Source organism: Paraburkholderia sp. J11-2, assembly GCF_905220185.1.
Lineage (GTDB): Bacteria > Pseudomonadota > Gammaproteobacteria > Burkholderiales > Burkholderiaceae > Paraburkholderia.
In genome coordinates, this window is the sequence record NZ_CAJMYY010000016.1 from 1 (window position 1) to 114718 (window position 114718).

Annotated in this window: 99 protein-coding genes, 5 tRNA genes, 1 other RNA gene, 1 pseudogene and 1 riboswitch (1 of these 107 cut by a window edge); of the genes and pseudogenes, 40 read left to right on the top strand and 66 right to left on the bottom strand. The window is 64.5% G+C overall.

The features are described 5' to 3' along the window. From U5A57_RS22315 to U5A57_RS22335, 5 genes and pseudogenes are all read right to left on the bottom strand, one after another. Positions 1 to 519, bottom strand: a pseudogene (locus U5A57_RS22315) (electron transfer flavoprotein subunit alpha/FixB family protein); the annotation flags it as partial. Positions 520 to 533: 14 nt separating this feature from the next. Further along, positions 534 to 1283, bottom strand: coding sequence for an electron transfer flavoprotein subunit beta/FixA family protein (locus tag U5A57_RS22320; RefSeq protein ID WP_133183693.1), 750 nt, complete (start codon positions 1281 to 1283; stop codon positions 534 to 536). Positions 1284 to 1505: 222 nt separating this feature from the next. Then, complete coding sequence (locus U5A57_RS22325) at positions 1506 to 2315, bottom strand: MetQ/NlpA family ABC transporter substrate-binding protein (RefSeq protein ID WP_321913829.1); 810 nt, start codon at positions 2313 to 2315, stop codon at positions 1506 to 1508. Positions 2316 to 2370: 55 nt separating this feature from the next. Then, entirely contained in the window at positions 2371 to 3024 is a 654-nt protein-coding gene (locus U5A57_RS22330) for a methionine ABC transporter permease (RefSeq protein ID WP_158758320.1), read from the bottom strand. Next, positions 3014 to 4048 carry a methionine ABC transporter ATP-binding protein gene (locus tag U5A57_RS22335; protein WP_321913830.1) on the bottom strand — a complete coding sequence of 345 codons (1035 nt, stop codon included), beginning with the start codon at positions 4046 to 4048 and terminating at the stop codon, positions 3014 to 3016. The genes U5A57_RS22330 and U5A57_RS22335 overlap by 11 nt, the downstream gene beginning before the upstream one ends. Positions 4049 to 4329: 281 nt before the next feature. Between U5A57_RS22335 and U5A57_RS22340 the strand changes: the two genes are divergently transcribed. Next, positions 4330 to 5220: an alpha/beta hydrolase gene (locus tag U5A57_RS22340; RefSeq protein WP_321913831.1), complete on the top strand. Its 891-nt coding sequence runs from the start codon at positions 4330 to 4332 to the stop codon at positions 5218 to 5220. A gap of 13 nt (positions 5221 to 5233) precedes the next feature. Here the strand turns inward: U5A57_RS22340 and U5A57_RS22345 are convergent, their stop codons facing one another. Together U5A57_RS22345 and U5A57_RS22350 are read right to left on the bottom strand one after the other, a co-directional pair. After that, complete coding sequence (locus U5A57_RS22345) at positions 5234 to 6028, bottom strand: enoyl-CoA hydratase (protein ID WP_321913832.1); 795 nt, start codon at positions 6026 to 6028, stop codon at positions 5234 to 5236. A gap of 64 nt (positions 6029 to 6092) precedes the next feature. Further along, entirely contained in the window at positions 6093 to 7019 is a 927-nt protein-coding gene (locus tag U5A57_RS22350; RefSeq protein WP_321913833.1) for a histone deacetylase family protein, read from the bottom strand. A gap of 272 nt (positions 7020 to 7291) precedes the next feature. On the opposite strand from U5A57_RS22350, the gene mltB reads away from it, so the two are divergent. After that, the gene (mltB, locus tag U5A57_RS22355) at positions 7292 to 8602 is read left to right on the top strand and encodes a lytic murein transglycosylase B (RefSeq protein ID WP_321913834.1); all 1311 of its coding nucleotides are present in this window, start codon (positions 7292 to 7294) and stop codon (positions 8600 to 8602) included. 69 nt (positions 8603 to 8671) lie between these two features. Here the strand turns inward: mltB and cysM are convergent, their stop codons facing one another. The 17 genes from cysM to gyrA all read right to left on the bottom strand — a co-directional run bounded on the left by cysM (position 8672) and on the right by gyrA (position 28142). Next, complete coding sequence (gene cysM, locus U5A57_RS22360) at positions 8672 to 9574, bottom strand: cysteine synthase CysM (protein WP_321913986.1); 903 nt, start codon at positions 9572 to 9574, stop codon at positions 8672 to 8674. A gap of 255 nt (positions 9575 to 9829) precedes the next feature. Next, the gene (locus U5A57_RS22365; protein WP_321913835.1) at positions 9830 to 10180 is read right to left on the bottom strand and encodes a ComEA family DNA-binding protein; all 351 of its coding nucleotides are present in this window, start codon (positions 10178 to 10180) and stop codon (positions 9830 to 9832) included. 73 nt (positions 10181 to 10253) lie between these two features. After that, complete coding sequence (rfaD, locus tag U5A57_RS22370; protein ID WP_321913836.1) at positions 10254 to 11246, bottom strand: ADP-glyceromanno-heptose 6-epimerase; 993 nt, start codon at positions 11244 to 11246, stop codon at positions 10254 to 10256. 118 nt (positions 11247 to 11364) lie between these two features. Then, the gene (gene rfaE1, locus U5A57_RS22375; RefSeq protein WP_321913837.1) at positions 11365 to 12369 is read right to left on the bottom strand and encodes a D-glycero-beta-D-manno-heptose-7-phosphate kinase; all 1005 of its coding nucleotides are present in this window, start codon (positions 12367 to 12369) and stop codon (positions 11365 to 11367) included. After that, positions 12341 to 13738, bottom strand: a complete 1398-nt coding sequence (locus tag U5A57_RS22380) for a UDP-glucose/GDP-mannose dehydrogenase family protein (protein ID WP_321913838.1) — start codon at positions 13736 to 13738, stop codon at positions 12341 to 12343. The genes rfaE1 and U5A57_RS22380 overlap by 29 nt, the downstream gene beginning before the upstream one ends. 86 nt (positions 13739 to 13824) lie before the next feature. After that, entirely contained in the window at positions 13825 to 15000 is a 1176-nt protein-coding gene (gene lapB / locus U5A57_RS22385; protein WP_321913839.1) for a lipopolysaccharide assembly protein LapB, read from the bottom strand. A 64-nt stretch (positions 15001 to 15064) separates the two neighbouring features. After that, positions 15065 to 15358 (bottom strand): lipopolysaccharide assembly protein LapA domain-containing protein, encoded by a 294-nt coding sequence (locus tag U5A57_RS22390; protein ID WP_028208175.1) that lies wholly within the window; start codon positions 15356 to 15358, stop codon positions 15065 to 15067. 297 nt (positions 15359 to 15655) lie between these two features. Then, positions 15656 to 15979, bottom strand: coding sequence for an integration host factor subunit beta (locus tag U5A57_RS22395; protein WP_027817382.1), 324 nt, complete (start codon positions 15977 to 15979; stop codon positions 15656 to 15658). Between the two features lie 25 nt (positions 15980 to 16004). Then, positions 16005 to 17735, bottom strand: a complete 1731-nt coding sequence (rpsA, locus tag U5A57_RS22400) for a 30S ribosomal protein S1 (RefSeq protein WP_321913840.1) — start codon at positions 17733 to 17735, stop codon at positions 16005 to 16007. 182 nt (positions 17736 to 17917) lie between these two features. Then, the gene (cmk, locus tag U5A57_RS22405) at positions 17918 to 18613 is read right to left on the bottom strand and encodes a (d)CMP kinase (protein WP_321913841.1); all 696 of its coding nucleotides are present in this window, start codon (positions 18611 to 18613) and stop codon (positions 17918 to 17920) included. A 28-nt stretch (positions 18614 to 18641) separates the two neighbouring features. Next, a complete protein-coding gene (aroA, locus tag U5A57_RS22410; protein WP_321913842.1) occupies positions 18642 to 19946 on the bottom strand; it encodes a 3-phosphoshikimate 1-carboxyvinyltransferase in 1305 nt (434 codons plus the stop codon). 76 nt (positions 19947 to 20022) lie between these two features. After that, a complete protein-coding gene (locus tag U5A57_RS22415) occupies positions 20023 to 20967 on the bottom strand; it encodes a prephenate dehydrogenase (protein WP_321913843.1) in 945 nt (314 codons plus the stop codon). A 31-nt stretch (positions 20968 to 20998) separates the two neighbouring features. After that, entirely contained in the window at positions 20999 to 22120 is a 1122-nt protein-coding gene (hisC, locus tag U5A57_RS22420; RefSeq protein ID WP_321913844.1) for a histidinol-phosphate transaminase, read from the bottom strand. A 139-nt stretch (positions 22121 to 22259) separates the two neighbouring features. After that, complete coding sequence (gene pheA / locus U5A57_RS22425) at positions 22260 to 23345, bottom strand: prephenate dehydratase (protein WP_321913845.1); 1086 nt, start codon at positions 23343 to 23345, stop codon at positions 22260 to 22262. A gap of 63 nt (positions 23346 to 23408) precedes the next feature. Further along, the gene (gene serC / locus U5A57_RS22430) at positions 23409 to 24491 is read right to left on the bottom strand and encodes a 3-phosphoserine/phosphohydroxythreonine transaminase (protein WP_321913846.1); all 1083 of its coding nucleotides are present in this window, start codon (positions 24489 to 24491) and stop codon (positions 23409 to 23411) included. Between the two features lie 225 nt (positions 24492 to 24716). Next, positions 24717 to 25325 (bottom strand): DUF2059 domain-containing protein, encoded by a 609-nt coding sequence (locus U5A57_RS22435; protein WP_158758339.1) that lies wholly within the window; start codon positions 25323 to 25325, stop codon positions 24717 to 24719. Between the two features lie 207 nt (positions 25326 to 25532). Next, entirely contained in the window at positions 25533 to 28142 is a 2610-nt protein-coding gene (gyrA, locus tag U5A57_RS22440; RefSeq protein WP_321913847.1) for a DNA gyrase subunit A, read from the bottom strand. A gap of 563 nt (positions 28143 to 28705) precedes the next feature. Here gyrA and ompA point away from each other — a divergent pair. From ompA to ssrA, 4 genes are all read left to right on the top strand, one after another. After that, positions 28706 to 29350: an outer membrane protein OmpA gene (gene ompA / locus U5A57_RS22445; protein WP_321913848.1), complete on the top strand. Its 645-nt coding sequence runs from the start codon at positions 28706 to 28708 to the stop codon at positions 29348 to 29350. Positions 29351 to 29575: 225 nt separating this feature from the next. Next, the gene (ubiG, locus tag U5A57_RS22450; RefSeq protein WP_321913849.1) at positions 29576 to 30274 is read left to right on the top strand and encodes a bifunctional 2-polyprenyl-6-hydroxyphenol methylase/3-demethylubiquinol 3-O-methyltransferase UbiG; all 699 of its coding nucleotides are present in this window, start codon (positions 29576 to 29578) and stop codon (positions 30272 to 30274) included. An 86-nt stretch (positions 30275 to 30360) separates the two neighbouring features. Further along, a complete protein-coding gene (locus tag U5A57_RS22455) occupies positions 30361 to 31083 on the top strand; it encodes an HAD-IA family hydrolase (protein WP_321913850.1) in 723 nt (240 codons plus the stop codon). Positions 31084 to 31204: 121 nt separating this feature from the next. Next, positions 31205 to 31574, top strand: a transfer-messenger RNA (tmRNA) gene (ssrA, locus tag U5A57_RS22460). Between the two features lie 200 nt (positions 31575 to 31774). Here ssrA and U5A57_RS22465 read toward each other — a convergent pair. Together U5A57_RS22465 and U5A57_RS22470 are read right to left on the bottom strand one after the other, a co-directional pair. After that, complete coding sequence (locus U5A57_RS22465; RefSeq protein WP_321913851.1) at positions 31775 to 32041, bottom strand: hypothetical protein; 267 nt, start codon at positions 32039 to 32041, stop codon at positions 31775 to 31777. A 112-nt stretch (positions 32042 to 32153) separates the two neighbouring features. Continuing rightward, complete coding sequence (locus U5A57_RS22470; protein WP_321913852.1) at positions 32154 to 33236, bottom strand: substrate-binding domain-containing protein; 1083 nt, start codon at positions 33234 to 33236, stop codon at positions 32154 to 32156. Between the two features lie 130 nt (positions 33237 to 33366). Between U5A57_RS22470 and U5A57_RS22475 the strand changes: the two genes are divergently transcribed. From U5A57_RS22475 to U5A57_RS22490, 4 genes are read left to right on the top strand one after another with little or no spacing between them, the layout of a single operon-like run. Beyond that, positions 33367 to 33882, top strand: a complete 516-nt coding sequence (locus U5A57_RS22475; RefSeq protein ID WP_321913987.1) for an NAD(P)H-dependent oxidoreductase subunit E — start codon at positions 33367 to 33369, stop codon at positions 33880 to 33882. Next, positions 33879 to 35438: a formate dehydrogenase beta subunit gene (locus tag U5A57_RS22480; RefSeq protein ID WP_321913853.1), complete on the top strand. Its 1560-nt coding sequence runs from the start codon at positions 33879 to 33881 to the stop codon at positions 35436 to 35438. Before U5A57_RS22475 ends, U5A57_RS22480 begins: the two co-directional genes overlap by 4 nt. A gap of 13 nt (positions 35439 to 35451) precedes the next feature. Beyond that, positions 35452 to 38388, top strand: a complete 2937-nt coding sequence (gene fdhF, locus U5A57_RS22485) for a formate dehydrogenase subunit alpha (protein WP_321913854.1) — start codon at positions 35452 to 35454, stop codon at positions 38386 to 38388. A 4-nt stretch (positions 38389 to 38392) separates the two neighbouring features. Continuing rightward, complete coding sequence (locus U5A57_RS22490) at positions 38393 to 38632, top strand: formate dehydrogenase subunit delta (protein ID WP_254316108.1); 240 nt, start codon at positions 38393 to 38395, stop codon at positions 38630 to 38632. Positions 38633 to 38687: 55 nt separating this feature from the next. Here U5A57_RS22490 and U5A57_RS22495 read toward each other — a convergent pair whose 3' ends face one another. From U5A57_RS22495 to U5A57_RS22505, 3 genes are all read right to left on the bottom strand, one after another. Next, positions 38688 to 40382, bottom strand: a complete 1695-nt coding sequence (locus U5A57_RS22495; RefSeq protein WP_321913855.1) for an FAD-dependent monooxygenase — start codon at positions 40380 to 40382, stop codon at positions 38688 to 38690. A gap of 120 nt (positions 40383 to 40502) precedes the next feature. Then, positions 40503 to 41573 carry a cation diffusion facilitator family transporter gene (locus U5A57_RS22500; protein WP_321913856.1) on the bottom strand — a complete coding sequence of 357 codons (1071 nt, stop codon included), beginning with the start codon at positions 41571 to 41573 and terminating at the stop codon, positions 40503 to 40505. Continuing rightward, the gene (locus tag U5A57_RS22505; protein ID WP_321913857.1) at positions 41570 to 41890 is read right to left on the bottom strand and encodes a metalloregulator ArsR/SmtB family transcription factor; all 321 of its coding nucleotides are present in this window, start codon (positions 41888 to 41890) and stop codon (positions 41570 to 41572) included. Before U5A57_RS22505 ends, U5A57_RS22500 begins: the two co-directional genes overlap by 4 nt. Positions 41891 to 42032: 142 nt before the next feature. Between U5A57_RS22505 and U5A57_RS22510 the strand changes: the two genes are divergently transcribed. After that, a complete protein-coding gene (locus tag U5A57_RS22510; RefSeq protein WP_321913858.1) occupies positions 42033 to 43982 on the top strand; it encodes a tetratricopeptide repeat protein in 1950 nt (649 codons plus the stop codon). 87 nt (positions 43983 to 44069) lie between these two features. Here the strand turns inward: U5A57_RS22510 and U5A57_RS22515 are convergent, their stop codons facing one another. Beyond that, positions 44070 to 45365, bottom strand: a complete 1296-nt coding sequence (locus U5A57_RS22515) for an MFS transporter (protein WP_321913859.1) — start codon at positions 45363 to 45365, stop codon at positions 44070 to 44072. Positions 45366 to 45709: 344 nt separating this feature from the next. Here U5A57_RS22515 and U5A57_RS22520 point away from each other — a divergent pair, with 344 nt between their 5' ends. After that, positions 45710 to 46240 (top strand): GNAT family N-acetyltransferase, encoded by a 531-nt coding sequence (locus U5A57_RS22520; protein WP_321913860.1) that lies wholly within the window; start codon positions 45710 to 45712, stop codon positions 46238 to 46240. A 184-nt stretch (positions 46241 to 46424) separates the two neighbouring features. Then, a complete protein-coding gene (locus U5A57_RS22525; protein WP_321913861.1) occupies positions 46425 to 47579 on the top strand; it encodes a hypothetical protein in 1155 nt (384 codons plus the stop codon). 117 nt (positions 47580 to 47696) lie between these two features. Here the strand turns inward: U5A57_RS22525 and U5A57_RS22530 are convergent, their stop codons facing one another. From U5A57_RS22530 to U5A57_RS22540, 3 genes are all read right to left on the bottom strand, one after another. Further along, positions 47697 to 48473: a DUF2968 domain-containing protein gene (locus tag U5A57_RS22530; protein WP_321913862.1), complete on the bottom strand. Its 777-nt coding sequence runs from the start codon at positions 48471 to 48473 to the stop codon at positions 47697 to 47699. Between the two features lie 273 nt (positions 48474 to 48746). Further along, positions 48747 to 50090, bottom strand: coding sequence for a gamma-glutamyl-gamma-aminobutyrate hydrolase family protein (locus U5A57_RS22535; RefSeq protein ID WP_321913863.1), 1344 nt, complete (start codon positions 50088 to 50090; stop codon positions 48747 to 48749). A gap of 173 nt (positions 50091 to 50263) precedes the next feature. Further along, a complete protein-coding gene (locus U5A57_RS22540; RefSeq protein WP_321913864.1) occupies positions 50264 to 52021 on the bottom strand; it encodes a cation:proton antiporter in 1758 nt (585 codons plus the stop codon). A gap of 160 nt (positions 52022 to 52181) precedes the next feature. On the opposite strand from U5A57_RS22540, the gene U5A57_RS22545 reads away from it, so the two are divergent. From U5A57_RS22545 to U5A57_RS22580, 8 genes are all read left to right on the top strand, one after another. Continuing rightward, positions 52182 to 53570, top strand: coding sequence for an amidase (locus tag U5A57_RS22545; protein WP_321913865.1), 1389 nt, complete (start codon positions 52182 to 52184; stop codon positions 53568 to 53570). 162 nt (positions 53571 to 53732) lie between these two features. Further along, on the top strand, positions 53733 to 54263 hold the full coding sequence (locus tag U5A57_RS22550; RefSeq protein WP_321913866.1) for a disulfide bond formation protein B: 531 nt from the start codon (positions 53733 to 53735) through the stop codon (positions 54261 to 54263). Between the two features lie 370 nt (positions 54264 to 54633). Continuing rightward, positions 54634 to 56199, top strand: coding sequence for a xanthine dehydrogenase small subunit (gene xdhA, locus U5A57_RS22555; protein WP_321913867.1), 1566 nt, complete (start codon positions 54634 to 54636; stop codon positions 56197 to 56199). Positions 56200 to 56222: 23 nt separating this feature from the next. Then, the gene (gene xdhB, locus U5A57_RS22560) at positions 56223 to 58595 is read left to right on the top strand and encodes a xanthine dehydrogenase molybdopterin binding subunit (protein ID WP_321913988.1); all 2373 of its coding nucleotides are present in this window, start codon (positions 56223 to 56225) and stop codon (positions 58593 to 58595) included. A 78-nt stretch (positions 58596 to 58673) separates the two neighbouring features. After that, positions 58674 to 59732: a xanthine dehydrogenase accessory protein XdhC gene (xdhC, locus tag U5A57_RS22565; protein ID WP_321913868.1), complete on the top strand. Its 1059-nt coding sequence runs from the start codon at positions 58674 to 58676 to the stop codon at positions 59730 to 59732. 40 nt (positions 59733 to 59772) lie between these two features. Continuing rightward, the gene (locus U5A57_RS22570) at positions 59773 to 60846 is read left to right on the top strand and encodes an adenosine deaminase (RefSeq protein WP_321913869.1); all 1074 of its coding nucleotides are present in this window, start codon (positions 59773 to 59775) and stop codon (positions 60844 to 60846) included. A gap of 193 nt (positions 60847 to 61039) precedes the next feature. Continuing rightward, positions 61040 to 62347: a guanine deaminase gene (gene guaD, locus U5A57_RS22575; RefSeq protein WP_321913870.1), complete on the top strand. Its 1308-nt coding sequence runs from the start codon at positions 61040 to 61042 to the stop codon at positions 62345 to 62347. Positions 62348 to 62393: 46 nt separating this feature from the next. Beyond that, positions 62394 to 62549, top strand: a riboswitch (yybP-ykoY riboswitch). Positions 62550 to 62641: 92 nt separating this feature from the next. Continuing rightward, the gene (locus U5A57_RS22580; RefSeq protein ID WP_321913871.1) at positions 62642 to 63214 is read left to right on the top strand and encodes a TMEM165/GDT1 family protein; all 573 of its coding nucleotides are present in this window, start codon (positions 62642 to 62644) and stop codon (positions 63212 to 63214) included. 5 nt (positions 63215 to 63219) lie between these two features. Here the strand turns inward: U5A57_RS22580 and U5A57_RS22585 are convergent, their stop codons facing one another. Then, positions 63220 to 63906: a DUF4136 domain-containing protein gene (locus tag U5A57_RS22585; protein ID WP_321913872.1), complete on the bottom strand. Its 687-nt coding sequence runs from the start codon at positions 63904 to 63906 to the stop codon at positions 63220 to 63222. Between the two features lie 378 nt (positions 63907 to 64284). Here U5A57_RS22585 and pepN point away from each other — a divergent pair, with 378 nt between their 5' ends. From pepN to U5A57_RS22600, 3 genes are all read left to right on the top strand, one after another. Further along, complete coding sequence (gene pepN / locus U5A57_RS22590; protein WP_321913873.1) at positions 64285 to 66975, top strand: aminopeptidase N; 2691 nt, start codon at positions 64285 to 64287, stop codon at positions 66973 to 66975. Between the two features lie 255 nt (positions 66976 to 67230). Further along, positions 67231 to 68247 (top strand): class 1 fructose-bisphosphatase, encoded by a 1017-nt coding sequence (locus tag U5A57_RS22595; protein ID WP_321913874.1) that lies wholly within the window; start codon positions 67231 to 67233, stop codon positions 68245 to 68247. Between the two features lie 67 nt (positions 68248 to 68314). Continuing rightward, a tRNA-Thr gene (locus U5A57_RS22600) sits at positions 68315 to 68390 on the top strand. A 595-nt stretch (positions 68391 to 68985) separates the two neighbouring features. On the opposite strand, the gene U5A57_RS22605 is transcribed toward U5A57_RS22600, so the two are convergent. From U5A57_RS22605 to U5A57_RS22620, 4 genes are all read right to left on the bottom strand, one after another. Continuing rightward, a complete protein-coding gene (locus tag U5A57_RS22605) occupies positions 68986 to 69645 on the bottom strand; it encodes a hypothetical protein (protein ID WP_321913875.1) in 660 nt (219 codons plus the stop codon). Beyond that, positions 69642 to 72080, bottom strand: a complete 2439-nt coding sequence (locus U5A57_RS22610; protein ID WP_321913876.1) for a glycoside hydrolase family 108 protein — start codon at positions 72078 to 72080, stop codon at positions 69642 to 69644. Before U5A57_RS22610 ends, U5A57_RS22605 begins: the two co-directional genes overlap by 4 nt. 323 nt (positions 72081 to 72403) lie before the next feature. Further along, entirely contained in the window at positions 72404 to 74224 is a 1821-nt protein-coding gene (locus U5A57_RS22615; RefSeq protein WP_321913877.1) for a tetratricopeptide repeat protein, read from the bottom strand. Positions 74225 to 74372: 148 nt separating this feature from the next. After that, the gene (locus U5A57_RS22620) at positions 74373 to 75335 is read right to left on the bottom strand and encodes a LysR family transcriptional regulator (RefSeq protein WP_321913878.1); all 963 of its coding nucleotides are present in this window, start codon (positions 75333 to 75335) and stop codon (positions 74373 to 74375) included. A 117-nt stretch (positions 75336 to 75452) separates the two neighbouring features. Between U5A57_RS22620 and U5A57_RS22625 the strand changes: the two genes are divergently transcribed. The 3 genes from U5A57_RS22625 to U5A57_RS22635 all read left to right on the top strand — a co-directional run bounded on the left by U5A57_RS22625 (position 75453) and on the right by U5A57_RS22635 (position 78125). After that, entirely contained in the window at positions 75453 to 76571 is a 1119-nt protein-coding gene (locus U5A57_RS22625) for an aldo/keto reductase (protein WP_321913879.1), read from the top strand. A gap of 536 nt (positions 76572 to 77107) precedes the next feature. Beyond that, entirely contained in the window at positions 77108 to 77257 is a 150-nt protein-coding gene (locus U5A57_RS22630) for a hypothetical protein (RefSeq protein ID WP_027795377.1), read from the top strand. 277 nt (positions 77258 to 77534) lie between these two features. Further along, the gene (locus tag U5A57_RS22635) at positions 77535 to 78125 is read left to right on the top strand and encodes a chorismate mutase (protein WP_321913880.1); all 591 of its coding nucleotides are present in this window, start codon (positions 77535 to 77537) and stop codon (positions 78123 to 78125) included. 3 nt (positions 78126 to 78128) lie between these two features. Here U5A57_RS22635 and U5A57_RS22640 read toward each other — a convergent pair whose 3' ends face one another. The 3 genes from U5A57_RS22640 to U5A57_RS22650 form a co-directional block, all read right to left on the bottom strand. Then, positions 78129 to 79295 carry an exonuclease domain-containing protein gene (locus U5A57_RS22640; protein ID WP_321913881.1) on the bottom strand — a complete coding sequence of 389 codons (1167 nt, stop codon included), beginning with the start codon at positions 79293 to 79295 and terminating at the stop codon, positions 78129 to 78131. A 277-nt stretch (positions 79296 to 79572) separates the two neighbouring features. After that, complete coding sequence (locus tag U5A57_RS22645; protein WP_028205165.1) at positions 79573 to 79776, bottom strand: cold-shock protein; 204 nt, start codon at positions 79774 to 79776, stop codon at positions 79573 to 79575. A 763-nt stretch (positions 79777 to 80539) separates the two neighbouring features. Beyond that, on the bottom strand, positions 80540 to 80728 hold the full coding sequence (locus tag U5A57_RS22650; protein ID WP_321913882.1) for a hypothetical protein: 189 nt from the start codon (positions 80726 to 80728) through the stop codon (positions 80540 to 80542). 197 nt (positions 80729 to 80925) lie between these two features. Between U5A57_RS22650 and U5A57_RS22655 the strand changes: the two genes are divergently transcribed. After that, positions 80926 to 82074 (top strand): porin, encoded by a 1149-nt coding sequence (locus tag U5A57_RS22655; protein WP_321913883.1) that lies wholly within the window; start codon positions 80926 to 80928, stop codon positions 82072 to 82074. A gap of 89 nt (positions 82075 to 82163) precedes the next feature. Here U5A57_RS22655 and greB read toward each other — a convergent pair whose 3' ends face one another. After that, entirely contained in the window at positions 82164 to 82727 is a 564-nt protein-coding gene (gene greB / locus U5A57_RS22660; protein ID WP_321913884.1) for a transcription elongation factor GreB, read from the bottom strand. A gap of 132 nt (positions 82728 to 82859) precedes the next feature. Here greB and U5A57_RS22665 point away from each other — a divergent pair. Together U5A57_RS22665 and U5A57_RS22670 are read left to right on the top strand one after the other, a co-directional pair. Then, a tRNA-Arg gene (locus tag U5A57_RS22665) sits at positions 82860 to 82936 on the top strand. Positions 82937 to 83017: 81 nt separating this feature from the next. Next, positions 83018 to 83094, top strand: a tRNA-Arg gene (locus U5A57_RS22670). Between the two features lie 89 nt (positions 83095 to 83183). On the opposite strand, the gene U5A57_RS22675 is transcribed toward U5A57_RS22670, so the two are convergent. The 5 genes from U5A57_RS22675 to U5A57_RS22695 all read right to left on the bottom strand — a co-directional run bounded on the left by U5A57_RS22675 (position 83184) and on the right by U5A57_RS22695 (position 88257). Next, positions 83184 to 83663: a phage protein NinX family protein gene (locus tag U5A57_RS22675; RefSeq protein WP_321913885.1), complete on the bottom strand. Its 480-nt coding sequence runs from the start codon at positions 83661 to 83663 to the stop codon at positions 83184 to 83186. A 206-nt stretch (positions 83664 to 83869) separates the two neighbouring features. Further along, positions 83870 to 86236: a RelA/SpoT family protein gene (locus tag U5A57_RS22680; RefSeq protein ID WP_158758377.1), complete on the bottom strand. Its 2367-nt coding sequence runs from the start codon at positions 86234 to 86236 to the stop codon at positions 83870 to 83872. A 110-nt stretch (positions 86237 to 86346) separates the two neighbouring features. Further along, positions 86347 to 86550, bottom strand: a complete 204-nt coding sequence (rpoZ, locus tag U5A57_RS22685) for a DNA-directed RNA polymerase subunit omega (RefSeq protein WP_006400783.1) — start codon at positions 86548 to 86550, stop codon at positions 86347 to 86349. Positions 86551 to 86590: 40 nt separating this feature from the next. Continuing rightward, entirely contained in the window at positions 86591 to 87304 is a 714-nt protein-coding gene (gene gmk / locus U5A57_RS22690) for a guanylate kinase (RefSeq protein ID WP_321913886.1), read from the bottom strand. Positions 87305 to 87318: 14 nt separating this feature from the next. Next, positions 87319 to 88257, bottom strand: coding sequence for a YicC family protein (locus tag U5A57_RS22695; protein WP_321913887.1), 939 nt, complete (start codon positions 88255 to 88257; stop codon positions 87319 to 87321). A 303-nt stretch (positions 88258 to 88560) separates the two neighbouring features. Here U5A57_RS22695 and rph point away from each other — a divergent pair, with 303 nt between their 5' ends. From rph to U5A57_RS22735, 8 genes are all read left to right on the top strand, one after another. Continuing rightward, a complete protein-coding gene (gene rph, locus U5A57_RS22700) occupies positions 88561 to 89301 on the top strand; it encodes a ribonuclease PH (protein ID WP_321913888.1) in 741 nt (246 codons plus the stop codon). Further along, positions 89294 to 89941 carry an RdgB/HAM1 family non-canonical purine NTP pyrophosphatase gene (gene rdgB / locus U5A57_RS22705; protein ID WP_321913889.1) on the top strand — a complete coding sequence of 216 codons (648 nt, stop codon included), beginning with the start codon at positions 89294 to 89296 and terminating at the stop codon, positions 89939 to 89941. Before rph ends, rdgB begins: the two co-directional genes overlap by 8 nt. Positions 89942 to 89985: 44 nt before the next feature. After that, complete coding sequence (hemW, locus tag U5A57_RS22710; protein WP_321913989.1) at positions 89986 to 91155, top strand: radical SAM family heme chaperone HemW; 1170 nt, start codon at positions 89986 to 89988, stop codon at positions 91153 to 91155. Between the two features lie 66 nt (positions 91156 to 91221). Further along, positions 91222 to 91311, top strand: a tRNA-Ser gene (locus U5A57_RS22715). A 329-nt stretch (positions 91312 to 91640) separates the two neighbouring features. Continuing rightward, positions 91641 to 91853, top strand: coding sequence for a hypothetical protein (locus U5A57_RS22720; protein ID WP_321913890.1), 213 nt, complete (start codon positions 91641 to 91643; stop codon positions 91851 to 91853). A gap of 127 nt (positions 91854 to 91980) precedes the next feature. Further along, positions 91981 to 92502 (top strand): TonB family protein, encoded by a 522-nt coding sequence (locus tag U5A57_RS22725; protein WP_321913891.1) that lies wholly within the window; start codon positions 91981 to 91983, stop codon positions 92500 to 92502. A gap of 386 nt (positions 92503 to 92888) precedes the next feature. Next, complete coding sequence (locus U5A57_RS22730; RefSeq protein WP_321913892.1) at positions 92889 to 94205, top strand: MFS transporter; 1317 nt, start codon at positions 92889 to 92891, stop codon at positions 94203 to 94205. Between the two features lie 155 nt (positions 94206 to 94360). Then, positions 94361 to 94540 (top strand): hypothetical protein, encoded by a 180-nt coding sequence (locus U5A57_RS22735; protein WP_158758386.1) that lies wholly within the window; start codon positions 94361 to 94363, stop codon positions 94538 to 94540. Positions 94541 to 94621: 81 nt separating this feature from the next. On the opposite strand, the gene U5A57_RS22740 is transcribed toward U5A57_RS22735, so the two are convergent. The 8 genes from U5A57_RS22740 to map form a co-directional block, all read right to left on the bottom strand. Continuing rightward, positions 94622 to 94747, bottom strand: a complete 126-nt coding sequence (locus U5A57_RS22740; protein ID WP_256094537.1) for a hypothetical protein — start codon at positions 94745 to 94747, stop codon at positions 94622 to 94624. A gap of 281 nt (positions 94748 to 95028) precedes the next feature. Continuing rightward, positions 95029 to 96036, bottom strand: a complete 1008-nt coding sequence (gene waaC, locus U5A57_RS22745; protein WP_321913893.1) for a lipopolysaccharide heptosyltransferase I — start codon at positions 96034 to 96036, stop codon at positions 95029 to 95031. A 381-nt stretch (positions 96037 to 96417) separates the two neighbouring features. Then, positions 96418 to 96735, bottom strand: a complete 318-nt coding sequence (locus tag U5A57_RS22750; protein ID WP_321913894.1) for a YXWGXW repeat-containing protein — start codon at positions 96733 to 96735, stop codon at positions 96418 to 96420. Between the two features lie 229 nt (positions 96736 to 96964). After that, positions 96965 to 97219, bottom strand: coding sequence for a cell division topological specificity factor MinE (minE, locus tag U5A57_RS22755; RefSeq protein ID WP_027795398.1), 255 nt, complete (start codon positions 97217 to 97219; stop codon positions 96965 to 96967). A 14-nt stretch (positions 97220 to 97233) separates the two neighbouring features. After that, a complete protein-coding gene (minD, locus tag U5A57_RS22760) occupies positions 97234 to 98049 on the bottom strand; it encodes a septum site-determining protein MinD (protein ID WP_028205181.1) in 816 nt (271 codons plus the stop codon). Between the two features lie 92 nt (positions 98050 to 98141). Beyond that, positions 98142 to 99023 carry a septum site-determining protein MinC gene (gene minC / locus U5A57_RS22765; protein WP_321913895.1) on the bottom strand — a complete coding sequence of 294 codons (882 nt, stop codon included), beginning with the start codon at positions 99021 to 99023 and terminating at the stop codon, positions 98142 to 98144. Positions 99024 to 99258: 235 nt separating this feature from the next. Continuing rightward, complete coding sequence (locus U5A57_RS22770; protein WP_321913896.1) at positions 99259 to 99807, bottom strand: GNAT family N-acetyltransferase; 549 nt, start codon at positions 99805 to 99807, stop codon at positions 99259 to 99261. 142 nt (positions 99808 to 99949) lie between these two features. After that, the gene (map, locus tag U5A57_RS22775) at positions 99950 to 100735 is read right to left on the bottom strand and encodes a type I methionyl aminopeptidase (RefSeq protein WP_158758391.1); all 786 of its coding nucleotides are present in this window, start codon (positions 100733 to 100735) and stop codon (positions 99950 to 99952) included. A gap of 212 nt (positions 100736 to 100947) precedes the next feature. On the opposite strand from map, the gene U5A57_RS22780 reads away from it, so the two are divergent. Next, positions 100948 to 101742 carry a hypothetical protein gene (locus U5A57_RS22780; protein WP_321913897.1) on the top strand — a complete coding sequence of 265 codons (795 nt, stop codon included), beginning with the start codon at positions 100948 to 100950 and terminating at the stop codon, positions 101740 to 101742. 79 nt (positions 101743 to 101821) lie between these two features. Here the strand turns inward: U5A57_RS22780 and U5A57_RS22785 are convergent. From U5A57_RS22785 to U5A57_RS22795, 3 genes are all read right to left on the bottom strand, one after another. Beyond that, positions 101822 to 101912 (bottom strand) — tRNA-Ser (locus U5A57_RS22785). 146 nt (positions 101913 to 102058) lie between these two features. Next, positions 102059 to 103351, bottom strand: a complete 1293-nt coding sequence (serS, locus tag U5A57_RS22790; protein ID WP_321913898.1) for a serine--tRNA ligase — start codon at positions 103349 to 103351, stop codon at positions 102059 to 102061. A 77-nt stretch (positions 103352 to 103428) separates the two neighbouring features. Next, entirely contained in the window at positions 103429 to 104760 is a 1332-nt protein-coding gene (locus U5A57_RS22795) for a replication-associated recombination protein A (RefSeq protein WP_233882442.1), read from the bottom strand. 235 nt (positions 104761 to 104995) lie between these two features. On the opposite strand from U5A57_RS22795, the gene cytX reads away from it, so the two are divergent. Beyond that, entirely contained in the window at positions 104996 to 106312 is a 1317-nt protein-coding gene (gene cytX / locus U5A57_RS22800) for a putative hydroxymethylpyrimidine transporter CytX (RefSeq protein WP_321913899.1), read from the top strand. A gap of 84 nt (positions 106313 to 106396) precedes the next feature. On the opposite strand, the gene bioB is transcribed toward cytX, so the two are convergent. The 8 genes from bioB to U5A57_RS22840 all read right to left on the bottom strand — a co-directional run. Further along, on the bottom strand, positions 106397 to 107482 hold the full coding sequence (gene bioB / locus U5A57_RS22805; RefSeq protein ID WP_321913900.1) for a biotin synthase BioB: 1086 nt from the start codon (positions 107480 to 107482) through the stop codon (positions 106397 to 106399). A gap of 42 nt (positions 107483 to 107524) precedes the next feature. Beyond that, positions 107525 to 108235, bottom strand: a complete 711-nt coding sequence (gene bioD / locus U5A57_RS22810; RefSeq protein WP_321913901.1) for a dethiobiotin synthase — start codon at positions 108233 to 108235, stop codon at positions 107525 to 107527. After that, entirely contained in the window at positions 108232 to 109452 is a 1221-nt protein-coding gene (gene bioF, locus U5A57_RS22815) for an 8-amino-7-oxononanoate synthase (protein WP_321913902.1), read from the bottom strand. The genes bioD and bioF overlap by 4 nt, the downstream gene beginning before the upstream one ends. 1 nt (position 109453) lies before the next feature. Next, on the bottom strand, positions 109454 to 110842 hold the full coding sequence (bioA, locus tag U5A57_RS22820; RefSeq protein WP_321913903.1) for an adenosylmethionine--8-amino-7-oxononanoate transaminase: 1389 nt from the start codon (positions 110840 to 110842) through the stop codon (positions 109454 to 109456). Between the two features lie 421 nt (positions 110843 to 111263). Then, entirely contained in the window at positions 111264 to 112646 is a 1383-nt protein-coding gene (locus U5A57_RS22825; RefSeq protein ID WP_321913904.1) for a dienelactone hydrolase family protein, read from the bottom strand. Positions 112647 to 113212: 566 nt separating this feature from the next. Beyond that, positions 113213 to 113677 carry a YchJ family protein gene (locus tag U5A57_RS22830; RefSeq protein ID WP_321913905.1) on the bottom strand — a complete coding sequence of 155 codons (465 nt, stop codon included), beginning with the start codon at positions 113675 to 113677 and terminating at the stop codon, positions 113213 to 113215. A gap of 62 nt (positions 113678 to 113739) precedes the next feature. Next, positions 113740 to 114417, bottom strand: a complete 678-nt coding sequence (locus U5A57_RS22835; RefSeq protein WP_321913906.1) for an SDR family oxidoreductase — start codon at positions 114415 to 114417, stop codon at positions 113740 to 113742. 86 nt (positions 114418 to 114503) lie between these two features. After that, on the bottom strand, positions 114504 to 114718 hold the final stretch of the coding sequence (locus tag U5A57_RS22840; RefSeq protein WP_321913907.1) for an acetyl-CoA C-acetyltransferase. It continues 982 nt past the right edge of the window; the window shows 215 of its 1197 coding nt (coding positions 983-1197); its start codon lies beyond the right edge, outside the window; the stop codon is at positions 114504 to 114506.

Consider the following 114718-nt stretch of genomic DNA (forward strand, 5'->3'; position numbering starts at 1 on the left):
ACTGTCCGCTGCGGCTTCGAGCTTCTCGACGGCTGCGCTGCCGCCTTCGGCCGCAACGGCGTCGAACGCCGTCGTGCGAACGGTGATGACCTTGACCGGATCGACCGATTGGACCGTTGCGATCGCGTTGCCCGCGTAGATCGGACGCTCGAACGTGTCCGGCGCATCCACGGCGGTGATGTCGCTGATCTGCGCGACGTCGAGCTTCGCGGCAATACGCGGCGTGACGTTCTTGCCCGCTGCCGTTGCCGGCGCGAGGATGTGCGAGTAGTTCTTCGCAATGGCGAGGACCGTCGCTTCGACGTTCTCGGCAAGACCCTTTTCGAGTTGCGGCGCGTCGGCGAGCAGCACCTTCGCTACGCCTGCGATCTTCGCGGCTGCGTCCGCTGCTGCTTGCGCGTTGTGGCCCGCGACCAGCACGTGCACGTCGCCACCAATCTTCTGTGCTGCTGCAACGGTGTTCAGCGTCGCGGCCTTGATCGAGTGATTGTCGTGTTCAGCAATAACCAGATTCGTCATTTTCGTCTCGCTCCTTACAGCACCTTGGCTTCCGTCTTCAGCTTCTCGACCAGCGTCTTCACGTCCGGCACCTTCACGCCTGCGCTACGCTTGGGCGGCTCGGCAACCTTCAGCGTCTTCAGACGCGGCGTGACATCGACGCCCAAGTCTTCCGGCTTGACCGTTTCCAAAGGCTTCTTCTTCGCCTTCATGATGTTCGGCAGCGTGACGTAGCGCGGCTCGTTCAGGCGCAGGTCGGTGGTGACCACTGCGGGCAGCGTGAGCGACAGCGTTTCCGCGCCGCCATCCACTTCGCGCGACACGGTGGCCTTGCCGTCAGCCACGACCACCTTCGAAGCGAACGTGGCCTGCGGCAGATTCGCGAGAGCGGCGAGCATCTGGCCGGTCTGGTTCGAATCGTCGTCGATGGCCTGCTTGCCGAGGATGACCAGTTGCGGCTGTTCCTTGTCGACCAGCGCCTTCAGGAGCTTGGCAACAGCCAGCGGCTGCAGGTCTTCGTTCGACTCGATGAGGATCGCGCGGTCCGCGCCAATCGCCAGCGCCGTGCGCAGCGTTTCCTGCGCTTGCGTCACGCCCGCCGAAACGGCGATGACTTCCGTCGCCACGCCCGCTTCCTTCAGACGCACCGCTTCTTCCACGGCGATTTCGTCGAACGGGTTCATCGACATCTTCACGTTGGCGATATCGACGCCCGTGCCGTCCGACTTCACACGAACCTTCACGTTGTAATCGACTACGCGTTTGACTGGCACAAGGACTTTCATTCACATGCTCCGAAGTTACGAATACGTCAACCTGGCGGACATTATAGCGATAGCCCTGTCGGGCCGATCTGCCACCAGCAATTTTCACGAACCACCGCTGCCGCACCCCCTGCTTCACTCCGGCCATCAGTAGCGAACGATCGTGCGATTTTACGGTGGAAAAAACCCGGGCATCAAGCCCGGGCGCCGAAAAATATCTCTAATTTCACGGCCTGCAGGGGCTTACCAGGAGGTGATAACCGCCCCGCCGAACTTCGTTTCAATGTACTGCTTCACTTCCGGCGAGTGGTACGCGGCGATCAGTTTCGCCACCCAAGGCTTGTTGCGATCGGCTTCGCGAATCGCGAGGATATTCACGTAGGGCCCCTTCGGGTCTTCGATCGCGATCGCGTCCTGTTTCGGCTTCAGGCCCGCTTCCATCGCGAAGTTGGTGTTGATCGCGGCGGCGTCCACGTCATCGAGCGAACGCGGAATTTGCGCGGCGTCCAGTTCGACGATCTTCAGCTTCCTGGGGTTTTCCACGATGTCGAGCGGCGTCGCCTTCAAGCCTGCGTTGGCGCGCAACTTGATAAGGCCCTGGCTTTGCAGCAGCAGCAATGCGCGGCCGCCATTCGTCGGATCATTGGGCACCGCGATGCGAGCGCCCGGCTTCAGTTCGGACAGCGATTTGATCTTCTTCGAGTAGATGCCCATCGGGAACGTGACCGTGTCCGCGATCTTGATGAGCTTGTAGCCGCGATCCTTCACCTGCGCATCGAGATACGGCCCGTGCTGGTAGCTGTTGGCATCGAGGTCGCCGCCCGCGAGCGCCGCATTCGGCTGCACGTAGTCGGAGAACTCGACGATCTTGATGTTCAGGCCGTTCTTCGCGGCCACGCTCTTCACGACTTCCATCACCTGCTCGTGCGGGCCGCCCGTCACGCCCACCTTGATGGTTTCGTCCGCGTGCGCCGTCATAGGTGCAAGCAGCGGAGCGATCAGCGAAGCCGCGCCAAGCGCTGCCGCGAGACGGATCATGAAACGACGTTGCATACCAAACCTTTGTCTTGTGTAGTGATGTTGATCGAAAAACTGCCTGTTTTCAGGCTTATTTATGGCTCAGGCGCCGCACGAGCCAGTCGCCGAACGACTGCACGAGCTGCACGAACACGATCAGGATCACGACGACAATCAGCATGACTTCGGGCTCGAAGCGCTGATAGCCGTAGCGGATGCCGAGGTCGCCAAGACCGCCGCCGCCGATCGCGCCCGCCATGGCCGAATAGCCGACGAGCGAGATGAAGGTGATGGTGAGCCCCGCCACCACGCCCGGCAGCGACTCGGGCAGCAGCACCTTGAAGACGATCTGGCTCGTGCTCGCGCCCATGGCCTGGGCGGCTTCGATCAGGCCGCGATCGACTTCGCGCAACGCCGTTTCCACGAGTCGCGCGATGAACGGTGCAGCGGCAATGGTGAGCGGCACGATGGCGGCCGCCGTGCCGATCGACGAGCCGACCACGACACGCGTGAACGGAATCACGGCGACGAGCAGGATGATGAACGGCGTGGATCGCACGGCGTTGACGATCACGCCCATCACGCGATTCGCGGCGATGTTCTGCAGCACGCCGTTGCGGTCGGTGAGATAGAGCAGCACGCCGAGCGGCAGGCCGATGGCCGCGCCCACGAGTCCCGAGATGCCCACCATGATGAGCGTCTCCCAGAACGACTGGACGAACATGTCGAACATTTCACTCCACATGGGACAGTTCCTCCACCACGACACCTTGCTCGCGCAGCCATGCAATGGCCTGCGCCACCTTCACCGGATCGCCGGCCGCGAGCACCGCGAGCGAGCCGAACGCCTGCCCCTGGATCTCGTCGATCTGGCCGTGCAGGATGTTGAAATCGAGTTCGAAGCGGCGAATCGTTTCTGACAACACCGGCTGGTCGACGCCCGTCCCCTTGAACGCGAGGCGCAGCAAGTGGCCGCTGCCCTTCGCGAGGCGCTCGGCCACGCGCGCCTTGAGCGCGGGCGGCAATTCCTGGGCGATCACGTCGCCGAGCAGCGCGCGCGTGACTTCGTGGCGAGGCTGCAGGAACACGTCGAGCACGGGGCCGCTCTCCACCACGCGGCCCGCATCGAGCACGGCCACGCGGTCGCAAACCTGTTTGATCACTTCCATCTGGTGCGTGATCATCACGACGGTCAGGTTCAGCTCGCGATTGATCTTGCGCAGCAGGTCGAGAATCGCGCGCGTGGTTTCGGGGTCGAGCGCGGAGGTCGCCTCGTCCGAAAGCAGCACCTTCGGCTTGCTCGCGAGCGCGCGCGCAATGCCCACGCGCTGCTTCTGACCGCCGCTGATCTGCGAGGGATAGCGATCCTTCTGCGCGCTGAGGCCAACGAGTTCGAGCAGCGGCAGCACCGTCGCTTCGATCTCCGCGCGCTTCACGCCAGCAAGCTCCAGCGGCAGCGCGACGTTATCGAATACCGTGCGCGACGACAGCAGGTTGAAGTGCTGGAAGATCATGCCGATCTCGCGGCGCGCCTCGCGCAGGTCGGCCGACGAGAGCGACGTGAGCGTGCGCCCGTTGACGACGATGTCGCCTTCGGTGGGCCGCGTGAGCAGGTTGATGGTGCGCACGAGCGTGCTCTTGCCTGCACCGCTGCGCCCGATGATGCCGAACACTTCGCCCGGCGGAATCGTCAGATTGACGTTGTGCAGCGCCTCGATCCAGCCTTGTGGGCCGGCGAAGCGCTGGGACACGTTTCGAATTTCGATCATGGAAAAAAGCAAAACGGCGGGTGTGCCGCGCGCCGCTCGCATTGACCGCCCCTTTCGGATTCTCGGAAAACGCGTCGCGCCGGCAGACAGCCGCCGTTTGATGGACTGGATATAGCTCGCCATTTTACCCTGGCACGCAAAATTCCTTTTAATAATCAATTTCGATATTTTCATAACCCATTTGCATTAGAGGGCGCTGGCGGCGCGTCAGCGCTCGCCCGGCCGCTACACTGCTGCCGACAGACTGATACCGAAAACGAACCGCCCAACCAGGGAGCGAGATGGAGACCAGTCAGAAAACCGGCGCGGCCGACGCCATGGAACCCACCGAGCGATCGACGCTGCGCACGCGCGACGGCGTCGAACTGCCGCTCTACGTTTGGCGCGCGAGCGCGCCGCCGCGCGCGGCCCTCGCGCTGGTTCACGGCCTGGCGGAACATGCGGGCCGCTACGCGGCGCTTGCGGCGCGGCTGAACGCTGCGGGCATTGACGTCTACGCAATCGATCTGCGCGGCCATGGGCGTGCGCCAGGCCGCCGCACCTGGGTTGCGCGCGTCGACGAATATCTCGACGACGCCGAGGCGCTAGTCGCCCACGCGAGCACGCAATGCGCAGCACAGGGCACACCGATCTTCCTGATGGGTCACAGCATGGGCGGCGCGATCGCCGCGCTCTACGCCGTCGAGCGCCTGCCGCAAACGCGCGTGCCGCTCGCGGGCCTGCTGCTCTCGAGCGCGGCGCTCGCGCCGGGCCGCGATGTGCCCGCATGGATGATCGCCGCGAGCCGCGTGATCAGCGCGATCTGGCCAACCTTTCCGGCGATGAAGATCGACGCGGCCCTGCTTGCGCGCGACCCCGCCGTGGTCGAAGCGAATCGCGCCGATCCGCTCGTGCATCACGGCGCGATACCCGCGCGCACGGGCGCGCAATTGCTGGAAGCGATGAAGCGCATCGAAGCGGGCCGCGCGCAATTGCGGCTACCCGTGCTGATCTGGCATGGCACTGAGGACAAGCTCACCGAGCCCGACGGCAGCCGCGCGTTTGGCGCGAACGTGGGATCGCCCGATCGCACGCTCACGCTGTATGAAGGCAGCTACCACGAAACGCTCAACGACCTCGATCGCGAACGCGTGATCGGCACAATGATCGACTGGATCGATCAGCACTGCTGAGCGGCCAGACGCGCTATTTCGCTGCGCGCTTCTCGATGAATGCCTGCACGCCGTCGAGCGCGGGGTCGGTCATCATGTTGCAGGCCATGGTCTGCCCGGCCAGTTGATACGCAGCTTCGATGCCCATTTCGAGCTGCCGGTAGAAGAGCCCCTTGCCGGCCTCGACCGCCTCGCGCGGTTTCGCGCAGATGCTCGCGGCAAGCGCCGTCACGGCGGCGTCGAGTTCTTCGGCGGGCACCACGCGATTTACGAGGCCTTCGCGCAGCGCCTTTTCGGCGTCGATGAATTCGCCCGTCATCAGCATCTCGAAGGCCGCCTTGCGCGAGACGTTGCGCGAGAGCGGCACGGCAGGCGTCGAGCAGAAGAGCCCGAGATTGATGCCCGACACGGCAAAGCGCGCCGTGTCCGCCGCCACCGCCAGATCGCACATCGCGACGAGCTGGCAGCCCGCCGCCGTCGCCACGCCCTGCACGCGCGCGATCACCGGCTGCGGCATCTTTTGAATGGTCAGCATCATCTTCGAGCAGCGTTCGAACAGCTTCGCGTAGTACTCGTGCGAGGGCGCCGCGCGCATTTCCCTGAGATCGTGGCCCGCGCAGAACGCGCGGCCCGCTGCAGCGATCACGATCACGCGCGCATCGGATTTCGCGAGCGCGGCGAGTTCGGCCTGCACGGCATCGATCAGCGCTTCGGAAAGCGCGTTGAACGCATCCGGGCGATTCAGCGTGAGGCGCACGACGCCTGGCACGCCGTACGCGTCGCGCGTCACTTCAATCAGCGTTGGCGATGAGCAGGGATTGGCATTCACGATGCGTGTCTCCTACGTTCGAATGTGTGCGATGCGGGTCCGCGCCCAAAGCGGCGCGGGTTGCCTAGATATCGGCCAGCACGCGCAAATGCGCCACCACACTGCGGCCCAGCGCCGAGAGGTTGTAGCCGCCTTCGAGGCTGCTCACGATGCGCCCCTTCGCATAGCGGCGCGCGATCTCGCGAATCTGCTCCGTGATCCACGCGAAGTCGTCCTCCACGAGCCCCATGTTGCCGAGGTCGTCTTCGCGATGCGCGTCGAAGCCCGCCGAGACGAACACCATCTCCGGCTTGAACTCGTGCAACCGCGGCAGCCACATGATGTCGATGGCCTCGCGCACTTCCATGCCTTTCGTGCGCGCCGCGATCGGCAGATTGACCATATTCGGCGCCGGATTCTCGGCCCCCGAGTACGGATAGAACGGATGCTGGAAAAAGCTGCACATCAGCACGCGCGAATCGCCCGCGAACGCGGCTTCGGTGCCATTGCCGTGATGGACGTCGAAATCGACGATCGCCACGCGTTGCAGACCATGGACTTCCAGCGCATGGCGCGCCGCGATCGCGATGTTGTTGAAGAAGCAAAAGCCCATCGCGCGCGCGGGCTCCGCATGATGTCCGGGCGGCCGCACGCTGCAGAATGCGTTCTCGTAGCGCCCTGCGAGCACCGCGTCGGTGGCTGCGATCGCCGCGCCCGCCGCGCGCAGCGCCGCCTGCCACGTGTGCGGATTCATCAGCGTGTCGGGGTCGATGCTCGCGTAGCCTTCCGTGGGCGCCGTGTTGCGGATGAAGTCGATGTGCGCCTGGGTATGCACGCGCAGGAGGTCCGCCTCGGTCGCGAGCGGCGCCGATTCGTCGCGCTCGATCAGAGCGTCGATGCGGCTCGCGATCAGCTGGTCTTCGATGGCCTGCAGGCGCGCCGGGCATTCGGGATGCCATTCGCCCATCTCGTGCAGCAGAAAATCGGGGTGAGAGAAGAAACCGGTCGTCATGGGTCGCACTAACCGCGGGCTTCGCGCATGCGCGCGGCCGCGGGTCTCCTTCGATCTGTCGGCCAGAGATGGCGCTTTGGCGCCTGACTCTGGTCCCATGCAATCTGATTGCATTTGTCTGGCGGCGCGCCGGCCGGCGCGCGAACAGACACCACGTTACCACAGCGACCTGGTGCTCACGCGCCACGCCGGCGCGCAACGGCCCAATTCCCATAAGGCGCTCGGTTATACTGCCCGGGATCTTCCTGGCCCGCTCTCCCCCTCTCTCGCTCATGACGCTCAAGACCGCTCTGTCCGCTTCCAGCCGCCCACGTCGCACGACCCTCGCACTCGCGCTTTGCGTTGCGGCGTCGCTGTGCACCGGCGCGGCGCGCGCGCAAACTGCCGCGCCGAAATCGCGACAGACGCCGCTCACGCTCGCGCAAGCCCAGCCGCAAACGCCGGCGCAAGGCCAGACGTTCGAAGAGGAAATCGTCCCGCAGCGCTACGCGAACAATCCGGACGTCGATGGCTTCATCAACGACATGGTGGCGCGCTACGACTTCGATCCCACTGCGCTGCACGCGCTCTTCGCGAGCGCGAATTATTCGGCGACGGCAGTGAAGCTCGTCACGCCCTCGCCCGTTCCGGGCGTGAAGAACTGGCGCGCGTATCAGGCGCGCTTTCTCGACCCAGTGCGCATCAATGCGGGCGTGCGCTTCTGGCGCGCGAACCAGGCTACGCTGCAGCGCGCGTCGGAAGAGTTTGGCGTGCCGCCCGAGGTGATCGTCGGCATCATTGGCGTGGAGACGATCTATGGCCGCTACATGGGCAACTTCCGCGTGCTCGATGCACTCACCACGCTGGCCTTCGATTATCCGAACACGCCGAACCGCGCCGAGCGCATGGCAACGTTCCGTAAGAATCTCGAAGACTATCTCGTGTGGACGCGCGACTCCCAGATCGATCCGTCGTCGGTGCTCGGCTCGTACACGGGCGCGATCGGCATTCCGCAGTTCCTGCCGAGCAGCATCGTGCAGTACGCGGTCGACTATGAAGGCAACAATCACATCGACCTGCGCGCGAGCACGGCCGACGCGATCGGCAGCGTGGCGAACTATCTGCGGCAGAACGGCTGGGAATCGGGCCGGCCCGTGGTGTGGAATATCGCGACCGACGCGGGCAGCCTCGGCATTGCGCAAGCCGCGGCGGACGGCAAGCCGGAACCGCGCTGGCCGCTCAGCCAGTTGCTGCGCTCGGGGCTCGTGCTCGATCAGCCGGACGTGGACATCGCCGCCGAGGCGGGCACGCCCGTCACGGTGATCGACCTGCCCTCGCCCGGACGCGGCACCGAGTACAAGCTCGGGCTCAAGAATTTCTATGTGCTCACGCGCTATAACCGCAGCTTCTTCTATGCGCTTGCGGTGTATCAGCTGGGTATGCGCGTGAAGGCGCAGATGCTGGCGACGCAGCCGGGCGTGGGTGTGGGCCCGGCGAACGGCAATGGTGAGAATGGTGGAAACGGTGGCGGCAACGGAAATGGCAACGGCATGAACAGTGCCCCGAACGGTACGGGCACGACGCCACCCGGTCAGCAAGACTAATTTCAGCGGCACAAAACAAAACGGCCTTCGGAAACACCGAAGGCCGTTTTGTTTGCACTTACGCTTGAATCAAGCGGGAAACACACCCGTAGACAGATAACGGTCGCCACGATCGCAGACGATGAACACGATCGTCGCGTTCTCGACCTGGCGCGCAACACGCAATGCCACCTCGCATGCGCCGCCCGACGAGATACCCGCGAAAATGCCTTCGACCGAGGCAAGCCGGCGCGCCATGTTTTCGGCGGCGGCCTGGCTCACGTTCTCCACGCGATCCACGCGGCTGCGGTCGAAAATCTTCGGCATGTACGCTTCGGGCCACTTGCGAATGCCCGGAATGCGCGAGCCTTCTTCCGGCTGCGCACCGACGATCTCGATGGCCTGATTCTTTTCCTTCAGGAACTGGGACGTGCCCATGATCGTGCCGGTCGTGCCCATTGACGAAACGAAGTGCGTGATGCGCCCTTCAGTGTCGCGCCAGATTTCCGGGCCGGTGGCCTCGTAATGCGCAAGCGGGTTGTCCGGATTGGCGAACTGGTCGAGGATGATGCCCTTGCCGTCGCGCTGCATTTGCTCGGCGAGGTCGCGCGCATATTCCATACCGCCCTTGACGGGCGTGAGCATGATTTCCGCGCCATAAGCGGCCATGCTCTGACGGCGTTCGACCGAAAGGTCCTCCGGCATGATGAGCACCATCTTGTAGCCGCGAATCGCCGCTGCCATGGCGAGCGCGATGCCCGTATTGCCGCTCGTCGCTTCGATGAGCGTATCGCCCGGCTTGATGCGGCCGCGCTCTTCGGCTTTGCGGATCATCGAAAGCGCCGGGCGGTCCTTCACCGACCCAGCCGGGTTGTTGCCTTCCAGCTTGGCCAGCAGGACGTTATTGCGGGCGCGGATTTCGTCGTCCGGCAGGCGGACGAGCTGCACGAGCGGGGTATTGCCGATCGTGTCTTCAATGGTCTTGTAGGGCATGGGAATGGCAGTAAGGCGCAATGACGTGATCCGTCGATTCTAAACCACGCGGCCACCGACCGCTGGAGACCCCGCTGGAACCCATTACGCTGGTATGGCCGCAGGCTCGCGACCCAATCTCGATGCGCGGCAAAAAGCCCGCGGCCCGGGCCGCGGGTCAACGTCGCGGGCCGACTTCACCTGAGCGACACCTGAAGGAGACTACACCCCGCGCGGCTTACGCACGAGACGCGGGGGAAAAACGCGAGCGGACGCCTACTTCTTGACGGCCACGGTAGCCGGCTGAGGCGCCCCTGCCTTCGCGGGCGTTGCCTGTGCAACCTTCGCCTGCCCCGCCTGGGCATTCGCGGGCCCGACGGCCAATCCTTCGGCCTGCAAACGTTCGACGGTATGGCCACCGAGGCCCTTCACGCGCTTGCCGAGGTCAGCGGCATCCTTGTACGGGCCGTGCGCGGAGCGTTCGTCGAGAATGGCCTTGGCGCGCGCGGGCCCAATACCCTTGATGCCGCGAAGCGCGTCTTCGTTGGCCGTGTTGACGTCCACGGCCGCGAAGGCGTGGCTGAATACGGCCAGAAGCGCGGCCGCCGCAAGGATTTTTCGGAACATGCTGGATCTCCCTGAAAACGCCGGCGACCATCGCCGGCGAGGAGAGTCCAGTTTATGAAGTCACGGCTTCGCGTTACACCTGGCCAGAAAGCCAACGTACGTAACGATCCACGCCTTCCTGCACCGTCAGGAACGGCGCGTCGTAGCCCGCTGCGCGCAGCTTCGACTGGTCCGCTTGCGTGAAGCACTGATACTTGCCGCGCAGCGCGTCGGGGAACGGGATGTACTCGATCAGCCCTTCCTTGACCTGCTCCGCGAGCGAAAGCGCAGGCTTGCCTTCCATCGCGCGCAGCGTATTCACCACGGTCGTTGCGATGTCGTTGAACGGCTGCGCACGGCCGCTTCCGAGATTGAAGATGCCCGTCTTCTCCGGATGATCGAAGAAGAACAGGTTGACCTTCACCACGTCCTCGACAGAGACGAAGTCGCGCGTCTGCTCGCCCGGCGCGTAGCCGTTGTACTCGCCGAACAGCTTCACGCGGCCTTCCGCGCGGAACTGGTTGAAGTTGTGGAACGCTACCGAAGCCATGCGCGCCTTGTGCGTCTCGCGCGGCCCGTACACGTTGAAGTAGCGAAAGCCCGCAATCTGGCTTTGCGCCTTGGGCAGCACGCGGCGGATCACCTGGTCGAACAGGAACTTCGAATAGCCGTACACGTTCAGCGGCGCTTCGACTTCGCGCTCTTCGACAAAGCGCGTCGAGCCGCCATAGATCGCCGCCGACGACGCATACAGAAACTGCACGCGCTGTGCGAGGCACGCGTCGAGCACGGCGCGGCTATAGCGGAAGTTGTTGTCCATCATGTAGCGGCCGTCGGTTTCCATCGTGTCCGAACAGGCGCCTTCGTGGAATACCGCGCGCACGTTGCCGAAATCGCCGCGCGTGAAGCGCTCGACGAACTCGGTCTTGTCGATGTAGTCGTCGATCTCGCAATCGACGAGATTCCTGAACTTGTCCGCGCGGGTGAGATTGTCGACGGCGATGATGCGGTCTTCGCCGCGTTCGTTCAGCGCCTTGACGATGTTGCTGCCGATAAAGCCGGCCGCGCCGGTGACGATGAGAGTCATGATAGGTCTGCGGTGACGAGGTTCACGCGAGGTTGATGCGAGGTTGACCCACAACCGGGAAAACTCTCCGGAAATCCCGGCCGGGGTGCGAGCGCGCTACGCGAGCGCGTGCGGAACGTTATTGAAAGAGTTCGTCGTAGTCGACGGTGGCCGTACCGAGCTTGCCGACCACGATGCCGGCCGCGCGATTCGCGAGCGCAACGCCCTCGACGAGCGGCAAACCCGCGCCCAGCATGACCGCGACAGTCGCGATCACCGTGTCGCCGGCGCCCGAGACATCATACACTTCGCGCGCGTCAGCCGCCGCGTGCAGCGCGCCGTCGTCGGAAAAGAGCGTCATACCCTCTTCTGAGCGCGTGAGCAGCAGCGCGTCGAACTGCAGTTCGTGGCGCAGCTTCGTCACGCGTGCGTGCAGGTCCTCCTCGGATTTCCAGGTGCCCACCACTTCGCGCAGCTCCGCGCGGTTCGGCGTGATGAGGCTCGCGCCGCGATAGCGCTCCCAGTCGTCGCCCTTGGGGTCGACCAGAACTGCCTTGCCCGCAGCGCGCGCCTTCGCGATCATCTGCGTGACGTGCGTGAGGCCGCCCTTCGCGTAGTCGGAGAGCAGAATCACGTCGTGCGTGGGCAGCAGCGCGTCGAAACGTGCGAGGCCGGCAAGCAGGATCTCGTGCGCGGGCGTGTTCTCGAAGTCCACGCGCAAGAGCTGTTGCTGGCGCGAAAGCACGCGCAGCTTGATGGTGGTCGGCAACGAGGGATCGCGTTCGAGATACGCGTTCACGTTGCTTTCGTCGAGCAGCTCGACGATGCGCTCGCCGGGTTCGTCGTGGCCCACCACGCACAGGAGGCCCGCATGGGCACCGAGCGCCGCCGCGTTGCGCGCGACGTTCGCGGCGCCGCCGAGGCGGTCTTCCTTGCGCTGCACATGCACGACCGGCACCGGCGCTTCCGGCGAGATGCGGTTGACGTCGCCGAACCAGTAGCGGTCCAGCATGACGTCGCCCACCACGAGCACGCGCGAGGTGGCGAGCTTCTCGCGCGGCACGACGCGCACTTCGGGCGCGATCGCCGTGGCAAGCGCGGTGACAGGCGCGGCTTCAGGCTGCGGAGTTTGCGAGATTGACATGGGGCCGCCCAATCGAGTGATAGTCAATGCCGAGCTCCGCCATGGCGTCGGGCTCGTAGAGATTGCGTCCGTCGAAGATACGCGGTGCCTTGAGCACCTTCTTCAAGTGCACGAAGTCGGGCGCCTTGAACGCGGTCCATTCGGTGACGATCACGAGCGCGTCAGCGTCCGTGAGCGCGTCGTCCTGGCTCGACGCGAACGAAAGGCGCGCATGCTGCTCGGGCGCGTGCGCGAGATCGAGCGCGAATACGCGCTGCGCTTCCTCGGCGGCAACCGGATCCCACGCGGCCACCGTCGCGCCGCGCGCAAGCAGGTCGGCGATCAGACGGCGGCTCGGCGCTTCGCGCATGTCGTCGGTGTTCGGCTTGAATGCGAGGCCCCACACCGCGAAGTGCTTGCCCGTGAGGTCTTCGCCGCACACCTTGGCGATCTTCTTGACGAGCACCTCCTTCTGGCCGTGATTGACCTCCTCGACCGCTTCGAGCACGCGCAGGTTCTGGCCCGACTCCGCGGCCGTGCGGATCAGCGCCTGCACGTCCTTCGGAAAGCACGAGCCACCGTAGCCGCAGCCCGCGTACAGGAAGTGATAGCCGATGCGCGGATCGGAACCGATGCCGCGGCGCACCGACTCGATGTCGGCGCCCACGCGGTCGGCGAGATTCGCCATCTCGTTCATGAACGAGATGCGCGTGGCGAGCATGGCGTTGGCCGCGTACTTCGTGAATTCAGCGGAGCGCACGTCCATGTAGATCGTGCGCTCGTGATTGCGGTTGAACGGCGCGTAGAGGCGCTTCATCTTCTCGCGCGCGGCGTCGCCGTTCTCGTCCTCGTCGAGCCCGATGATGATGCGGTCCGGGCGCATGAAGTCGTCCACGGCCGCGCCCTCTTTCAGGAACTCGGGGTTCGAGACGACCGAGAAGCGATGGTCGACGCTATGCATGAAGCCGCGCTTGGCCAGTTCTTCGGCCAGCACGCCGTGTACGCGCTGCGCCGTGCCGACCGGGACCGTCGACTTGTCGACGACCACCTTGAAGCCGTTCATGTGGCGGCCAATGCTGCGCGCCGCCTCGAGCACGTACTGGAGATCGGCCGAGCCGTCTTCGTCAGGCGGCGTGCCCACGGCGATGAACTGCACCTCGCCGTGCTCGACGCTCGCCGCGACATCCGTGGAGAAAGTGATGCGCCCGGCCGCGCGGTTGCGCGCGATGAGTTCGAGCAGGCCAGGTTCGTGAATCGGCACGCCGCCGCCATTCAAGATGTCGATCTTGCGCGGATCGACATCGAGGCAAAACACGTCGTGGCCGATTTCGGCAAGACACGCACCGGTGACGAGGCCGACGTAGCCGGTACCGACAATGGTGATCTTCATAGGCGCTCCGGTGACAGATGCTGATGTTGTATTGACTGTGTGTGCGTGGCCGCCCAGGCGCCCGGCAACGGGCGCTGCCCTTAGGCTCAGCTCGACGCGGGAACCGGCTCGACGCGGCGCGGCGCATAGGTTTCCCAACCGCTGCAGCCAGGACACTGCCAGTAGAAGAGGCGCGCCCGGAAGCCGCAGTTCTGGCAGGTGTAACGAGGCAGGTTCTTGGTGCGCTGCTGGAGCAGCTTGCGCATCAGTTCGAGTTCGCTGCGGCGCGGCTCTTCGGCCGTTGCCTGCTGCGCTTCGAGCAGGCGCGCCATGCCGGCGAGATTCGGGGACTTCTCCATCTGCGTGCGGGCGAGCGAGTGCGCCGCTTCGGCGCCGCGCAGCGCGGCGACATGCTTGTACGCGACGTCGAGCAGGTCGTTGGACGGATACGCATCGACCCACGTCGTGAGCAGTTGCGCGCCCTCTTCGGCGCGGCCGAGCGTCTCATAGGCCTTCATGACCTTTTCAGCGACGAGCGGCAAATACGCGGGGTTTTGCGCCTCGACTTCGCGCCAGTGACGAAGCGCCGTCTCGCAATCACCGCTTGCCGCATCGACATCGCCCGCGAGGATCGTCGCGCGCACGTTCTGCGCATTGGCCTTGAGCGCCAGCGTCAGCTGACGGCGTGCTTCGTCGGGCTTCTTCTGCTGGAGCGCTTCCTGAGCGAGCTCGCAATGGAACTGCGCGATCTCGAGGTCGAGCGAAGCCGCGCCCATCGTTTCGAGATGTCGTGCGGTGTCGATGCAGCGGTTCCAGTCCTTCTCGATCTCGTAGATCGCGAGCAGCGCGCGCTGTGCGCCAAGCGCGAAGTCGCCCGACTTGAGCTTGCCGAAGGTTTCCTCGGCGCGGTCGAGCATGCCGGCCTTCAGGAAGTCCTGGCCGAGTTCATAGAGCGCGTGGTCGCGCTCGTTCACGGGCAGGTCGGAGCGCGAGAGCAAATTCTGATGCACGCGGATCGCGCGATCGGTCTCGCCGCGGCGGCGAAACAGATTGCCGAGCGCGAAGTGCAGTTCGACGGTTTCAGGGTCGAGCTTGGCGACCTCGATGAACGCGTCGATGGCCTTGTCCGGCTGTTCGTTGAGCAGGAAATTCAGCCCGCGGAAATACGAGCGCGGCAGGTTGGCGCTTTCGGAAAGGAGTGCCTTCAGGTCGTAGCGCGACGCCATCCAGCCGAGCGCGAAAGCCACGGGAATGACGAGGAGCCACCAAAAATCGAGATCCATGCGAGCGATGGTATGAGCGGAAAATCAGCCGCACCCGTTCAGGCGCGCGGCACGGCAATACAAATCAGATGAGCGGCGGCAGCGGCGGCTCGACGCTCGGCGTGGGCGTTTCACGCGCCACACGCAGGTCGCGTTTGAGGCGGCCGTTTTCCATGCGCAGCCGGAACACGCCAGGCAGCGCGGAAAGCAGCCCCGCCAGCAGCCCCACCACAAAGAACGCGAGGCCGATCAGGATCAGCGGAGCCTGCCACGAATATCCGGCCAGAAAGTTCAGCGTCGCGGTTTGCGTGTTGGCGAGCGCGAGTACGAGCAGCAGCACGAACACCAGCACACGGATCACCCAGGCGATCAATCTCATTGAAGGATTCTCTTGGCAGTTGAGAAAGGCGCCGGCGTGGCGGACATGCTGCGCCGCAGCACAAGCCGCGCCGAAGTGTCCCGTATTGTAATTGAACGGCTCGCGCGCCGACACGTGTGAGCGAGCGCGGCGCCAGATCAAACCGGGGGGCCAACGCAAACAGCGTCGAAAAGGCGCAGACGAAAAAAAAGCGCCGGGGTGGTTCACCCCAGCGCTTTTTACCGGTCCATGCATTCTGGCCATCTGGCATTGACCGCCGACGACCGCAATCGCCTGATCGCAAAAACGATCCAACGCTTACAGGTCGTCGTCCGGCTCGTCCGCCTTCAGCGGCTCGCCCGAATTACGGTCCACGCGCTCGCGCAGTTCCTTGCCCGGCTTGAAGTGCGGTACGAACTTCTCAGGCACCAGCACCTTTTCACCCGACTTGGGATTGCGCCCAACGCGCGACGGCCGACGATTCAGGCCGAAGCTGCCAAAGCCACGAATTTCGATGCGATGGCCCTTGGCAAGCGCCTCCGACATCGCATCGAGCATCGTCTTGACCGCGAAATCCGCGTCCTTGAGAACAAGTTGCGGAAATCGCGTAGCCAGCTGCGCGACCAATTCAGATTTGGTCATACTTCAGCTTGCCCCCGTTTGAGGCTTACTGGTTCTGGCCGTCGAGCTTGGCCTTGAGCAGCGCGCCGAGGTTGGTCGTGCCGGTGGCAGCCTGACCCGAATCAGCCGACATGCTGCGCAGTGCTTCCTGCGTCTCAGCCGAGTCCTTAGCCTTGATCGACAGGTTGATGCCACGCGACTTGCGATCGATGTTGATGATCATCGCGTTGACCTTGTCGCCTTCCTTCAGCACGTTGCGAGCATCTTCCACGCGGTCTTGCGCGATTTCCGAAGCACGCAGGTAGCCTTCGACGTCCGCCGTCAGGGTGATAACTGCACCCTTCGCGTCCACCGACTTCACGACGCCGTCGACCGTTGCGCCCTTGTCGTTGATTGCAACGAAGTTGCTGAACGGGTCGCCTTCGAGCTGCTTGATGCCGAGCGAAATGCGTTCCTTCTCGACGTCGATGCCCAGAACCACGGCTTCGACTTCGTCGCCCTTCTTGTACTTGCGAACGGCTTCTTCGCCAGCTTCCGACCACGACAGGTCCGAAAGGTGAACCAGACCGTCGATGCCGCCAGGCAGACCGATGAACACGCCGAAGTCGGTGATCGACTTGATTGCGCCTTGCAGCTTGTCGCCCTTCTTGAAGTTGCGGCTGAAGTCATCCCACGGATTCGGCTTGCATTGCTTCATGCCGAGCGAGATGCGGCGGCGGTCTTCGTCGATCTCGAGGACCATGACTTCGACTTCGTCGCCCAGCTGGACAACCTTCGACGGAGCAACGTTCTTGTTGGTCCAGTCCATTTCCGACACGTGAACCAGGCCTTCGATGCCCGATTCGACTTCGACGAACGCGCCGTAGTCGGTGATGTTCGTGACCTTACCGAACAGGCGCGTGCCCGACGGGTAACGGCGCGAGATGCCTTCCCACGGATCGTCGCCCAGTTGCTTGATACCGAGCGAAACGCGGTTCTTTTCCTGGTCGAACTTGAGGATCTTCGCGGTGACTTCCTGGCCAACCGAGAGAACTTCGCTCGGGTGACGCACGCGACGCCATGCGATGTCGGTGATGTGCAGCAGGCCGTCGATACCGCCGAGGTCCACGAACGCGCCGTAGTCGGTGATGTTCTTGACCACGCCGTTGACGATCGCGCCTTCCTTCAGCGTTTCGAGCAGCTTTGCGCGCTCTTCGCCTTGCGTGGCTTCGATCACTGCGCGGCGCGACAGCACGACGTTGTTACGCTTGCGGTCGAGCTTGATGACGCGGAATTCGAGGGTCTTGCCTTCGTACGGCGTCGTGTCCTTGACCGGACGCGTGTCGACGAGCGAACCCGGCAGGAACGCGCGGATGCCGTTGACCATGACGGTCATGCCGCCCTTGACCTTGCCCGTGATCGTGCCGGTCACGAGTTCGTTGTTGTCGAGGGCCTTTTCCAGCGACAGCCACGAAGCGAGACGCTTCGCCTTGTCGCGCGACAGGATGGTGTCGCCGTAGCCGTTTTCCAGCGCGTCGATCGCGACGGAAACGAAATCACCCGCCTGAACCTCCACTTCGCCCTGGTCGTTCAGGAATTCCTCGATAGGAATATAAGCCTCGGACTTCAGGCCAGCGTTCACGACCACGAAGTTGTGGTCGACGCGCACGACTTCAGCGGAGATGACTTCGCCGGCGCGCATGTCCTGGCGGGTCAGCGACTCTTCGAACAGAGCCGCAAAGGATTCGGTATTGGGGGTGGAGGTTTGCAGGTCGGACATAAAAATCTGGATTTGCATGGTTTTCGCTGCACCGTTGGCCAGTCTTGACCGGTGGTGCGTTGAGGCCGGAACGCTTACGCTCGCGGCACAGATGCAAAAGCCATACTGGGTTAAAGGGTTTAACACACGCCCTGTTTCTTTCCAGGGCACCAACTGGCACTGCTACTGCTTTCTTTACTGCGCTTTGCCGCGCTCGTGAATTACCGCACGGGCCGCAGTTGGCTCGCCCCCTGATACCACCGCACCACCTGTTCGACCGCCTGGTCGACGGAGAGCGCCGAAGTATCGAGAAGCTGCGCATCTGCTGCGGGCTTGAGCGGCGCGGCCGCGCGGTTACTGTCGCGCGCGTCGCGTTCACGCAAATCCCGAAGCAAGTCATCCATATTAGCAGAAAAACCTTTTTGGATCAATTGCTTATGCCGGCGGGCCGCGCGAGCCTCCACGCTGGCCGTCAAAAACACCTTCAGAACGGCGTCCGGGAAGATCACGGTGCCCATGTCGCGGCCGTCCGCCACGAGCCCGGGAAGCTTGCGAAACGCCCGCTGGCGCGCCACGAGCGCCGTGCGCACGGCCGGATGCGCGGCGATCATCGAGGCGCGGTTGCCCACCTCCTCGGCGCGAATATCGTTCGAAACGTCAACGCCGTCGAGCTGTGCGAGCCCCTCGCGGAACGTGATATGGAGGTCATCGATCAGTTTCGCCAGGCTCTCGGCGTCGTCGGCGGCAATTGTGTAGCGCACGCTCGCGAGCGCCGCCAGCCGGTACAGCGCGCCGCTGTCGAGCAGGTGAAAGCCGAGTTGGGCGGCGACCAGCGCGGCCACCGTGCCTTTGCCGGAAGCGGTCGGGCCGTCGATCGTGATGACGGGCGTCGGATAAAAGGGACGGGTCGATTTCATGCGGCAAAGGTACTCGGCTTCGTTTGAATCAAGGTTGCGCGAGCGCCAGGAAGCGCTCGAAATAATCGGGGAACGTCTTGCCGACGCACTTCGGGTCGTTGATGCGCACCGGCACGCCGCCGAGGCTCACGAGCGAGAAGCACATCGCCATGCGGTGATCGTCGTAGGTGTCGATTGCGGCGTTCGGCGTAAGTTTCTCGGGCGGGCGCACGATCAGGTAATCGGGGCCCTCTTCCACATTCGCGCCCACCTTGCGCAGCTCGGTGGCCATCGCGGCGATGCGGTCGGTTTCCTTCACGCGCCAGCTCGCGATGTTGCGCAACGTGGTCGCGCCATCGGCGAACAGCGCGGCGACCGCGATCGTCATGGCCGCGTCGGGAATCAGGTTGAAGTCCATGTCGATGGGGTCGAGCTTGCCGTGATCGTTGCCGATCCCGCGCACTTCGATCCAGTCGTCGGCGACCGTGACGTTCGCTCCCATGCGCATGAGCGCCGCCGCGAATTCAACGTCGCCCTGGATGCTCGAGCGCCCCACGCCTTCCACGCGCAGCGGGCCGCCGCCAATCGCGCCCGCGGCGAGGAAGTACGACGCGGAAGACGCATCGCCCTCCACCATGATCTTGCCGGGCGACTGGTAACGCACGCCCGCCGGGATCTCGAAACGATGCCAGCCGTGGCGCTCGACCTTCACGCCGAAACGCTCCATCAGCTTGATCGTGATTTCGATGTAGGGCTTGGAGATCAGTTCACCGTCCACCTCGACGATCGTCATGCCGTCCTTCGCGCGCACGAGCGGCAGCGTCATGAGCAGCGCGGTAAGGAACTGGCTCGACACGTCGCCGCGCACGCGGATCGGCGCCTCGACCGAAATCGGCGCCGGGCGGATACGCAACGGCGGAAAACCTTCGTTCTCCTCGTAATCGATCTTCGCGCCGATCTGGCGCAGGCCGTCCACGAGGTCGCCGATGGGCCGCTCGTGCATGCGCGGCACGCCGTGAATGCGGTAGTCGCCGCCGTTCACCGCGAGCGCGGCCGTAAGCGGTCGCACCGCCGTGCCCGCATTGCCGAGAAAGAGATCGGCGCGCACTGCCTGGAACGCGCCGCGCGTGCCCTGCACGACACAGGTGTCGCCCTCGCGCTTCAATTTCACGCCGAGCTTTTCCAGCGCGTCGAGCATGACGCGCGTGTCGTCGGAGTCGAGCAGGTTCGTGATGGTCGTGTCGCCCTCGGCCAGCGCCGCGAGCAGCAGCACGCGGTTCGAGATGCTTTTCGAGCCGGGCAGACGGATCGTGCCGGACGCATGGGTGAACGGTCCGAGATCGAGGTGTTCCATGAGCGTGTCCTGAGAATGCCTGGGTTGCAGCCTGGTTTTTGCGGCGCTCGCGCCGCCGGGCTTAAGTCCTGCTTGCTTATTTGCCTGGTGCTGCGTCGATGGCCGCCGCGGCGCCCTTGCCGCCGCGCTCTTGCCATGCCTCGCGCGCCGCGCGCGAACGCGCAAACACGGTTTCGAGCGCTGCGCCGTCGCCGGCTTCGATCGCCGCGCGCAGCCTCGCCAGCACCTCAGTGTAGCCGTCGAGTTCGGCAAGCAGCGCGGTGCGGTTCGCAAGGCACACGTCGCGCCACATTTCGGGGCTCGACGCGGCAATACGCGTGAAGTCGCGAAAGCCGCCCGCCGCGAACGAGAACTTCAGTTGCGCGTCGGGCGAAGCGAGAATCTGGTCGACGAGTGCAAACGACAGCACGTGCGGCAGATGGCTCACCGAAGCGAATACGCGGTCGTGTTGCGCCGCCGGCATCTCGCCGATCACGGCACCCGTGGCGCGCCACATCGCGGCAATGCGCTCGACCGATGCCGGCGCGTTTTCCTCGAGCGGGCACAGCACGACGTTGCGGCCCACGTAGAGATCGGGCAGCGCAGCGTCGACGCCGCTCGACTCGCGCCCGGCGATCGGGTGTCCCGGCACGAACTGCGCGATGCGCGCACCGAGCGCCGCACGGGCCGCGGCGATCACATCGCTCTTGGTGCTGCCGGCGTCGGTGACGATGGTCTCGCTGCCGAGGTGCGGCGCGATGCGCTCGAGCAGCGCCTGGGTTTGCGCAACGGGTGCGGCGATCAACACGATATCGGCGCCATCGAGCGCGGCGGCGAGCGCCGCTTCGTCGTCGAGCGTCGCGGCGGCGTCGATCACGCCGAGTTCGAGCGCGCGCGACACCGAGTGCGCGCTGCGGCCCACGCCGATCACCTGCGCGCCCTCTCGTGCAGACGAACCGCGCTCGCGCAACGCACGCGCGAGCGACCCGCCGATCAGGCCCACACCGAAAATCACGAGTTTGTTAAACGAAAACGCAGTCACGACGCCACCGAATAGAGTAAAGGTCGCGCGCTCAAGGCGCGCCGAGCGCTCGCTCGAGGGCCGCGACGAACGCCGCGTTCTCCTCGGGCAAACCGATCGTCACACGCAGCCACTGCGGCAAACCATAGTTGCCCACCGGCCGCACGATCACAGCCTGCTTGAGCAGCGCGAGGTTCACGCGCTCGCCCGCGCCGTCGTCCGCTGCATCCTTCGCCACGCGCACCAGCACGAAATTACCGTCCGAAGGCACGTATTCGAGGCCGAGGCGCTCGAACGCGGCGGTTAGCGTGCGATAGCCTTCGGCGTTGAGCGCCGCGCTGCGCTCGAGGAACGCCGTGTCGCCAAGCGCGGCGATAGCGGCGGCCTGCGCGAGCGTGTTGACGTTGAACGGCTGGCGCAGACGGTTGAGCAGATCGGTCAACTCCGGCTGCGCAATCGCAAAGCCGATGCGCAGGCCGGCGAGCCCGTAGGCCTTCGAGAACGTGCGCGAAACGAGCAGGTTCGGATAGCGGCGCACCCACGCGATCGAGTCGTAGCGCTTCTCCGCCGCGAGGTATTCCGTGTACGCCTCGTCGAGCACGACTGCGACATGCGCGGGCACCTTCGCGATGAACGCCTCGAGCTTCGCACCGTCGATGAACGTGCCAGTCGGGTTGTTCGGATTCGCCACGAACACGAGACGTGTGTCTTCATCGATTGCCGCGAGCATCGCGTCGAGATCGTGCCCGTAGTGCACGGCCGGCGTGACGAGATGGCGCGCGCCAAGGCCCTGCGTCGCGAGAGCATAGACCGCGAACGAGTACTGCGAATAAACGATCGACTGGCCGCGCTCGACGAACGCATGCGCGGCCATTTCGAGAATGTCGTTGCTGCCGTTGCCAAGCGTGATCCATTCGGCCGGCACGTCGTAGCGCGCGGCCAGCGCGGCCTTCAACTCGAACGCGTTCGAATCCGGATAGCGGCCCAGTTCGCTCGCGGCCTGCGCGATCGCACGCTGCGCCGACTCGGGCACGCCGAGCGGATTCTCGTTCGACGCGAGCTTCACGATGCGCGCCTCGTCGAGCCCGAACTCGCGGGCGACTTCGGAAATCGGTTTGCCGGCGATGTAAGGCGCGATTGCGCGCACATACGAGGGGCCGAATTGCGTGGTCATGCGTCTCTCCAGGGCTCAAGGCGCCGGGCGTACAACGGCCGGTTGGGACGGATCGGGAAAGGCGCGCCGCCCGGCATCCTCATGCGGCGGGCGGCGATTGGGCGGCGTTCGGCGGTGGGCCGCCCGCACCTTCCGCGCTTTAGCGCGCGCGCGGATACGAGCCGAGAATCTTCAGAAACGCGGCTTTCTTGCTGAGTTCGTCGAGCGCGGCGGCCACGGCGGGTTCGTCGCGATGGCCTTCGAAGTCGATGTAGAAGTAGTACTCCCACGTGCTGCCAAGGCGTGCCGGCCGCGACTCGAAACGCGTCATCGACACGCTGTGGCGCGCGAGCGGTTCGAGCAGCTTGTACACCGCGCCCGGCTCGTTCTTCACCGAAACAATCATCGAGGTCTGGTCGCGGCCCGTCGCGCCCGCCGGCTGCTTGCCGATCATCACGAAGCGCGTGCGGTTGTGCGGGTCGTCCTGGATCAGCGCGTTGGCGATCAGCAAACCGTAGTGCGTGGCGGCGCGGTCGCCGGCAATCGCCGCAACCGTCGGGTCGGCGGCGGCCAGACGCGCGGCTTCCGCATTGCTCGACACCGGCTGACGCTCGAGCTGCGGCGCGTTCGCGGTCAGCCAGTGCTGGCACTGCGCGAGCGCCTGCGGGTGCGCGCACACGCGCTTCACGCCGTTCAGGTTGCCGCTCAGCGTCATCAGATTGTGCTGAATCGGCAGCGCGATTTCGCCGCCAATGACGAGCTGCGTTTCGAGGAACAGGTCGAGCGTGCGTGAAACGGCGCCTTCGGTCGAATTCTCGACCGGCACGACGCCGAACTCGGCGGCGCCCGCCTCGACCGAGCGGAACACCTCGTCGATCGACGGGCACGGCAGGCCTTCGATCGACTGACCGAAGTACTGGTACATCGCCTGTTCGCTATAGGTGCCGACCGGGCCGAGGAACGCGGCCGAAATCGTCTTTTCGAGCGAGCGGCTCGCGGCCATGATCTCGCGCCAGATCGCGCTGATGTGATCGTTGCCGAGCGGGCCGTCGCTCATGTTCTGCAGGCGCTCGATCACCTGAAGCTCGCGCTCCGGGCGAAACACCGGCGCGTTGAAATGCTTCTTGACCTCGCCCACTTCGAGCGCGACCGAGGCGCGCTGGTTCAGGAGCGCGATGAGTTGCGCGTCGATCGCATCGATGCGTTCGCGCAGCGGCTTGAGTTGGGAGTTGAGTTCGTCGTCCATGCGTAAAACCGGCAATCTGAAAGGATGCGCGCGGCGCCGCTTCGCTCGGTGAGCGAGGCGCGCTTACGCGTGCTTCGCCTCGAATTCCTTCATGTACTCGACCAGCGCCTTCACTGCCTCGAGCGGCACCGCGTTGTAAATCGATGCCCGCATGCCGCCGACGGACTTGTGGCCCTTCAGCTGCAACAGCCCGCGCGCTTTGGCGCCGGCGAGGAAATCTGCGTTACGTGTTTCGTCGGCGAGGAAGAACGGCACGTTCATCCGCGAGCGCGCGCGGCGCTCCACCTTGTTAATGTAGAAGCTGCTTGCGTCGATCGTGTCGTAGAGCAGCTTCGCTTTTTCCACATTGCGCGCCTCGATGACTTCGAGACCGCCCTGGCGCTTGAGCCACTTGAACACGAGGCCCGCGATATAGATCGCATAGGTCGGCGGCGTGTTGAACATCGAATTGTTCGCGGCCACGGTTTTCCATTCGAACGCCGACGGGCAAATCGGCATCGAGCGATCGAGCAGGTCCTCGCGCACGATCACGACCGTCACGCCCGCCATGCCGATATTTTTCTGCGCGCCACCGTAGAGCACGCCGTACTTGGCGATGTCCATCGGGCGCGACAGGATGTGCGACGAGGCGTCAGCCACGAGCGGAATGTCACCGAGGTCGGGAATCTCGAAGGTCTCGACGCCGTCGATCGTCTCGTTCGTGCACAGGTGCACGTAAGCGGGGTCGTCGGAAAGCTTCCACTCGCTCTTCGGCGGCGAATGCGTGAAGCCGGCCTCGGTACGCCCCGTCGCTGCAATGTGCGCCTCGCCGTACTTGAGCGCTTCCTTCTGCGACTTCTGCGACCACGAGCCAGTCACGACGAAGTCGGCGCGCGGCTTCGAGCCGAACAGGTTGAGCGGCACGATCGCGTTCTCGCCAATGCCGCCGCCCTGCAGAAATAGAATCTGGTGACTGGCGGGCACCTGCATCAGCTCGCGCAGATCGAGCAGCGCCTCGGCATGAATCTGCATGAATTCCGGGCCGCGATGGCTCATTTCCATCACGCCCATGCCGCTGCCGTGCCAGTCGAGCATTTCGTCGGCGGCCTGACGCAGGACTTCTTCTGGCAACGCTGCCGGTCCGGCTGAGAAGTTGTAGACGCGCATCGTAAAAAGGATCCCCGAGGCAGGCGTTGTGGCAAAAACCACCGGAAAACACGCCAGAAAAAGAAAATGGCCGCTTGCGCTTATCGCGCAAACGACCATTATCGCATTGTCGCCGGGAACCCGCCACGCGTGGCGCGGCGGTGGGTTTCCCGGCCTACGCGGCCAATCCGGCCCCGCTACCGTACTTCATGGCGACGAACCGGAGGGCGCGTAATGCCGGAAGGCTTACTTGGCAGCCTTGACCGAAGCGACTTCCTTGTCGGCCTGGTCGCGCGTTGCCTTGATCGACTGCGGCATGTACTTCTGCATCAGGCTGTTCACGACGTCGCGGCCAACCTGGTCTTGAACCTGAATGAACTTGCGGCCGGTCGGGCTGCGGTAGAACGTGGTCAGGTCCTTGATTTCCTGCGTGCTGTAGTACTTCGCATACGCGTCGTACTGAGCTTGCATGGCGTCCTGCTTGAACGAGTCGGTCGCGAAGACCTGGCCTGCCGAGTCAACCAGCTTCGGCACGGCGTTCTTCTGCAGCGACGGGACGGCAGCTTGCTTCTGCTTGTCCGTCATCGTCTTGTTTTCCGAGAGCGCGTCCGACAGGATTGCCGGGACAAGCTGCTTGGCTTGCATCTGGGCGCTGTTGCCGATTGCGCCGACGAGCTTCTGTGCGTCGATCGCGTCGAGCAGGTCCTTGATCGCGGCCTGCTTGGCCGGATCGACGGGTGCTGCAGCCGCTGCCGGTGCCTGGGGGGCGGGCGCCTGGTTCTGGAGCGCCTGAGCCATGGCAAACGTCGGCACGAGAGCGGCCAGCAACATCACCTGCTTGAATCGTTTTTGCATCATTACTCCCTTTGAGAAATTAATCGATTTGCACTGCCGCGCGGACTGCGGGGCGCCGCATTGGCGTTCATTTGCGTTGTGCGCCCGCCGGCCGGTCCGCCCGGCACACCATTCATTTAGCTGACACTAACAAGGTTCGCTGAAACCCACCTTAAAGCCCGCGTAAGCGCATCGATTGAACGCACTTCTGCGGGCCTGGATGGAGCATCACTCTTCGCCTTCGCCCGGTTCGCCTTCACCTTCGGCGTCCGCCTCTGCGTCTGCTTCGGCGACCTGCTGGAGTCCGGAGAGCTTCGTCCCTTCGTCAAGGCTGATGAGTGTAACACCTTGCGTTGCACGGCCCATTTCGCGAATTTCCGACACGCGCGTGCGAATCAAAACGCCCGTGGTGGTGATCAACATGATCTGCGCTTCCGGGTCGACGAGTGTGGCCGCAACCACCTTGCCGTTACGCTCCGAAGTCTGGATTGCGATCATGCCCTTCGTGCCGCGGCCATGGCGCGTGTACTCCGTGATCGGCGTGCGCTTGCCGTAACCGTTCTCGGTCGCGGTGAGCACCGACTGCTGCTCGTCGCCTGCCACGAGGAGCGCGATGACCTGCTGATTGTCTTCGAGCTGCATGCCGCGCACACCGCGCGCTTCGCGGCCCATCGGGCGCACGTCGTTCTCGTCGAAACGCACGGCCTTGCCGGCGTCGGAGAACAGCATCACGTCGTGCTCGCCGTCGGTGATCGCGGCGCCGATCAGGTAGTCGCCGTCGTCGAGACCGACCGCAATAATACCCTTGCGCAACGGGCGGCTGAACGCTTCGAGCGGCGTCTTCTTGACCGTACCCAACGCGGTGGCCATGAAAACGAACTTGTCGGCCGAGAACTCCTTGACCGGCAGCACGACCGTGATCTTCTCGCCGTCCTGCAGCGGGAACATGTTGACGATCGGACGGCCGCGCGAGTTGCGCGAGCCTTGCGGCACTTCATACACCTTCACCCAGTACACGCGGCCGCGATTCGAGAAGCACAGAATGTGGTCGTGCGTGTTGGCGATAAAGAGGGTGTCGATCCAGTCGTCGTCCTTCATCGAGGTCGCCTGCTTGCCGCGACCTCCGCGCTTCTGGGCTCGATATTCCGACAACGGCTGCGATTTCACATAACCGGCGTGCGACATGGTCACGACCATGTCCTGCGGCGTGATCAGGTCTTCGGTGTTGAGCTCCGTGGCGTTCATCTCGATCTTCGAGCGGCGGGCATCGCCGAATTCGCTCTTGATCGAGGTGAGTTCGTCGGAGATCATGGTAGTTACACGCTCGGGACGCGCAAGGATGTCGAGCAGGTCGGCGATCTGCGCCATGACTTCGCGGTACTCGCCGATGATCTTGTCCTGCTCCAGGCCAGTCAGGCGCTGGAGGCGCATTTGCAGGATTTCCTGCGCCTGCGTGTCGGACAGACGGTAGAGGCCGTCGGCCTGCATACCATATTGCGGGTTCAGCCCTTCCGGACGGTAGGCGCCGCGCCCGCCCGCGGCCGCGTTGTCCTGCTCCGCACGCGTGAGCATCTCGCGCACGAGCGACGAATCCCACGAGCGGTTCATCAACTCCTGCTTCGCGATAGGCGGCGTGGGCGCGGCCTTGATCAGTTCGATGAAGTCGTCGATGTTCGCGAGCGCAACGGCGAGACCTTCGAGCACGTGGCCGCGTTCGCGCGCCTTGCGCAGCTCGTACACCGTGCGGCGCGTGAGCACTTCGCGGCGATGCGAGAGGAAATGCTCGAGCATTTCCTTCAGGTTCAGCAGCTTCGGCTGGTTGTCCACCAGCGCGACCATGTTCATGCCGAACGTGTCCTGCAGCTGCGTCGCCTTGTAAAGATTGTTGAGGATGACCTCGGGCACTTCACCGCGCTTGAGCTCGATCACGACACGCATGCCGCTCTTGTCCGATTCGTCGCGAATATCGGAAATGCCTTCGAGCTTCTTCTCGTTGACGAGCTCGGCAATGCGCTCGAGCAGCGAACGCTTGTTCACCTGATACGGCAGCTCGTCGACGATGATCGCCATGCGCTGACCGCGATCGATTTCCTCGAAGTGCGTAGCCGCGCGCATCACCACGCGGCCGCGGCCCGTGCGATAGCCGTCGCGCACGCCGGCGACGCCATAAATAATGCCGGCGGTCGGGAAATCGGGCGCGGGGATGATCTCGATCAGCTCGTCGATCGTCGCGTGCGGGCTCTTCAGCAGGTGCTGGCAAGCGTCGACAACTTCGTTGAGATTGTGCGGCGGAATATTCGTGGCCATGCCGACCGCAATACCCGACGACCCGTTGATCAGCAGGTTCGGAATGCGCGCGGGCAGGATCTGCGGCTCGCTTTCGCTGCCGTCGTAGTTCGGCCCGAAGTCGACCGTTTCCTTGTCGATGTCGGCCAGCAGCTCGTGGCCGATCTTCGCCATGCGGATTTCGGTGTATCGCATGGCGGCGGCGTTGTCGCCGTCGATGGAGCCGAAGTTGCCCTGGCCGTCGACCAGCATGTAGCGCAGGGAGAAGTCCTGCGCCATACGCACGATGGTGTCGTAGACGGCCGTATCGCCGTGCGGATGGTACTTACCGATGACGTCGCCGACGATACGCGCCGACTTCTTGTAAGCGCGGTTCCAGTCGTTATTCAGCTCGTGCATTGCGTAGAGCACGCGCCGGTGGACGGGCTTGAGGCCGTCACGAACATCCGGAAGTGCCCGCCCGACGATCACGCTCATCGCGTAATCGAGATACGAGCGGCGCATTTCCTCCTCGAGGGAGATTGGCAGAGTCTCTTTGGCGAATTGATCCATTATCGATGTCTTATTTGGGCACGCGGTGTGCTAGCGCCTCGCCCCAACTGGAAGGACGGAGGTCGCCGCGGCCACCGCGAGACGCCCAGCTGTCGCATGGACGCCGCGGACGCAGCGCATCACGCGATTCTACCATGCACGACACCCTCGCCCGCCGCCTGCGTATACCTATTAGAGGAGTGGCGCCGAAGCGCTCAAAAGCGCCTTGAGCGTGGCGCAAACGCCGCAGTGCGAACCGGAATCAGATGCACCGCCAGCGATTTGGATAACAATGTGTGACAGCCCGCCTACCCAGGCGCACTACCAGGTAAAATAACGGGAACTTTTTTGTTGCGGGCGTACCACGTTCGACAAGCCGCAGTGAAAGGGGCGGATTTTTTTTATCGTCGGAGGGGAACGATATGGCAAAATGCCAACGCACAAAGTTAGACACTGCTCGAAGTCTACACAACGCAAAGCGTTCCCCACAACTTGCCAATGTTATACTTCGAGCAATGTATGACTTGTCTTCGTCATATGGCTCGCAGTAAACCTGCGGTAATCTCAATTTCGAGAGGAGAAATATGAATAAACTTTCAAAGCTCGCGTTCATTGCAGCTACCGCAGTTGTGGCTGCATCCGCTCAGGCACAATCGGTGCCGGCGTCGCGACAAGCCGTCAATGACAACTGGGTGAATGGTACCGGCGAATACGTGTGGATGAACGGCACGAACGAGCTTTGCTGGCGCGATGCATTCTGGACGCCGGCCACCGCCAACGCCAAGTGCGATGGCGCCCTGGTCGCCCAGGCACCGACGCCGCCGGTCGCTCCGGTCGCTCCGGCCATCACCAGCCAGAAGATCACGTACCAGGCTGACGCCCTGTTCGACTTCGACAAGGCGATCCTGAAGCCGGCAGGCAAGGAAAAGCTGGACGACCTGGCAAGCAAGATCCAGGCACTGAACCTCGAAGTCGTCGTCGCGACGGGCTACACCGACCGTATCGGCTCGGTTGCCTACAACGACCGTCTGTCGCTGCGCCGTGCGCAAGCCGTGAAGTCGTACCTGGTCAGCAAGGGCGTTCCGGCAGAGCGTATCTACACGGAAGGCAAGGGCAAGCGCAACCCGGTTACGACGGGCTGCAACCAGAAGAACCACAAGGCTCTCATCGCCTGCCTCGCACCGGACCGTCGCGTGGAAGTCGAAGTCGTCGGCACGCAAAAGCAGTAATCGCGAGCTTTCGACCGCAAGTCTCAAAAGCCCCGCTTCGGCGGGGCTTTTTTTATCCCGAGCGCTTTCCTCCTTTTTCCCTTCTTTCATTTCGCCTGACTCTGCGCGGCTTTATCGTTTTGGAAAGATTTACGGCACAGCGTGGCATTTGGCCGCCCTGTGCACCCACAGATATACTCGGGGTTTATTCTTTCTGACCCGCACCGCGCTTCAGGCTGCCACGACATGACGAATGCCGATCCCCACGAGCTGCAGAAATTCAGCGATCTCGCTCATCGCTGGTGGGACCCAAACGCCGAATTCAAGCCGCTGCACGAACTCAACCCCATTCGCCTTGGCTGGATAGACAGTCATGCGCACCTGCCGTCCAAGCGCGTGCTCGACATCGGCTGCGGCGGCGGCATCCTCTCCGAATCGATGGCGGGGCTGGGCGCGACCGTGAAAGGCATCGACCTTTCGCGCGAGGCGCTCGGCGTGGCGGACCTGCATAGCCTCGAAAGCGGCGTGACGGTGGACTACGAGCTGATCGCCGCCGAAGCGATCGCCGCACGCGAACCTGCGTCGTTCGACGTCGTGACCTGCATGGAGATGCTCGAACACGTGCCGGAGCCCGCCGAGGTCGTGAAGGCCTGCGCAACGCTCGTGAAGCCTGGCGGCTGGGTGTTCTTTTCAACGCTCAATCGCAACGTGAAGTCGTATCTTCTCGCCGTGATCGGCGCGGAATACATCGCGCAGATGCTGCCCAAAGGCACGCACGACTACGCGCGTTTCATCCGCCCCTCGGAGCTTGCCGCGTTCGTGCGCGACGCCGGCATGCGTGTCGCCGAAATCAAGGGCATCACGTATAACCCGATCACGCGGCACTTCGCGCTTTCGAACGACGCCAGCGTCAATTACATGATCGCCTGCCGGCGCGACGCCTGACGGCGCTTGCGCGATCGGCGCCGCCGGACCACCCTGCTCCGGCGGCATTTCCTGCACACGGGCGCGCCGCGCCATCGCTTCCAGACATGAACTCACCCACGAACGCCCAATCTGCCGCGGTCAGCGCCGCAGCGCTCGCCACCTGCGACGCCGTGCTGTTCGACTTCGACGGCACACTCGCCGATACGGCCCCCGACCTCGCCGCCGCCGTCAACCAGATGCGCCACGCGCGCGGCCTCATGCCCGCGCCGCTCGAGAAGCTGCGTCCGCTCGCTTCGGCCGGCGCGCGCGGCCTGATCGGCGGCGCGTTCGGGATCGGCCCCGACGATCGCGAGTTCGCGGCCATGCGCGAGGAATTCCTCGCCAATTACGAGGCGAATTTGCGCGTCGAGACGGCGCTCTTCGCCGGGATCGACGCCGTGCTCGACGACCTCGACAGGCGCGGCGTGCGCTGGGGCATCGTGACGAACAAGGTCGCACGTCTCACCGAACCGCTCGTGAAGCTGATGCATCTGGACACGCGCGCAAGCTGCGTGGTGAGCGGCGATACCACGCCCTATTCCAAGCCGCATCCGGCGCCGCTGCTGCACGCGGCCGAGGCGCTCGGCATCGCGCCGCAGCGCGTGGTGTATGTCGGCGACGATCTGCGCGACGTGCAGGCAGGCGCCGCGGCGGGTATGGCGACCATCGCCGCCGCCTACGGCTACTGCGGCAACGACGTGCCGCCCTCGCAGTGGAATGCGCAATATGTCGCCGACACCACGGCGACGCTGCTCGCTCTGCTCCAGCACATCGGCAATCCGGCCTGAGGCAACGTGAAGACCGGCGTCGAAGCCGAAGCGGCTTTTGCGCGCAGACAGCCCCGCGCCCCCTTGAACCGGGCGCGGTTCGCCTCATATGGCGAACTATGTGATAATTGTTCTTTCCTCTGGGGCCGACCTGGTTTCGACAGGGGTTATGAAGTAATCAGGGCATGCCGAGGACCCGTCACCTCGTTAATCAATGGGAAAAACGTAACTGCAAACGACGATACGTTCGCACTGGCAGCCTAAGGGCCGCCGTCCTCTGCCTAGCTTACTGACGGGCTAGCGTCGCAAGACCGGTAGCAATACCGCCAGAGGTCATTTACGTCAGTTAAGCCTTGTCGGCGTCACGACGCCAAGGTCGAAAATCTAGTGAATCGCCGTAGCGCAGCGTGTTCGTCCGCGTCGCTGCGGTTAAATCAAATGACAGAACTACGCATGTAGAACTGGTTATGGACTGCTTCTGGACGCGGGTTCGATTCCCGCCGGCTCCACCAGATATTTCCGGTCGTCCACGACGAACGGACTCAAGCCCCGGCGCCGCAAGGCTGTCGGGGCTTTTTGCTTTTTACGGATTCCCGCCGCCAGCCAACCCAACCCGGCAAAGAGCAAACAAAAAAACTCGCGACGGCCCGTTCGGGCCTCGCGAGTTTTTTATTCCGCAAGCGGCGCGACTGCCGCCACTGCCCTTACGCCATTAATTGTCCTGCGGGCACTGCAGATTACAGCCGTTCGGATCACCCAGATCACCACGCTTACGTGCAGCGGACGCTTTGCCATGCTGATACTTTTCCGAAGGCGCCGAAGCGGCGTACTGCATTTGCGGATGCTCGTTGAACTTGAACTGATCGCTCAGAATGCCGCCGGGGACGCCCGGCGAGTTCTGCGCGAATGCGAGGTTGAACGTAGCCAACAACGCCGCGGCCGTAGCGGCGGCAGCACCAACTTTGAGGACAAATTTCATGGTCGATCGGCGCGACGAACGCGCATCTGAAACGTGAGAGCGAATACGAACTGAAAGTATCACAAAAAGCGCCGCAGTCTGCAGCGTAGTCCGACGAATACGTTGCCTTCTATTACAACGCCCGCGGCTCGCCCCATGCGGCTTCGAGTTCCACGACGTCACCGCACGCGGCCGGATCGTACCCTTCGAGCTGGGCAACCGAAGCGCGGAACCCGGCACCGCGCAGCAACGACAGAACCGTCGCCAGCGGCTCGTGCGCGAGATGACCGCGATCACACGCGAAATAGTAGTCTTCGTCGGCGATTTCAATGAAATCGAGGCCGAAGTGGTGCGCAGCCGGCTCCACGCCGAAACCCACGTCGGCCATGCCGCTCGCCACGAACGCGGCAATCGCCGAGTGCGTGAGCTCCGAAGACGCATAGCCGTTCACGCGCTCGGGATCGACGCCAATGCGTGTGAGCAGCAGGTCGATCAGCATGCGCGTGCCCGAGCCCGGCTGCCGGTTCACAAAACGTATATCGCCGCGCGCGAGGTCGGCCAGGCCCTTGACGTGCTTCGGGTTGCCGCGCCCGACGAAGAGCCCCTGTTTGCGCTGCGTCAAATGGATGAGCACGTGCCGCTGCGGGTCGAGCCAGCTCCGGTAGGCGTTGGCGCACGCGGCGCGGAAGTCGCCGCGCGGCAAATGAAAGCCCGCTAAATCGCATTCGCCGCGCGCGAGCGCCGTGATCGCATCAACGCTATCGCGGTACTTGATCTCCACGGGCACCTGGTCGGCGACGAGCGCCGTCACGAGCGCCGCCACCGCATAGCCGTGCGAAGCGTGGATGCGCAGATCCTGCGCGTGGGGCGCGAGCCAGCGGTTCAGGTCGCTCGCCACCTCGCTTGCCAGCGCCTCGAGATTACCCTGCAGGCGTTCCCCGCACAGGCGCTGCGAGCGCAGCACAGCCTCGCCCAGTTCGGAGAGCACGGAGCCGCGGCCGCGCGCTTTCGCGATCAGCGCGCCGCCCAGGCGCTCCTCCACTTCGCGCAAAACACCCCACGCATGGCGATAGGACAAACCCTTACGCTGCGCGGCCTGCGCAATGCTTCCTTCTTCCGCGACAAGCGCAAGCAACGGCACAACGTCCGTCAGGCTTGCCTCGCGGCCATCCGCGTCGCGCACGACTAGCTGCGCATGGCACTCGACCTTGATCATTATGAAATGCTCCTTCCTATTGCGTCCGCCTTTCCACGGGCCTATTGTTCGGTCAGACAACAAGACAACCGCAGCATAGATGCACACTTTATGAATAACAAGTGCATATATGCCCAGGAGAAGCCCCATGATGGAAGAGACAGCTGTTAGCACGCCGGACGATCTCGTCCTGCGTCACGCGCAACCGGGCCGCACATTGCTTGCGATCCTGCACGCGATCCAGGACGACGTCGGCTTCGTGCCGCCGTCCACGGTCGTGCCGCTCTCGAAGGCGCTGAGTCTTTCGCGCGCCGAGGTGCACGGCGTGATCACCTACTACCACCACTTCCGCACTGCGCCGCCCGCGCCGGTCACGGTCCAGCTGTGCCGAGCCGAGGCGTGCCGCAGCATGGGCAGCGAAGCGCTCGCGCAGCACGTCGAGGCGCATACCGGCTGCCGGTTCGGACAGCACGGCCACGACGCCGAACACGCGCATGCCCACGAAGGTCCGGTCGCGCTGGAGTCCGTCTATTGCCTCGGCCAATGTGCGCTCTCGCCTGCCATGATGATTAACGGCACCTTGCACGCAAAAGTGACCCCGCAGAAGTTCGACAAGCTCTTCGCCGCCGCCATGACGGCGGTCGCCCGCACCGAGGAGGCCGCATGACACGCGTGTACGTACCCCGCGACTCCTCGGCCCTCGCGCTCGGCGCGGATGCCATCGCCGAAGCCATCGAACGTGAAGCCGCCGCGCGCGGCGCGAGCATCGAACTCGTGCGCAACGGCTCGCGCGGCCTGCTCTATCTCGAACCGCTCGTCGAAGTGCAAACGCCCGACGGCCGCGTCGGCTACGCGAACGTCGAGCCCGATGAAGTGGGCGCGCTCTTCGACGCCGGCTTCCTGCAAGGCGGCCAGCACGCGCGCAGCGTCGGGCTCGTCGAGCAGATTCCGTATCTGCGCAAACAGCAGCGCCTCACGTTCGCGCGCATCGGCATCACCGACCCGCTTTCCACCGACGACTACGTCGCCCACGGCGGCCTCGAAGGATTGCGCAATGCGTTGACGATGACCGGCGCCACGATCTGCGAAGCGCTCGTCGAATCGGGCCTGCGTGGCCGCGGCGGCGCCGCGTTCCCGGCCGGCATCAAATGGCGCACGGTCGCGAATGCGCAAGCCGACCAGAAGTACATCGTCTGCAATGCCGACGAAGGCGATTCGGGCACGTTCTCGGACCGCCTCGTCATGGAAAGCGACCCGTATGTGCTGATCGAGGGCATGGCGATCGCGGGCATCGCGGTGGGCGCCACCGTTGGCCATATCTACGTGCGCAGCGAATATCCGCATTCGATCGCGGCGCTCGAGGAAGCCATCCAGCGCGCACGTGCGGCGGGCTGGCTCGGCGACGACGTGCTCGGCAGCGGCAAGCGCTTCGAGCTGTTCGTGGCCAAGGGCGCGGGCGCCTACGTGTGCGGCGAGGAAACGGCGCTGCTCGAATCGCTCGAAGGCAAGCGCGGCATCGTGCGCGCCAAGCCGCCGCTGCCCGCGCTCTCCGGTCTCTACGGCAAGCCCACGGTCATCAACAACGTCATTACGCTCGCCACGGTGCCGATCATCTTTGCGAGAGGCGCGGCGTTCTACAAGGACTTCGGCATGGGCCGCTCGCGCGGCACGCTGCCGTTCCAGCTCGCGGGCAACATCGCGCGCGGCGGCCTCGTCGAGCTTGCGTTCGGCGTGACGCTGCGCGAGCTGATGGTCGACTACGGCGGCGGCACCGCCAGCGGCCGCCCGGCGCGCGCCGTGCAGGTGGGCGGCCCGCTCGGCACGTATCTGCCCGAGAGCCAGTGGGACATTCCCATGGACTACGAAGCGTATGCGGCCGTCGGCGCGGTCGTGGGCCACGGCGGCCTCGTCGTGCACGACGATACGTCGAATCTCGCCGAACTCGCCCAGTACGCCATGGAGTTCTGCACGCTCGAATCGTGCGGCAAGTGCACGCCGTGCCGCATCGGTTCGACGCGCGGCGTCGAGGTGATCGCGAAGATCCGCAAGGGCGACACGTCGGAGAAGCAGGTCACGCTGCTGCGCGACCTGTGCGAGACGATGGTGTCCGGCTCGCTCTGCGCAATGGGCGGCATGACGCCCTACCCCGTGATCTCCGCACTCAACTATTTCCCTGAAGATTTCGGTCTCGAACCTGTTGCCGCTCCGGCAGCAGCAGCCTGAACGAGGAACCACCATGTCCGACACGCTCATGTCCCAAGCCGGTGGTTGCGGTTCCGGCAATTGCGCCTGCAAATCGGCCGCAATGAAGCAACGCTCGCCCTTCGACGACACCGATTTCGGCACGCCGCTCGTCCACGCCGACGTCGACGTCACGCTCGAAATCGACGGCCAGTCCGTCACGGTGCCGGCCGGCACTTCGGTGATGCGCGCCTCCATCGAGGCCGGCGTCAACGTGCCCAAGCTGTGCGCCACCGATTCGCTCGAGCCGTTCGGTTCGTGCCGCCTGTGTCTCGTGGAAATCGAAGGCCGCCGCGGCTACCCCGCTTCGTGCACGACGCCCGTCGAAGCGGGCATGAAGGTGCGCACGCAAAGCAATCAGCTGCAAAAGCTGCGCCGCAACGTGATGGAGCTGTACATCTCCGATCACCCGCTCGACTGCCTCACCTGCCCCGCCAATGGCGACTGCGAACTGCAGGACATGGCGGGCGTCACGGGCCTGCGCGAAGTGCGCTATGGCTTTGACGGCGCGAATCACCTGAAAGACAAGAAAGACGAATCGAATCCGTACTTCACGTACGACCCGTCGAAGTGCATCGTCTGCAATCGCTGCGTGCGCGCGTGTGAAGAGACGCAGGGCACGTTCGCGCTGACCATCGCCGGGCGCGGCTTCGAATCGCGTGTCGCCGCCGGCGCGAGCGAAGCGTTCATGGACTCGGAATGCGTGTCGTGCGGCGCCTGCGTGGCCGCGTGCCCGACCGCCACGCTGCAGGAAAAAACCGTCGTGATGCTGGGCCAGGCCGAACATTCGGTCGTGACGACTTGCGCCTATTGCGGCGTGGGCTGCTCGCTCAAGGCCGAGATGAAGGGCAACGAAGTCGTGCGCATGGTGCCGCACAAGAACGGCCAGGCGAATGAAGGCCATGCCTGCGTGAAGGGCCGCTTCGCCTGGGGCTACGCCACGCACAAGGACCGCATCAAGAAGCCGATGATCCGCGCGAAGATCACCGATCCGTGGCGCGAAGTAAGCTGGGACGAAGCGATCAACTACGCCGCGAGCGAGTTCCGCCGCATCCAGGCGAAGCACGGGCGCGATTCGATTGGCGGCATCACGTCGTCGCGCTGCACGAACGAGGAAACGTATCTCGTGCAGAAGCTCGTGCGCGCCGCGTTCGGCAACAACAACGTCGATACCTGCGCACGCGTGTGCCACTCGCCCACGGGCTATGGCCTGAAGACGACGCTCGGCGAGTCGGCGGGTACGCAGACCTTCGCCTCGGTCGATCACTCCGACGTGATCATGGTGATCGGCGCGAACCCCACCGACGGCCACCCCGTGTTCGGCTCGCGGCTCAAGCGCCGCGTGCGCCAGGGCGCGAAGCTGATCGTTGTCGATCCGCGCCGCATCGATATCGTCGATACCGCGCACGTGAAGGCCGAATATCACCTGCAACTGCGTCCGGGCACCAACGTCGCGATGGTCAACTCGATCGCGCACGTGATCGTTACCGAAGGGCTCGTGAACGAGTCGTTCGTGGCCGAGCGCTGCGAAACGCGCGCGTTCGAGCAATGGCGCGACTTTGTCTCGCTGCCGGAAAACTCACCGGAAGCCATGGCCGAAGTGACCGGCGTGCCGGCCGAGCAGGTTCGCGCCGCCGCGCGTCTCTACGCGCAGCAAGGCAATTCGGCGATCTACTATGGCCTCGGCGTCACGGAACACGCGCAAGGCTCGACCATGGTGATGGGCATCGCCAACCTCGCGATGGCCACGGGCAACATCGGCCGCGAAGGCGTGGGCGTGAATCCGCTGCGCGGCCAGAACAACGTGCAGGGTTCGTGCGACATGGGCTCCTTCCCGCACGAGCTGCCGGGCTATCGCCACGTGGGCGACGCCACGACGCGCGCGCTGTTCGAAGACGCCTGGAACGTCGCGCTGCAAAGCGAGCCGGGCCTGCGGATTCCGAACATGTTCGAGGCGGCGCTCGACGGCACCTTCATGGGCCTCTACTGCCAGGGCGAGGACATCGTCCAGTCCGACCCGAACACGCAGCACGTGGCGGCCGCGCTTTCGTCGATGGAATGCATCGTCGTACAGGACATCTTCCTGAACGAAACGGCGAAATACGCGCACGTCCTGCTGCCGGGCTCGTCGTTCCTGGAGAAGGACGGCACGTTCACCAACGCCGAACGCCGCATCTCGCGCGTGCGCAAGGTCATGCCGCCTGTCGCCGGCTACTCGGACTGGGAAGCGACGATCCTGCTCGCTCGCGCCCTTGGCTACGAGATGGGCTACACGCATCCCTCGCAGATCATGGACGAGATCGCGCGCCTCACGCCTACGTTCCACGGCGTCTCGTACAAGCGGCTCGACGAGATGGGCAGCATCCAGTGGCCGTGCAACGAGGAAGCGCCCGATGGTACGCCGATCATGCACATCGACGCATTCGTGCGCGGCAAGGGCAAGTTCGTCATCACGAAGTTCATCGCCTCGCCGGAGAAGGTCACGCGCCGCTTCCCGCTCCTGCTCACGACGGGCCGCATCCTCTCGCAGTACAACGTGGGCGCGCAAACCCGCCGTACCGAGAATTCGCGCTGGCATGAAGAAGACCGCCTCGAGATCCATCCGGTGGACGCCGAAGACCGCGGCATTCGCGACGGCGACTGGGTGGGCATCGAATCGCGCGCGGGGCATACGGTGCTGCGCGCAAAGGTCAGCACGCGCATGCAGCCGGGCGTCGTCTACACGACGTTCCACTTCCCCGAATCGGGCGCGAACGTCATCACCACCGATGCCTCCGACTGGGCCACGAACTGCCCGGAATACAAGGTGACGGCGGTGCAGGTCAGCCACGTGCAGCAGCCCTCGGAATGGCAGCGCGAATACTCGCGCTTCAACACGACCCAGCTCGAGCTGCTGAGCAAGCGCGAACCGCTTACAACCTCAGGGAAATAAAGCGATGAAAGCGGATCACTTGATCGAAATGGCGAACCAGATAGGCATGTTCTTCGACTCGCTGCCCGATCGCGAAGAAGCGCTCACGGGCATCGCGGAGCACATCCGCAAGTTCTGGGAGCCGCGCATGCGCCGCACGCTGCTCGCGGCACTCGATGGCGAAGGCGAGCAAGCGGGCTTCACGGAAATCGTGCTCGCCTCGCTCACGAAGCATCGCGAGGCGTTGATGCCCGCGGCGGCTTGATCTGTACCAGCCAGGCCAGCGCCATTGCATCACGCGCACGGCGCCGCCGGTTCGCTCAGACCGGCGGCGCCTGTGCGAATCCCGCTGCCGCATACCACGTCTCGCAGTGGCGCAGCAACGCATTGAGGTCCGACGCGGGACGCCCCCGCGCACCGATATAGCCGTCGGGCCGCACCAGATAAAACGCGGGCCGCGTGCGCCCGTACGATTCGCTTAGCGAGGCCGCGCCCTCGCCCGCCAGCGGCGTCTCGCCGTTGGCGAGATCGGCGATCCACCATACTCGCAGCGCTTGCGGAAAGAGCCGCTCGACGGCTTCGGCGAAACGCTTGAGCGTAGCGCCCGCTTCTTCGCCGTTTCTTGCCGCCGCGCCTGCAGTATCGGCATCGCCCTCGACGAGCATGAACAACGAGAAACACGCCGGGTCGTGCAGATCGAAGATGCGCCCCTTGCCCGGCGCCTTGCCTAGCGGACCGTCCACCACGCGCACGAAAGCGTCCGGGGCGCGCTCGCCCGCGCGCGGGCCGCCGTCCAGCACGCGCTCGAGCGTAAGCGGGCTGCGGCGATACTGGATCGACAGCTCGCTCACCGCCTGGCGCGCCGCGTCGCGCAGCGGCCCGAGCGCGACGAGCGCCGGCATCACGCGCTCGCGCAGCAGCTTGAGCGGGCCGTGATCGGCCTCCACCAGTTGCGTCATGAAGCTCGTCTGCTGCAGCACGAGCCGCTCGATCGGATAACGCTCCGCGTGATAGGTGTCGAGCAGGCGCTCGGGCGCGCCGCGCGCGTGCACACGCGCGATCTTCCAGCCCAGATTGAAGGCTTCCTGGATGCCCGTGTTCAAGCCCTGCGCGCCTGCGGGGCTGTGTACGTGCGCGGCGTCGCCGGCAAAAAAGGTGCGCTCCACGCGCAGTTGCCGCACCATGCGGCTGTTCACGCTGAAGTAGGAGGCCCAACCCATGTCCGAGACGGACACCGGGTGATGCACGCGCTGCTGGATGATCTCGCGGCATTCTTCCAGCGTGGGCACGGGGATCGTGCCTTCCGGCGCGGCGGGCAGCATCGCCTTGTGATCGGCGATCAGGCGGTAGCGGCCGTGGCCGAACGGGAAAAGCGCGGCGAGCCCATCGCCCGAGGCGAAGATGTGGAATTCGTCGTCGGACCAGGGCGTGCTCGCGCTCAGGTCGGCGAGCAGGAACGATTGCGCCATCGTCTCGCCGTCGAACTTCATGTCGAGGCGATGGCGCACCGTGCTATGCGCGCCGTCGGCGGCAATCACATAAGCGCAGCGCAGCGACTCCACGCGGCCGTCGGGGCGCCGCACTTCCGCGCTCGCACCGGCCGAGCCCTGGGTGTACTCCAGCAACTCGCAGCCGCGCTCGATCTCCACGCCAAGCGTCGCGAGATGCCCGGCGAGAATGCGCTCGGTAACGGTCTGCTCAATGAAGAGCAAATAGGGATAACGCGTGAAGAGCGGATCGAAGTCGAGCCGCGCGCGGCGCTGGCCGTTCGAATAGAGATTCGCGATATGCGCGCGGTGGCCAAGCTCGAGAAATGGCTCGACGACGCGATGCTGCTCGAACAGTTCGAGCGTGCGCGCCTGAATGCCGATCGCCCGCGAGTGGCGTCCTGGCTGCGGCGCGCGATCGATCAGCCGCACGGGAATATGCGCGCGCGCAAGACTCATCGCGGCGGCGAGCCCGGTGGGCCCCGCGCCCACGATAAGCACGGGCGCGAGAGAAGAAGCCACGGCCATGCAGACCTCCATGCGCTCGACACGATACGTAGTGTATCGCCCGCGCCTTAAGCGGTCGCGCGGCAGCGCATCAAAAGCAGCCTGGACGGCTCGGCACGCCGCGCTGCAAATTGCCGCGCTTCAGTGTGCGTGCGGATGGCCGTGCGCATGCTTGTGCGCGGCGCGCGGCATGTCCAGCGCGCAGCGATGCTCGCTCGTACCGAGATCGACCTGTAGCGTGACGTGCCGCATGCCGAAGCGCACTTCGAGCGACTCGACCATGCGATCGAGGGCGGCGTCGCCGGGGTGCCCCGCCGGCATCACGAGATGCGCGCTGAGCGCACAGCCCGTGGTCGAAAGCGCCCAGACATGCAGGTCATGCACATCGACTACGCCTTCCTGCTGCGAGAGAAAGCTGCGCACGCGCACGATGTCGACGTTCTCGGGCACTGCGGCGAGCGCGAGCCGCACCGACTCGCGCAGCAGCCCCCAGGTGCCGTACACGATCACGAGCACGACCGCGATGGACATGAGCGGATCGATCCAGCTGCGGCCGGTCGCGAGAATCACCAGACCGCTCACGGCCACGGCGGCGGACACGCCGGCGTCGGCGGCCATATGCAGGAAGGCGCCGCGAATGTTCAGGTCGTCCTTTTGCCCGCGCATGAACAGCCACGCCGAAAAGCCGTTGACCACCATGCCGATGGTCGCCACGACGAACACGTCGAAGCCCGCGACCGGCGCAGGATGGAGCAGGCGCCCAACCGCCTGCGCGAGGATTGCGCCGCACGCGAGAAGGAGCAACGCGGCGTTGGCGAGCGAGGCGAGAATCGACGAGCTGCCAAAGCCGAACGTGAAGCGCGCGGACGGACGGCGTGTTGCGAGCCACGCGGCGCCCCAGGCGAGCAACAGGCCGAGCACGTCGGAGAGATTGTGGCCGGCGTCGGCGAGCAGCGCGGTGGAATGGGCAAGCACGCCGTACACCGTCTGGACGACGACGATGAATACGTTCAGCGCGACGGCGATGGCGAACGCGCGGCCATGCCCCGCAACCGGTGCGTGATGATGGTGCTGATGGCCGTGCCCTTGCGCCGCGTGAGCGTCGTGCGCGCCGGCGTCGTGATGCGCATGATCGTGGCCATGCTCGCCCTTGTCCTCGTGCTCCCCTGCGCCTTTGGCGTCATGCGCATGCTCGTGGTCGGCGGCACTCATGCGCCCTCCTGCCATTGCGCCGAAGGCTCGGCAACGTGTTCCAGCATGCCGGCGATCATCGCGCTGATATGCGCGTCCGCGGCGGCATAGAACACCTGCTTGCCCTCGCGTTCGGCGCGCACGATGCGCGCGCCGCGCAGGAGCCGCAGATGATGGCTCACGAGCGAAGGCGACAAACCGAGCGCGTCGGCAATCGCCCCCACGGCAAGCCGGCCCTCGACGCAAGCGAGCACGATGCGCAAGCGCGTAGCGTCGCCGAGCAAACGGAACAGGTCGGCGAGCGGGACGACACGCTCGTCGTCGGAAACTGGGGTCATGGCTACATACAATACATATGAACAGGTGTTCATATGTTAGTTCAGCAACGGATTCCCGTCAAACTCGGGCGAACTTCGGGAGCAGGTCCGCGAGTGTGGGAAAATGCCGCCTTTGTGTCTCGATCGTTTTGCTTCTTCAGTCATGGAACAGCTTTTTGTCCGCGCGTACGCCGCACATCGCGACGGCCGGCTGGACGACGCCGAGCGCGACTATCGCGCGACGCTCGCCGCCGATCCCGTGCACGTCGATGCGCTGCATCTGCTCGGCGTGCTACGGCATCAGCGAGGCCAGCACGCCGAAGCCGCGGACCTCGTGCGCCGCGCGGTCGCCTTGCGCCCCGACGACGCCGCGCTCCAGCTGAATCTGGGCAACGCGCTGAAGGCGCTCGGCGAACTCGAGGGCGCGATCGAGCGCTTTCGCAACGCCCTCACGCTCGCGCCCGCTTTTGCGCTCGCGCACTACAACCTCGGCAACGCCTACGCGGCGATCGGCCGCCACGAGGACGCGATGTACGCGTTCGGCCAGGCCGTGCGTCTGCAGCCCGGCGACGCCTCGTCGCACAACAATCTCGGCAACGCGCTGCACGCGCTCGGCCGCCATGCCGAAGCCGCCGACTCGTTTCGCCGCGCGCTCAAGATCCGCCCCGGCCACGCGGGGGCGCACAATAACCTCGGCATGTCGCTCAACGCCCTTGGCGACAGCGCGAGCGCGATCGAACATTTCCAGAAGGCGCTGCGCGTGCAGCCGCGCTTCGTCGCCGCACACTTCAATCTTGCGAACACGCTCGATGCGACCGGCCATCACCGCGAAGCCGTGGCCGCCTTCGAAACGGCGCTGTCGCTGCAGCCCCACTTCCCGCCGGCCCTCTTCGGGCTCGGCAATGCGCTTGCCGCGCTCGGCCGCCACGACGAAGCCATCGGACCCTATGAGCGGGCGATCGGCTTCGATCCGAAATTCGCGCTCGCCTGGCTCGCGCTCGGCGTGGCGCATCACGCAATCGGCCGGCATGCGGCCGCACTGCGCGCCTTCGACGAAGCGCTGCGCGTGCGCCCCGATCTGGCCGCCGCGCATTTGAATCGCGCGCTCACGTGGCTCACGCTCGGCGACTTCCGGCGTGGACTGCCCGAATACGAATGGCGGCTTGATCCGGCCGCCCGCGACGAGGCGCATGCCAATGCACCACGCGGCGCAGGCTATGCGCTGCCCCCACCAGTGGACGCACGGGCGGCATCCATTGCGCCCCGCACGCCGCAAGACACGCTGCCGCGCTGGCATGGCGAGCCCCTGAACGGGCGCACACTGCTGATCGAGGCCGAACAGGGTTTCGGCGACACGCTTCAGTTCGTGCGCTTCGTGCCGCTCGTCGCGGCGGCCGCGGCGCAATCAGGCAACGCGCGCGTCGTGCTCGAAGTGCAGCGCGCGCTCGTTCCGCTCATCGCGCCAGCCGCCGAAGCCTGGCGCGTCACGCTCATCGAGCAAGGCGCGCCACGCCCCGCCGCCGACCTGCACTGCCCGCTCCTCTCGCTGCCGCTCGCGCTCGGCACGAGCATCGACACGCTGCCCGCGCGCACGCCCTACCTCAACGCCAGTCCCGCCTACGGGCGTAAATGGCGCGGCTCGCTGGGCGGCCAGGCGCGCCGCAAGATCGGACTCGCATGGTCCGGACGCATCCAGAAGCACGAGAACCGCGCCGTTGCGCTCGCCGCGCTCGAACCGCTCTTTGCACTCGACGGTATCGACTGGATCGTGCTGCAGCCCGAACTCAGCGCAGCCGAACACGCGGCGCTCGACGCCCATCCGCGCTCGCGCTCGATCCATCGTCTTGGCGGCAAGCTGCAGGATTTCGCGGATACCGCGGCGGTCATCGAACGTCTGGACGCGGTCGTGTCGATCGACACGTCGATTGCCCACCTGGCGGGCGCGCTTGGCGCCAGACTCTGGGCCATGCTGCCGTTCGCCGCCGACTGGCGCTGGTTCGCGGATACCGACGAAAGCCCCTGGTACCCGCGCGCGCGGCTCGTGCGCCAGCCGCGCCCGCACGCATGGGCGGACGTCGTGGAAACGGTCGCGCGTGAATTGCGCGACGCGTAATCAGCGCAACACGCGGCACAAAGAAAACGGGGCGCCTAAGCGCCCCGTTTTTTATTGCTGGCATTGCGAGATTACTGCTTCACCCAATCAAGCCGCCTTGTACTGATTGCGCGCTTCCGGCGTGCGATAGAGCACGAGCGTCGCAATGAGGCCACATACGCCCGCCACGCCCATCACCGCCCCCGGCGCAGCCTTGTTGCCGCTCACGTGGATGAGGTAAGTCGCGATCGCCGGCGTGAAGCCGCCAACCGTCGTCGCGAGGCTGTAGGCAAGCGAGAACCCGGCGGTACGCACGTCGGCGGGCATGACTTCCGTGAGCGCCACGACCATCGCGCCGTTGTAGCAGGCATAGAGGAACGACAGCCACAGTTCGACGGTGAGCAAGCGGCCGAACGACGGCTCGACCACGAGCCACTGCACCGCCGGATACGCGGTGAGGATCGTCAGCACGGTGAAGGTGATCAGCATCGGGCGGCGGCCGATACGGTCCGACACCGCGCCGGAAACCGGCAGCCAGAACAGATTCGACAAGCCGATGCAGACCGTCACGATCAGCGTGTCGATTTCGTTCAGGCGGAGCACTTCCTTGCCGAAGGTTGGCGTGTAGGCAGTGATGAGATAGAACGACACGGTGGTCATGATGACCATGCCCATACCGGCGATCACGACGCCCCAGTTCTGCACCATCGACGCCATGATTTCGCCCATCGACGGACGGTGCTTCTTCTTCGCGAACTCCTCCGTTTCCTGGAGCGAGCGGCGAATGATGAACAGGAACGGCACGATCAGGCAGCCGATGAGGAACGGCACGCGCCAGCCCCAGTTCGTCATTTGCTCGACGGGCAGCAGGCGATGCAACAGCACGCCCAGCAGCGCGGCGAACACCACGGCGACCTGCTGGCTGCCCGACTGCCACGAAACATAAAAACCCTTGTTGCCCTTGGTCGCGATCTCGGAGAGATAAACCGATACGCCGCCCAGTTCCACGCCCGCCGAGAAGCCCTGCAGCAGGCGCCCGACCAGCACGAGCGCCGGCGCGAGTATGCCGATGGTTGCGTAACCGGGCACGACGGCGACCGCTAGCGTGCCGAGCGCCATCAGGCCGAGCGTGAGCATGAGGCCCTTGCGGCGGCCGTGATGGTCGATGTACGCGCCGAGGATGATGGCGCCGAGCGGACGCACGAGGAAGCCCGCCCCGAAGACGGACAGCGTGAGCATCAGCGAAGCGAACGCATTGTCGCTCGGGAAGTAGGTCCGGGCGATCGCCGAGGCGTAATAGCCGTAGACCATGAAATCGTACATTTCCAGGAAGTTGCCGCTGACGACGCGGAAAACGGTCCGGAATTTTGATTCGCTTGGGGATGCGTGGGACGCGGTAGACATGACACTCTCTGAAGAGACCGTCCGGGAAGCCAATGCGGCTCGCGGGACAGTGAAAAACAATCACCTGCGGTAAAGCGAGGGTCGCGCGGGCGCGCGCGCGGGCATTTTATTGTGCGGTACGCGCCGGGAGTCAGATATTCGGGCATTTCCTTAAAAGAGGCCAGCAAAAAGCGTCAATGATCGCCATATCTTTCATATTTATTACTTTTTCCGTTCTATGCGCTTTCATATTTGGCGAGCCTGCCGCGAGTGCCCTCGGTTGGGGCACAATACTTTGCAGCAGGGCTCGGCACGCGGCCCCCGACGCGCGCCTTGATCCGGACGTCCACACGTCATCCATCCGCATGACCCAAATCCCCACCCTCACACTGCGCCCGGCCACCGTTGCCGATGCGCCCTTGCTCGCCGCCATGCACGCCGCAAGCTGGCAGGCCACTTATCGCGCGCTGCTGCCCGCCTCATTTCTCGAACGCGAAGTCGACGCCGAGCGCTCGGCCTACTGGCGCGCACGCATGGAAGCCCCAGGCGGCGACCGGCGTCTCGTTCTGATCGCCGAGCTGGCATCAGGTGCGGCCGTGGGCTTCGTGTGCGTCGAACGCCAGCCGGGCTCCCCGTGGGGCGTGCTGCTCGACAATCTGCATGCGCTGCCGGCGCATCAGGGCATCGGCGTGGGCAAGCGGCTCATGCGTGCTGCGCAGGACTGGGCGCGCGCCCAGGGCGAGACGCAGCTCTACCTGTACGTGCTCGACGGCAACACGCCCGCGATCACGTTCTACGAGCGCCAGGGCTGGACCTATTCGGGCTCCGAACCCGACCGCATGGGCGGTATCGACATCACAGCGCTGCGTTACGTGTACAGGCTCAACGGCGCGTAAGACGCACCCGCGGCCTGGCGCAAAGGTCTCCGGCTTTTCAGACATTTCCGATAGAAGAGCGGAATGGTGACGGTCATCATCAGCGCCATCCGTTTAATTACACGCGCCGCAGGCGGCCCATCAACGCGCGCCGCCGATGACATTGCCGCCCGGCGCCGTCGCCAAATCAGGGTTGCGAGAGACGATGTCCACATTTCCGTTCGTTCAGGTCGAAGGCGCGCTCGCGTTGCCGCACATTCGCCCGCTTGCCCGCTTGCCCGCTTCGTTTGGCCGGGAATGGGCGCTAACGCCTCCGCATTTCAGTCTGCGCACTGAACTGCGCGCGCTCTACGCGGCCATCATGCGCACGGTTTGCCTGAGCGCCGAGGCATTTCGTGCCGCGGTAGGCTGGGGCAACAATCACCGGCCCGCTGCGCCGCCCAGGCCCGTTGCTGCGCCTGTCGCGCCGGCTGCTTCCATGGGGTCCGTCGCGCGGGAAGCCGCCGGTAATCCGCCAGCCGGGCGCGCTGCAAACGCGCGGAGCATGCCTGGAGTTTCGCCAGGCCACACGCCAAACCACATACCGCCGTTTCAGCAACGCAAGCTCACTGGCGGCGCGGTTGCGATTGGCGGCGCCGCACTGCTCGCATGGATCGTGGCGAGTCATGCACCGCACGATTCAACAGGCGCAACCGGCAACACGAGCCCACGCCCCACTGCGAGCGCGGGTCAAGACACGTCGCAGCGCCTTGCCGAAGCGCGCACACAGCACGAGCGCGTTACCTCCGAGGCAGTGAATCTGACGAGCCCTCCTGCACCGACGCCTGGCGCGATCTTGCCTCGCTCGGTGGAGAAGCCGGTGCAAGCGCCGGTCGCTGTGCTCGCGCAGGCGTCCCAAACGACCGTCGTCGGTACTCGCACGCCTTTGCAGGCCGTGGTGCCAGCACACGCGAAACCCGATTTCGCCGCGCGAGCGCGCACGCAGCACACATCGGCCGCGAGACTGGTCCAGCGCGAAACGCGCGGCAACGTGCTTGCAGTCAAGCGCGGCAGCGGTCAGCGCGTTGCAGAACGCGGTACGAGCCCGCGCCGCGACATCCGCGCGTTTGCGCCATATCGTGAAGCCGCTCCGGTGACGTCGCATCGCACGCATGGCGCCTACTCGGAAGCGCAAGGCTATTCGCCACGGCAAACCGGCGCGAATCCCGCGGATGAATACGCGTCCATCCTTTCCTATGCGAAAACCTACGCGCCGGCACGCGTATCGAGTTCGCCTGCCGTGCCTGCCGACAGTACGGAATGGGTGAATCACGTTTCGCAACGCCGTATCACCGAGGTGCCGGACCGATTCGCAAAGTAATTAATGCGCCGATCCGCCCTCCGTTACACCATAGAAAAAGCCCGGCAGTTGCCGGGCTTTTTTGTTGTTTGCAGGAAAGGGGCTCCGCCAGTAGGGCGAAAAGCCGCCCCGCAACGCTCAGCGCCGCGCCCCGGGCAGTCCTGCCTCCGTTGCGCGCTGCAGTGCGTCCACTTGCCTCTGCAATTCGCGCAATTGCGCCTGTGCCTGTGCCTTCTGTGCATTGAGCGCGGCTGCGTCGCCCTGCGCCTGGCGCTGGTAGTCGTCGACTCGCGCCTGCTGCGTGCGCGCGATGGCAAGATCGGCCTGCAGACGGCGCGCGCGTTCTTCGGACATCGCGATCACGCGCTCGATGAACGCCTTTTGCGCCTCGAGCTCCGTACGGCGTATTTCTACCTGGGAAAGCTGCTCGGTCTGGCGCACGAAGTCTGCATAGATCGCCTCTGCACGTGCTTCGTCCTGCGAACGGATCACGCGCCAGAAGTGCTTGTCCTGAAACAGTACGACGTAGTACGTCATCTCCGGTGGATAGAAGAAGAGACTCGCGCCATAGCTCGCGTTATAGGTCGTACGCAGTTCAACGAGCTGGGCGTCGTGAATCAGTTGCATAAGCGTGGCAACGTCGCCTTGCACGGCGCCGGCGCTGGCCTGCTCACCCGCGTTGGCCATACCGCTCGACGGCGGCAACGCACCGGCTGGCTGCGGCGTCAAACTGCCAAGCGAGGGGCGGCTACCCGCCAGCGGCACACGCTCTGCGGCTGCGCCAGACATGTCGGCGGCGTTCGCCGCATTCGCCGCGTCGGCCGGCATGCCGGCCCATGCTGTCGTGCCCTGCTGGAGCAGCATGAGCGCTGCGGCGCTGAGCATCACACGACGCAACGTGATTGAGTGCTTCATACCTGCCTATTCCATTCAGGATTCTCAGTAACCCTTCATTATCGCCGCCGGGAAATCTCAAAAACGACGTTTAATTTTGGATAAGCAGTGGAATCGGAAGATTAGGACGAATCTTACGTAGGAAGCACGCCGATCAAGAACAGAAAGGATGCAAGGCGCGTAGGACGCCGAAGCAGATGAGCGAAATAAAAAGGCCGCGCGCAAGTTGCGCGCGGCCTGAGCGGGGTTGCTGCGGGTTGCTTTGACGCGTTGCGTTTCGCCCGTGGTTTGCAATCAAAAGCGCGTTTCGCGCGCGGCTCGCAAGAAGGTGTCGAGCAGCGGCGTGCAATCGAGCAGTTCGGCGCCGCCCGCGCGATGGAATTCGGGGTGCCACTGCACACCCACGACGAACGGCGAGCGCCGGTAACGCACCGCCTCGATGAGCCCGTCGCCCGCCGAAACAGCCTCGACGGTCAGGTCGCGTCCGAGGTTCTTCACGGCTTGATGGTGAATCGAGTTGACGATGGCCTCGCGGCGCCCGGGGAACATGGACGCGAACGTCGAACCCTCCGGGAATGTGACCGCGTGGCGATGCTGGTCGTAATGCTCGCTCACGTGCACGCCGGCCGTCGGCACGTCCGACGCGATGTCCTGATAAAGCGTGCCGCCAAACGCCACGTTGATGAGCTGGCAGCCACGGCACACGCCCAGCACCGGCTTGCCCGACTCGACAAATTCATGCAGCAGTTCGAGCTCGTACATGTCGCGCACGCGGTCGCCCGGCCATTCGGGGCGTGGCGAGATCTCCGCATACGTCTGCGGCGAGACATCAGCGCCGCCCTGGAGCAGCAGACCGTCGAGATGCTTCGCGTAATCGCGCAAGCGGATATTGCTCGGATGCAGCATGCCCTCGTGTCCGACCGTCGGGATCATGAACACGATGACGCCCCGGGACATCACCCAGTGTGCGATCGATTCCTCGAGGTATTGCAGCGTCTTGCCGCGCAGCCCTTGTGCGCCCGGCTCCGGGTGGAAGATCCGCGCCGAGACGCCAATGCGCAGCGTGCGCTGCGTAATGCGCTGACCGGCGCGATCGAACAGTTGCCGCGCACGCGCGGCGACGATGCGGCCGAAGATCGCCCAAGCCGAATCGCTCGCGCGCAAATAGCGCGGCGGTTCCGGCGGAATCGCGCCGGGCGGCGGAGGGTGATGCGCCGAGAAGTCGGGCGCCTGGCCGAAGCCCGCAGGCGCAGCACCAGGACGTTGCGGCGCAGCAGACGTTGCCGCCTCGTCAGCGCTTGCCGGTTCGGTATGCGGGGCCGGCGCGGGCGCGGACTTGCCGGCCTCGGCAGTTTCCTCGATCGGGATACTCGGCGTGGTGCCGGCCGGCGCCTGCTTCGGCGACTCGCCGGGCGTGACGGCCGAAGCGCTTTCGGGCGCATCGGTCGAAGCGCGTTGCGCGGCTTCCCCAGTGGGCGAAGCTGAAGGTGAAGCGGCGGTCGATGCAGAGGGAGAACCAGCAGAAGCGCCAGGAGAGCCGGCGGGAGGAGAGGACGAGGGGGCGCCGGCAGGACCGGCATCGGCAGGACGGCTTGCGCCGTCAGGGACCTCGGGATGGTCTGATTTGTTATCGCTCATGACGTGGGGTCAGGCGCGCGGCGCGCGAACGAATGAACAAGGTTCGATTATCCGTCGCGCGGCACATCGCCGCCACCCCCGTGCACAATTGCTCACATCCCGTCACACATGAACCGGCTCAAACCGGCGTGCGAGGCGCGCCACTTGCGAAGCCTTTGCTCGCAATGGCGAGGTCAGGCATCCGGCCGTTCGTCGAAGGTCTCGCGCAACGCAATCTGCATCGAGGCATGGATCTTCACGCACCAGCGCCACAGCAGCATCGTGAGCGCCGCGGCGCACACCAGCACGCCGATGAGGAAACCCGTAGGCGGCAGGATCGTCCCCGAAAGCGCCGCCACGAGCAGGAACACGCCGAACATCGACACCACGGGCACCAGTTCCGCAATGACATGACGGATCGCGCGCGTGAAGCGCCCCGCCTTCTCCGGCTGTACGCTCACTTCGGCGAGCAGGAGCGCGAGCGACTGCGTCTTGCGCCATACCGCGACGAGAAACGGCATCGCGAGCACGAGCGCGGCGCTCCAGAGCACGACGCGCTGGATGCGCTCGTCGCCGATCCACTGCGCCAGCAACGGCGCCGCGTAACGCGCGCCATAGGAAACGCCGATGAAAATCGCCGAGACGAGCGCGAGATTCACGGCAATCTGCACGACGATGCGCCTGGTGAGCGAAAAGATCGTGGGCCCGTCCGAGCGCGGCATCAGGCAACGCAGCCACTGGCTGTACATGCCGAACACGTTCGAGACGGCAGGCGGCATGGCGCGCGCGAGACGCTGCGAGAGCGGGTCGGCAATGCGGATGAGGTAAGGCGTGGTGAGCGTCGTGATGGCCGAGACCGTCACCGCGATCGGATAGAGGAAGCCGCTCGTCACCTTCAGCGTGAGGCCGAGCGAGGCGATGATGAACGAGAACTCGCCGATCTGCGAGACGGTCATGCCCACGCGCATGGCGGTGCGTCCGTCGCGGCCCGCGAGGAAGGTGCCGAGGCCGCACGACACGAGCTTGCCGAGCACCACGGCAATCGAGATCACGGCGATCGGCCACGCGTAGTCGACCAGCACGAGCGGGTTGAGCATGAGCCCGATCGTCACGAAGAAGATCGCGGAGAACGCGTCGCGCAGCGGCGCAACGAGATGCTCGATGCGATGCAGATGCCGCGACTCGGCCATGACCGCGCCGATCAGGAAGGCGCCGAGCGCGATCGAATAATCGAGCTTCACGACGAGCAGGCAAAAGCCAAAGCAAAAGCCCAGCACCGAAACGAGCAGCATCTCGTCGTTGCCCACGCGCGCGATGTAGCCGAGCACGCGCGGCACGATCAGAATGCCCGCGAGCAGCGAGACCAGCATGAAGAGCAGCAGCTTGCCGAGCGTGATGAGCGCAATGCCCGGCGAGAGTTCGCCCGTCTGCGCAATGCCGCCCAGCAGCACGAGCATGGCAATGCCGAGGATGTCCTCGACGATCAGGATGCCGAACACGAGCTGCGCGAACGGCTCGCGCTTCACGCCGAGATCGGAGAGCGCTTTGACAATGATGGTCGTCGAGGAAATGGCGAGAATCGCGCCGAGGAACAGCGAATCCATTGTGGCCCAGCCGAACGCACGGCCGATCTCGTAACCAATCCACAGCATCAGGACGATTTCCGAAAGCGCCGCGACGATGGCGGTCGCGCCCACCTGGAAAAGCTTGCGCAGGCTGAACTCGAGCCCGAGCGAGAACATCAGGAACACCACGCCGAGCTCGCCGAGCGTCTGGATGGTCTGCTCGTCGTGGATGAGCTGGAACGGCGGCGTGTACGGCCCGATGATCACGCCCGCCGCGATATAGCCGAGCACGACCGGCTGCTTCAGGCGATGAAACAGCACGGTGACAACGCCCGCGAGCGCCATCACGACTGCCAGATCCTGAATGAAGCCGATTCCCTGATGCATGAAGGTCTTTCCTTACAAATTGCTATCGAATCTCCGCATGTTACCCGATGCACGGCGTGAGCCAAATCGCACGCAAGGAAAAAAGCCGACCTACAATGATGCGACCCTCGCAGGCAATGCCCGCCCGCGCCGCCGCGCACCGACCGAATTTTTTGCCGCCATGACATCCGCATCCACTACCTTCACGCCGTTCCCTCCCCTCGCCCAACTCGGCGCCGATCTCGCCGCAGGCCGCACGACGAGCCGCGCGCTCGCCGAAGCCGCACTCGAGCGCATCGCCGACCCGGCGGGCCAGGGCGCAACTGTTTTCACGCACGTCGACGCAGAGCGCGTGCGCGCCGCCGCCGACGCACTCGACCGCCTGCGCGCGGCCGGCACGGTGCTGTCGCCGCTAGCGGGTATCCCCGTCTCGGTGAAGGACCTGTTCGACGTGGCGGGCGAAGTCACGCGCGCCGGCTCCACGGCGCTCGCGAATGCGGCGCCAGCCAAGGAGGACGCCGCCGCCGTCGCGCGGCTGCGCCACGCGGGCGCGGTGCTGGTCGGCCGGACCAACATGAGCGAGTTCGCGTTCTCGGGGCTCGGCCTGAATCCGCACTACGGCACGCCGCTTTCGCCCTGGCATCGCGGTGTGGCGGGCGACGCGCGCGTGGCGGGCGGCTCGTCCTCGGGCGCGGCGGCCTCGGTCGCGGACGGCATGGCCGCCGCCGCGCTCGGCACCGACACCGGCGGCTCCCTCCGCATTCCCGCCGCGTTCTGCGGCCTCACGGGCTTCAAACCCACCGCGAGGCGCATTCCGAAAACGGGCGGCGTACCGCTCTCCCCCACGCTCGACTCGTTCGGCCCGATCGGCAACACGGTGGCATGCTGCGCACTCGTGGACCGCGTGCTCGCCGGGCTCGCGCCGCGTGTGCCGGCCGCGCGCCACCTCGAAGGCGTGCGCCTTGGCGTGCTCACCAACTATGTCACCGACGGCGTGGACCCCGAAGTCGCGGAGACGATCGATACGGCGCTCAAGCATCTGGATGCGGCCGGCGCGATCGTGAGCGAAGTCCGCTTTGCCGCTTTCGAGCGCTTCGGCGAAATCAACCGCATCGGCTTCTCGCCGATGGAGGCGTATGCGTGGCATCGCGAGCTGATTGCGAAGCATCGGGATCAGTACGACCCTCGCGTACTCGTGCGCATCCTGAAGGGCGAACACGCTACGGCTGCCGACTATCTGGATCTGATCGCCGCGCGCGCGGCGGTCATGGAGGAGGCCCAAGCCACGCTCTGGTCGCGCTTTGACGTCGTGATCGCGCCGACCGTGCCGATCGCGCCGCCGCCCGTCGCGCCGCTCACCGCCGACGACGATGTCTTCGCGCGCACCAACGCGCTCGTGCTGCGCAATCCGAGCGCGTTCAACTTCCTCGATGCGTGCGCGCTGTCGCTGCCATGCCATCACTATGGCGCGGCGCCCGTCGGGCTGATGCTTGCCGCCGCGCCCGACAACGACGACGCGCTGCTCGCCATTGGCCGCGGCGTCGAGGCGGTGCTCGCACCGCTACGCTGACCTGAGCGCCAGTCGCTCAAAACAACCGCTGCGCGCGAGCAAGGACACGTCCGCGCCGCGCGCGACCTTCGCGCTAGAATCCCGTCACGCCGTCGCAGCCGCCAGAAACCGCCAGGTCGCTGCGCCAGACAACCCGAACGAACGAGCCAATAAACGAGCCTCATGAACGACGATAACGCGCTGTTGCGCCGCGAGCGCGGCCTGCTGGTCCTCCTTGGCCTGATCTGCCTCGCGCTCCTCGCCGGCGCCCTGTACTTCCAGTATGTCGAGCATCAGGACCCCTGCCCGCTGTGTATCCTGGGGCGCTATTTCCTGGTCCTCATCGCGGTCTTCGCCTTTCTCGGCGCGCGCATGACGAGCTGGCGCGGCGTGCGCGTGCTCGAAGCGCTCGTGGCGCTTTCGGCGGCAGGCGGCGCGGTCGCGGCCGCGAAGCTCGTGTGGGTGCAGGCGTTCCCGAGCTACAGCTGCGGTTTCGACACGCTGCAGCCCATTGTCGACAGCCTGCCGTTCGCGCACTGGCTGCCCGGCGTGTTCAAGGTGCAAGGCCTTTGCGAAACCACCTATCCGGCGACGCTTGGCCTGACCATGCCGATGTGGGCGCTGCTCGCGTTCATCGTCGCGTTTTTGGCGGTGACCTTGAGTCTGTGGCGCAACCGGCGCCGCCAGGTGTCGTGGCCCGGCATCCGCCGCTAACCGGCTATTGGGCACGGCGCGCCCGCGCCCGCCCAAACTCCCGCGCCTCATCCGCCGCCCAACCATCGGGCGGCGCGCCCCGCCAGCGCGATTCGAGCGCTAGCTTTGCGCAGCAACATCGAATCGCGCACGACTCCCGCATCATCCCGGCCATCCAGGCGCGTTCGCCGCATGCAACGGCTGCGCACCGCCATACGCGCCGTGACGGCTTCATGACCCAAGTCACATAACCCCCATCTAGCGGGGGAAATACTTTCCTGCGGCGAGCGGTGCTATCTTCGGAACTGGATGGCGATCTACGTGCGCGAGGCCGGTGTTGGCGCGCCCCTCTCGTAACGCGCGCCTGATCCGCAATGTCCCCGGGTTCACCATGACAACGCAAACCATCCGCTTCCTCCACCGAGGCGCCGTGCACGAAGTGCGCGGCCTGCCTCCCACGCGCACGGTGCTTCAGCATCTGCGAGAGGATCTGCGCGCCTGCGGCACCAAGGAAGGCTGCGCGGAGGGCGACTGCGGCGCCTGTACCGTCGTCATGGGCGAACTCGACGGCGAAGGCCGTCTCGTGCTCAAGGCCGTCAACGCCTGCATCCAGTTCCTGCCTACCCTCGACGGCCGCGCGCTCTACGCCGTCGAAGATCTGCGCCAGCCCAATGGCGCGCTGCACCCGGTTCAGCAGGCAATGGTCGATTGCCACGGCTCGCAGTGCGGTTTCTGCACACCGGGCTTTGTTATGTCCCTGTGGGCGCTCTACGAGAATCAGCCCGCCGGCGCAGGCCTGCCGACTCGCGAAGAGATCAACGAAGCGCTTTCGGGCAATCTGTGCCGCTGCACCGGCTACCGGCCGATCATCGAAGCGGCGCTGCGCATGTTCGACGAAACCTGTCACCCGCGCGTGGCGCTCGATCGCACTCGCGTCGAAGCCCAGTTGCGGGCCCTGCAGCGCACCCGCACGTTCGAATATCACGGCCCCGATGTGCGGGGCGCCGCACACGGCGAAAGCACCTTCTACTCGCCGCGCACGCTCGAAGCCTTCGCGGCGCTGCGTGCCGCGCATCCTGACGCGCGCGTACTGGCGGGCAGCACCGATGTCGGCCTGTGGGTCACCAAGCAGTTTCGCGAGCTGGGCGACCTCATCTACACGGGCAACGTCGAGGAAATGAAGAGCGTTTCGCGCGACGCCCAGACGCTCACGATCGGCGCGGCGGTCCCGCTCGAAGAAGCCTACGCGGCGCTCGCCATCGACTACCCGGAACTCGCGGAACTGTGGGCGCGTTTCGCCTCGCTGCCCATTCGCAACGCGGGAACGCTGGGCGGCAACGTCGCGAACGGCTCGCCGATCGGCGACTCGATGCCCGCGCTGCTCGCGCTCGACGCCACGCTCGTGCTGCGCCGCGCGGCGCGCGTGCGCACGCTGCCGCTCGCGGCGTTCTACACGGGCTATCAGAAGAACACGCTCGAAGCGGGCGAATTCGTCGAAGCGATCCGCGTGCCGCGCCCCGCGCCGACTCTGCGCTTTCGCACCTACAAGGTCTCGAAGCGCTACGACCAGGATATTTCAGCGGTGTGCGCCGCGTTTGCACTCGACGTGCGTGAGGACGGCACACTCGCGAGCGCGCGCATCGCCTACGGCGGCATGGCCGCGATCCCGCAGCGCGCCGCGCTCGCCGAGGCGCAGCTTAGCGGCGCACGCTGGGACGAAACCAGCGTTCAGCGCGCGATGGAAGCGCTCGCCACCGACTATCGGCCGCTCACGGACATGCGCGCGAGCGGCACGTATCGTCTAAAGGTCGCACGTAACCTGCTGTGGCGCTGCTGGCTCGAAACGCGCGACGATGCGCCGCTCGCGCTGTGTGACGTCAACGCGTTCGCCTTCGCCGAAGGCGACGACGATGGCCGGGATGATCAGGACAGCGCAACCGCCGGAGTCACGCCATGAACGATCAAGCCGAACCGCTCGTCATGCGCCAGGAACAACGCGATGAGCACGCACACGAACACGCGCTCGGCGCGCCGCTGCCGCACGAGTCGGCGGACGCCCATGTGAGCGGCGAGGCGCGCTACACCGACGACATCCCCGAATTGCACGGCACCGTGCACGCGGCGCTCGGCCTCGCGCGCCATGCGCACGCGCGCATCGTCGCGCTCGATCTGGAGCGCGTGCGCTCGTCGCCGGGCGTGCTTGCGGTGCTGACGGCCGCCGACATCCCCGGCGAAAACGACTGCGGTCCCGTCGTGCACGATGACCCGGTGCTCGCAAGCGACGTCGTGCAGTACCTCGGGCAGCCCGTGTTCGCGGTGATCGCCACGAGCCACGAACTCGCGCGCCGCGCCGCGGCGCTTGCGGCAAGCGATGACGTCGTTCGTTACGAGCCGCTGGAACCTGTTCTCAGTATCGAAGAGGCGCGCAAGCGCCAGCACTACGTGCTGCCGCCGCTGCGCCTGGTGCGCGGCGCGCCCGACGCGGCGCTCGCCGCGGCGCCGCATCGCCTCGCGGGAACGTTCACCGTGGGCGGCCAGGAACAGTTCTATCTCGAAGGCCAGGTGGCCTACGCGCTGCCGCAAGAGCAAACGGGCATGCTCGTCTATAGCTCGACGCAGCACCCGAGCGAGATGCAGCAAGTCGTCGCGCATCTGCTAGGCTGGCCCGCGCACCGTGTGAGCTGCGAATGCCGGCGCATGGGCGGCGGTTTCGGCGGCAAGGAATCGCAGTCGGCGTTGTTCGCTTGCGTCGCCGCGCTCGCGGCGCACAAGCTGCGGCGCCCCGTGAAGCTGCGCGCGGATCGCGACGATGACTTCATGATCACCGGCAAGCGCCACGACGCGCTCTACACCTACGAAGCGGGCTACGACGACGAAGGACGGCTCCTCGGCACGCGCGTGGAGATCGCGCTGCGCGCGGGCTATTCCGCCGATCTTTCTGGCGCGGTCGCCACGCGCGCGGTTTGTCACTTCGACAACGCCTACTATCTTCCGGACGTCGAAATCGTCGCGCTCTGCTGCAAGACGAACACGCAGTCGAACACCGCGTTTCGCGGCTTCGGTGGCCCGCAGGGTGCGCTCGTGATGGAGGTCATGCTCGACGAAATCGCGCGGACGCTTGGCCGCGATCCGCTCGATGTGCGGCGCGCGAACTACTACGGCATTGGCGAGCGCGACGTCACGCCATACGGCCAGCGCGTGGAGGACAACGTGCTCGCGCCGCTCACCGACGATCTGCTCGCGTCGAGCCGCTATCGCGAACGACGCGCGGCCATCGACGCGTATAACCGCACGAGCCCCGTGCTCAAGCGCGGCATGGCGCTCACGCCGGTCAAGTTCGGCATCTCGTTCAACGTGCCGCATCTGAACCAGGCGGGTGCGCTCGTGCATGTGTACCGCGACGGCTCCGTGCTCGTGAACCACGGCGGCACCGAAATGGGCCAGGGGCTCAACACCAAGGTCGCGCAGGTCGTGGCGGGCACGCTCGGTTTGCCGCTCGCACGCGTGCGCGTGAGCGCCGCCGATACGTCGAAAGTGGCCAATACGTCGGCCACGGCGGCGTCCACGGGCAGCGACCTCAACGGCAAGGCCGCCGAGGACGCTGCGCTCACGATCCGCGCGCGCCTCGCGGCGTTCGCGGCGGCACAATACGGCGGCGCGCCCGAAAATGTCGCGTTCGAAGGGGGCCTCGTGCGGGCAAACGGCCAGGCGATCGCTTTTTCAGAATTCGTCGAACTCGCGTATATGAAGCGCGTGCAATTGTGGTCCGATGGCTTCTACGCCACGCCCAAAGTGCATTGGGACGCGCGCACGCTCACCGGCCATCCGTTCTACTACTTCGCCTATGGCGCGGCGGTCTCGGAAGTGGTCGTCGATACGCTCACCGGCGAATGGAAGCTCGTGCGCGCCGACGTGCTGCACGACGCAGGCCAGTCGATCAATCCGGCCATCGATCTCGGCCAGGTGGAAGGCGGCTTCATCCAGGGCATGGGCTGGCTCACGACCGAGGAGCTTTGGTGGAACCGCGACGGGCGGCTCATGACGCACGCGCCGTCCACGTACAAGATCCCGGCGGTGAGCGACACGCCGGAGGCGTTCATCGTGAAGCTGTATCGCAGCGGCGGCAACGACAATGTGGAGCCTACCGTGTTCCGCTCGAAGGCCGTGGGCGAGCCGCCCCTGCTTTTGCCGTTCTCGGTCTTTCTCGCGATTCGCGACGCCGTGGGCGCGGCAGTGCCCGAGGCGCGCGAGGCTGCCCCGCTGCGCGCGCCCGCGACGCCCGAAGCGATTCTCGATGCGCTGGAAGCGCTGCGAGCGAGCGAACCCGCGGCGCTTCACACGCTCCAACCGTGAGGCGCGGTCGAAACAAGGCCACGAAAATTAACTGGCGGCACAGGCTACAACGTGCCGCCCCGTAGGGAGAACCGCCAGATGCAAGCCTGGCTTTCCGATTTGCAGCAACTGCTCGCGCACGGCGACGCCGCCGTGCTGGTCACCGTTGCGCGCGTCGAGGGATCGGCGCCGCGCGAGGCCGGCACGAAGATGATCGTCACGCGCGAAGCGGCCCGCCACACCATTGGCGGCGGCCACCTCGAATGGAAGGCCATTGAAATCGCGCGCCAGGTGCTGCGCGACGGCATGCGCACGCCGCACGCGCGGCGACTCGAGCGCCTCGCGCTCGGGCCGAGCCTCGGCCAGTGCTGCGGCGGCGCCGTGGTGCTCGCGTTCGAGCGCCTCGACGTAGCCGATCTGGGCTGGCTCGCCACGCTCGCGCGCCGCCTCGCGGCAGGCGCGTCGACCGTGCGTAGCGTATCATTCCGCTCCTCGCGGAACGGGAGCCCCGAGGGCGAAGGCACCGCAGCCGATCCGGCCATGCTCTCCGAGCCGGAAGCGGGCGTGGAAGCGCCCGACTGCCTGCTTTGGGAAACGGGCGGCACACTGCTCCTCACCGAGACGATCGCGCCGAACGACTTTCCCGTCGTGCTGTTCGGCGCGGGCCATGTGGGCGCGGCGCTCGTGCGCGTGCTCGGCACGCTGCCCTGCCGCGTGCTGTGGGTCGACGAGCGCGACGCCGCGTTTCCGACGCCCGAGGCATTCGCGCTGCTGGGCGCGCCCAACGTCGCGATCGACGCCAACGACGCGCCCGACGAAGCCGTCGACACCGCCCCACCCGGCACCAGTTTCATCGTGATGACGCACGATCATTCGCGCGACCTCGATCTCGCCGAGCGCATCCTGCGCCGCGGCGACTTCGTGTTCTTCGGCATGATCGGCTCGCACACGAAGCGCAAGCAGTTCGAGCACCGGCTCGCCGCACGCGGCATCGACCCCATGCAGATCGCGCGCATGAACTGCCCGCTCGGCGTGGACGGCATCGTCGACAAGTCGCCTGAAGTCATCGCCGTCTCGGCTGCCGCGCAACTGCTGCAGGCCATCGAGGCAGCGAAGCTGGCGAGCGCGGCACATGTTCCCGCCACCCATTCCGCGTGATGTCAAACACTGAAGAACCCATAAGCGAATCGAAACGAACATGACGATCACGATCCCGGCCAACCCCGCCGCCAACACCGCCGCGAGCGCAACGGCACTCGTCGAAAAGGCCGCCAACGCGCCGAAGGCGGAGCTGCACATCCATATCGAAGGCTCGCTCGAACCCGAGCTGATCTTCGCGCTCGCACAGCGCAACAACGTGAAGCTCGCGTACGACTCGATCGACGCGCTGCGCGCCGCCTATGCGTTCACCGACCTGCAGTCGTTTCTCGACATCTACTACGCAGGCGCGAGCGTACTGCTCACGGAGCAGGACTTCTACGACATGACGATGGCGTACTGCGAGCGCGCGCTCGCCGACAATGTCGTGCACACCGAAATATTCTTCGACCCGCAAACGCATACCGAACGCGGCGTGCCGATCGAAACCGTGGTCGCGGGCATCGACCGCGCGCTCGCCGACGCCGAAAAGCGCGGCCTCACGAGCAAGCTGATCCTGTGCTTCCTGCGCCACCTGAGCGAAGCCGATGCGCTCGCCACCTTCGACGCCGCGCAGCCGCTTTTCGCGCGCCATGCGCGCCTGATCGGCGTGGGCCTCGACTCGTCCGAGCGCGGCCACCCGCCCTCGAAGTTCGAGCGCGTGTTCGAGAAAGCACGCGCGATGGGCCTGAAGCTCGTCGCGCACGCGGGCGAGGAAGGCCCGCCCTCGTACATCTACGAAGCGCTCGATCTGCTCAAGGTCGATCGCGTCGATCACGGCGTGCGCAGCATTGAAGATCCTGCGCTCGTCACGCGTCTGGCCGACACACGCGTGGCCCTGACCGTGTGCCCGCTTTCGAACACCAAACTGTGCGTGTTCGACGACATGACGCAGCACACGCTCAAGCAATTGCTCGACAAAGGCGTTGCGGTGACCGTCAATTCCGACGATCCCGCCTACTTCGGCGGCTACGTCAACGAGAACTACCGCGCCATCATCGAAGCGCTCAAGCTCGACGACGACGAGGTGTACACGATCCTGCGCAACGGCTTCGAGGCTTCGTTCGTGACGCCCGAAGAGCGCGCCGCGCTGATCGCGAAGCTCGACGCGAACTGGAAGCGCACAACGGCTTAAAGCGTGCACTAACGCGCGAACAAAAACGCGGACTCGTCCGCACAGCAAGCCCCAGCCCGGGCTGTCACACGAATCCGGTCCAGCGCGCGAGCGCCGGACCGTGGGCCCTCTCGCGCCTCGTTTTCAGGAGCGGCGCGCGACATGCGGGGCATGCATTGGACGAATACCTGAATTTATCGGAGACGAAGTTCCCATGACTCAATCGGCTTACCGCGCAAAACTGTTGACGTTCACCGGCGATCCCGCGCAATCGTCCGACGCCGCGGTCTTCAACGAAGACGGCGTCGTGATCGTTGAAGACGGCCACGTGCTCGCCTCGGGCGCGTGGTCCGCGCTCACGTCGCGCGTGAGCGAAGGCGCAACAGTCCATGACCTGCGCGACAAGCTGATCGTGCCGGGCTTCATCGACACGCACATCCACTATCCGCAGACGGACATGATCGCGTCGCCCGCGCCGGGCCTCCTGCCGTGGCTGGACACCTACACGTTCCCGACCGAGCGCGGCTTCGAAAACGAAGCGGTGGCGCAGGACACGGCGCGCTTTTTCGTCGATGAACTGCTCGCCTGCGGCACGACCACGGCGCTCGTGTATTGCACCGTGCACAAGCAGTCCGCCGATGCGCTCTTCACCGCGAGCGAAGCGAAGAACCTGCGCATGGTCGCGGGCAAGGTGCTGATGGACCGCCATTGCCCCGAGTTCCTGCGCGATACGCCGCAAACGGGCTACGACGACAGCGCCGAGCTGATCGAGCGCTGGCACAACCGCGGGCGCCAGATGTACGCGCTCACGCCGCGCTTTGCGCCCACCTCGACCGAAGCGCAGCTCGAAGCGTGCGGCGCGCTCGCGAAGGCGCACGGCGACATCTTCATCCAGAGCCATGTGGCTGAAAACCCGGATGAGGTGAAGTGGGTCAAGGAACTGTTCCCGGGTCATCGCAGCTACCTCGATGTGTACGATCACTACGGACTCCTGCGCAAGCGCGCGGTGTACGGCCACTGCATCTGGCTCGACGACGAAGACCGCCGCCGCATGGCGGACACCGGCACGGTTGCCGCGCACTGCCCGACCTCGAACCTGTTCCTCGGCAGCGGACTGTTCGACTTCGACAAGGCGGGCGCATCGTCGATGCCCGTGACGCTCGCCACCGACGTGGGCGGCGGCACCTCGTTCTCGATGCTGCAAACCATGAACGAGGCGCACAAGGTCGCGCGCATGGGCGGCCACCATCTCACGGCCACGCGCATGTTCTGGCTCGCGACAGCGGGCGCGGCCCACGCGCTCGATCTCGCCGACAAGATCGGCACGCTCGCGCCCGGCAGCGAAGCGGACTTCGTCGTGCTCGATGCGCAGTCCACGCCGCTGCTCGCGCGGCGTACGGCGCGCGCCGAATCGCTGGAAGAATTGCTGTTCGCGCTCGCCCTGCTCGGCGACGACCGCGCCGTGTTCGAGACGTACGCGGCGGGCAAACGCGTGCACAGCCGCGACGGCGCGCACCGCTGAAAGCCCCGCCCGGCGCGGGTTGCAGGGAAAACCTGCATGGTATAATCCGCGCCTCATTGGGGAGTAGCCGCCTCCGAATCGCGCCACAGTGCCGCAGCGCCGGTCTCAAGACCCCGCGCTTGCCGCGCGCGAATTCGCGGGGGCGTCCGTCAACAGACTTGGCCTGCGCGGCCATGGCGGACGCAGCCTTTATCCCGGGCCTGGCGAGACCGATGACCCATGACCGCCGCAACAGGGCCCGGCGGTGCGTGGGTCGTCGCTCGCACACACCACGGCCCGAGGATCCACCACAACGTGAACCAAGCTTTTCTGGTTTCCACCGGAGCCGTCGCGCTCGCCGAAATTGGCGACAAGACACAGCTGCTCTCGCTCGTGCTCGCGGCGCGCTACCGCAAACCCGTGCCGATCATTCTCGGCGTGCTCGTCGCCACGCTCGTCAACCACTCGGGCGCGGGCGCGCTCGGCACGTGGCTCGGCGCGCTCGTCACGCCCGGTGTGATGCGCTGGGCGCTCGCCGCCTCGTTTGTCGCCATGGGGCTGTGGATTCTCGTGCCGGACAAGCTCGAAGAAGGCGAAGCGAGCGGGAACCGCTCGCAGCTTGGCGTATTCGGCGCGACGGTCGTGACCTTCTTTCTCGCCGAGATGGGCGACAAGACGCAGATCGCCACCGTCGCGCTCGCCGCGCGCTTTCACGACTTCTTCGGCGTGGTGGCCGGCACGACGCTCGGCATGATGATCGCGAACGTGCCTGCAATCCTGCTCGGCGACCGCTTCGCCCACAAGCTGCCGACGAAGCTCGTGCATGCGATTGCGGCGGTGCTGTTCGTCGTGCTCGGCGTGCTCGCGATTCTGGGCGTGGGGTTCTGACGGGCCTATTTGGCGGGCGCAGCTGCGGCACCCTGCGCCGCTGCAGGCGAGGCCGCACTGGTCTCGTTCGGTGCGCCGCCGCCCTTGCCTAGCGGAATCTTGACCTCCGTCACGGTGCCGTTAGCTAGAGGGAAATTTCCCAGCGCGCTCTGCACGAGAAAGGGCATCACGCGCACGAGCGACGGATCGTCGCCGGAAGTGCGCGCAGTCACGTTGTAGACCTCCTTGCCGCTCGCCCTTTCGGTGATGCGAATGCCGAGCGCATGCGAATACACCGGATAGGTCTGGTTCACGTAGGCGGGCTGATACGGTCCCCACGCGCCCCACGGATTCCAGGGGCCCCAGTACGGGCCCGGCCAGGGGTTGTAGAACACGGGCTGCGCAACCGTCACCGTGTCGGTGCGGCTGCCGTAAGCGAGCCCCACGAGGTAGTGCGCCTGCGGTTCGGCCACGAGGCGGAACGCATGCGAAGCGAGCCCGTTGGCGACGAACTGCTCGTAGGTGCTCTGCTCGATGCTCTGGCTCTGCTCGGCGCTGCGTGTGAACGCAAAGGTGCGCGTGGCGTCGCTGCCGCCGTCCCATGCGGAGAAAGCGGTCACCTGGCTCGTCACGTAAGTCGTGCAGCCGGAGAGCGTGAGTGCGAGCGCCGCCAGCATCAGTAGGGCGCGGCGGGTCCATCGGTCGTGCATCATGGTCTTCTCGTCTTCATTCAGTTGGAAAGGTGCAGTCGTGGGGGCCGCTCTCTCCGATACGAACTTTGCGCCGCGCTTATTCCCTGTTGGTGCCCTGTCCGGTCCGTGCGCGCTTCACGCCGGTCGTGTCCTGTCTTGTGGCCCGCTTTGTAGTCTGTCACCGCGCGGCAGGGCCTGATCATACTGACTCGCGGCGCAGCGCGAAAGTTCGCGGGCCGAGCCCTGACGGACAAAGCGGCCCGAGCCTTTGTACAATGGGGCGAACCGCCGTGCTCCCGCGACGGCAGGCAGCGCCCTGCGGGCGCCCACGCCGCCGCGGCCGGCCAATCCGATCCACACGATCGATCCACACCGATCCGACACGCCCCTATCCAGACCATGTCCGATACTGCCACGCCCACCGTGATCCGCCGCGAAGACTACGCACCGCCCGCGTTTCTGATCGATACCGTCGACCTCGAATTCGACCTCGCGCCCGAGCGCACGGTCGTCAAGAGCACGTTGCGCGTGCGGCGCAATCCCGACGCGCAACCCACCGCGCATCTCGAACTCATGGGCGAGCAGCTCGAATTCATCGGCGCGGCGATCGACGGCAAACCGTACGCGAACGTGCGCACGCACGAGCACGGCCTCACGGTCGAGAACGTGCCCGAGGCGTTCGAGCTCACGCTCACCGGCGCGTGCGACCCGGCCGCCAACACCACGCTCTCGGGCCTTTACGTGTCGAGCGGCAACTTCTTCACGCAGTGCGAGGCCGAGGGCTTTCGCCGCATCACCTGGTTCCTCGACCGCCCCGACGTGATGGCGACCTACACGGTCACGCTGCGCGCCGACAAGCTCGCCTACCCGGTATTGCTCTCGAATGGCAACCTGATCGCGCAAGGCGACCTGGCCGACGGCCGTCACTATGCGAAATGGGAAGACCCGTTCCGCAAGCCGAGCTACCTGTTCGCGCTCGTGGCGGGCAAGCTCGTGGCGCTGGAAGAACGCATCCAGAGCCGCTCGGGCAAGGAAAAGCTGCTGCAGGTGTGGGTCGAGCCGCACGATCTCGACAAGACGCGCCACGCCATGGACTCGCTCATCCACTCGATCCACTGGGACGAGCAGCGCTTTGGGCTCGAACTCGACCTCGACCGCTTCATGATCGTTGCCGTGAGCGACTTCAACATGGGCGCGATGGAGAACAAGGGGCTCAACATCTTCAATACGAAGTACGTGCTCGCCAATCCCGAAACGGCCACCGATGTCGACTTCGCAAACATCGAAGCCGTGGTCGGCCATGAGTACTTTCACAACTGGACCGGCAACCGCGTGACCTGCCGCGACTGGTTCCAGCTGAGCCTGAAGGAAGGCCTCACGGTGTTCCGCGACCAGGAATTCTCGGCGGCGATGTCGGGCGGCGATGAAAACGAAGCTGCGCGCGCGACCAAGCGTATCGAGGACGTGCGCGTGCTGCGCCAGATGCAGTTCGCCGAAGACGCGGGCCCGATGGCGCACCCGGTGCGACCGGAGAGCTACGTCGAGATCAACAACTTCTACACGATGACCGTCTACGAGAAAGGCTCGGAAGTCGTGCGGATGTATCAAACGCTGCTCGGTCGCGACGGCTTCCGCAAGGGCATGGACCTGTACTTCCAGCGCCACGACGGCCAGGCCGTGACCTGCGACGACTTCCGCCACGCGATGGCCGACGCCAATGGCCGCGACCTCGCGCAGTTCGAGCGCTGGTACAGCCAGGCGGGCACGCCGCGTGTGAGCGTGACGACGAGCTACGACGAAGGCACGCGCTGCTACAGCGTGACGCTCACGCAGGGCTACGCCAACGGCTCGCCCGCCGCGCGCGAAACGCAAAAGGGCCCGCTGCACATTCCGTTTGCAATCGGCCTGATCGGCCCGGACGGCGCGGACCTGCCGCTGCGCCTCGAAGGCGAAGCCGCCGCGCACGGCACGACGCGCGTGCTGGAGCTGACCGACACGCAGCAGACCTTCACGTTCGCCGATGTGATGGCCAAGCCCCTGCCCTCGCTGCTGCGCAACTTCTCGGCGCCGGTCATCGTCGATTACGACTATGGCAATGACGAACTCGCTTTCCTGCTCGCGCACGACAGCGACGCGTTCAACCGCTGGGAAGCGGGCCAGCGCCTCGCGACGCGCGAACTGCTCGCGCTTGCTGCTCGCGCCGCCGCGGGCCAGCCGCTCGAAATCAACAGCGCGCTCGTCGATGCGTTCCGCCGCGTGCTGACCGACGAATCGCTCTCGCCGTCGTTCCGCGAGCTTGCGCTCATGCTGCCTTCGGAAACCTATCTTGCCGAGCAGATGGCCGAATCCGACCCGGCCGCCGTGCACGCGGCGCGCCAGTTCGTGCGCAAGCAACTGGCAACCGCACTGCAACGCGAGTGGCTCGCGGCCTATGAGCGCAATGTCACGCCGGGCGCGTACGAGCCGACGCCCGAGGCGGCCGGACACCGCGGTTTGAAGAACCTTGCGCTGTCCTATCTCTCGGAACTCGACGATGCCGCACAGGCGGTGCGCCTCGCCACGGCGCAATATGACGCGGCGAACAACATGACCGATCGTTCGGCGGCGCTTTCCGCACTGTTGAACGTGCAGGCGGCCGGCGGCGGCGACGTCGCGCGCAAGGCGCTCGAAGACTTCTATGTGCGCTTCGAGAAGGAACCGCTCGTCATCGACAAATGGTTCGCATTGCAGGCCACGCAACGGGGCACGGCGCAACGCCCGACCATCGAGACGGTGCGCGCGCTCATGGGTCACCCGGCGTTCAACATCAAGAACCCCAATCGCGCCCGCTCGCTGATCTTCAGCTTCTGCGCCGCGAACCCCGCGCAGTTCCACGCCGCCGACGGCTCGGGCTACGCGTTCTGGGCCGACCAGGTGATCGCGCTCGACGCACTCAATCCGCAGGTCGCGGCGCGTCTCGCTCGCAATCTCGAACTGTGGCGCCGCTTCACGCCCGCACTGCGTGACGCGATGCGCGCGGCGCTGGAGCGTGTAGCCGCTGAAGCCAAATCGCGCGACGTGCGCGAGATCGTCGAAAAAGCGCTGGCTTGATCAGACGAAACGAGGCGCAACGCGCGGTGCCTGATCCGCACCGCGCGCCAACCCACGAACCGGCCTTAGGCCGGTTTTTTTGCGCATTTTTTTCGTGATTATTTTCAGCGGCGCGACTACACCCGCCACCGGGCGAAAAGCCGCACCAGCAAGCCGGGCCGCGCCCCGGCGCTTTATTTTGCGCGGCTGTGCGACGGGCGGTCACAGTCGAGCGGGTAGAATTGCGCTATTCCCAAGCGTATCCGGAGTACTGCAATGGCTTTGCAACGTCGCACCACCCTCACCAAGTACCTGATCGAGCAGCAGCGCCAGCACAGCAACCTGCCCGCCGATCTGCGTCTTTTGATCGAAGTCGTCGCGCGCGCGTGCAAGGCGATCAGCTTCAACGTCAGCAAGGGCGCGCTTGGCGACGCGCTCGGCACGGCCGGCAGCGAGAACGTCCAGGGCGAAGTGCAGAAGAATCTCGACATCCTCTCGAACGAGATCCTGCTCGACGCCAACGAATGGGGCGGCAACCTCGCCGCGATGGCCTCGGAGGAAATGGAAACGTTCTTCCCGATCCCGGCGAACTATCCGAAGGGCGAATACCTGCTGGTGTTCGATCCGCTCGACGGCTCGTCGAACATCGACGTGAACGTGTCGATCGGCACGATCTTCTCGGTGCTGCGCTGCCCGGACGGCCAGCAGGCGACCGAAGAATCGTTCCTGCAGCCCGGCACGAAGCAGGTCGCGGCCGGTTACGCCGTGTACGGCCCGCAAACCGTGCTCGTGCTCACCACGGGCAACGGCGTGAACTGCTTCACGCTCGACCGCGAACTGGGCTCGTGGGTGCTCACGCAGAGCAACATGCGCATTCCGGAAGACACGCGCGAATACGCGATCAATGCATCGAACGCACGCCACTGGTATGAGCCGGTGCAGCAGTACATTGGCGAGCTCAACGACGGCAAGGACGGCCCGCGCGGCGAGAACTTCAACATGCGCTGGATCGCCTCGATGGTCGCCGACGTGCACCGTATCCTGAACCGCGGCGGCATCTTCATGTACCCGGCCGACAAGCGCGACCCGTCGAAGCCCGGCAAGCTGCGCCTGATGTACGAAGCGAACCCGATGTCGTTCATTGTCGAGCAGGCGGGCGGCATGGCGACCAACGGCGAGGAGCGCATTCTCGACATCCAGCCGACGAGCCTGCATGAGCGCGTAGCCGTGTTCCTCGGCTCGAAGAACGAGGTCGAACGCGTCACGCGCTACCACCACGAAGCCAAAAAATGAAAAAAGATGAGGAAAGGGCTTGCATAGTTCGCGGCGACTTCCTATAATCTTTCTTCTCTGATGTGACGCCGGAATAGCTCAGACGGTAGAGCAGCGCATTCGTAATGCGAAGGTCGGGGGTTCGATTCCTCTTTCCGGCACCAGGATTCAAGCAAAAAGCCCAGTCTTCGGACTGGGCTTTTTGCTTTCTACGTGAGCTATTGGCTATGGGGGCAAATCCGTGGGAAGGCGCGCTACTGTCTTGCGCCGTTTGGTATCTGGCCCAGAGGGTAGGGTCGCTCTATTCATCGATCTCAACGGGAGTGCAAACGGCGCGCCACTGCACACTTGGCTTAGCGCCCGCGACTAGAAAGAGAACGAGCAATCCACTGTCCGTAGCGCAAGCCATTCTGACTTCTACTTGATCACCTCGCGTAAGGACGCCAAAACTGCAACGGCTGATCGACGATATGCGCAGTTGTCCGCTCTGGAAGCAGGAATACGTCACCCGTCTTGAGGGCGTATCACCGCACCAATATCGCCTTCGTGGACGTTTAAGATCACCGGATCCAAGGTCAGTGTAAGGTGACGTAGCGCCCGATTCACCTGCGCCGTGTTGCGGAGCGTGCCCTTATCCTTTGAAGCGGCCTCCCACAAAAGCGACTTGGACTAGCACCGCCTAACCATGAAAACCTGGATCGGCTTGGTGTGAGGTACATAGAAATAATTTCAAGTCCCAAAACCTTCGGTCAAACTGACTCAAGGACAGAAATTAATGGCGTGACAATCGATCCAGCGCTCTATGGTAGCCCCGTTTTTTTCAGAATATGAAATTTTCCAAAATTTAAAATCATTTGAAATACTTATTAATTTCACATACTCTCCTTTGATGATATAGGTTTTAACCTTCGCTTTCAATGCAGTAGGATACAAGAAGGCTCTATCGACAATTACCTGATGCTCGCCTTGGTGCGTTTCGGCTTGTTTACGGGTGAGAGTTATCGAGTAAGGTCCATAAAAGAAATCGCCCTTTGGATTTTTCTTAACCTTCCACACCAACAAACCGTCGTCACTGATCAACTCTGCGATGCCATCTTTTGCACCAAAAAAAGAGTAAAAATGAACTTCCGCGCGTCGCCCATCTTCGCTCACGTACCCATGAATATTTTGATCGCCGGCCGTGCCGCAGTCAATTCGATTGGCGTTTTGTGTAATAAAACAATAAGAGCCAGTTACTGTACCGTCACTAGCTTCATTGAGTTTTATTTCGAAAGTTTGATCTGGTTTGCTTGACCCTGCCACGTGTCCAATGTATGTCCAATTGCCTGAAAATTTGCCTTCGGTCGCCCACGATAAAGAATGAATGAGCAGAGCACTTATCGTCAGAATGAAAATAGTAAAGCGTCTAGACGTGCTCATACTTGCACCTGCAGGCAATCGTTCACTCTATTCAACCACCCTTTAAGGTTACCGATCTGTCCGGGATCCTTGATTGTGAGATCTGTGTAGTATTGCCGCCTAATCGACGCGATATCCTCTAGCAACATCTCCTGTTCGGGGACAGAATTAATGGCATCGACTGTTTGCTTTCCCATGCCACCGTCTTCCACGATTTTTGAATCATATTTCTTGTTTAACAGCTTTTGAATCTGCAAAGCGGCTCCTCCTGACGTTATAGTCCAGTCGTAAGACATTAATGCCACGCGCTCATCTTTGAACCCACAAAATCCCCTTGGTTGCCAATAGCGCTTGAGATAAATAGCCTCAGCTTGCTCTTCCGTCAGGTTTTTCAAATTATCCAGCGTAGGGGCGACACCGACGTCTTCCTCTGCGTATTTCTGCCATGTGAGCCACGCAATACCATGATTCGTCGGCCCTCCCTTGTCGTCGCTCCTATTAACGTATCCACCTTCATGTCGAAGAATGACTGTTGATATTTTCTTGAACCGTGCAGCACAGTCACAGTTTTCAATGAAATTCCCCACCAATCCAATCGGATTGATGTGGTAGATATTCGCCTCCGGAAAACCTGCTACCCCGGCCCGCACCTCGTCCCACCATGTGAGCTTCGCGATGCGTTTCTTTTCCTCCTCGTGTTCGGGCTTCGGCCCGGTGCGTTGCTCGATTGCGCTGACCAATTCCTGCCACTTGGCAGGATTCGCCCATTCGCTTTCGTGCTTCGCAATGAAGCGAGACGCCCGAAAGGCGGTCCACGGAAATCCGTCACCCTGTATGTCCTGCCCGGAAGTGCAGAGGTCGTCCGCTGCGCGAGCGCCGTCACCGGTTGGATACAGGACACGGTAGAGAGCAGCCATGAGTGGACTCAGCTTGCCCAGTGAACCCACACCGGGCGTATCGCCGCCGAGCGCATAGTCCACATAGTCACCCGTGCTCGCGAAAATGGTGTGCGCCGGATCGTGGCCTTCGTCGTGGCACTCGAAATCGATCCAGTCCTGCGAGAACTCGCGGGTCACACGGCCACCCGCAAAGTTCTGCTCACGCACCCATCCTGTGATGGCACTACGTCGCATATCCGCGCTGTCAACTTTCCACCAGCGCAGTTTCAGCCCGTCACTGCCAGACGCTGTCTCAGTGAACAGGTGCGCCGCGTCTCGCGGCAGAGCGGCGAGTCGATAGGTCTGGATTACATCGGTTTGCTTTGCATTCTGCCCCTGCAGCCCATGATCGCGATAAAGCGTGGTCCCACGGTCAATGCGGAGTATCGTCGGGTCCGCGGACAAGCCAAGCTGACTCCATTGGGTCGCGTTCGCGCAGTTGGCGTCGACCCAGGCGCGTCCGTCCTTGATGAACTTCCTGATACCCTCGTCGCAGAACACCTCAATGTGCGCCATCCGGGTACCAGCTGTACGCCGGTCCAGCGAGTCATAGCGGCCAAGGTGGCCCATCAGGTCGCCCGCCTTCAAGGGACTGGCGCCGCCTGTGCCCTGCGGATCGCCCGGACTGCACATCTGGCTTGCTGTGACGATTACCCGGTCAAAGTTCGAATCCGGGATGTCCTCTTGCGTGACCGGGCCGCCATGCTGCGCGCCCAGGTAAATCCAGCCGGTATTCGCCGCGGATGGTGCCACGTAGCCGCCCGCTACAGGTGCGTACAGCGTGGCTCCGTTCAGGTCCGTCAGTTGTCCCCACGTTGCGCCGTGTACCGTTTCTGTTTTGCCGATACTCACGCTCGCACCCTGCGGCAGGATGCCGAGGACGGAGCCGTTGGGCGTCTTGCGCACGTTGAGACCGACCTGAGACGGGGCCGCCATCTGGCCACCGGGACCCGGCCGGGGTTTGTCCTGTGCGTACTGTGTGATCTGCCACTGGCGCGACCAGTACGCTGGTTTCTGCCGCTTCGGGAAATTGCTGTCGTAGTCGGCGTTGGACATCAGGTGCATGTACAGGCTGTAGAAGGTCAGCTTCGTGCCGTGCGGAAACTCCATCTCGTGGCGCACCAGGGCGAAGCCCGTACTGTAGGGAGCCCGGAACGGCGTGTTACTGCCATCCACTGCCAGTTCACTGACCGGGTAGTCCCGGTTCGCGCGCCAGGCGACGAGCTCGCCGTCCGCGATGCAGCGCAATCCTGCGTCAAGGTCCAGCGCTTGCCCCGCACCTGCCTCCGTGACGTGAATGCCGCCGTGCCACATGCCTTTGCGACTGACGAGATATGAGCCGGACCGCTCGCTCGTTGCGAGCAACCGGTATATGTCATGTTCGTCGGCCAACTGCACAGCGGTGGCGGAATGCCCCTGGCCCTTGCGAAGGAACGGAAAAGCGAACGGCAGCAGTTTCAGCTTTGCCGGGGTAGCCTTTGGGCTTTGGGGTGAATCGGTTGCCGGGGGCTTGGTCATGGAATTTGGCTCAGTCCGGGTTAGGCCAGCAATTCTTTTGTCCTCCGGGTCATTCTCCAGACAGTTCCAACGGGGTGCAATTTTGTTGCGCGCGCAATTAACATACTTTGACGGGGATCATGGCAGAACGTGACGGTGGGAACTCGTCGAGCGAAATCGCTGGTGCCGCCTCGCCATACTCAATAACGCACATAGTCGTAATGCGAAGGTCGGGGGTTCGATTCCTCTTTCCGGCACCAGGATTCAAGCAAAAAGCCCAGTCTTCGGACTGGGCTTTTTGCTTTGTGCACGCTGTCTGCGTGAGGTGCCGAGCAGCGGCTACGTCACGCTTTCGGCGGCAGCGCATCCAGCGCCTCGCCTACCTCCTCGATCACCCCATCCCATCGCCCCAGCTCGCGCTGCCTGAAAAGTCTCGCCGACGGATACCAGGGACTATCGGTGCGCTGCGTCATCCAGCGCCAGTCCGTGCAGGTCGGCAGCAGGATCCACACCGGCACGCCAGCCGCACCGGCAAGATGCGCGACCGAGGTGTCGACGGTGATCACAAGATCAAGCGACTGGACGATGGCGAGCGTGTCCACGAAGTTCGCGATCTCCGGCCCGAGCGGCGTGATGTCGATGTCGTGAGGCAACGCCTCCAGCTCGCTTTGCGCGCCGCCCTTCTGCAGCGAAAACCACGACACGCCACGCCGGGCGAGCACAGGCAGCAACGTGTGCAGCGCAAGCGAGCGGTAACGGTCGAATTCGTAGTCGGGGTTCCCAGCCCAGACGAGCCCCACGCGGCGTTGGCGCGCGCCACGATGCGCCCCGCCGGCAACCCGCTCACGCCAATGGCCGACGCACTCAGGCGGCGCGCCCAGATAAGGCATGGCCAGCGGCAGCCTGTCCACCGTCAGTTTCATGGACTCTGGAAAGCGGAACATACGGCTCCAGAAGTCATAGGGACCCGGCGGCAATGTGGTCCAGGCCTTGTTCACTCCACGCGCGCATGCCGCGACGTCGCCAATCGCCTTGTCGACCCAGACATCGACCGTCGCGCCCTGGCGCTGCAGCCATTCGATGTAGCGCAAGGATTGAAGCTGGTCCCCCAATCCCTGCTCACCGATCAGCAAAAACCGACGCCCGTTCACGGCTTCACCGGACCACACCGGAAAGCCAGGACGCACGAGCGTACTGTTCTGCGGCAAGCGTTCGTGCCAGTGATAGTGCCGCCACCCTCGCTCGAAGTCGCCGTCGCGCAGCATCGTGACGGCGGCGTTGAACTGAACATGTTCGTCGTCGGGAAGCAAGCGCGCCGCCTCTGCAGCGTGATGCCGCATACGCGCATGTTCGCCGAGCATGTTCGACGCGTAGCTCGCGTTGTGATGGAGCTTGCCCCGCGTGGCATCGACGGCAAGGCCCTCCCGCGCGACTTGATACGCGTCGTCGAAGCGATGAAGCTCGTTGAGCCGCAAGGCGAGGCTTTCGAGTGCTGCGGCGTCTGCCGCGAACTCGGTGCGCATCTGCGAGATTTGCGCGATCAGTTCCGCAGGGCGTTCGAGGCGCACGAGGACCGTTAGCAACTCGAGCCCATCTGCTAGCCGCGAGGTCCCCACTGCGCGTGCGCGACGCAGATATTCCGCAGCCGCTTCCAGGCGTTCGTCTTCGAGATTCAGTCGCGCCAGGCAGCACAATGCGTGATGAAGTGTGGGCGCATAGTCGAGCGCCTTTTCGTAGTGCATGCGCGCTTCCTCGCGGCGCTTCGCCAGCTTGAGCACGTCGGCCAGGTTGCGATGCAAGCTGGCTGTGCCACCGCTGAGCGCTATCGCACGATGGTAGAACGCTTCGGCGGCGACGTGCTCGTTCGCCATGGCCGCGAGCAAGCCGCGATGCTCCCAGAGCTCGGCGCGTTCGGGCGCCACGCCGATTGCGCGTTCCAGATGGTCGCGCGCGAGGTCGCGTTGTCCGTCGCGAAAATACGAGAGCGCCAGACGATGCAACACATGCGCGTTGCGTGGCTCGTGCGCGAGCAGTTCCTGATACGCGAGCAGCGCGTCGCGCGTTCTGCCCGAGTCGAAGTGCTGGTTTGCGAGCGCAAGCGCCGCCTTCGTGCGCGCTTGCTCGTCCGAGGCTTCGGCCGGCGTGGTGGCAGGGTTGCTCATCATAGGATCGCGCCGGCAATGTGGCGCGCGGCGCTGTTACGTTGCTATCTGGAAAAAGGGGAGCGCCGTTCGGCGTCATGAGCCTCACGTGCGAATCTTTTAAAGATAAGCGCGATCTTCACGCGACCGAATCAGACGTATCTGAAAACGGCTACGCGAATCCAGGCGCCACACGCTTCTCGCGCAGGAAGTCGATGAACGCACGCAGTTTGGGCGGCAACTGGGCGCGCCCGGCCGTATACAAATAGAAGCCGGGAAACGATGCGCCCCACGACTCGAGCACCGGCACGAGCCGGCCTTCGTCCAGTGGCGAGCGCACGTAGTCTTCGATCACGTGCAGGAGGCCCACGCCCTGCTCCGCGGCGCGCACCATCGTGCGCAGATCGTTGGTCACGAAGCGGCCCTCGGTGACCACGTCGAATACGCGCCGGGGATCGTCCGGCCGCGCGAACTCCCAGCGGTAGACGCCCCCCGTCGCGAAGCGATAGTGCAGGCAATCATGCGCAGCCAGATCCTCGGGGGTAACCGGGCGCGCGTGGCGTTCGAAGTATTGCGGCGAGCCCACCACGACGATGCGTATCGGCCCGCCGATCGGCACCGCCACCATGCCAGGCGCCACTGATTCGCCCAGGCGAATGCCCGCATCGAAGCCCTCGCCCACCAGATCGGCAAAGCCGTCGTCGAGCGCGAGTTCGAGCTTGATCTGCGGATAGCGCATCATGAATTCCGCGAGATGCGGCATGACGAGCAATTCGCTCGCCACGCGTGGCAGGTTGATGCGTAGCATGCCGGCCGGCACGTCGCGCGAGGCGTCGAGCGCATCGAACGCCGCTTCGATCTGAGTGAGCGCGGGCTGCACGCGCGCCAGAAACTGCGCGCCCGCCTCGGTCAGCGCGACGCGGCGCGTCGTGCGATTGAAGAGCCTCACGCCGAGTTGCGCTTCGAGCGCCCGCACGGCCTGGGACAGCGCCGAAGTCGAGAAGCCCAGGGCTAACGCCGCGCGAGTGAAGCTGCCGTGCCGTGCGACGGCAGCCACGGCAAGCAGAGCGGGCAAGCGCCCCGCCAGCCCGGACGCGGCGCTCGGCGCTGGCGCCGGATCGGAAAGCGGGCCCATGCCGTCTCCATTGTGAAGCTCAGCTTCACGGTGATTTCAGGTGAACCCGATTTTTCCACAAAAAGGAAAGGCGCAAGATGAGTTCGCGTTCGCCACCCATCCTTTAAGGACACCGCCATGAAACTCGATAGCTACACCCTGCTCGGCCGCTCAGGCCTGCGTGTCAGCCCCATCGCCCTCGGCACGATGACGTTCGGCACCGAATGGGGCTGGGGCGCCGACGAAGCTTGCGCACAGCGGCTCTTCGACCTCTATGTCGACGCGGGCGGCAACTTCATCGACACCGCCGACCTCTATACGGAAGGCACAAGCGAAACCTGGGTGGGGCGCTTCGCGGCGGCGCGCGGTCTGCGTGAGCGCCTCGTCATCGCCACCAAGTATTCCTACAACGCGGAATCGGGCAACCCGAACGCCGGCGGCAACCATCGCAAGAACCTGCTGCGAGCGCTCGACGGCTCGCTCAAGCGGCTCGGCACCGACTACATCGATCTCTACTACCTGCACACATGGGACCGCATGACGCCCGCCGACGAAGTAATGCGCGCCATGGACGACGCAGTGCGCGCGGGCAAGATCCGCTACGTGGGTCTCTCCGACGTGCCGGCCTGGTACGCAGGCCGCGCGCAGACGCTGGCCGATTGGCGCGGCTTCGAACCGGTGGCGGCCATGCAGCTCGAATATTCGCTGATCGAGCGCAACGCGGAGCACGAATTCGCCGATTTGGCGACGCAACTCGGCATGGGGCTCGTGCCGTGGAGTCCGCTCGGGATGGGCGTGCTATCGGGAAAATATCGGCCGTCACAGGCTGGCGAAGGTGTGAGCGGTGCGGGCCGCCTGCAGACGGTGGGCGCGAAGCCGCCGCCCGGCTTCGACAAGCTCTCCGCGCGCAACTTCGCGATCGTGGCCGAACTCGAGCGCGTCGCGCACGAGGCCAACCGGCCCATGGCGCAGGTGGCGTTGAACTGGCTCTATCAAAAGCGCGGCGTGGCAAGCATCATCGTCGGCGCAACCAAGGCCGCACAACTCGAAGAATCGCTCGGCTCGCTCGACTTCACGCTCGCCCCCGAACTGGTCGCGCGCCTTGACGCCGCCTCCGAACCCGCACATCCGTTTCCATACTACATGTTCGCGGACGGCCACCAGTCACGCATTCATGGCCAGGTGGACGTACGCGCGACGCCCGCGAACCACGCTCACGTGCAACGCGTGCCGGCGCCGGCGAACGAGCAAACGTAACGAATTATCGGAGTGCATCAATACGCCGCGCTGGAATGCGCGGCGATTTACGTACGTTCGGTCATTAAGTCGCGGCCAAATGACACGGATCAAAGTATTAATCGCCCGATCGGATAGAAACGGACACTTACATAGTTTTAATTCTTATTAACGTTTCGACGTCAACGGCTAAGCATAATCGTCCGTTGTAGATGAATGATGGTGCACGTTGATCCGGCGGGACTGGCGCCGCGCAACACAGGCGCGGCAGGCAGCCCGAGCGAGCGCGGGCTCAGAGCCGGGGGAAGTGCGATTGAGGCGTTGTGCGACCGCAGCAGCCGCTGTGCGCGAGATTCGGCGAATCGAGAACCGAACCCGATTCACGCAGCATGTGCGAGTGTGAAGGACATCTCAACAATTATATTCCCGCGCCGTTAATCATTTGCATCGCTGTGCGAAGAAAGCAACACGCGTGCGAGAAAAGCACTGTTACCGTAAGCGGGACTAGCGCAGTAGAAGTGCCGAGCCGGATAATCGGCTTACATAGGAGAAAGATCATGGACGCCAAACCGCCAAGGATTCCGACCCCGGACCAAGTCTTCAGCCCGGATCCGGAACCGGTGGCCGTTGAGTTTCTCGGCGACGAATTGCCTGCTCACGTGCGGGCTTTTCTGGACGAGCAACGCAAGGCACACGAACAGAAGTGACGGGGAAACGCACACGTTCGCGCTCGCGTGGGGAACGCGCGCAGTAGACGTTCGTGTGCAGATCGACACGCGTAGTACGGGGACGCGCGTGTCATGCTGCGCGCGCGGTTTTGCGCCGTCGCGCGCTGTAGCGATTTGCGTTCGGCATGCTAGATGGAGCGCGCGCGTTCATGCGGCCATCGCGATTCGACTTCTGCGCGCTTCTGCGCTTTTAGACGCAAGCGCACTGTAACCGGCTATGCTTCGGTTTTTATTGCCGGCGTCTTTCTTCCTCTCGATGACATTGCTGACCCGCGCAAGTGCGCGTTGCGTTGCCGCGCTGATCTTCGCCCTGCCGATCGGATCCGCCCACGCCGACGGTGACGACACCGCCCTGACCAACCTCGTCGCGCTTGTTTCTCAGCGGCTGGCGCTCGCCGAGCCGGTTGCACACTGGAAATGGCAACATCACAAGCCGATCACCGATACGCCCCGTGAAGACGCCTTGCTCGCCGACGTGCAAAAGCGCGCCACGGCGGCCGGCGTCGACCCCACGTTCGCGCGTGCGTTTTTCCGCGATCAGATCGATGCCAGCACGCAAATGCAGAAGTCGTTGTTCGACACGTGGCGTGCCTCGCAGGCGCCCAGCGACCCGGCGCCCGATCTCGCTACGGCCACGCGGCCCCAACTCGACAGACTCACCGGGCAATTGATCGGCGCGCTCGCTCGCGTGCAGTCAATGCGCGGCGCACCGGATTGCCCGGCGCGCGTCGCACGTACGGTTGCGAACTGGAAAGAGCTCACCCGCTACGACTCCGCGCGCACGAATGCGATGAATCAGGCGCTGGAGCATGTGTGCGAATCGGGTGGCGTGGGCGGCGTCGCCTAAGGCTCAGGCCGCGCTCGTGAGGCCGTCGGCCTCGGTTGGCTGCAGCACCTGCACACGCAGGCCGCGTTCGAAGTGCGTCTGCAGAATGCGCCAGGTCGAAAGCTCGAACACCCGCTCGGCGCCGTGGTCCACCAACGCCTCAGCCTCGGTCGTGCTCTGAAAGGCACCCATATAGCACCAGCGGTCGATCAGGTGATAAACGTCGCCGCCATTCGTCGAGTCCTGCTCCAGCACGACCACTGCGCCGTCGAACGGCCAGGGCGCCGCCCCAAGGTCGGCGGGATCGCGCTTCGATGCACGCGGCACGCGATTGAACGAGGGCTTGAGCGCTGCGATCCATTGCGCTTCGACAAGGAGCGCACCAAGCTCGCCGCCTGTTGCACGCCACTCCACCCGGCGCACCTGCTGCGCCATTCGTTGTTCGCGGGAAGAGCGCCGCTCCCCCGAAAGATGCGCGCGCACGCGCTGGCGCACCCGCACGCTGCGGCCCACGTAGAGCGGCACGTCGTCCTCGCCGTAAAACGCATACACGCCATGACCTGCCGGCGCGGTATCGATGAGGTCGTCGGTGATGTCGCCGGCCAGCACGTGACGGCGCGTCGTGCGCTCGATCTGCGCCGCCAGCGCTTCCCCCGGCACCAGCGCCGGCAGGCGCTGCCAGAACTGCCAGAGGAGATCGGCGTCGGCGAGTGCGCGATGGCGATCCGATGGCACGAGTGCATGGCGCTCGACCAGCGCGTCGAGCCCGTGGCGCTTCTCACCCGGGAAGAGCGCCCGCGACAGGCGCACGGTGCACAGTACATCGGGGTTGAAGGAATAGCCCGCGCGCTCGAACTCCGCACGCAGGAAGCCTCGGTCGAAGGCCGCGTTGTGCGCGACGAAGAGCTTGCCGGCGAGTCGCCCGTGCAGTTGCGCCGCAATGTCGGCGAAGCGCGGCGCGCCGCGCACCATCTGGTCCGTAATACCGGTGAGCTGCTGGATAAAGGGCGGGATGGGCTGACCGGGATCGACGAGGGTGCTCCATCGTGTCACCTGCCCTTGCGCCACCTCCACCACGCCAACTTCAGTAATCCGGTGCTCGCCTACCGAACCACCGGTCGTCTCGAGGTCTACGAAGACGATGGGAAGGTCGCCGGCGGGCTGTGCGGCGTTCAAGGAGGACTCAAGCATGGTGAAACGACAGGGGAAATGGAAAACGGCCCAAGTATGCACCGTTTGGACGCCACGCGCCGACGGTTCCGACAGCGCAAGTGCAACTTTGGGTATTTAGTGAAAACCCGAATCAGGAAAATCGAGAGATCCCAGGGTTTTCCCGATTAAATCTGTTTAAGAAAAGTGGCTACTAATATTGCTCGAATATCAATATGCCAAAAATAAAAAAGCCCCGGGTTTGCCCGGGGCCTGATGTTGCATGAGCGCTCGCACAGCGAGCACTCGCACGCTGCACTTACAGCGGCTGGATGTTCGCGGCCTGCTTGCCCTTCGGACCGACCTTGACGTCGAACGACACACGCTGGTTCTCCTTCAACGACTTGAAGCCGTCGGCGCGGATTTCCGAGAAGTGCGCGAACAGATCGTCGCCGCCGGCGTCAGACGTGATGAAGCCAAAGCCCTTCGCATCATTGAACCATTTGACGATACCGGTTTCCATGTTTCCGTTTCCCTCGAGATTTTAATGGCGCGGGCAATAACCCTCACGCCGTATCCAGCCAATTCCCGCCGTCCCGCTTCAGCGAATTCCACGTTTGAAATTGCAGCGGAACGAAAATCAGCTTTGCCGTTATACGGGGAACGCCAATCGCCAGTCAAGCGAATTTTTTATAACAGCTTTCCCGATTCAACGATAAAAGCGGTACGCATCAAAAAGCTGACAAAAAATCGTATGCGATCCGAATCAATATATAAGAACACGTCATTTTTACGCGATTATCTCGATCACGTCATTTCTACCGGGAAGTTTTCCCGAAGTGTAACAATTCGTGTCAAACGTAAGTGTTTCTCCCGGTTGTTCGAGTAATACATTCAATTCATGATCCATATTGTTAGCGGCATCGGAGGTCATCATGCTGACAACTCTGCGGCGATGGATTCATTGGCTCGTACAAACGGACGGGATTGCACCAACGGCCGAGGAAGCCGAAACCTATGGCGCATGGCACGGGGACCACTGGCACAACCTGCTGTGTTCCCCTATGGACGCCAGGCACTACGTAATGGAAGACTGGAGCCTGCAGTCTGAGCCGCCGCAAGCGGGCACCCAGTAAGCGGTGCGCGTAGCGCGTGGCCTGAAGACGGGCAAAAAAAAGCGCGGCTGAAAAGGCCGCGCCGACAAAGGTTTGGAGATCTTTTTCGTCAACGAAAAAGTCTGCTTCGGAAAGCAGCGATTGAAGTATAGCCGGACCCACGTCTGACGATTAAGCATACGGCGCACAATCATCTGTTACGCCAGACGCAATAATCAGTTCTGATTGATTTAAACCGTTTTCTGCAATCAATTGTTGTAGCGATCGCACAACGCTCGCGCGGTTGACAGTTTCACCCTCCTTCCGGGAAATCTGCTCAAAGCCTTTACCAGCAGGGCTTAAGGCGAGCGCGATAATCATTTCCGATAGCGCAATACTTTATTGCGAAATTCGGAATACCCCCTCTCCGAGCACCCTCTCTACACTCTGCCTGTCTGGAAACCGACTGGCACGGATTAATTCGTACCACGCGAACTTTGCCTCTCGCTGCGCTTCGCATGGGCGGTTTCCCAAACAGGGTTCAACGAAACCCACCTCTGTTCTCGGAGTTTACAAAGATGAAAAAGACTCTCATGGTCGCCGCCCTGACGGGCGTTTTTGCAACGGCTGCACACGCGCAAAGCAGCGTTACGCTGTACGGCCTGATCGACGCAGGCATCACCTACGCAAACAACTCCGGCGGCCACAGCCTCTGGAAGGCATCGAGCGGCACGGTCAACGGCAGCCGTTGGGGCCTGCGCGGTTCTGAAGATCTCGGTGGCGGTCTGCACGCGATCTTCACGTTGGAGAACGGCTTCAACATCATGAACGGCAACTCCGGCCAGTCGAGCCGCATGTTCGGCCGTCAAGCGTTTGTCGGTCTGGCAAGCGACCAGTACGGTGCCGTCACCCTCGGTCGTCAGTACGACTCCGTGGTCGACTACCTCGCACCGCTGTCGAACACCGGCACGCAATACGGCGGCACGATCGCTGCGCACCCGTTCGATAACGACAACCTGAACAACTCGATCCGTTTCAACAACACGGTCAAGTACTCGAGCGTCAACTACGCTGGCTTCAAGTTCGGCGGCACGTACTCGTTCTCGAACAGCACCGAATTCGCGAACAACCGCGCATACAGCGTCGGCGCATCGTACAACTGGGGCGGCCTGAACGTTGCGGCTGGCTACCTGCACCTGAACAACGACGTCAACAACCTGCAAAACCTCGCCAGCAACTCGGGCGCGCAAACGGGTGAGTGGACGTTCGCTGCAGGCCGTCAAAGCACGTTCGGCGGTGGCATCAACTACACGTTCGGCCCGGCAACGGCTGGCTTCGTGTACACGCAAACGCAACTGGGCAACGCAGTCGCCATCTCGGGCACGCAAGCTGGCCGGTCGAGCAACATCGGCCTCGGCGGCAACAGCGCCCGCTTCCAGAACTTCGAAGGCAATGTCCGTTACGCTCTGACCCCGGCACTGAGCCTGGCTGGCGCGTACACGTACACCCGCGCGAACTTCGGCGGCGGCGAGAACCCGAACTACAACACGGTCGCACTGCAGTCGGACTACGCACTGTCGAAGCGCACCGACGTCTACCTGCAAGGCGACTGGCAGCACGTGTCGTCGAACCCGCAAGGTATCGGCGCTTACCTGAACGGTCTGGGTTCGGCTTCGACCCGTCAAGACCAGGTCGCTGTGACGGTTGGTATGCGTCACCGCTTCTAAGCGGCACGCTGCTGGCCGCTTCGGCCAGCACTGCAGCAAAAAAGGCACCCTCGGGTGCCTTTTTTTATTTGCGCTGCGAAAGCTCGAATTCAGGCGCGCGGCGGCGGATAGCGCACGTCCAGCACGTCGATCGGCTCCGGCCCCGCCGGCGTGTACAGCGTCACCTGATCGCCGATCTTCGCCTTCAGGAGCGCCCGCGCGATAGGCGAAATCCAGCTCACGTGGCCCTGATCGAGATCGACCTCGTCGATACCGACAATCGTGATCGTATGCGCCTCGCCGTCCTCGGTGCCGTACTCGACGGTCGCCCCGAAGAACACCTGGTCCACACTCTCCTGCCGGCTACTGTCCACGACTTCGGCCAGATCCAGCCGCTTCGTGAGAAAGCGGATGCGGCGGTCGATTTCCCGCAACCGGCGCTTGCCGTAGATGTAGTCGCCGTTTTCGGAACGGTCGCCGTTCGAGGCGGCCCACGAGACGAGCTTGACCACTTCGGGCCGATCCTCGTCTATCAGGTGCAGCAACTCGCTGCGCATGCGCTCATAGCCGGCGGGCGTAATGTAGTTCTTCGTGCCGGCGGGAATCTCGGGGTGACCGGCTTCGAGATCGTCGTCGTCGTTGTCGGTCGATTCTTTGACAAAGGCCTTGTTCATGATGGGATCACTACGTACGTGTACTGGCTCACTCAACTCACTACTGCCAGCGTACACGAACCTCGCCCCAAGACAAATCGCGATAAGGGTCTTCCCTTTTTTCGAACCCCTGCTATAATCTCACTTCTGCGTGCGGCTGTAGCTCAGTTGGATAGAGTACTTGGCTACGAACCAAGGGGTCGTGGGTTCGAATCCTGCCAGCCGCGCCACTTATTCGAAATGTTCCCTGTCAATTTGATCCTGGAACACTTTCAAGCAGTATCGTGTTGTAAGTAGTATCGTTTTAGCGTGCGGCTGTAGCTCAGTTGGATAGAGTACTTGGCTACGAACCAAGGGGTCGTGGGTTCGAATCCTGCCAGCCGCGCCACCATTCGAAGGGCCTTTCCGAACGGAAAGGCCCTTTGTCTTTTCAGCTGCAGAATCGGGTATGTCTGCCGTCTCGCGCGATGCACGCCCCTAGCGCGGCGGCGTACCGATGTCGCCGATTTGCGCGTCGGGTCGCGGCAGGTCCTCCACGTCGCCAATCGCGGTGGGCTCCGCTACGGGCTCCATGCCCATGCCCAGCAATGCCTGGGGCTGTCGCAGCATCTCCCCTACCGTCTCACCAAAGCGGCTTGCGACAAACGCCCGCAGCAACGCCTCACGCGTGGTTTCTCCGTGGGCTTTCACGGCGCCCGCCCCACTCTCGAACTCCGCCACACAGGAAGCCGGCTCGCCTTCGCGAAGCTCCACGCGCTTTGCGCGATCCAGCACCACGCCGGCCGCCTCCCACGAATCGGTCGGCATGAAGCGGCCATCCCATGGACGCCCGCGGTCGTTGCCGCGCACGGCGACTGTCTCGCCACTGTCGGTGAAATAGATTTCGCGTACGAAGTCCGGCAGACTGCGCGCCACCCAATAATCGAGCGCGAGGCCGGTCAGTTCAGCTACGTTCATTTCGAGTCCCTCGTTTCGGGTCGAAGGAAGATGGCGGCATGACCGGCAAGCCCGGCCAGGTTGCCGCAGCGATGCGGCATGAGATAACGGTAGATTACCGCGCGAGGCGCTCGGTGGGAGTGGTTCGTGGCACGTAACGGCACATCGTGATGCGACGCGCCAGCGCGACGCGCCCCGAGCTCTCCGCCCGGAGCTACGCGCCCCGATCAATAATCCGCGCGCTCTCGTTCGATGCGCATGCCGCCGTCGTGGCGGTGGTGCCCGTCGTCGCTCGAACGCTCGCGCGCAATGCGCATCACGTCCGGATTCGTGCGCACACGGCGCATGACGTTCGCGAGGTGCACGCGGTCGCTCACCTGGATCACGAAACGCAACATGTTCGATTCCTGCGCCAGATCGTCGTCCATCGCGATGTGCACGATGTTGGCATCCGCCGAGGTAATGTCGGCCGCCACCCGGGCGAACACGCCCTTGGTGTTCTTCACGAGCACCTTCACCGCGACGTCGAACAGACGCCCCGGCTGCGGCGCCCATGCCACGTCGATCCAGCGGCCCGGATCGCGCCGGTGGATACGTTGCGCGACGCGGCAGTCGGTCGTATGGATCGCCATACCGAGACCGATGCCGATATAGCCCATGATGTCGTCGCCAGGGATCGGGCGGCAGCAAGCCGAAAGCTGCACCGACATGCCTTCGGTGCCCGTGATGACAACAGGCGGCGCCGGCGGCGCATTCGGGTCGCGCGGCGGATGATGATGCTCGGCGTCGTCGGCATCCTGGCCGCTCATCAGCACTTCGATGCGCTTGGCCATGACCGCGGCCACGCGCCGGCCAAGACCGATGTCCGCGAAAATTTCCTGGCGGTTCTTGTTGCCGGTCCACTGCACCAGCTTTTCCCACACCTCGGGCGTGACTTCCGAAAGCTGGTAGCCATAGCCCTTGAGCGCCTGATCGACAAGCCGCTCGCCAAGCTGCACCGACTCCGTGAGCCGCATCGTCTTCAGATAGTGCCGGATCGCCGAACGCGCTTTGCCGGTGCGCACAAAGCCGAGCCACGCCGGATTCGGCTTGGAGTACGGCGCGGTGATCACCTCGACGATGTCGCCGCTCTTCAGTTCAGTACGCAGCGGCAGCAGCTCGTTGTTGATCTTCACGGCCACGCACTGGTTGCCGAGGTCGCTGTGGATCGAATATGCGAAGTCGAGCGCCGTGGCGCCGCGCGGCAGTGCCATGATCTTCGACTTCGGCGTGAACACGTACACGGCGTCCGGGAACAGGTCGATCTTGACGTGTTCGAGGAATTCGCTCGAGTCGCCGACTTCGCTCTGGATGTCGAGCAGCGACTTAAGCCACTGGTGCGCGCGCTTTTGCACGTCGTTGAGATCCGCGCCGCCGTTTTTGTAGAGCCAATGCGCGGCCACGCCTGCCTCGGCGATTTCGTGCATCTTGCGCGTGCGGACCTGGAACTCGATGGGCGCGCCGAACGGCCCCACGAGCGTGGTATGCAGGGACTGATAGCCGTTCACCTTGGGAATGGCGATGTAGTCCTTGAACTTGCCCGGAACCGGCTTGTAAAGCGCATGGAGCGCGCCGATGCAGGTGTAGCATTCCAGCGCCGACTCGACCACGACGCGAAAGCCGTACACGTCGAGCACCTGCGAGAACGACAATTGTTTGTCGCGCATCTTCTTGTAGATGCTGAAGATGGTTTTCTCGCGGCCCGTGACTTCGGCGTCGAGCTTGGCGTCGGCAATTGCCCGCTGCACCGCTTCCAGAATCTTGCTCACCACTTCGCGGCGATTGCCGCGCGCGGCCTTCACCGCCTTCTCGAGCGTGGCGTAGCGATTCGGGTTGAAGTTCGCGAAGCTCAGGTCCTGCAGTTCGCGATAGGTGTTGTTCAGACCAAGACGGTGCGCGATGGGCGCGTAGATGTCGATGGTCTCGCGCGCCACGCGGCGGCGCTTTTCGGGCGGCACCGCGCCGAGCGTGCGCATGTTGTGCAGCCGGTCGGCGAGTTTCACCAGAATCACGCGCACGTCGCGCGCCATCGCGAGCAGCATCTTGCGGAAGTTTTCCGCCTGCGCTTCCTCGCGGTTGCGAAACTCCATCTTGTCGAGTTTCGACAGGCCGTCGACCAGTTCCGCGACCTTCGCGCCGAAGCGCTCGGCGAGTTCCGCCTTGGTCACGCCCTGGTCTTCCATCACGTCGTGCAGGAGCGCGGCCATGATGGACTGCGCGTCGAGCTTCCAGCCGGCGCAGATTTCCGCGACGGCGACGGGATGGGTGATATAGGGTTCGCCGCTCTGGCGATATTGCCCGAGGTGGGCTTCATCGCTGAAGTGGAACGCCGCCTTGACCTCCTTGATTTCCTCGGGGGTGAGGTAACCGGAGAGCGCGGCGGTCAGATTGGCGATGGAGACGACCCCGTGCTTGCGGGGCTGCTCCGGCGTCGCGGTCGGCCCGAACAGATGGCGAAACGACTGTTCGAGGACCGCGTCGATGTAATTGCGCGCAGGGCTCGCTGTCTCCGCTTCCTGGTCCACGTCGGTGGCCGGCGAGGGCGTGGTGCTCATGTTCCCCTCCGTATCAGGTTTGGCGTTGACGGTTAAAGCCGGTTAATGCAACTACGGCAACTGCGCGCGGTACGAACTACATGCCTGGCGGAATGCCTGCGAACGCGCCCTTAGACGGGCACCTTCTTCAGCATTTCGAGGCCGACCTGGCCAGCCGCGATCTCGCGCAGCGCGACAACGGTTGGCTTGTCGCGGCTTTCAATCTTCGGCGTGTGACCTTGTGCGAGCTGGCGAGCGCGATAAGTCGCGGCGAGCGCCAGTTCGAAGCGGTTCGGAATCTGTTTCAGACAGTCTTCGACGGTGATGCGGGCCATGTCGGGTTCCTTCTCATTCTCAGCAGGTTCTTATTCTACCTTATGTGCCCGATGCGCCGGGCTGCGGGTGGTGGATACCGAGCTGCACGAACAGCTCGGTATGCCGCGCGTATTGCGAAGCGAAGCGCAAGCGCGTGGCGCTCACGATATTGCGCAGCTCCTGCAACGCGCGATCGAAGTTCTCGTTGATCACGACGTACTCCGATTCGCTCGCGTGTGCGATCTCGCTGCCCGCTGCAAGCAGGCGTCGCGTGATGACATTCGGCTCGTCTTCGCCGCGCTTTTTCAGGCGGTCGGCGAGCGCTTCGAGCGACGGCGGCAGGATGAAAATTTCCACGGCATTGCGGAACTGCTTCTTCACCTGCTGCGCGCCTTGCCAGTCGATTTCGAGCAGGACGTCATGGCCGATTTTCATCTGGTCTTCGATCCACACGCGCGACGTGGCGTAGTAGTTGCCATGCACTTCAGCGCTCTCGAGAAACTCGCCCGCGGCGTGGCGCGTGAGAAAGTCGTCGACGGACGTGAAGTGGTAGTGCTCGCCGTCGCGTTCCTTCGAACGCGGCGCGCGCGTCGTGTACGAAACCGACAGGCGGATCGCGCTGTCTTCGGCGAGCAGCGCGTTCACGAGCGTCGACTTGCCCGCACCCGACGGCGCCACCACCATGAAGAGGTTGCCGGGGTACATGCCCGCATACGGATTGCGCTTCTTGTCGTGCTTCGCGTCCGCTTTGGGGGCGCTACTTTGGTCGGTCATGTTCGTTGCTTCCTTCATTCGAGATTCTGGACCTGCTCGCGCATCTGCTCGATGAGCAGCTTGAGCGTCATCGAGGCGTCTGCGAGTTCCTTCGCCGCCGCCTTCGAGCCGAGCGTGTTCGCTTCGCGGTTGAGCTCCTGCATCATGAAGTCGAGGCGCTTGCCGACGCGGCCGCCCTTCTCGATCACGTGCCGCGTTTCGTTCAGGTGCGCCGTGAGGCGCGAGAGCTCTTCGGCGATGTCGATGCGAATGCCGTACATCGTCACTTCCTGGCGAATGCGCTCGGCAATTTCTTCGCGCGAAATATTGCCGATGCTGCCGCCGTTGCCATTGCTGTCCGGCGCGGCAATGCCAAGCGCTTCCTGCAGACGCTCGACGATCTTCTGCTGGTGCTTCGCGATCAGCTCCGGCACGAGCGGCGTGATGCGCGCGACGATCGCCTCCATTTCGGTGACGTTCGCCAGCAGCATGTTGGCGAGCTGCGCGCCTTCGCGAGCGCGCACTTCGATCAGATCGGCGATGGCCTGCTTGCCGCAGCCGAGCACGGCGTCGCGCAGGACTTCGGCCGCCACGCCGCTTTCCGCCAGCACGCCGGGCCAGCGCAGGATTTCACCCGTGCGCAGACGGCCCGACTCGGGAAACGCTTCGAGCACGGCGCGCTCGAGTCCGGCAAGCTGATCGAGCGCGTCGCGGTTGAGCGTGCCCGCATTGGCGCCTTGCTCGCTCTTCTGGATGTTGATGCGGATGTCGACCTTGCCGCGCGAGAGCTTCGTCATCAGCATTTCGCGCAGCGTGGGCTCGCACACGCGCACGTCTTCGGGCATGCGGAAGTTCAGGTCGAGAAAGCGCGAATTCACCGTGCGCAATTCGACGGAGACACTGGCGCCGCCCGCGCCCGATGCCGCAGCAAGCTCGCGCGTGGCGCTGGCATAGCCGGTCATGCTGTAAATCATGGTTCGTCTCGCGAAGAAAGCCGTGGCGTCGTGCGCAAGGCGCTCGGGTCACGGCGGAGGAATCGAGGCGCCCGGCGTGTTGTCGCGATTGGACGAAAAGCGCGGGGCGGAGAATCCACATTATCCCATTTTTGAGGGCGCGCCTTCGCAAGCGCGGGCGGCATGGCGCGCCTCGCTCAGGCGGCCCCCTTTTTCCCCTCCCGGCGCCTCCTCGCCACCTTCGGGCGGCGTCCATCGCGAGGCGCGCTTAGGCGGTAAAATCATGGTTTCCCCTTCCCGCTCGTGCCCTCGCGCACCCTCACGATGACCCAATCCAACCAGCGCCCCTCCGGCCGCGCCGCCAACCAGCTTCGCGAAGTCCGCATCACCCGCAACTACACGAAGTACGCCGAAGGATCGGTCCTCGTCGAGTTCGGCGACACGAAGGTGCTGTGCACCGCGAGCGTGTCCGAAAGCGTGCCGCCGTTCCTGCGCGACAAGGGCCAGGGCTGGCTCACCGCTGAGTACGGCATGCTGCCGCGCGCCACGCACACGCGCAGCGACCGCGAAGCCGCGCGCGGCAAGCAAACGGGCCGCACGCAGGAAATCCAGCGCCTGATCGGCCGCGCCATGCGTGCGGTGTTCGACCTCGAGGCGCTCGGTGCACGCACCATCAACCTCGACTGCGACGTGCTGCAAGCCGATGGCGGCACGCGCACCGCGAGTATCACGGGGGCGTTCGTGGCCGCCCACGACGCCGTCTCGAAGCTGCTGGCCACCGGCCGCCTGGAGCGCTCGCCGATCACCGACTACGTGGCCGCGATTTCGGTCGGCGTGTACGAAGGCGTGCCGGTGCTCGATCTCGACTATGACGAAGATTCGCAATGCGACACCGACATGAACGTCGTCATGACGGGCTCGGGCGGCATGGTCGAAGTCCAGGGCACGGCGGAAGGCGCGCCGTTCTCGCGTGAAGAACTGAATGCGCTGCTCGATCTGGCGCAAGGCGGCATCCGCTCGCTCATCGAGAAGCAGAAGGCGGCGCTGGAGAGCTCGCATGGCTGACTTGCAGCCGGAATCGGCGGCTAATACCGCGGCTCACGCGCTCGCGCGCGTCGTGCTCGCCTCGAACAACGCGGGCAAGCTGCGCGAGTTCGCGGCGCTGCTCGGCGCGGCCGGCATCGAACTCGTGCCGCAAGGCGCGCTCAACGTGCCCGAAGCCGAGGAGCCGCATCCGACCTTCGTGGAAAACGCGCTGGCCAAGGCACGCCACGCGGCGAAGCTCACGGGCCTGCCCGCCCTCGCCGACGACTCGGGCCTGTGCGTGCGCGCGCTGCGCGGCGCGCCGGGCGTGTATTCGGCGCGCTATGCGCAACTGGCGGGCGGCGAGAAGAGCGACGCGGCGAACAATGCGCTGCTCGTCGCGAACCTGAAGGATCACGCGGATCGCCGCGGCTACTACTACTGCGTGCTCGCTCTCGTGCGCCATGCCGACGACCCCGAGCCGCTCATCGCCGAAGGCCGCTGGCACGGCGTGGTGCTCGACACGCCGCGCGGCGACAACGGCTTCGGCTACGACCCCTACTTCTACGTTCCCGAGCTGGAAGCCACCGCCGCCGAACTCGATCCGGCGCTCAAGAACGCGTCGAGCCATCGCGCAGTCGCCCTGCGCCAACTGCTCGCGCGACTGCAGGAGGAAGCGTGAGCCAGCAGCATCGAATCGGCATCGACGTGGTGCAGTCGTTCACGATGCCTGGCAGCATTCGCCTCACTTCGCTGCCGCCGCTCGCGCTCTACGTGCATTTCCCGTGGTGCGTGCGCAAGTGCCCGTATTGCGATTTCAACTCGCATGAATGGAAGGGCGAGCGCTTCCCCGAAGACGACTACCTCGACGCGCTGCGCGCCGATCTCGAACAGGCGTTGCCGCTCGTCTGGGGCCGCCAGGTGCATACGGTGTTCATCGGCGGGGGGACACCCAGCCTGCTTTCCGCAGCGGGTCTCGATCGGCTGCTTTCGGATGTGCGCGCCCTGCTGCCACTCGACGCCGACGCGGAAATCACGCTCGAAGCGAATCCCGGTACGTTCGAAGCCGCGAAGTTCGCGCAGTTTCGCGCGAGCGGCGTGAACCGGCTCTCGGTGGGCATCCAGAGCTTCAACGAGGCGCATCTGAAAGCGCTCGGGCGTATTCACGACGCGGCGCAGGCTCGACATGCGGTCGAGGTCGCGGCGAATACTTTCGACAACTTCAACCTCGACCTGATGTTCGCCTTGCCGCAGCAAACGCTCGCCGAATGCCAGGCCGACATCGAGACGGCGCTCTCGTTCAAGCCGCCGCATCTGTCGCTGTATCACCTGACGCTCGAACCGAACACGCTGTTCGCGAAGTTCCCGCCTGCCTTGCCCGACGACGACCAGTCCGCCGACATGCAGGACTGGATTCACGAGCGCACATCGGGCGCGGGATACGGACGCTACGAGGTTTCGGCGTACGCCCAGCCCGATCGCCAGTGCCGGCATAACCTCAACTACTGGCGTTTCGGCGACTATCTCGGGATTGGCGCGGGCGCACACACGAAGCTCTCGTTTCCGAACCGCATCGTGCGTCAGGCGCGCTACAAGCATCCGGCGACCTTTATCGATCAGGCGCGCGCGGGCACGCCGGTGCAGGAAGAGCACGAAGTGAACGCACGCGACTTGCCGTTCGAATTCATGCTCAATGCGCTGCGGCTCGTGGAAGGGTTCCCGGTGCATCGCTTCATCGAGCGCACGGGCCTGCCGATCACGACGATCGAACCGGCGCTGCAGGAAGCCGAGCGGCGCGGGCTCATCACGCGCGATTACGAAAAAATCGCGCCGACCGAACTGGGACAGCGCTTCCTGAACGACTTGCAGGCGCTGTTCCTGAAAGACCCGCAATAAGGTCGACCTGGATCGACTGGGGCGAGTGCCGCCGCGCTTGCGTTTCGGGTTACAATGCGCGGCTCCGGAGGTGTGGCAGAGTGGTTGAATGCACCGGTCTTGAAAACCGGCGAAGGGGTAACCCTTCCGTGAGTTCGAATCTCACCGCCTCCGCCAATTCTTGAAACCTGGCGCGTCTGCGCGCCAGCGTGTCGTCAAAGCGCCGGCCATCAGGCCAATACGCCGCTGATCAACGAGATGCCACCCCAATGCCACGAGAGCATGCGCGGTCAGCATCGAGGAATAAATAATCAGGACTGCGATTAATTTAACGACGGCAAGCCGTGCTTAGCCAGGGCGCGCCGACATTCGGATCGAATATCCCGTCACAACGCCCGCAATTAAAGGGTCGAACCCATAAATCGCCGCAAGAAACCGCGCGCAATTCACTAGGTGAAAACCCTAACCATGAGGTAAAATCCTTCCCATCGATGGGAAAGATCACCATGCCGCACCAATACCAACTGCTCGAAAAATTCGCGTTCTCGCTTGTCGTCCTGTTCGCCGTGATGTGCTCCAGCTACATCGCGTGGGAAACTTCGCCCAATCTTCGCGACAACTTCCAGGTCGGCAAGGAACTGTTCCTGAAGAGCGGCGAGTACTCGTACGCCTGCGCGACGACCACGGCCGATCCCTGCGCACAGTTCCCGGTCGAATAAGCACGCTCAGGCACCCGCCGCTTCGCACGTTTGTCCCACGTCCCGTGACAACGCGGGACAGTTCTGATTGCTTCCCGCTGCGTATCGTCTAAGCTCGAATCAGGTTCCGCTTCCGAGCTTGTTCGACATGCTCATCTGCGTCCAGTGGTCATGCGGTTCGTCCGCACCTCGCGCCTTCCTCGCACGGCGCCTCGGTCTGGTTTTGCTGCTCGCGATTCTCGGGTGCCTCGGCGCCTGCACGATCACGCCGCCGCCCAAACCGCTCCTCGCCATTCCTCCCGCGGCAATCAACAGCGCCACACTCGACGACTACCGCACCACGGTCGCGAAACACATCGTCGCGCACAACCCGACCTACGTTTTGCACGGCACGCCGCAGGCCATGCTCCGCTCGCTCGTGGTCGTGTCGTTCACGGTCAATCGCAATGGCCAGATCGTGAAGTCATCGGTCTATCGGACCAACGGCGACAACGAAGCCGAGGCCACCGCGCTCGCAACACTGCGCCGTGCCGCGCCGCTGCCGCCACCGCCCGGCGGCCTGCTCAATTCCGCCGGCCAGCTCGAGATGTTCGAGGACTGGCTCTTCAACGACAACGGCAAGTTCCAGTTGCGCACGCTCGCTTCGCCGCAAGCGCAGAACTTCCAGTAACGTCAACGCTTCGCCCGCCTGTTTACGCCCGCCTTGCTGCGCGGCGCGCACGGTCGTTATAATTTTTCGCTATCCCCAGCCGGCGCCCGCCGGCCATGCCTCTCGCCACGCGCCATCCGCGCCGCCGCGTGAGGCTTCGATCGTGCTCGCGCCCCTTCGTGCCTATCGGCACGCGCCATAGCCGGTCAGGAACCACCGCGCACAGCCCGCGCTGTGCGATGCATACTGGCGAAGCGTCGCCGCCTGACGGACGCTGCGTGCTGGAAGCGCCCTGAGCGTCGCGCGCCAGAGCGCGCCCCGCCACGCTTCGAGCCTGAACAAAGACGTCCGCGCAAGCCTTGCAAGACGGGAGGCGTAAGCGCGTCACAACGACTGGAGACCCTTGAATGTCCACCTCCCCCATTTCGCCCGCGCGCGCCGATCAGGCAAACGCAGCGAAGCAGCAAAGCACCGCACGCGTGATCTTTGCGAGCTTTATCGGCACCGCAATCGAGTTCTACGACTTCTATGTGTACGCAACGGCTGCCGCGCTCGTCATCGGCCCCGTGTTCTTCCCGCACGGCTCGGCCACCGCGCAGGCGCTCTCGGCGTTCGTCACCTTCGGCATTGCGTTCGTCGCGCGGCCAATCGGCTCGTTCATCTTCGGCCACTTCGGCGACCGCATCGGCCGTAAATCGACGCTGGTGGCGTCGCTGCTCGTCATGGGCCTGTCCACCACGCTGATCGGCTTCCTGCCCGGCTATGACGCGATTGGCAGCCTCGCGCCGATCCTGCTGTGCATCCTGCGCTTTGGCCAGGGCATCGGCCTGGGCGGCGAATGGGGCGGCGCCGCGCTCCTCGCGACGGAATACGCGCCGCAAGGCAAGCGCGGCTGGTTCGGCATGTTCCCGCAGCTCGGGCCGTCGGTGGGGTTCCTCGCCTCGAATGGCCTTTTCTTCGGGCTCGCCTCGACGCTCTCCGACCAGCAGTTCCGCGACTGGGGCTGGCGCGTGCCGTTCATCGTCTCGGCGGTGCTCGTCGCGCTCGGTCTGTACGTGCGCCTGAAGATCGCTGAAACGCCCGCCTTCAAAGCCGCTGTCGAGCGCGAGGAACGCGTCAAGGTGCCGATCGCGACGCTGCTCTCGCAGTACTGGTGGCCGACGCTGCTCGGCGCGCTCGCCATGGTCGTGTGCTACACGCTGTTCTACAACGCGACGGTGTTCTCGCTCTCGCACGGCGTGACGGCGCTGCACATTGCGCGCCCGACCTTCCTCGGCATGCTGTGCATCGCCGTGGTGTTCATGGGCATCGCCACCCCGATCTCGGCCTGGCTTTCCGATCGCTTCGGCCGCAAGCCGGTGCTGATCGTCGGCTGCATTCTGGCGATTCTCTCGGGCCTCACGATGGAGCCGCTGCTCGGCAGCGGTGCAACGCCGCTCGTGCTGCTCTTCCTCGTGATCCAGCTGTTCCTGATGGGCGCCACGTTCGCGCCGATGGGCGCGCTGCTGCCCGAGTTGTTCCCGACGAACGTGCGCTACACGGGCGCGGGCGTGGCGTACAACCTCGGCGGCATTCTCGGCGCTTCGGTCGCGCCGTATATCGCTCAGGTGCTCGCCGCGCGCGGCGGTCTCTCGTGGGTCGGCGCGTATGTGTCGATCGCCGCCTGCGTGAGCCTGTTCGGTGTCCTGTGCATGCGTGAAACGCGCCATACGTCGCTGTCGTAACGCGTCGCCGCATCAAAGAAAAAGCGGAGTCCGCCAGCCGGACTCCGCTTTTTTTACGCCCTTGCAAATCGCGATTTTTGATCGCTTTGGGCACGCGCAATGCGTGGCTATACTCGAATCAACAGGCGGGGAGCGATCTCCCGGGGGAGCCGACGATGAACCTGCATCTGAGCAACGCCGACATTGTTCTGATCATCGCCCTCGCCCTGGGCATCTCCCTCCTGATGGCGTTTCGCCTGCGCACCGCGAGTTGGCGCGCGGTCGTGCTCGAAGCGCTGGCGGCGAACGCCGCGGCAATTGCCGCAGTCGTCGCAATCGAAATGCTGCTTGCCTGAAGGCCGGCATGCCGCTGGTGCCGCTGGTGCCGCTGGTGCCATTCGCACGGCGCCATGGGGTGCTGCGCCGTGTGGCGGCGATCAGCGGTAGTAGTAGCCGTGATGGTAGCCACCGCCGTAGTAGCCGCCGGCTGGCACCACGACGCAGCCGCCCAGCGAAGCCGCAAGCAATGCGCCGGCGATGAGGGTAAGCGTCAATCGTTTCACAGTGTTCTCCCTTCAAGTCAGTGTCTGGGTCCAGCCATGCGATGTCGGGCTGGACGGTTACGATTGAACACGACGGCGAAGGCGTGAGGCGTTGCAATTTGTAAGCAGCGGTATGGCTCATGTAACAGCATGGGCGTCCAAAGCCTTTTGCACGTGCGCCCGCACGCGCGCGTGCAATACAAGCGCGACACTTTTAACAAGCTCGTAATAGGAAACCGCGAGGCAACCGCGAGAAAACGGCGAGGAAAGCGCGCGGCAAGCGCGCGCAGAAGCGCGAAAACTCAAGCGGCGTGAACGCGCGATGCCTGCGTGGATGGGCCACCGTCGCGCGCGGGGTAGATGCGGTCGACGGCATCGATCGCTACCTGCACGGGCGGCACGTGATGGCCATCGCCGATCGAGATCGAACGATTGGGCGCACGCACGCCGCTGTGCTCGGCGTCGGTCGAAACGAAGACCATCACGGTCGGCTTGATGAGCGCGTGCGAGAGATGCACGAAGCCCGTGTCGGTGCCGACCACGAGCGCGCAATCTTCGATGCGCTGTGCGACTTGCGAGACCGTGAGGCGCGGCAGCACCGTAGCACCAGGGATGAGCGCCGCGATCTCGAGCGCCGTGGCGTGCTCGCTATCGGAACCCCACGGCAGTTCGATGCGCAGGCCACGCGCGATCAACGCGTTGCCCAGTTCACCCCAATGCGCGACCGGCCACTTCTTCTCGTCTTTCGAGGTCGCATGAAAGAGCAGCGCCGTGGGCGCCTCAGGCGCGGGCAGCGCGGTGCCGTCGCGCGGAATGCGCATCTGAAAGTCGGGCGGCGTATCGACTGTGTAGCCAAGCGCCTCGCCGGCGCTGATGCGCATGCCGTGCCACGCATCGCATTTCGGACGCGGCCCGAAACGGCCGTTGTACGCGAAGGCCGCGCCACGCTCGCCGAGGTCCTGCGACAGATAGCCGAAGCGGCGCCGCCCGCGCGCGATAAACGCGATGATCGCGCTCTTGTACACGCCGTGAATGTCGACGATCGCGTCGTAGCGGTAAGCGCGCAGTTCCGAAATCGATGCCCAGATCGCCTTGAAGTCGCTCCAGCGGCGCGCCTTCTTGAAGCGGCGCAGCGGCGCGCAGAGCACGCGGTCGACACCTGCGTTCCAGCGCACGATATCGGCAAAGGCCTCGTCCGCGGCCCAATCGACCTTGACGCCAGGGAAGGCGCGCTGCACGTCTGCGACGACCGGAAGCGCTTCGACGATGTCGCCGAGCGAAGTCACTTTGACAATCAAAACTCGTTTCATTGTGCTGCGGACCGCGGGGCCCGATATTCCAGTCTTCAAGGGATTTCCGGAGATTCTAGCGGACGAACCTTGCGTCAACCTGCGAATAGTTGATTCGATGCAAACGATATCTGTCCCTTTCTTACTCAAACGACGTGTGGCATCGACAACGCGCACCGCAAAACACACCGGGCCCGACGCGACAAAAGCGCGTCGGGCCCGGAATGGACGACCCGTCGACGGATCGATAACAACGGTCAACGGCTAGTAGATGACGACCGGCGCGGGTCTCACGTACATGGGCCGCGCCGGCACGACGATGCAGCCCGCCAGCGTAAGCGCGAGCACGGCTGCCGCGAGCAGTTTTTTACTCATATTAAGGCTCCCCTCGGGCTCGAAAGATCAAGCGGCCCAGTGGCCTTCGACCCAGCGCCAGTTCGGGCCGTGCGCGATCCAGTGGCCCGGCACCCAGTGATAGCCAACACGCTCAGCCTGCCAGTGGCCCCGCACCCACACGTACTGGCCGTGGTCCCAACGCCAGTGGCCCTTGTCCCATGCGTAGCCCGCACGCGGCGCCGGCACGACTTCCACGCGTTCGGCAGGCGGCGGCGCGCTCGGCTCGATCACGACGATTTCGGCAAGCGCGGGAGCCGCGACAGCGCATGTGCCCGCAGCAACGATCGCGGCCTTGGCGATGAAGAGGCGAATGGAGTTGTTCATGTTGATCACCCTTGAAGTGGACGCCATGATTGGCGTTACCCGATCAATGCACGAACAGGGCGTTGCGCTGACAGCGGCGGTGTAACGGCGCAGGGTGAAGTGAAACCGAATATTTCGGTAAGGCGGAAGGGGCGTTGGCGCGCAGCGCGCGAGAAAGCAAGGCGCGAAGGAAAAGCGAAGCGATACGACAAACGACGCGCGCAGCGCAGCGGCTGCGCGCGCTTAAGACTCAAGCCTGCGGAATCTCGATCTTGACCTCGAGCACTTCGAGATCGTCCTGACGTTCGAGGCTCACGCGAATGTCTTCATCGGAGATCTTCACGTACTTGGAGATCACCGCGACCAGTTCGCGTTGCAGGGCCGGCAGATAGTCGGCGGGCGGATGGCCGCCTGCGCGCTCGTGAGCAATGATGAGCTGCAGGCGTTCCTTCGCTACCGAGGCGGACTTCTTCTTCTCGCCGAGAAAAAACGAAAGAAACGACATGACGTTCGCCTCCCTTACTTGCTACCGAAGAGGCGCTGCAAGAGGCCCGGCTTCTGGTAATCGGTGAAGCGAAGCGACTTGTCCTCGCCGAGAAAGCGCGACACGACGTCCTTGTACGATTCGGCGACGTCGGTGCCGTCCAGATGCACTGCCGGCAGACCCTGGTTCGATGCGTGCAGCACCGCTTCCGATTCGGGGATCACGCCGATCAGTTCAATGCGCAGGATCTCCTGAATGTCGTTCAGCGAGAGCATTTCCCCTTCGCTCACGCGCTTCGGGTTGTAGCGGGTGATGAGCAGGTGCTCCTTGATCGGGTCCTTGCCGTCGATCGCGCGCTTCGTCTTCGACGACAGCATGCCGAGAATGCGGTCCGAGTCGCGCACGGAAGACACTTCCGGGTTCGTCACGATGAGCGCTTCGTCGGCGAAGTGCATCGCGAGCAGCGCGCCCGACTCGATACCGGCGGGCGAATCGCACACGATGTACTCGAAGTCCATCTTGCGCAGGTCCTCGATCACCTTCTCCACGCCTTCCTTCGTGAGCGCGTCTTTATCGCGTGTTTGCGAGGCCGGCAGGATGAAAAGGTTTTCGCACTTCTTGTCCTTGATGAGCGCCTGATTGAGGTTCGCCTCACCCTGGATCACGTTGATCAGGTCGTACACGACGCGGCGCTCGCAACCCATGATCAGGTCGAGATTGCGCAGGCCCACGTCGAAGTCGATGACCGCGGTCTTGTGGCCGCGCAACGCGAGGCCCGATGCGAAACTCGCGCTCGTGGTCGTCTTGCCGACACCACCTTTGCCCGAAGTCACCACAATGATTTTTGCCATTCCCTTACCTTGCGTTCGTCAGTTTCTCAGTTTGGTCTCATCGCGTGCCGCTCATGCCCCTGCTCGCCTGCGCACGACGCTCGAGCTGCGACTCAGGTGAGCCTCAACGGTTCGATCAACAGCTTTTCTTCCTCGAGCCGGATTTGAGCCGGCTTGCCGCGCACGTCGTCGGCGAGTGGGACTTCAGTGGTACGGTAGATGCCCGCAATCGAAATCAGTTCCGCCTCGAGGCTCGTGCAGAAAATGCGTGCGTCGTGGTTGCCGTGCACGCCCGCGAGCGCACGGCCGCGCAACGGCGCGTAGATATGGATGTTGCCCTCTGCGATCACTTCCGCGCCGTTGGAAACGAGGCCGAGCACGACCACGTCGCCCTTTGCGTAGATGCGCTGACCCGAACGCAGCGGCCGGTCGACCACGAGCGTGGGTTCCGCGCGTGCGCCGGCTTCGAGCGACGCCGCGGCGCTCACCGTAGCCGCCGCGCTCGCCTGGGCGGCGGCCGGGTCCGTGTCGGAGGGAAAGAGTTCGGGCTGTGCAGCAGTGGTTTGCGGCGCGGCCGATGCGGTGGCAGAAGCGCTGGCAGATGCAGTGGCAGGCGCATTCGAAGCCTCGCCGTCGCTCGCCGCTTCATCGAAGGCCGGCTTCGTGCCCGCGCCGCGGCGGTCGCGCGCTTCGAGGAAAGGCAGGCCTGCTGCAGCGGCCCAGCCATGTTGCTCAGGCTGTGCAACCACGCCGACCGGGCGCATGCGCACGCTTTCCAGCAGACGCGCGATGTCGCCGAGCGCGACCTGCTCGCCGTCGGCGAGACGCCGCACGTCGATCGCGACGGTGTCGTTTGCGAAGAATTCAGGCGTCGCCTCGAAGCGCCGCGTAAGTTCTGCGCGCATGGCATCGAGCTCGGTCGTCTTGACCACGAACAGAAGCGTATCGACTGAACCGCTCTTCAGTTCAAAATATGGCGATTTCCTGGGCGACATGGCGTTCGGCTAAAAATTTTGCGTATTTTACAGGCGCGGACGCACACGGCCATTATTTTTAATGGTGTATTCGGCCAAATTCCCTGCTCGATACGCACAACCCGCGCACAAACAAAAATGGCGCAAAAAAAGCGCGCGAAGCGAGACCGCGAGCGCGAACGATCGGGTTCGGTGTGTCGTACGGAGGGAAGTGAAGCAGGAGCGCCGCCGCGCACAGCGGCGCGAACGGCACGTGTTATGGCGAAGAAGCCGGTGAAGAAGCGGACTTCGCGTGCTCGCCGAGCGCGCGCATGAGCAACGTTTCCCATTGCTCGGGCTGTTGCTGGCTGCGCGCGTGATCGCCGGTGGCGACAAAGCCGAGGCGCTCGTAGAAACGCATGGCCGTGGTGTTCGCGTCGGTCACCCAGGCGTAGACCTGCGTGGCGCCTTCGCTCACGAGCCATTCGATGGCGCTGTTCAGAAGCAGTTCGCCGCCGCGCAGATGACGCACCGCAGGCGCGACCCACAGCGCCGAAACGAACGCGCGGCGCGCCGGCGCGCTTTCGAAGCTCGCGCCGATCAGCCCGGCCGGATGGCCCTCGGTATAGAGAATGAACGACGTGCCGGTGTGCGAAACCGCATGGCGGGCCGCCGCGGCGTCGAAAACGGCGGCATCGGCCGATAGCGCGTCTTCGAGCGTGTCGCCGAATGCATAAGGCGCGTCGCGCAGCGATGCTGTTCGAAGCTCGCGGAGCACGGCACCCTGATCGGCGGCGATACGGCGAACGGTCAGTGACGGACTCATGCAGTCGTAAACCCCAATAAAGCGCTAACGCGTAGCTTTAACCGAACTGGCTTGAGAGTCAAATCCTTATTTGACAATTGCCTGCAGACCACGCCTCGCGCGCGATCCTTGACAGACGGCCGCAGAGGCCGCACAACCGCGCTCACGGGGCCTCGTAGGCGCCTGTGCCGTCCGGCCAGGGCGTGAGGAGTTCGTAGCCGTCGTCGGTGACCGCAACCATGTGCTCCCACTGCGCCGAGAGCGAGCGGTCCTTGGTGACGACCGTCCAGCCGTCGCGCTGCACCGTCGTGCCGGCGCGGCCTGCGTTGACCATCGGCTCGATCGTGAAGACCATGCCCGGCTTCAGTCGCACGCCCTGCCCCGGCTGGCCGTAGTGCAGCACCTGCGGCTCTTCGTGATAGACCTTGCCGATACCGTGGCCGCAATACTCGCGCACGATCGAGAAGCCATCGCTTTGCGCGCGCTTCTGGATGGCGTTGCCGACGTCGCCGAGCGTCGCACCGGGCTTCACCTGGCGGATGCCCGCGAGCATCGCTTCGTAGGTCGTGTCGATCAGCTGGCGGCCCACCGTGCTCGGTGTGCCGACGCAGTACATGCGGCTCGTGTCCCCGAAATAGCCGTCCTTGATGACGGCCACGTCGATGTTGATGATGTCGCCGTCCTTGAGCACCTCGCCGCGGCTCGGAATGCCGTGGCAGACCACGGAATTGACGGACGTGCAGATCGTCTTCGGAAAACCGAGGTAGCCGACATTGGCCGGGACGGCCTTGAGCGTGTTGACGATGTAGTCGTTGCAGAGGGCGTCGAGGTCGTCGGTGGAGACGCCCGGCTTCACGTGCTCGCCGATCATCGCGAGCACGTCGGCGGCGAGCCGGCCCGAAATGCGCAGGCGGGCGAGATCGTCGGCAGACTTGTAGGTGATAGGCATCTGTGGACCGAAGTAGGCGCGGCGGTGTGCTGGAAAACGCTTCGCCGCAAATTCAAAGGAGCGATTGTACCGGCGCTGCAGCGTCGCTAGCGCAGCAAGGCGCGTCATCGCCATGACGCCGGGCGTGGAATTTTCAGATATCTCCGATTGTTCGAGCGCAACCCACCGTCAAAAATGAGAAATATCTTACATCGCAAGCAGGAAGCCCGATCATGACCTCAAGTCATCCCGCCCCCTCCTCCACTCCGAACACGGCGCTCAACGTCCTGATCGCGCTGCCCACCTACGACAACTCGGTGCATTTCGACTTCGCCATGGCGCTTGCCCGCCTCATGGAAACGCTCAAGGAGCGCGGCATCGGCTTCGAGTACATCCACACGGCTTCGTCGCACATCATCCGCGCGCGCAATTTCTTTGCGAATTATTTTTTGAGCCATCCCGAGTTCACCCATCTCCTCTTTCTCGATACGGACATGGACTTCTCGCGCGAAGCGGTTCTGCGCCTGATCGCCGGCGACAAGCCGGTGGCCGGCATTGCCTGCCCGTACCGCTTCTTCGACCGGGAAAAGCAGATCACGACCGCCGATGTGGGGCTCACACTGCGCGAATGGCAGGAAAAAACGGTGGACTACAACACGGCGATCCTCGCCGACGAAGCGGGCAGCAGCTTCGTGTCCGATGGCTGGGCGGAGGTGAGCCATATCGGCACGGGCATCTTCCTCGTGCGGCGAGACGCGCTGGAGTCGATCGTGGCGCACACGGAGCTATACCGCCCGCCTGCGCAATACGCGGGCTACCTGCCGGACGGCAAGTTCTATGCGTTCTTCGACACGGTCGGCGAAAAAGGCGTGTACCTCTCGGAAGACCTGTCGTTCTGCCGGCGCGTGCGTGCGGCAGGCAAGTCGGTGTGGGCGCTCGTCGACGAGAAGATCGTGCATCACGGCGGGTCGTCGATTTCCGGAACGTACCTGCGCGCGCTGGAGATGCGCGGGCATATGCAGCAGTAGTGCGTGCACCTGCGCGAGCACCGCGCGCAGAAAAGCAAAAACCCCTGCAGCGATTAAGCATGCAGGGGTTTTCTGAATTTGGCGGAGAGGGTGGGATTCGAACCCACGGTACGGGGAAACCGTACGCCTGATTTCGAGTCAGGTACATTCGACCACTCTGCCACCTCTCCGGTGTACTGCTCTTTACTGCCTCTCTGATCTTGGTCGGCGACCAGAGAAGCGAAGATTATAGAACATTTTTTGAATTCCGCAAGCCCTCTTTGGAAAAAAGTTTCGAGGGCAAGCCAATCCCATGTTCTGTTCGCGAAGCAGTGCCTCAGGCGCTCATTGCAAGGCGCGCCACGCCGCCCATATACGGCCGCAGCGCTTCCGGCACGGTGACCGAGCCGTCCGCTTCCTGATAGTTCTCCAGCACGGCAACGAGCGTGCGGCCCACGGCGAGGCCCGAGCCGTTGAGCGTATGCACGAGTTCGGGCTTGCCCTGCGCGTTGCGGTAACGCGCCTGCATGCGGCGCGCCTGAAAAGCTTCCGTATTCGAACAGCTCGAAATTTCGCGATACGTGTTTTGCGCCGGCAGCCACACTTCGAGGTCGTAGGTCTTGGAAGCCGAGAAGCCCATATCGCCCGTGCACAGCGTGATGACGCGATACGGCAGGCCGAGCTTGCGCAGGATGGCTTCCGCGTGAACGACCATCTGCTCGAGCGCGTCGTACGACGTTTCAGGCGCAACGATCTGCACCATTTCGACCTTGTCGAACTGGTGCTGACGGATCATGCCGCGCGTGTCGCGGCCATACGAACCGGCTTCCGAGCGGAAGCACGGCGAGTGCGCCGTGAGCTTGATCGGCAGCGCGTTGCCTTCCACGATGCTCTCGCGCACCGTGTTCGTGAGCGAGATTTCCGAAGTCGAAATGAGGTACTGCGTGACCGTGTTCTCGCCGCCGCCCTTTTCCACGCGGAACATGTCGTCGGCGAACTTGGGCAGCTGGCCCGTGCCGTACAGGATCTCCGGGTTGACGATGTACGGCGTGTACGTTTCCGTATAGCCGTGCTCGAGCGTGTGCGTGTCGATCATGAACTGCGCCAGCGCACGATGCAGGCGCGCGATCTGGCCGCGCAGCATCGTGAAACGCGCGCCCGAGAGCTTCGCGCCCGTCTCGAAATCGAGACCCAGCGGCGTGCCGACATCCACGTGATCCTTCACCTCGAAGTCGAACGCGCGCGGCGTGCCCCAGCGGCGCACTTCCACGTTGTCGGCCTCGTCCTTGCCTGCGGGCACGCTCTCGTGCGGCAGGTTCGGCACGCCGAGCAGCAGGTCCGAGAGCTTCGACTGGATCTCGTCGAGCTTGGCTGCCGACGTCTTCATCTCGTCGCCGATGCCGCCCACTTCGGCCATGACCGCCGAGGTGTCCTCGCCGCGGCCTTTCATCGCGCCGATCTGCTTCGACAGGCTGTTGCGGCGTGCCTGGAGCTCTTCGGTGCGGGTCTGGATGGCGCGGCGTTCCGCTTCGAGCGCGGAGAAGGCGGCGACGTCGAGGGTGTAGCCGCGGTCGGCGAGGCGCTTCGCGACGCCGTCGAGGTCTTTGCGCAGCAGCTGGATGTCGAGCATGGGATTGTGAGACGCAGTTTCGTTGTGTGAAGGGACGATTTTAGCGCACCGGCCGGGGCATCCCGGCGGGACTGGCATCAGCCTTTGCGCTTCCTTTCGCGGATTTCGTCGCGATGCTCGTCGCGCCATTGCGCGTCGAGGTCGGCGAGGCGCGCGAGCTTTTCGCCGATCTTGCCTTCGAGCCCGCGCGGCGTGGGCTGATACCAGCGCGGCTCGCGCATGCCGTCGGGCAGGTAAGTCTCGCCGGCCGCGTAGGCGTCGGGCTCGTCGTGCGCATAGCGATATTCGTGGCCGTAGCCCAGTTCCTTCATGAGCTTGGTCGGCGCGTTGCGCAGATGGATGGGCACCGCGCGCGACTGGTCCTTGCTCACGAAGCGCCGCGCCTCGTTATAGGCGTTGTAGCCCGCGTTCGACTTCGGCGCGACGGCCAGATAGATCACGGCCTGCGCGAGCGCGAGCTCGCCTTCGGGCGAGCCCAGACGCTCGTAGGTCTCGGCGGCGTCGAGCGTGATACGCCCGGCGCGCGGGTCGGCGAGCCCGATGTCCTCCCACGCCATGCGCACGATGCGCCGCGCGAGATAACGCGGATCGGCGCCGCCATCCAGCATGCGGCAGAACCAGTAGAGCGCGCCGTCCGGGTTGCTGCCGCGCACCGACTTGTGCAATGCGCTGATCTGGTCGTAGAACGCGTCGCCGCCCTTGTCGAAGCGGCGCAGGTTTTCGGCCAGCGCGCTGCCGAGCAGCTCGCCGTCGATCTCGGTCTTCTTTTGCTGCGCGGCCGCGCGCGCGACGATTTCGAGGTTGTTCAGGAGCTTGCGGCCATCGCCGTCAGCGGAACCGATCAGCGCCTTTTTCGCCTCGTCGGTGAAAGTCAGGCCGCCCAGCTCCTCGCTCGCGCGCGCAAGCAGTTCACCCTGCTCCTCCTCGTCGAGGCTCTTGAGCACGTACACGGCCGCGCGCGAGAGCAACGCGCTGTTCACTTCGAACGACGGGTTTTCCGTCGTCGCGCCGATGAACACAAAGAGGCCCGACTCCACATGGGGCAGAAAGGCGTCTTGCTGGCTCTTGTTGAAGCGATGCACCTCGTCGACGAACACGAGCGTCTGGTGGCCACGCGCACGATGCAGCTGCGCCTGCTCCACGGCCTCGCGGATGTCCTTCACGCCCGAGAGCACGGCGGAGAGCGCGATGAATTCGGCGTGGAACGCATCGGCCATGAGGCGCGCGAGCGTGGTCTTGCCCACGCCCGGCGGCCCCCAGAGGATCATCGAATGCGCTTCGCCGGACTCGAACGCGACGCGCAGCGGCTTGTTGGGCCCGAGCAGATGCTTCTGGCCGATAACCTCGTCGATGGAGCGCGGACGCAGCCGTTCGGCGAGCGGGACGTTGGCACGGGTTTCTTCAAACATGACGTTTTCGCGATAATGACGGCTTTCCGGCTGGCCGAGCGTGAGCTGCCCAGGTTGCCTGGTCAGCCGCAGATTCGGGGACACAACGTCCGACACTACAAAACGGCCTGCCGCACCGGATGCAGTCGTGCATTATGACAGCGAGTGCCGCGGCGCGAAGCGCGGGCCGAGCCGCTCATGCTGACGAGCCCGGATAAAACAGACAAAACACACGACACAGAGGAAAGCGTTCCACATGACTCAAGATTCGCACGCCGGCGAGGCCGGCTCCACCTACGCGCCGAACGTGCCCGTACCCGACGCGCGCCGGCAGTTCCGCACCGGCGACGCCTTCGCGCTGTGGTTTTCGCTCGGCATCGGCCTGCTGGTCGCGCAGGCGGGCGCACTGCTCGTGCCGGGCCTGTCGCTGCCGCACGCGCTGGTGGCCATCGCCATCGGCAGCGTGATCGGCGTCGTGCTGCTCGCGCTCGCGGGCGTGATCGGCACGGATACGGGCCTTGCCGCCATGGCGTCGCTGCGCCCGACGCTCGGCGTTCGTGGCGTGTCGGTGCCGGCCGTCATCAACATGGTGCAGCTCGTGGGCTGGGGCTCGTTCGAGATCATCGTGATGCGCGATTCCGCCGATGCGCTCGCCAAACAGGCCTTCGGCCTGTCGATGCCGCTCGTCTGGACCGTGATCTTCGGCGTGCTCGCTACGCTGCTCGCCGTGAGCGGCCCGCTCTCGTTCGTGCGGCGCTTCCTGCGCACGTGGGGCATCTGGCTGCTGCTCGCGGGCGCGGCGTGGCTCACGTGGAGCCTGCTCGTCAAGCAGGACCTTGGCGCGCTGATGCGCCGCCCCGGCACGGGCGAAATGCCGTTTGGCAGCGCCATCGACCTCGTGGTGGCGATGCCGCTCTCGTGGCTGCCGCTCATCGCCGACTACACGCGTTTTGGCCGCAAAGCGGGCGAAACCTTCCGCGGCACGCTGTTCGGCTATGGCATCGCGAACCTCTGGTTCTATGCGCTCGGCGCCGTGTACGGGCTGGCTGCGGGCGGCGGCGACGCGCTCCTCACCACGGCGCTCGCGCAGGCCGGCGGCGGCTTCGCGCTGCTGCTCGTGCTGATCGACGAAATCGACAATGCGTTCGCCGATATCCACTCGGCCGCCGTCTCGACCGGCACGTTCTGGACGCGCGCCAGCGTGCCCTGGCTCTCGGCAGCCTTCGGCGCGCTGTGCACGCTGATCGGCCTCGTCGTGCCGATGGCGAAATACGAGAACTTCCTGCTCTTCATCGGCTCGGTGTTCGCGCCGCTCTTTGGCGTGGTGCTTGCCGATCACTTCATCGTGCGCCGTCGCCGTATCGATCCGCAGGCGCTCGCCGACCTGAACGGCGTGTATGGCTATTCGGGCGGCTGGCACGTGAGCGCGTTCGTTGCCTGGGCGGTCGGCTTCGGCGCGTATCAGGCGCTCAACCAGTGGCTGCCAAACCTCGGCGCGACGCTGCCGTCGCTCGTGATCGGCGCACTGTGCTATCTCGTGCTCGCGGGGCGTCGTCGCGCGGCCTACGCTTAAGGCGCAGTACTCCGCGTCCCCCACGCAATGAAAAACGCCACGCTTCGCAGCGTGGCGTTTTTGCTTCCGGCAACGTGCGCGGCGTTACTCGCAGTGGCCGCAGCCGCCGTGCGAATGGTCGTGATGACCGTGATGTTCGTGGTCGTCAGCGGGGAGGTGCTGCGCGGCCTGCGCCGTGATGCCCAGACGCTGCAGCAGCTTGCGGTCGGCTTCCGCTTGCGGATTGCTCGTGGTGAGCAGCTGGTCGCCGTAGAAAATCGAGTTCGCGCCGGCCATGAAGCACAGCGCCTGGAGCGCGTCGTCCATCTGCTCGCGGCCCGCCGAGAGGCGCACCATCGCCTTGGGCATCGTGATGCGCGCCACGGCGATCGTGCGCACGAACTCGAACGGGTCGATCGGATCGGTCCCTTCGAGCGGCGTGCCCGAGACCTGCACGAGATTATTGATGGGCACCGACTCCGGGTACGGCTCCATGTTCGCAAGCTGCGCGATCAGGCCCGCGCGCTCGCGGCGCGACTCGCCCATGCCGACAATGCCGCCGCAGCACACGTTGATGCCCGCGTCGCGCACGCGTTCGAGCGTCTCCAGACGGTCCTCGTAAGTGCGCGTCGTGATGATCTTGCCGTAGTACTCCGGCGACGTATCGAGGTTGTGGTTGTAGTAGTCGAGGCCCGCATCGGCAAGTTCCTTCGCCTGGTGATCTTCGAGCATGCCGAGCGTCACGCAGGTTTCCAGACCCATCGCCTTCACGCCGCGAATCATGTCCTTGATCGGCTCCAGATGGCGATCCTTCGGATTGCGCCACGCCGCGCCCATGCAAAAGCGCGTCGCGCCGTTGGACTTGGCCGCACGCGCGGCTTCCAGCACAGCGTCCACGGCCATGAGCTTGCCGGCTTCGAGTTCGGTTTCGTAGTGCGACGACTGCGGGCAGTACGCGCAATCTTCCTCGCAGCCGCCGGTCTTGATCGAGAGGAGCGTGGAAAGCTGCACGGCGTTCGCGTCGAAATGCTCGCGATGCACCTGCTGCGCGCGGAACATCAGGTCGTTGAACGGCAGCTCGTAGAGCGCGGCGACGTCGGCGACCTTCCAGCGCGCGGCGGCTTCAGCGGCGGCGTGGGCGCTCGGCGCGGTCGCCTTCAGCGAAGTAATGTCGATGTGGGTTTGCGTCATGGTGTCGTGGTCCTTCTTTACGTGACTGTGCTTGAATGTGCGTCAAGCGTCGGCGCGCAAGCGCGCTAGCAACGCGTCGATGTTCAGATGTTCTGCTGCGTCATCGGCGCTCGCGCCGGGCATATGCGGCACAACGCCGACGAGCGGCGCGCCGTACTGGGCGGCGAGACGCTCGCGCAGCGCGTCGATGTTTTCTTCGGGGAACGTCATGGCCGGGTCGATCCGGTTCGCGACCCAGCCCGCGAGCTTCAATCCGCGCGCGGCAATCGCTTCGGCCGTAAGCAGCGCGTGGCTGATGCAGCCAAGGCGCATGCCCACCACGAGCACCACGGGCAGACCGAGCGCGACGGCGAGATCGGCGGTGTCTTCGGTCGCCGTGAGCGGCACGCGAAAGCCGCCCACGCCTTCCACGACGATGGCATCCGCGCGCTCGCGAGCCGCGCGGTAAGCATCGACGATACGCGCCATGTCGAGCGTCACCCCTTCGAGCGCAGCGGCGATATGCGGTGCGGCGGGCTCCTTGAGCAGGAACGGCGTGCGCATCTCCGGCGGCAGCAGCACGCTCGCGGCGGCGTCGAGCTGATCGGCGTCCTCGTTGTGCCAGACGCCGTCGCGCTCGTACGCGCCCGCGGCGATCGGCTTGAGCGCCGTGGCGCGCAGTCCCGCGTGGGCGAAGCCGCGCAAGAGCGCGGCGCTCACGAAGGTCTTGCCGATCTCGGTATCGGTGCCGGTGACGAAAAGCGAAACCGTCATTGCGCGAACTCCTGCGCGTTTGCGCGTGCTTCGAGGCTCGCGCGTTGCAGCGATGCGTTCAGCCGGTCGAGGTCCGCATCCGAATGTGCCGCGGAGAGCGAAATACGCAGGCGCGACGTGCCCTCGGGCACGGTGGGCGGACGGATGGCCGGCACCCACAGGCCGTCGCCCTCGAGCTTGGCCTGCAGCGAGAGCGTCGCTTCGTTGGCGCCGATGACGAGCGGCTGCACGGCGGTATGCGAATCGACGGGCTGCCAGCAGGTTTCCTGCAGGAGCGAACGCGTGCGGCCAATCAAATGCTTGAGATGCGCGCGGCGCGCATCGCCCTCCTCGCCCCCGATCAGACGCAGGCTCGCGGACACCGCATGCGCCACCGCCGGCGACGAAGCTGTCGTGAAGATATACGGACGCGCGCGCTGCACGAGCCATTCGATCACGGTGCCGTGCGCGCAGATGAACGCGCCCGAAACGCCGGCCGCCTTGCCGAGCGTACCGACCATCACGAGATGTTCCGAACGCAGCGCGGCTTGCGCCGGCGCGCCGCGGCCCTGCGGGCCGAGCACGCCGAAGCCGTGCGCGTCGTCGACCACGAGCCAGGCGCCATGTTTTTCCGCGAGTTCGACGAGGCGCGCGAGCGGCGCGATATCGCCGTCCATGCTGAACACCGTGTCGCTCACGATCACTTTCGCGCTCGCGTCCGAGCTTTCGAGCATCGAAGCAAGCGCTGCCATATCGGCATGCGGATAGATCTGGACGTCGGCGCGCGAGAGCCGTGCGCCGTCGATCAGCGAGGCGTGGTTGAGCGCGTCGGAGAAGATCGTCGTGCCGCGACCCGCGAGCGCCGTGAGCACGGCCAGATTCGCCATGTAGCCGGTGCTGAAGTACAACGCGCGCGGTGCATCGACGAAGGTACCTGCGAATGCTGCGAGATCGTCTTCGAGTTGCGCATGCGCGCGCGAGTGGCCGCCCAGCAGATGCGAGCCGCCACTACCCGCGCCGTAGCGTTGCGCGCCTTCGGCGATGGCCGCGGCCAGTTGAGGATGCGCGGCGAGACCGAGATAGTCGTTGCTGGCAAAGCCGATAGTCGCGCGGCCGTCCACCTGCATGTGGGCGCTGCACGGCGTGTCGGCGGTGCGCCGGCGGCGGCGCAGGCCGCGCGCGTCGATGTCGCGCAAGCCCTGTTCGAGGGTTTCGAGCAACAGATTGTGATGCGCCATATCAGAGGTCCTCCGCGACGGTGGCGTCGAAGGTCTCGCGCGTGCGTGTTGCGAGGAACGCCTGCATTTCGTTGTCCAGAATATATGGCGGCATGACATAAACCGTCGTGCCGATCGGGCGCAGCAGCAGTTCGCGCTGCAGCGCGTTTTCGAAGAAGCGGCGCGAGAACGTCGCTGCGCGCTGCGGGTCGGCGAGCGCTACGTCGAACGCGAGGATCGTGCCGCACTGGCGCAGGTTGCGCACGAGCGGGTGCGCGGCGAACGGCTCGAACAGCGCGCGCAGTTGTGCCGATTTGCGCGCGTTCGCAACGAGCACGTCGTCGCGCTCGAACAGGTCGAGCGTGGCGAGCGCGGCACGGCACGCGAGCGGATTGCCCGTGTACGAGTGCGAATGGAGGAAACCGCGCGTGGTGTCGTCGTCGTAGAACGACGCGTAGATGGCGTCGCGCGACAGCACGATCGAAAGTGGCAGATACCCGCCGCTAATCCCCTTCGAAAGCGTCAGCAGATCGGGCCAGATGTCGGCCTGCTCGCACGCGAAGAAAGTGCCGGTACGCCCGCAGCCCACGGCGATTTCGTCTGCGATCAGGTGCACGCGGTGACGGTCGCATAGTGCACGCAGGCCCTTGAGATACGCGGGATCGTGCATCGCCATGCCGGCCGCGCATTGCACGAGCGGCTCGACGATCAGCGCGGCGATGCGGCCTTCGCGCTCGATGAAAAGACGCTCGACATCGGCCAGCGCGCGCGCCGCGACATCCGCCGCCGTTTCGCCGGGCTGCGTGGCGCGCGCGTCGGGTGAAGCGACCACATGCGCATGATGCAGCAGTGGATCGTAAGCATCCCTGAAGAGCTTCACATCGGTCACGCCGAGCGCACCGATAGTTTCGCCGTGATAGCTATTGGCCAGGCAGACGAATTCGCGCTTGTCGCTCTCGCCGCGGTTGCGCCACGAGTGGAAGCTCATCTTGAGCGCGATTTCGACGGCCGACGCGCCATCGGAAGCGAAGAACGCATGGCCGAGCACGCCGCCCGTGCGCGCCGAAAGACGCTCGGCAAGCTCCACGGCGGGCTCGTGCGTGCAGCCCGCGAGCATGACGTGCTCGAGCGTGTCGAGCTGCGCCTTGAGCGCGGCATTGATCGCAGGATTGGCGTGGCCAAAGAGGTTCACCCACCACGAACTGATCGCGTCCAGATAACGAAGGCCTTCGCGGTCATGAAGCCACGGGCCCTCGCCCCGCGCGACGGCCACGAGCGGCAGGCGCTCGTGATGTTTCATCTGGGTGCAGGGGTGCCACACGGCGCGCAGGCTGCGAGCGACCCAGTCGGTCGCGCCGCGGTCTTCGCGGGCAAGGTGCGCGGGGTGCGCAGTGTGCGATTGCGAATTCAAATACGACTCCCGATACGACAGCGGGACCGAGATTAACGTGTTCGCTGCCGCAATGCACTACCCCTGAAATCGCCCTCGAACGCCCGACGGCACGGCGTTTCGAGCCGTTCGGGACAACTCGTGACCGATGAAAAACAAAGACCAGAAATGCGCGGAGATGACGACGGCAAAGTGAACCCGCCTTATGCAAAAAAATCTGCGCCGCGGTGCGAAATTACAGAACGCGGGACGGCGTAACGGATATTTTTGGCGCGCGTGGTAAGTACGCAGGTGTGCGAAGGTCAGACGATATGGCGCGCCGCGATGGGATTGCGTGCGAGGAAATGGCTTGAGGGGAATGAAAAGCAAAGCGGCCCGCATTGGGGCCGCGCTGTACTGCAGTGATCGGAATTTGAACCCGGCAGCAGCCGGATGCCAACGCTTAGCGGCTCGCCAGTGCGTGGTCGCTCTCGTCGGCGTTGTCGTTGTCCGCCGTGGCGCGCGTCGTGTCGCTGTCGACGTTCTGAGCGGTCTGCGTGCCGCCGTTGTTCCAGACCACCGTATTGTTCACGGCGTACAGACGGCACGGATCGGAGCTGTGCTTTTCGCAGTTCGAGATCGCCACGGCCATCGGATTGTCGCCGCCTTCGGCCCACGACCATGCGCCGGAGTCGGACACCGCGAATGCGCGGCTCGGATACTGCTTGAGGAAGTTGCGATAGCCGTCGCGGCCAGCCTGATCGACGAACGGCACCGCGCCGACCGAGTCGATCTGCGCGAAGCCGGTGCCGCGGGGGGCAGCCTGTGTGGCCACGCGATACTGCACCGCCGTCGGCAAGCCACGGTTGGCGAGGAACGCCTCGACCGTGGGCCACCAGATCTTCACACCATCGCGATCGCCCACGAGGCGATGCGCATCGTTCTTGTACGCGCCGAAGTCCACGAGCTTCGCCGTCGCGGCCGGGTGGTCCTCACCCGTTTGCGCGTCGCGGTAAGCGGCGAACATCTTCGTGACGAGATCGGGCGACCAGACCGAGTCGTTGTCGCCGTAGAGCCAGAGCGAGGCCACGCGAGCCTTGCCGCCGTAGTCGCCGAACGCCTGGGTCAGGTTGTTTTGCCAGCCCGTGCAGGCGTCCTGGCGCAGACCGCCCGAGAAGTTGATGAGCGCCCGCACGCCGCTCGCCGCCTCGGTGCCATAGGCCATGGTCGCCAGGCCACCGTGCGAGGTGCCCGCGACGATGATCTGGGTTGCGTCCACATAGGGTTGCTTCGACATGTAGGCGATGGTCGAAGCGACATCGGCCGCCTGGCCGAGGCCGTTGCTCGCAACATCGCAACCGTCCTGCTGATACGAGCCGCCCGAATCCGCGAAGCCCTGGCGGTTCGGCGCGACGACGACATAGCCGCGGCGCACGAATTCGCGCGCGAACGAAAGCGGGTCGCTGCGCGCCTGGAGGTGCGGGTCGCCGGGAATCTTGCCGTGGTTGAAGATCACCATCGGGAACGGGCCGGGGCCGTTCGGGCGATAGATCGTGGTTTCGAGCGTGACGTCGCCGGAGGCGTCGACGGGAACGCGGATCACCTGCTCGTTCATGCTGGCGGGCACGACGGGCAGATACGCGTCGTCGAGCGCAATACGCGGCACGTTCGCGCTGCCGAGGGGACCGCCCGCGAGACTGGCAGAATGCGCTGCGGAAGTGTTGGCGGCGAGTTGCGGGTTCGCGCTCGCATTTGCCGGATCGGAAAGCGACGCTGCGTGCGCAACCGAAAGCACACACGCGGTGCCGGCTACGACCCATCCGGTAAGGAGCTTCCTGAACGCCATGCGCTACACCACCTGCAAAAGACCTGCTGCTGTGAATCCGCCAACCGTCCGATCATTACCCGTGCTTCGCCCGTTTCAGGGCACAACGAGACACCGTTGCTCATGGTCGCGAAACCAGGAGCGGGCGTGTGACCCGTCACGTGGGATTGCATCGATCAGAACACCTGCGCGGCGCAGTTCTATCGTCGATCAGACCCGCCGCCAGCACCCATTTGCAGTCAATACATGCATGCGTGAAAAAGGTTTTTCACTATGCACTTACGTATTGTGCAGGGCACCGTGATTAGATACTCGCACGACAAATATTTGTTGTGCAATTCAGGGGTAACCCGGCATAAGGCATGCCAACCGCGCGCGGCCCTATGAAGCATGGCGCACACGCGGCTTTCGATCAGTCGCGAACGCGGGAATTTTTAAAAAGGTCCGGGAGGCGAGCGTCGCGCGCGGACAACAGCCGCGCGATTGCTCAGTAAGCGCTTGTTTGCAAAGGCATTATTTCCGGCGCCATGACGACGAACCGGGGTGGGAACTCGCGCCGGCAAATTACGGCGGCAGTCAGTTATTCGTTAGCTTGATGAAACTTCGCCGTCAACGTAACGCCAGCGGCCGTCCTCGCCGCGCGTGAAGCGGCTTGTTTCGTGCAGCCGGAACGCGCGGCCGCCCGTCTTGTAGCGCGCGACAAATTCGACGATCGCATGCGTGTCGTCGCGTTGTTCGTGGCGCTTGACGGCAAGTCCGAGCCAGCGCGGGGCGCCAACGGCCGCGGGGTCCACGTCGAGATCGGCGGGGCAGGTCTCGCTCGCCCACGTCGAGCGCAAGTACGCTTCGTCGCCCAGTGCATACGCCGTGTAGCGCGAGCGCATCAATTCGAGCGCCGTGGCGGGCACCGCAGCGTCGTCGATGAAGCGGCCACAGCACTGCGCGAAGCGCGGCGCCCTCGCGCCCGGCTTCTGGTTGGGCGCAGCGCCGCCGCAGGGACAATCTGCGGGGCGGGTGGTTTTCCCGGTACCGCGGGCGGTTTCAGCGTTCATGAGTCAGGGCTCCGTTGCGAGAACCCGCAAGCGTAGCGCAGACAAGCGGCGCTTTACCAGGCTTACCAGTCGAGTTCCGTGCCGTCGTACTGGAAGAAGCGGCCATTGAAGACGTCGCGCGCAGCGGCCGCCTCGGCCACCACCTCGCGCATGCCGGCGACGCTCGCCTCCGGGTCGATCGCCGCGTGCGCGCCGCCCATGTCGGTGCGCACCCAGCCCGGATGAAGCGCGACGCAGGTGGCGCGGCGCGTTTGCAGCGAGGTGATTTTCAGCACGTCGTTGAGCGCGGCCTTGCTCGCGCGATAGAGCCAGCCCGTCGTGCCCGTGGTCTCCGCAATACTGCCCATGCGGCTCGACAGCACGGCGAGCACACCGTGGGCCTCGTCGACGAGCGGCAGCAGGATCGGGATCAGTTGCATCGGGCCGCGCACGTTGGTGTTCATCACATATTCGAAGTCTTCGGCCGTGATGGTTTCCACGCCTTCGGTGCGCGGGCCATAAACGCCCGAGACGACGAGCGCCACGTCGAGCCGCACGCCGTCGAGCTTCAAGCCGAGCGCTTCGATTTCCTCGGGCCGCGCGATGTCGAGCTGGAAGGTCTGCGCGCCGATTGCGCGCAAGGCTTCGAGCGCTTCGGGCCCGCGCGCCGTGGCCAGCACGCGCCAGCCGGCCTTCGCATACTGCCGCGCAAACTCGAGACCCAGGCCTCGCGACGCGCCCACGATCAACGCTGTTTTCATCTCGTCACCTTTTTTGTCCGTGCATTGAAACGCTGCAGCGCGCCGCCTCGCCGCTCTCGACGCGGCGCGCTTCACCTGGCGCTAGCCTACAGCAGTTCGACGCCCATCGCCGTGGCTTCTCCGCCGCCGATGCACAGCGTCGCCACGCCGCGTTTGCCGCCGCGGGCGCGCAACGCGCCGATCAGCGTCACGAGAATGCGTGCCCCCGACGCGCCGATCGGATGACCGAGCGCACACGCGCCGCCGTTCACATTGACCTTCTCGTGCGGCAGATCGTGCTCCTTCATCGCGGCCATCGTGA

Bases quoted from the DNA above. Each gene is read 5' to 3' on its own strand.
- U5A57_RS22320 (WP_133183693.1), bottom strand. From the start codon at position 1,283: ATGAAAGTCCTTGTGCCAGTCAAACGCGTAGTCGATTACAACGTGAAG.
- U5A57_RS22325 (WP_321913829.1), bottom strand. From the start codon at position 2,315: ATGCAACGTCGTTTCATGATCCGTCTCGCGGCAGCGCTTGGCGCGGCT.
- U5A57_RS22330 (WP_158758320.1), bottom strand. From the start codon at position 3,024: ATGTGGAGTGAAATGTTCGACATGTTCGTCCAGTCGTTCTGGGAGACG.
- U5A57_RS22335 (WP_321913830.1), bottom strand. From the start codon at position 4,048: ATGATCGAAATTCGAAACGTGTCCCAGCGCTTCGCCGGCCCACAAGGC.
- U5A57_RS22340 (WP_321913831.1), top strand. From the start codon at position 4,330: ATGGAGACCAGTCAGAAAACCGGCGCGGCCGACGCCATGGAACCCACC.
- U5A57_RS22350 (WP_321913833.1), bottom strand. From the start codon at position 7,019: ATGACGACCGGTTTCTTCTCTCACCCCGATTTTCTGCTGCACGAGATG.
- mltB (WP_321913834.1), top strand. From the start codon at position 7,292: ATGACGCTCAAGACCGCTCTGTCCGCTTCCAGCCGCCCACGTCGCACG.
- cysM (WP_321913986.1), bottom strand. From the start codon at position 9,574: ATGCCCTACAAGACCATTGAAGACACGATCGGCAATACCCCGCTCGTG.
- U5A57_RS22365 (WP_321913835.1), bottom strand. From the start codon at position 10,180: ATGTTCCGAAAAATCCTTGCGGCGGCCGCGCTTCTGGCCGTATTCAGC.
- rfaD (WP_321913836.1), bottom strand. From the start codon at position 11,246: ATGACTCTCATCGTCACCGGCGCGGCCGGCTTTATCGGCAGCAACATC.
- rfaE1 (WP_321913837.1), bottom strand. From the start codon at position 12,369: ATGTCAATCTCGCAAACTCCGCAGCCTGAAGCCGCGCCTGTCACCGCG.
- U5A57_RS22380 (WP_321913838.1), bottom strand. From the start codon at position 13,738: ATGAAGATCACCATTGTCGGTACCGGCTACGTCGGCCTCGTCACCGGT.
- lapB (WP_321913839.1), bottom strand. From the start codon at position 15,000: ATGGATCTCGATTTTTGGTGGCTCCTCGTCATTCCCGTGGCTTTCGCG.
- U5A57_RS22390 (WP_028208175.1), bottom strand. From the start codon at position 15,358: ATGAGATTGATCGCCTGGGTGATCCGTGTGCTGGTGTTCGTGCTGCTG.
- U5A57_RS22395 (WP_027817382.1), bottom strand. From the start codon at position 15,979: ATGACCAAATCTGAATTGGTCGCGCAGCTGGCTACGCGATTTCCGCAA.
- rpsA (WP_321913840.1), bottom strand. From the start codon at position 17,735: ATGCAAATCCAGATTTTTATGTCCGACCTGCAAACCTCCACCCCCAAT.
- cmk (WP_321913841.1), bottom strand. From the start codon at position 18,613: ATGAAATCGACCCGTCCCTTTTATCCGACGCCCGTCATCACGATCGAC.
- aroA (WP_321913842.1), bottom strand. From the start codon at position 19,946: ATGGAACACCTCGATCTCGGACCGTTCACCCATGCGTCCGGCACGATC.
- hisC (WP_321913844.1), bottom strand. From the start codon at position 22,120: ATGACCACGCAATTCGGCCCCTCGTATGTGCGCGCAATCGCGCCTTAC.
- pheA (WP_321913845.1), bottom strand. From the start codon at position 23,345: ATGGACGACGAACTCAACTCCCAACTCAAGCCGCTGCGCGAACGCATC.
- serC (WP_321913846.1), bottom strand. From the start codon at position 24,491: ATGCGCGTCTACAACTTCTCAGCCGGACCGGCAGCGTTGCCAGAAGAA.
- U5A57_RS22435 (WP_158758339.1), bottom strand. From the start codon at position 25,325: ATGCAAAAACGATTCAAGCAGGTGATGTTGCTGGCCGCTCTCGTGCCG.
- gyrA (WP_321913847.1), bottom strand. From the start codon at position 28,142: ATGGATCAATTCGCCAAAGAGACTCTGCCAATCTCCCTCGAGGAGGAA.
- ompA (WP_321913848.1), top strand. From the start codon at position 28,706: ATGAATAAACTTTCAAAGCTCGCGTTCATTGCAGCTACCGCAGTTGTG.
- ubiG (WP_321913849.1), top strand. From the start codon at position 29,576: ATGACGAATGCCGATCCCCACGAGCTGCAGAAATTCAGCGATCTCGCT.
- U5A57_RS22455 (WP_321913850.1), top strand. From the start codon at position 30,361: ATGAACTCACCCACGAACGCCCAATCTGCCGCGGTCAGCGCCGCAGCG.
- U5A57_RS22465 (WP_321913851.1), bottom strand. From the start codon at position 32,041: ATGAAATTTGTCCTCAAAGTTGGTGCTGCCGCCGCTACGGCCGCGGCG.
- U5A57_RS22470 (WP_321913852.1), bottom strand. From the start codon at position 33,236: ATGATCAAGGTCGAGTGCCATGCGCAGCTAGTCGTGCGCGACGCGGAT.
- U5A57_RS22475 (WP_321913987.1), top strand. From the start codon at position 33,367: ATGGAAGAGACAGCTGTTAGCACGCCGGACGATCTCGTCCTGCGTCAC.
- U5A57_RS22480 (WP_321913853.1), top strand. From the start codon at position 33,879: ATGACACGCGTGTACGTACCCCGCGACTCCTCGGCCCTCGCGCTCGGC.
- fdhF (WP_321913854.1), top strand. From the start codon at position 35,452: ATGTCCGACACGCTCATGTCCCAAGCCGGTGGTTGCGGTTCCGGCAAT.
- U5A57_RS22490 (WP_254316108.1), top strand. From the start codon at position 38,393: ATGAAAGCGGATCACTTGATCGAAATGGCGAACCAGATAGGCATGTTC.
- U5A57_RS22495 (WP_321913855.1), bottom strand. From the start codon at position 40,382: ATGGCCGTGGCTTCTTCTCTCGCGCCCGTGCTTATCGTGGGCGCGGGG.
- U5A57_RS22500 (WP_321913856.1), bottom strand. From the start codon at position 41,573: ATGAGTGCCGCCGACCACGAGCATGCGCATGACGCCAAAGGCGCAGGG.
- U5A57_RS22505 (WP_321913857.1), bottom strand. From the start codon at position 41,890: ATGACCCCAGTTTCCGACGACGAGCGTGTCGTCCCGCTCGCCGACCTG.
- U5A57_RS22510 (WP_321913858.1), top strand. From the start codon at position 42,033: ATGGAACAGCTTTTTGTCCGCGCGTACGCCGCACATCGCGACGGCCGG.
- U5A57_RS22515 (WP_321913859.1), bottom strand. From the start codon at position 45,365: ATGTCTACCGCGTCCCACGCATCCCCAAGCGAATCAAAATTCCGGACC.
- U5A57_RS22520 (WP_321913860.1), top strand. From the start codon at position 45,710: ATGACCCAAATCCCCACCCTCACACTGCGCCCGGCCACCGTTGCCGAT.
- U5A57_RS22525 (WP_321913861.1), top strand. From the start codon at position 46,425: ATGTCCACATTTCCGTTCGTTCAGGTCGAAGGCGCGCTCGCGTTGCCG.
- U5A57_RS22530 (WP_321913862.1), bottom strand. From the start codon at position 48,473: ATGAAGCACTCAATCACGTTGCGTCGTGTGATGCTCAGCGCCGCAGCG.
- U5A57_RS22535 (WP_321913863.1), bottom strand. From the start codon at position 50,090: ATGAGCGATAACAAATCAGACCATCCCGAGGTCCCTGACGGCGCAAGC.
- U5A57_RS22540 (WP_321913864.1), bottom strand. From the start codon at position 52,021: ATGCATCAGGGAATCGGCTTCATTCAGGATCTGGCAGTCGTGATGGCG.
- U5A57_RS22545 (WP_321913865.1), top strand. From the start codon at position 52,182: ATGACATCCGCATCCACTACCTTCACGCCGTTCCCTCCCCTCGCCCAA.
- U5A57_RS22550 (WP_321913866.1), top strand. From the start codon at position 53,733: ATGAACGACGATAACGCGCTGTTGCGCCGCGAGCGCGGCCTGCTGGTC.
- xdhA (WP_321913867.1), top strand. From the start codon at position 54,634: ATGACAACGCAAACCATCCGCTTCCTCCACCGAGGCGCCGTGCACGAA.
- xdhB (WP_321913988.1), top strand. From the start codon at position 56,223: ATGCGCCAGGAACAACGCGATGAGCACGCACACGAACACGCGCTCGGC.
- xdhC (WP_321913868.1), top strand. From the start codon at position 58,674: ATGCAAGCCTGGCTTTCCGATTTGCAGCAACTGCTCGCGCACGGCGAC.
- U5A57_RS22570 (WP_321913869.1), top strand. From the start codon at position 59,773: ATGACGATCACGATCCCGGCCAACCCCGCCGCCAACACCGCCGCGAGC.
- guaD (WP_321913870.1), top strand. From the start codon at position 61,040: ATGACTCAATCGGCTTACCGCGCAAAACTGTTGACGTTCACCGGCGAT.
- U5A57_RS22585 (WP_321913872.1), bottom strand. From the start codon at position 63,906: ATGATGCACGACCGATGGACCCGCCGCGCCCTACTGATGCTGGCGGCG.
- pepN (WP_321913873.1), top strand. From the start codon at position 64,285: ATGTCCGATACTGCCACGCCCACCGTGATCCGCCGCGAAGACTACGCA.
- U5A57_RS22595 (WP_321913874.1), top strand. From the start codon at position 67,231: ATGGCTTTGCAACGTCGCACCACCCTCACCAAGTACCTGATCGAGCAG.
- U5A57_RS22605 (WP_321913875.1), bottom strand. From the start codon at position 69,645: ATGAGCACGTCTAGACGCTTTACTATTTTCATTCTGACGATAAGTGCT.
- U5A57_RS22610 (WP_321913876.1), bottom strand. From the start codon at position 72,080: ATGACCAAGCCCCCGGCAACCGATTCACCCCAAAGCCCAAAGGCTACC.
- U5A57_RS22615 (WP_321913877.1), bottom strand. From the start codon at position 74,224: ATGATGAGCAACCCTGCCACCACGCCGGCCGAAGCCTCGGACGAGCAA.
- U5A57_RS22620 (WP_321913878.1), bottom strand. From the start codon at position 75,335: ATGGGCCCGCTTTCCGATCCGGCGCCAGCGCCGAGCGCCGCGTCCGGG.
- U5A57_RS22625 (WP_321913879.1), top strand. From the start codon at position 75,453: ATGAAACTCGATAGCTACACCCTGCTCGGCCGCTCAGGCCTGCGTGTC.
- U5A57_RS22630 (WP_027795377.1), top strand. From the start codon at position 77,108: ATGGACGCCAAACCGCCAAGGATTCCGACCCCGGACCAAGTCTTCAGC.
- U5A57_RS22635 (WP_321913880.1), top strand. From the start codon at position 77,535: ATGACATTGCTGACCCGCGCAAGTGCGCGTTGCGTTGCCGCGCTGATC.
- U5A57_RS22640 (WP_321913881.1), bottom strand. From the start codon at position 79,295: ATGCTTGAGTCCTCCTTGAACGCCGCACAGCCCGCCGGCGACCTTCCC.
- U5A57_RS22645 (WP_028205165.1), bottom strand. From the start codon at position 79,776: ATGGAAACCGGTATCGTCAAATGGTTCAATGATGCGAAGGGCTTTGGC.
- U5A57_RS22650 (WP_321913882.1), bottom strand. From the start codon at position 80,728: ATGATTATCGCGCTCGCCTTAAGCCCTGCTGGTAAAGGCTTTGAGCAG.
- U5A57_RS22655 (WP_321913883.1), top strand. From the start codon at position 80,926: ATGAAAAAGACTCTCATGGTCGCCGCCCTGACGGGCGTTTTTGCAACG.
- greB (WP_321913884.1), bottom strand. From the start codon at position 82,727: ATGAACAAGGCCTTTGTCAAAGAATCGACCGACAACGACGACGACGAT.
- U5A57_RS22675 (WP_321913885.1), bottom strand. From the start codon at position 83,663: ATGAACGTAGCTGAACTGACCGGCCTCGCGCTCGATTATTGGGTGGCG.
- U5A57_RS22680 (WP_158758377.1), bottom strand. From the start codon at position 86,236: ATGAGCACCACGCCCTCGCCGGCCACCGACGTGGACCAGGAAGCGGAG.
- rpoZ (WP_006400783.1), bottom strand. From the start codon at position 86,550: ATGGCCCGCATCACCGTCGAAGACTGTCTGAAACAGATTCCGAACCGC.
- gmk (WP_321913886.1), bottom strand. From the start codon at position 87,304: ATGACCGACCAAAGTAGCGCCCCCAAAGCGGACGCGAAGCACGACAAG.
- U5A57_RS22695 (WP_321913887.1), bottom strand. From the start codon at position 88,257: ATGATTTACAGCATGACCGGCTATGCCAGCGCCACGCGCGAGCTTGCT.
- rph (WP_321913888.1), top strand. From the start codon at position 88,561: ATGACCCAATCCAACCAGCGCCCCTCCGGCCGCGCCGCCAACCAGCTT.
- rdgB (WP_321913889.1), top strand. From the start codon at position 89,294: ATGGCTGACTTGCAGCCGGAATCGGCGGCTAATACCGCGGCTCACGCG.
- hemW (WP_321913989.1), top strand. From the start codon at position 89,986: ATGCCTGGCAGCATTCGCCTCACTTCGCTGCCGCCGCTCGCGCTCTAC.
- U5A57_RS22720 (WP_321913890.1), top strand. From the start codon at position 91,641: ATGCCGCACCAATACCAACTGCTCGAAAAATTCGCGTTCTCGCTTGTC.
- U5A57_RS22725 (WP_321913891.1), top strand. From the start codon at position 91,981: ATGCTCATCTGCGTCCAGTGGTCATGCGGTTCGTCCGCACCTCGCGCC.
- U5A57_RS22730 (WP_321913892.1), top strand. From the start codon at position 92,889: ATGTCCACCTCCCCCATTTCGCCCGCGCGCGCCGATCAGGCAAACGCA.
- U5A57_RS22735 (WP_158758386.1), top strand. From the start codon at position 94,361: ATGAACCTGCATCTGAGCAACGCCGACATTGTTCTGATCATCGCCCTC.
- waaC (WP_321913893.1), bottom strand. From the start codon at position 96,036: ATGAAACGAGTTTTGATTGTCAAAGTGACTTCGCTCGGCGACATCGTC.
- U5A57_RS22750 (WP_321913894.1), bottom strand. From the start codon at position 96,735: ATGAACAACTCCATTCGCCTCTTCATCGCCAAGGCCGCGATCGTTGCT.
- minE (WP_027795398.1), bottom strand. From the start codon at position 97,219: ATGTCGTTTCTTTCGTTTTTTCTCGGCGAGAAGAAGAAGTCCGCCTCG.
- minD (WP_028205181.1), bottom strand. From the start codon at position 98,049: ATGGCAAAAATCATTGTGGTGACTTCGGGCAAAGGTGGTGTCGGCAAG.
- minC (WP_321913895.1), bottom strand. From the start codon at position 99,023: ATGTCGCCCAGGAAATCGCCATATTTTGAACTGAAGAGCGGTTCAGTC.
- U5A57_RS22770 (WP_321913896.1), bottom strand. From the start codon at position 99,807: ATGAGTCCGTCACTGACCGTTCGCCGTATCGCCGCCGATCAGGGTGCC.
- map (WP_158758391.1), bottom strand. From the start codon at position 100,735: ATGCCTATCACCTACAAGTCTGCCGACGATCTCGCCCGCCTGCGCATT.
- U5A57_RS22780 (WP_321913897.1), top strand. From the start codon at position 100,948: ATGACCTCAAGTCATCCCGCCCCCTCCTCCACTCCGAACACGGCGCTC.
- serS (WP_321913898.1), bottom strand. From the start codon at position 103,351: ATGCTCGACATCCAGCTGCTGCGCAAAGACCTCGACGGCGTCGCGAAG.
- U5A57_RS22795 (WP_233882442.1), bottom strand. From the start codon at position 104,760: ATGTTTGAAGAAACCCGTGCCAACGTCCCGCTCGCCGAACGGCTGCGT.
- cytX (WP_321913899.1), top strand. From the start codon at position 104,996: ATGACTCAAGATTCGCACGCCGGCGAGGCCGGCTCCACCTACGCGCCG.
- bioB (WP_321913900.1), bottom strand. From the start codon at position 107,482: ATGACGCAAACCCACATCGACATTACTTCGCTGAAGGCGACCGCGCCG.
- bioD (WP_321913901.1), bottom strand. From the start codon at position 108,235: ATGACGGTTTCGCTTTTCGTCACCGGCACCGATACCGAGATCGGCAAG.
- bioF (WP_321913902.1), bottom strand. From the start codon at position 109,452: ATGGCGCATCACAATCTGTTGCTCGAAACCCTCGAACAGGGCTTGCGC.
- U5A57_RS22825 (WP_321913904.1), bottom strand. From the start codon at position 112,646: ATGGCGTTCAGGAAGCTCCTTACCGGATGGGTCGTAGCCGGCACCGCG.
- U5A57_RS22830 (WP_321913905.1), bottom strand. From the start codon at position 113,677: ATGAACGCTGAAACCGCCCGCGGTACCGGGAAAACCACCCGCCCCGCA.
- U5A57_RS22835 (WP_321913906.1), bottom strand. From the start codon at position 114,417: ATGAAAACAGCGTTGATCGTGGGCGCGTCGCGAGGCCTGGGTCTCGAG.